Source organism: Solimicrobium silvestre, from assembly GCF_002976435.1.
Taxonomy (GTDB): Bacteria; Pseudomonadota; Gammaproteobacteria; order Burkholderiales; family Burkholderiaceae_D; genus Solimicrobium; species Solimicrobium silvestre.
In genome coordinates this window covers 1-115,343 of the sequence record NZ_PUGF01000004.1, presented here as the reverse complement: position 1 = coordinate 115,343, position 115,343 = coordinate 1, and the positions used below count along the sequence as shown (strand labels likewise).

Genomic DNA, 115,343 nt, shown 5'->3' with positions numbered 1-115,343 from the left:
ATGCATGCCCGTCTGTCCGGGAACGCTATCGACATTAAATTTCACATTCCATTGATTACCTTCTGCGTCACGATATTGCCAAACGCCGGTTGTTACTGCTGCAGAACCACCGCTATCCAGAGCCATGCCGGTGTACGATTGCACGACGTGTTTTAGGATGTCACTGTCGGTCTTCTCCGAACGAAGTCGATAGCCAATTTCCCATTGCGTTGAGTCACCGCTGCTGCTGGCTATGCCGTCCATGCTGCCGGTTTCATGCGCAGACATCATGCCAATGCCCATGATTTCCTTGACGATATGGAATGCATCAGTACCCGGCAGATAAGCCCCTTCCGGAAGCCACTTGTATTCCATTTGTTGCGCAATCGCGTGAGCCTCCCCGTCACCCGCAATCAAGGACACCAGATGTAGTGCGCCGTCGATTCCGGCGGTCAGTCCGCCCGTTTCGATAAATTTTCCGTTATCTACCACGCGCTGGTCGCGTACCACTTGCAGCTCCGGATGTTTCTTGCGTAGTTCATCAATCCGACCTGCCGTAGTTGTGACTTTGAGCCCGGAGAGCAGTCCAGTATTAGCCAGCGTGAAAGCGCCATTGCAGACCGACATGACGTAAGTTGCATGCGCGCTCTGCTTTTTAATCCAAGCCAGTGTAGCCGGGTCCGATTGCACTTTATCAATCTGGCCGCCTGGTACTATCAGGATATCGGCCTGAGGAGCATTGGCGAAAGTGTAACTTGGCACGACTTTCATTGCGTCAGAGGGATTGATCGTTGCTTTGGTTGCGGCAACCGTGAAAATTTGCATACCATCCGTATCAAAGACCTCGAGCGGGCCGGCGTAATCGATGACGTCGACACCTTCAAACAACAAAATTGCAACCCGTTTGGGGGCAGCACCAGCGGCGTTGGTCGTAGCGATAGCACCGAACAAAATGGTTGCCAGGGTAAATAGACGTAATAGATAGCGATACAAGGTATTCATTAAATGCTCCAAAATTTTTATTAAGTGAAACGCTGCCATAAAAATATATTGCCGCGTCGCGCGAGGAATTGAGATAAGTACGCGGAAACAGTATCGAGGATGATTTTATTGGCAGCAATGACAATTAACATTCAATTCCAGCCAAAATATGTCTCAACCATATCAACGACTTAGTCAAAATAAATTTGTAAATTAATGATTGATGGCAGAAATTGAATGTTAATTGACATTTAGGCCAACTATGTTTCCGCTATGATTATTCTCAATCGCAACGCAAAGAAAGACATTGATATGACGAAGGCCGCTGACCGTTCGCCAAAATTGAAATTGGCGCCGCGCCGAATTGTGCTGATCGCCTACGACGATATGAATTTACTGGATCTGTGCGGGCCGCTGCAAGTATTCGCAACGGCCAACAGATACCTGGCATCAGAAAAGGTGACTGGGTATGAGACTATCGTTGTCTCCATCGAAGGTGGATTGATAACGACAAGCGCTGGTCTGCAATTTATGACTGTACCAGTCTCTTTTTTGAAAGGGTTGAGTATCGATACGCTTATCGCGCCCGGTGGATGCGCAGGCGAAGAATATTATGCGCCGCCGGCGTTGATTGCATGGGTCGCCAAACGGGCGTCATCGGTACGCCGTCTTTGTTCGGTCTGCACAGGCGCGTTTTTACTTGCGGCGGCCGGTCAGTTGACCGGAAAACGCGCAGCCACGCACTGGGCGTGGGTGGGAAGGTTAAAAAGACTCCATACGGATATCGACATCGATGCCGATAAGATATTTGTTCGTGACGGCAAAGTCTGGACTTCAGCAGGTGTGACCGCAGGTATCGATCTTACGTTGGCGTTGATTGAAGAGGATTTCGGTCACAAGATCGCAATAGACACGGCACGCCAGTTGGTGATGTTTGTGAAGCGTTCGGGAGGGCAATCGCAATTCAGCGTTACCCTGGCCACACAGACGACCGAAAGTGGGGACTTTGGCGAGCTGCATGCGTGGATCGCTGCGAATCTTCATGAGCCGCTGACTGTCGAGCGTTTAGCTGAACGCGCGAGCATGGCGCCGCGCACTTTTGCCCGCACCTATGTCAAGAAGCTGGGCCGCACTCCGGCGAAGACAGTTGAAATGATGCGCTTGGAAGTAGCATGTCGCGCATTAGAGGAAACCGACCTGCCGTTGAAAAATATTGCAGCCGCTGCAGGCTATGGCGACGAACAAACTTTGCGACGAGTATTCCATCGGCAACTCGGTGTTGGTCCAGCACAATATCGCTCGCGGTTTTCAGGGCATCAGGATGTGAATTTCTAAATTAATGCCAATGCGGCCCAGTGACTGGTTCACCGAAAATGGAACGGACTATCTATATCGTGCCGATTCCGAGCTTTTGTTGTAAACACTGATCAACTCCTAACCTGCGCATTGCCGCCATGGTTCTGTGCTGATGTTGCCATGCTAATCTCAGAGTGGTGTTTAACTGTGCGTAAACAGAAGCCGTCTTAGTATTGTTTATAAATCCAAGATTTATATTTAGACGCGTTTATTGGTGGAAGAGGGTGTTTATTTAATGGATTGGGCTGGTGGTGATGTCATGCCGGATTATGTTGATTGAAAAATTGGTGCATTACGCTTTCCGCTAATACGCCCTACGATTGCAAGTCATTTCACATTACGAGTTGAAATTTTTAGACACGTTTAATCCCGGCGCCGAACCTGGCCATCGCTTCAATAATTTCAGTTAAACCATGTCCATAAGGAGTTAGTTCGTATTCCGTCGTTGGCGGTATCGTGGGGTATGCGGTTCGGATCACCATGCCATGTTGTTCCAGCAATCGGAGTCGGGCGGCCAGAAGTCTGGGGCTTATGCCAACCAGACTGCGTTGCAATTCGGAATAGCGTTTTTTTCCCCCGATCAAATCACGTACGATCAAGGTGGTCCATTTGCCGTCTAAAATTTTTGCAGTGCGCTGCACCGGGCAGGTGGCGTCGCAATCAGTGGATTGCGAGAGATGCTTGTCTGCTTTCTTTTGAGTATTCATCACTTCCCTTTTGGTAACTACTTCACATTGGGAAGATAGTAATTTACATTGTGGTTCCGATCAATTAATTTGGAAATAATTTTATGTTTCGAATCACATTAAGAGTTATCGCCATCATACAAATGTTGTTGGGTCTGGCTTACCTGATAGTTCCAAATCTGTTTTTGCATCAACTGGGCCATAGTCAACCTGCTCCGGATCTGCTGTATCCGCTTGGCATGCTTGCTGCGCGCTTTCTGGCCTATGGTGCCGGATTTTGGATCATTAGCAGTGCCCCTGAAAAACACGTGCTTTGGATTCGGTTGATGGCACTGATCCAATTGATCGATCTGCTTGTCGGCGCGTTCTACACAGTCCAGGGTGTGGTGCCTGTGTCCCTGTCAGCATTTCCCATGGTGAATGCAGTCTGGATTGGCTTGTTGTGTTTTTATTGGAAACCGATACAAGAACCTGTGCTCCGGAGAGCGTAGATATGAGGCAGATGATTGGATATCTGCAGGTGATGCGTTTGATGCTGTTCACGTCGAATCTATTCAGTACATTATTTGAATTGACTTGGTACAAAACGATGTTGGAATCGTGGCTCGCACCGTTGATCACACCAGACGCGAAAATTTTGGAAGTGGGTTGCGCAGGAGGTGATTTGTCACGCTGGCTGGCCGACAAACAGATGCAGGTTTGGGCCGTGGATAGCTCTGCCGCTTCATTGGGAAAAGCCATGCACATCTCCGGGCAGGTGCACTTCGCACAGGCCGATGCGCATCACCTGCCGTTTCCAGATGGGTATTTTGATTTCGTGGTGGCCGCGTCGCTGATCAATGTGGTGGATGCGCCGGACGCAGTAATCGGCGAGATGCATCGGGTATGTCGTGACGGTGGCACAGTGGCCGTTTTGGTGCCCGATCAATTATTTACTGTTGCGGAAGCGGAAAAATTTCTTGAAACCGAGAGACTTACCGGATTTTCCAGAGCCGCATATTCAACCTGGAATCGCCTCGCCCGAAAAATGCATGCTGATGATGTGTATCGCTATTTTAATGAATGTGGCCTGGTTAATATTTCCTCGAACCGCTTGTTGGATGGTTTGGTGTTTGCGATGTATGGAAACAAATTGATCAACATTAATTCTTAAAAGCGTGATGAACGTTGGCTTTGTTGGCGTCATCAAATTATGAATTGAAGTAATGATGAAGGTAAAAAATGAATATGCAGCGCGGTTGGGCTGGAATGCATTATTCAAGTGCGCTAAATATATGAAAATCCGCATTTCATAAAGCATGAACCCGTCAATTTAAGACCGCGTCGGTTTAATGATTTGCAGCAGCAATTTATCATTTGCTGGCTGTGTGCGCTATGTATTGTTCGCCGCTTGTCTCCAACACGTCAAAATTAGAATGGTTAGCGAGCATTAGCTGATCAATAAATCAAATTGCAATCATGACTGCTTGGAATGGGTCTATCCCGTACAATTTCATTCTCTGCGGAAAAAGTTCATCGATTTGCACGTAGCAGGCATAGCTTCCGCTCGAATCGTTGGAATACTCAGGCAAACTAACGGACGCAACAATCTGCCTTGTACTTCCGTTAGTCTTGTCTTTGAATATAACGGTCTTTTTGATGGAGTAATTATCAACGGTTGTCATCGGGAATCTTATCTAATGATGCGCATTGAGACGGCTACGGTTGATAAATCCGGCATGTAAATATCAACGCATAGGCCACTACTTTACCTGCAGTTTGTTAGTAGCAGAAAATCTTTGTGCTGTTAGACGCTTGGATCGTTAATCGTGGCGGTCATGGTTTGCGCTGTCGTAATTTAAAAATCAAGCTGCTCTGCTTCAATACCCAGTGCCGCTGCTATTTTTTCGCGCGTGGATTTGCGTGAGGTTTTTTTAGCTTCCAGTTGAGCGTAGGCACTTTGTGTAACACCCATGCGTTGTGCGATTTCTGCTTGGGTCAGCTCTAAATATTCACGCCATGCACGCGCAGCAGAAATGTTTTTATCCATAGCGAGATTCACGACATGGTTAGGTATGGTGGCTTCTGATTTTGGCTTGCCAAGTTTCAGCGCTTGGTAATCCGCAAAAGGAATCACCGCATAAGCAGGATGTCCACTTGCATCGCGGAGAATTTGGACATGTTCAGTATGTGTTTTCATCGCGCTTCTTTACCTCTTGAATGGAAACGATGTGAATGACACCGTCAAAATTAAAAAATACCCGGTAACCGCCCACCCGTAAACGGTATTGATATTCATGATTAGTCAGCGATTTAACATTAATGCAGTTTGGCATTGCAGCTAGTTTGTCGCATTCACCGCGAACTTTCTTACTGTCCTGAGCTTGCAATTTACGTAATTGCTTGGCGGCTTTAGGTGTGTAGTTAACGGAGTTCATAAGCACATGTTATAAGTTATTAAGTAGTTTAACAAGCTAAATCTAATTATTTGTATAAGTCATGAAGTCCAAAATACAAGCAAATATTAACCGACACTCAGAAGCATAATTGCGAAGGTATTGCGAATGGGGACGCTAGCACCACTTATTTCTTTCTATCACCGGCAATTCCCATATGTGTAGATGCTCGCGATGTAGGTATCGGCGAACAAGGTGAAAAGAACGTAGAAATCGTTCAGCCTGTGTTTTTGGGTCACAAGGATATGCTTGTCACCCAAAAACCATATCTAGGTAAAGCAGTACCTGTCGTGGGGAAATTATGCATGCCATACGTGTTGATTCGACTAACTGCGTAATTGCTGATTATAGTGTTATTTTATTCAGAATTAACTGCCGGGAATCCGTATCCCCTCAAAGGTGACCGTTCAGGGCAATTTGCTCTTGATTTGGCAGGTGGATGGAGGATCGTCTTTTCACCTGATCAAGATCCGTTGCCAATGCATGATGATCAGTCCATTGATTGGTCTCAAATCACTATTATTAGTATCGAATTTATTGGAGACTACCATGACTGATTTGGCAGCCCCATTTGCGCCTGATTGGGTTTCACCGCCAGGCGATACGTTACTCGACATCCTTGAGGAGCGTGATTGGACTCAAGACGAGTTAGCGCAACGACTGGGCTATACCGCAAAACATGTAAACCAGCTCATAAAAGACAAAGTGCCGTTGACTGAAGATGCGGCGATTCGCTTGGAGCGAGTTGTAGGCAGCACAGTTGGTTTTTGGTTGGCGCGCGAGGCAAAGTATCGCGAACGATGCGTTCGCCTTCAAGCGGCCGAAAAATTCGCTGGTTGGATACGCTACCAATTAGAGAAATGCTGGCGCAATTGCAAAATACCGCATTGATGTCAAATCTAAACCTGCGCTGGTGGAATCCTGCCTACGTTTTTTTGGTATTGCTTCGCCAGACGAATGGCAGGGGAGATATGGGCAAATGCAAGCCGCATTCCGTCGTAGTCGGGAGGAACAAAGCGATGTGGGTGCGATCTCTGCTTGGCTGCGCATGGGCGAACAGGATGCAGAAAAACTGGATGGCGATAAATTCAATCGCACTAAGTATATTGCAGCACTAACGGAAATTCGCAAACTTACCGTACTTCCACCGGAGCAATTTGAACCACTTCTACGCGAATACTTCAAGTCTGCAGGTGTAGCCTTTGTCATTGTTCCAGCCATTCCCAAGGCACATGTCAGCGGTGTGGCGCGTTGGCTTAACCCGCATCGTCCACTCATTCAACTTTCGCTGTATGGGAAAACCAATGACAAATTTTGGTTCACATTATTCCATGAAGCTGCTCATGTATTACTTCATGGAAATGAGAAAAAATCAGTCTATCTGGATGATCCGACAAAAACGGGGAATGCTTCAGCAGCAGAGCGAGAAGCGAATGAATGGGCCGGACACTTTTTAATTCCGCAACAACACACACTTCAATTACCTGAACTACGTACGAAAGCTGCAGTGATTCATTTCGCAAATTCAATTGGGATACACCCCGGCATCGTCGTTGGGAGACTTCAGCATGACGGCATAATTGATCCTTCGTGGATGAATGATTTGCGTATGAGCTTCAGACTTAATGCTGCCAAATAAAATGATTAAGGCAAATTGGCACAAGGTGGAATTCTGCAAATCCTGCGTTGTTCGTATCAGGTAGGTCGTCAATTGACGCAACGTGTTGCGACGCATGGGACGGTAAAACAGCCTATAGGTAGACGTCAAAACGTTACCGTCTCAGTAGCAATGCGCTTGAGTAACACCCAAGCGCAAAGTTACATCAACAATCAAAAAACATAACTGGCGCGCACATAGTAAGCACAGCCAACGGGATCGGCAAAGCGCGGATCATACGCGGGCTAAGTGAACCCAGGCTTTAGTCGGCATCATTAAGAGTGTGGCCGCTGTCCGCCTTCAATTCATCCAGTGTTTTATAAGCGTCGGAGATTCTTTCGTCAATGAATTTGAGCCGTTCAGTCGCGTGACAAAATCCTGCCCGGAATAATATGCGTGAAATACGATCACTGCAAAGACCTTCCAGAGCAAGATGATCGAGTACTTCAAAAATGGCAGAGAAGTCGCTGATGATGTCACGAGCCTGCGTATAGGCGTCAATCGTGTCGACGGCGAGGTGAGTAAGAAGTGGCGGGCGTTGTTGAGTGTGTGTCTGCTGATCGATACCGGTCATGATGCGCTCCTGTCAGTTCGGTTTGACCGATACCCATCCACGGAGGGTGGGTGGAAAATAGCAGGGTGAGAACTGGTACTACAACCAGAACCAGCAGCCCGAAGGCTCCTGCTAATCACCACTCGTTGTGCTTTGTTTCCATCATCATCTACTACCTTATCTAATGCCAGAACAGGGTCGGCTAATAAGCCAAGTCCAAGAATGATGTTGCTGGAAATGCGTGCGTGTTTGGAATGCGATTGGGTTGCTGGTTTCATTTTGATGTTTCCTAATATCTATTTTTTATAAAAATACATGTTCAAAATAATTAAAAATGGATCACCATTGAGTTAAGTAATCCAATCAGCATTGCTTGCCGCTATCGGATAGGCGAAATGAATTTCCTTTATTGATATTTCCGCTACAAAACTATGCTGAAAGTAGTACAGGGGTCATTTTAGCTTAAAATATATTGAAATTAAACCACAAAGGATAAATATATCTTATTTGGTTGATATGGGGCACTACTGCATATCGCAGAATGTACGGATGCCTACCATTGAAGAAAAAGTATCGTTTTCAAAGCGATTAGACGCGTCGTTACGACGCAGCCCAGAACCCGTCAAGGGAGCGACTGAACTTGCCTTACGATTTAATTTGCGTTACGTGGGAGATGCGGTATCAGCTCAGACAGCGCATAAATGGCTCACAGGGCGTGCGATTCCTACTCATGATAAGTTGGCGACTATCGCTAAATGGTTAAACGTGGATGAGCACTGGTTGCACTATGGAGCATCACCTGCCGGAACAAATGTGAGGAAACATGCTGCGCCAGCCATGAATGACGTTATAACGCCAGAGGTGATTACGTTGGCACAGAGAATTTTATTATTACCGCCGCATCAACGGTATTTGATTGAAGACCTGATTGCACAATTACGCCAAGAGTAATTCGTAACCTGTAATAACTTGCAATAGGTAGGGTAATGTAATGGACGCTTTCCTCTCTTTTAAGTAGCAATTAAAACTCTACTTTGGCACATTACGATGCCGTTTTGGGAGGAAGGCGTCCATTACATTACCCTACCTCGTTGGAAGCTTGTGCTCATAATATATTCTGTTTAGCCCATCTTCTTTTGTTTGTTTTCTAAAAGCTGCATATACTTTAATTCAATTTTTAATTTTGTGCATGCGGACTGTTTTACTTTTCGATCAACGGGGAACCTTTGAAAATGTTCAATTGTTAATCGACGCAGCAGGATTAAAGGAAATATATTATTTTTGGCTTCTTTAATAATTGCATCTATTTCCTCGAGTGGAAATCGTTCAAAGTGATCTAATTTGATCGCATAGTCAATCATATTAACTGAGAGGCCAGAATACTGGTTCCTAATTTCCTCATATAGGGGCGCCAATGAAGCCACTCCGACTGCGGAAGATACTCGCCGTATTACAACTGTCGAAAATGCTTCGATCAAGAATGCGATAAATTGTTCTGCCTTTGGTTTTAACGATATTTCAGTTTCTTTTGCTGTGACGTTTCCTAACCAATCATCGAATAGTGTAATTAGTCCTTCTTGATTTTCCTCAGCAAACTGAAAAAATTTTGTCATTGTTCGCAAACCAAGTTGATAACATTGATCAGCAATTTCTTTCTTTATATTTCCGTCTAACGAACTTGGGAAATTCTTTAGCAATTGGCCAAGTACTTGTATAGTTTTAAGTGCTACATTTAGTTTTAAAGCGTCATCTACATCTTCATTTTGTTTTTGTAGTGAGCCATTCACGTGATCAAATTCATCGAGGCGTTGATTTATTTCAGCGCGTGAATGAGATGTTTTTCGATCGAGTAAAATGGATTTTGGAAGGTCAGCGTGCATTTTGTTGATGAATTTAATATGCTCGTCAAAATCACACGCAGCTACTCCCACATAAATGCTTTTGGCGTTTCTAAGCATTACGTCTATGATGGACTGGTCTTTATTTGACAGATACGCTAAGAACATTAGTATGTTCGCGTATTCTTCACGGTAAATTTCCCCACCTAGTAAACTCAGCCGTGCCTGCCCCGTTTCTGTGCGTAGCCGATCACTTAAGAAGCGAGCCGCAAAATAGTAGTAGCAATATTTGTAGCGAAACCAATATTTTTGATCATGTTCAATAAGGATATTCGCATCTAATAATGGTTTTTCAATTTTTTCCAATCGAATCGTCTGCTTGGAAAATTCACAAAATTCTTTGTGAATTTCACTAATCTCTTCTTTGGTTACAAAACGTGTTTTTCTTTGAAACATTGATTCAGCCAACATGCCAAGAAATGTGTATGCCGTATCAAGATCAATTTTTGTATTTGCATTTGTAATTGCCGAAGTAATTAGTAGTTCATATAAATACCCGTGTGCGCCGTTGTAAGTGTTTAAGTTTGTACTTGCTTCAAGTTGCTGCAATATTATTAGAATAAAAATAGGATATGACGGAAGTAAATTTTTCCCCAATAGTCCATCAACTGTCCGCTTGGTATTCACAACCATTTTCTCAAGCTCCAGTTCGTTAACGGTATATTCTTTACCGATCAAGTACCAACGCTCGATTAATTGTTCCCGCAATTGATTGCCAAATGGTTTCACTTCATATTGAGAAAAATGAGCGAAATCGTTTTTAGTTGCCGCATTTGCTAATTCATCAACGAACGATAATGCATGCGAAAATAAGATTATTTTGCCGAATTGATTTTCGATATGTTCGATGAATCTCCCCAAACCTTTTTGATTAAATGGACTGAGGTGAAGGTCATCTAGAAGCAGCACCTTCTTTTCGATCGGTAGTTGTAGAAAAGTTTCTTGTAAATCAGGCGAATATTGATCTGAAATTGCTTCAAAAAGACGATTTCGAAAATGGGTGTCTTCAATGTCCCGATCTTTTAGCATGCTGGCCCGCATAAAAATTGGAATCAAACCACTCTCGTGATAGGACATATATAAATATTTTGCAAAAGAAGTTTTCCCGGATTGTTCTTCTCCGATAATTAAGATTCGATTTTTATTGGCGCTACTTTTCGTGAAATTTGCCATCGGAACGGCAGGTATTACTAGATCTTTACTTTCGTCTAGTCGTGATATTTCATCCAAATAACCTGGAACGAATATATCTTGGAATTCTAATTTCCCCTTTCTTGAATTTGTGAAGCCTGCACCTGGATCCGCCAAAAATCGATCAATATATGAGGAGTTAATCTCGAATTCGTTGCGAACGCGATTTTTGTTTCTTTGAAACTCGATCCAATCTGGATTATTGGTGTTAGCTCTATAGAGTCCTTCGCTGAGATTGAAAACGAAAGTTTTGATTAATTTACGTTCAATATCAAGCACAAATGCATTGAATCCACTTTCAGACGGATTTTTATGATTCTGAAGAACAGCCCCTTCAAAGTACGTAGAGTTTGTTTTGGAAAGCAAGTCTGTTTTATTGTAGTGTCCAGGCACATGTTCATGGCCTGATAAGATTAGATCGGACGTAGACTCGACGTGTTTGCGAAATTCCCGGGCATTATTTGATTCAAGCCAATTGTAGGGATGATGAAAACATGAAATTACAATTTCCGCTGCCGATTCGATAGATGGTAATTGGGATATTGGAAAGAATAGGTCACCTTGAGTTTCTGTAATAGATGAACTTATTGCGGTGTTGTAGTTATGTATGTTGATTTTGTCGTTTCCCAAATAAATGGTACTAGCACTGTAATAATGTCTATCAATGCTATGCTTGGGATGACATTCGTCAACAAATTTTCTAAAATTTTTCTGAGGTTTTAATAGGCACTCGAGAATTTCATCGTCAATTGATGGAACCGAATGCTTCTTTTGCATTTCAAGTAATTCGCTTCGAATTTTACTTGGATTTGAAAAGTCACAATCATGATTTCCAGGAGAAAAGCACCAGGTGATATTTTTAAAATTTTGAAGTTCACGAATACGTGCTTCTAGTGCTTTAAAAAAAATTGAAGCTTTAATATATTCATTTTCATTACCGGTATTTGCAATGTCCCCGGTAACAAGAATACTCAAGTCCTCTGCATTGGGTTCGATAGTTTTTACGGCATTTGAGATTAATTGGAGTTGATTTTCTATTGGATTATCACTTTGTTTGAAGTGAATATCGCTCAAGTGCAAAATGACTATTTTCATTCTATTCATCCGTTTGAATTATGAAATACAAATTAATTGCGCAATTTCCAATATCCCCAAAAATCATATAAGAATGTTGGCTAATTAAATTCTCTTTATTTGGGACAACCCTTTTATGTAGTGTTTTTTATAGATCGAATTCAACTGGAAGTTATCGCTTATCGATAAGAAAAAACCGCCAGTTTCCTAGCGGTTTTCCAGCGATTATTTCACTAACCGTGACACTATTTTTTCATTAACTTGACTTAAATCCCACTTATCGTGTCACCCGACAAAATCAAATATCAATATTCCCAGCCCGCAGCGCATTCGACTCAATAAACGCCCGACGCGGTTCCACATCATCACCCATCAAGGTAGTAAAAATCTGATCTGCGGCAATCGCATCTTCGATCTGTACTTTGAGTAAGCGGCGTACTTTTGGATCCATCGTGGTTTCCCAGAGTTGACTTGGGTTCATTTCGCCCAGACCTTTATAACGCTGTTTGGAAACGCTGCGTTCGGCTTCGTCACGTAGCCAGAGCATGGCGTGGTGGAAGTCGGCTACGCTGGATTCTTTTACTCGTTCGCCTTCGCCGCGGCGGATGAAAGCACCTTCGCCAACCAAGCCTTGGAATGTTGCGGCAGAGCTGGCTAATACGCGGTAGTCGTTGCTTTCAATGAAGTCGGCTTCGATGGAGCTGACTCGTACATTGCCGTGGTACATGCGCTCGATGCGCAGGCCGAAGCGTTCTGATAAATCATCGGTGGTGACGATGGCTTTAACGCTTGGGTCGTTAATTGCGGCGGTCATGGCTTGCGCTGTCATTTCTGCGTTGGCAGCTGTATCCAGTTGCAACGTGACGCCGGTCATGATGGCGGTGAGTGCGGCGCGGTCTATCATGCGGGTTAAGCGCAGCATGATGGCGTTGGCTAAGTTGTATTGGCGGACTAATTCGGCCAATGCTTCACCTTCAATCGGAGCTGCGCCGGTACTTGGGGTCAGTGCCGCGTTATTCAACGCGACTGTCATCATGTAGCTGGCTTCTTCGGTGTCGTCTTTGAGGTAACGTTCGTCGCGGCCGGCTTTTACTTTGTACAGTGGCGGTTGGGCGATGTAGATGTGGCCGCGTTCGACCAGTTCCGGCATTTGGCGATAGAACAGGGTCAGCAACAAGGTACGAATGTGGGCACCGTCGACGTCGGCATCGGTCATGATGATGATGCGGTGGTAGCGCAGTTTTTCGATGTTGAATTCGTCCGGGCCGATGCTGGTGCCTAGCGTGGCGATCAGGGTGGTGATCTGTTCGCTGGACAGCATTTTTTCAAAGCGGGCTTTTTCAACGTTCAATACTTTACCGCGCAATGGCAAAATCGCCTGGAACTTACGGTCGCGACCTTGTTTGGCTGAGCCGCCCGCAGAATCACCCTCGACCACGTACAGTTCGCATAAGGCCGGATCTTTTTCTTGGCAGTCAGCGAGTTTGGCGGATAAGCCCAAGCCGTCCATGACACCTTTGCGGCGCGTTAATTCGCGTGCTTTGCGGGCTGCTTCACGAGCGCGGGAAGCTTCTACAATTTTGCCGCAAATGATTTTGGCGTCGTTCGGGCGTTCTTGCAAATAGTCGCTTAATGTTTTGGCGACGATCTCTTCTACCGGGCCGCGTACTTCAGACGACACTAATTTATCTTTGGTTTGCGAGCTGAATTTTGGTTCAGGTACTTTCACTGATAGCACGCAGGTCAAGCCTTCGCGCATGTCGTCACCGGTGACTTCAACTTTGGCTTTTTTAGCGTAGTCGTGTTCTTCGATGTATTTGTTAATTACCCGTGTCATTGCTGCGCGCAAGCCGGTTAAATGGCTACCGCCGTCGCGTTGCGGGATGTTGTTGGTGAAGCATAAAACCTGCTCGTTATACGCATCGTTCCATTGCATCGAAACGTCAACGGAGATGTTGGTGTTTTGGTCCGACATACGTTCGCCGGTTGCTTGGAAAATGGTTGGATGTAATACGCTCTTGCTTTTGTTGATGTATTCAACAAAGCCGCGGGTACCGCCTTCAAAGGCGAATAATTCTTCTTTGCCGCTGCGGTGGTCGCTGAGTTTGATGCGAACACCGTTATTGAGGAAAGATAATTCACGAATCCGTTTAGCTAAAATTTCGTAATGGAATTCAATGTGAGTGAAAATTTCTTCATCGGCCCAAAAATGTACTTCAGTACCGCGTTTGTCGGTGTCGCCGATTACTTTAATCGGTGAGCAAACTAAGCCATTAATGGTTTCAATGGTGCGATCTTGCGGAACGCCGCGCACGAAGTCCATGGTGTGAATTTTGCCGTCGCGGCGGACAGTGAGTTTGAGTAATTTGGATAAACCATTGACGCAAGAAACACCAACGCCGTGCAAACCGCCGGAAACCTTGTATGAGTTTTGGTCAAATTTACCACCGGCATGCAGTTCCGTCATCACGATTTCAGCGGCGCTGCGCTTAGGTTCGTGCTTGTCATCCCATTTAATACCGGTCGGAATACCGCGGCCGTTATCGGTAATGGAAATGGAATTGTCAGCATGAATGGTGACGTGAATTTCGGTACAGTGGCCAGCCAGAGATTCGTCAATGGAGTTATCCAACACTTCAAACACTAAGTGGTGCAAGCCAGTGCCGTCGGACGTATCGCCAATATACATGCCGGGGCGTTTTCTGACGGCTTCTAAACCTTCAAGAATCTGGATGGAAGAAGCACCGTATTGGCTTTGATCTGGTGTGGAATCTTGATTAGAATCTGGCAAAATCTCGGACATGGCTACCTTTGGTAAATTTTAATAGAGCATCAAACTAAGCAACGAACTAAGCAACGAGCGAATTGCTAATGCTGCAAACACTGCAAGCGATTAGCAAATATAACTAAGCTGTTGCGGATTAAATCCGCATTGGCATTACAACGTATTTGAAATCGTCTTGACCTGGAACAGTAATTAAGGCGGACGAAGTTGAGTCACCCAAAGCGATATTGATTTGATCGCATTTGAGGTTGTTCAATACGTCGAGCAAATAGGTGACATTGAAACCAATATCCACGCTGTCGCCGCTGTAATCGATTTCAATTTCTTCGACGGCTTCTTCCTGGTCGGCATTGGTGGAACTGATCTTCATGCTGCCTGGCGTAATTACGCAGCGGATACCTTTGAATTTATCGCTGGTCATGATCGCGGCGCGCTGTAACGAGCGCAGCAACGGTTCGCGGCCGATAGAGAAGTTATGCACGTAACCTTTAGGAACTACCCGATTAAAATCAGGGAATTTGCCTTCGACTAATTTGGAAACCAGTTCGATATCGGCAAAATTTAATTTAACCTGGTTGTTCGCAATATTGATTTGTACCGGCTCGTCGGTGTCTTCCAACAAGCGCTGCAATTCAATAATTGTTTTGCGCGGAATAATGACTTCCTGGCGGGTAAATTCCTGATCGGTCTCAACCTGGCAATAGGCCAGACGATGGCCGTCGGTCGCGACTGCAATCACGCTCTTGCCATCCACTACCAGCAATAAACCGTTTAAGTAGTAGCGAATATCTTGCTGCGCCATTGAGAAATGCACCATGTTAAACAGGTGCTTCAAGGTTTTTTGCGGCAAGCTGACCGTGGTATTAAATTGCTCGGCAACGGCGACTGTAGGAAACTCTTCCGCGGCCAATGTTTGCAGATTGAAGCGTGATTTTCCGGATTGTACCGTCAGGCGTTTATTCACCAACGTCAGTGAAACTTCGCCTTCCGGCAGGGCGCGCAAAATATCTAATAACTTACGCGCTGCTACCGTGGTCGCAGTGACTTCATCACCGGAACCAATGGCTGCATTGGTGGTGATTTGCACTTCGATGTCGGTGGACAGGAATGACACTTTTTCGCCATTTTTGCGTATGAGGATATTGGCCAGAATCGGCAATGTGTGCCGACGCTCGACAATACCACTCACGATTTGCAAAGGGCGCAGCAGAGTGTCACGATGGGTTTTGACCAATTGCATAAGACTGTCCTCTAAGTAAATAGTAAAAGGATGAATTGCTAAACTGAACCAGCTAATAAGCGATTAACAAGCGAATTGCACGTTAATCGCTGCGTTCAATTTAGCCTTTCAGGGTTTGCTCTAACACGTGTAATTCATGGTTGCATTCCGGATTCTTGCTGCGGTCTGCGGTGATTTTTCGTACTGCATGTAATACGGTGGTGTGATCGCGGCCACCGAATAATTCGCCAATTTCAGGCAAACTTTTTTGCGTTAATTCTTTGGCTAAATACATGGCAATCTGGCGCGGTCGGGCGATATTGGCCGGACGACGTTTGGAGTACATGTCGGCGACTTTCATATTGAAAAAGTCGGCCACCGTTTTTTGAATATTTTCGACAGAAATCTGACGGTTTTGTACCGACAGTAAATCTTTCAGCGCTTCCTTGACCACATCAATGGTGATGTCTTTGCCGTGAAAACGTGAGTAAGCCAAAATTTTACGTAAAGCGCCTTCGAGTTCGCGCACGTTGGAACGTAAATGTTTGGCGACAAAGAACGCCACATCGTCAGAAAATACTACGCCTTCTTGCTTGGCTTTTTTCAGTAAAATCGCAACACGCATTTCAAGTTCCGGCGGTTCAATCGCTACCGTTAAACCGGAATCGAAACGTGAAATTAAGCGATCATCCATGCCGGTGATCTGCTTAGGATACGTATCGCTGGTGATGATGATTTGTTTTTTTGCTGCGATTAAGGCTTCAAACGCATAGAAGAATTCTTCTTGAGTGCGGTTTTTTCCGGCAAAGAATTGAATATCATCGATTAGTAGTAAATCGAGCGAATGGTAGTAGCGTTTGAATTCGTCAAAACCCTTGCGCTGGTAAGCCGTTACCACGTCGCGTACATATTGCTCGGCGTGGATGTAGCGAATTTTGGCGTTAGGGTTATCAATTAAAATCTGATTGCCGATCGCGTGGATCAAATGCGTTTTACCGAGACCAACGCCGCCATATAAAAATAACGGGTTGTAAGAAACACCGGGATTATTTGCCACCTGAATCGCCGCAGCGCGGGCTAATTGGTTGGCCTTACCAGTTACGAAGCTGTCAAAGGTGAGCGCATTGTTGATGCGGCTTTGATCGCGTTTTGGCGTTTCAATAATCGTGGTTGGGCGAACTTCCTCCGGACTGCGAACTTCATCGGGACTCGTGCCAATATCGACCGTGGCCGGTAAGTCGTGCGACGGTTTTCTGGCGACGTTTAAGCGTGGGTCAAGAATGAATTGCACATCAATCTGGTCATCCCAAAACTGGATGGCTAATTCGGTGATGCGGCTGGCGAACTGGGTTTTTACCCAATCCAGTTTAAAGCGATTGGGCGCAGTAATGCGCAACTTACCTTCTGAGTAATCAAGCGGGGTAAGTGGTTTAATCCATGCACTAAATTGTTGAGGAGTTAATTCCTGCTCCAATTGGGCGGAACAAGCCTGCCAGAAATTTTCCATGAATCTTTACTGAGTGAGTTGTTGCGACGGGTCGATTGAGTGCGCATGATTACATATGACTATAAGTTTGTTGCCATTAAGAACCAAACTCGGCAACTGCGCGACTCAAATTACCAAACCGCTATTCTACCCGCGACTGGGGAAGTTATCCACAGGCTGGCCGACTATTTTTTATTGCGTTGTTTTGTGTCAATTGAAACTTTTTGTGACCACAGCAAGTTTCATTGGGTTAATTCCTGTCTGTGTCGTGGATTTGGGCGATGGGGTAGGGCGCGGCACTTTTTGAGATAAAATGCGCCCGTTTTGAGTCTGGCTTACCAAGATTCATATACTTCCCGTATTTTTTTAAATATTTAACGTATTTAATGGCTCTTAATATGATGGAAATCGTATTTTTCGGCAGTATATATATTGGCTAATGAAAAACATGACTATTGGGATGATTTCTTGAAATTAATACTAGAGTATTCTAAAGTGAAATATATACTTTATTTACCAACGTAATGCGAAGTTTTTACGCTTAACTCTTGACAGGAAACGGCAAAATGCTGTCTAATCTCAGGTTCTCTGCCTTTGATTTATTTGTGGCGACAGACTCTGCGTGCTTCTCTTATGTTGTTTGTCAGGATGTTGAAATGTCTGTTTAGGCTGTTTGTCATGCGTTGTAGTTGTTATGTTGTCCCGCATGCTCCGTCCTAGGTGAATAGTTAGAGTAGCGAGTAATAGTAATATATTAAGCAGTAAACCAGCCCGAATTTGAACCGATTTTTTTGCTAGATTAGCGAGACCAACATGAAACGTACTTACCAACCTTCCGTCGTACGCCGCAAGCGCACTCATGGCTTCCGTGCCCGTATGGCAACCCGTGGCGGCCGTGCCGTTTTGAACGCACGCCGTGCTAAAGGCCGCAAGCGTTTAGCTGTATAAGTGTTAAAAAATTACCTGCGTTACTAATTAATGAACTAAGTGAATGAACTAAGTGATTATTAATGCCATGACTGGTAATTTCGAACGCACGCGTCGTATCGTTAAAACGGATGAGTTTTCATCCGTTTTTCGTTTGCGGCCCGTGTTTAAGACAGACCACCTAGTTTTATATGCGCGTCCCAATTCGTTGTCGCACGCGCGTTTAGGCGTTGTAGCTGCCAAACGGCTGGCTCCACGTGCCGTTACCCGCAATGCGGTGAAACGTGCTGTGAGAGAAGGTTTTCGCCAATCTGAATTGCTGAGCTCCTTAGGTTTGGATTGCGTAGTGCGTTTATCCAAGTCGGTAGGCAGTAAAAAAGAACCGGCGTGTACCGCTGCGATTCAAGCGCTGTTACATGCAGAAGTGTTGAGCCTGTTTGCGATTCCTTCTAAGCTAAATCGTGTACTGGAAGCTGCGGCTGCTGCAGCTTTAGTCATAGCCAAGCCCCCCGCAACAGATGCGAGTGCAGAATGAAGTCGATTCTGCTTTTTTTGCTGCGTGCGTACAAACTCACCATTAGCCCTTATTTAGGGCAAAACTGCCGTTTTTACCCAAGTTGTTCAGCTTACGCCGAGTTGGCGATACGTCGTCACGGCGTACTCAAGGGTTCCGCTTTGGCAGGTAAACGACTGTGCAAGTGTCATCCCTGGCATTCGGGCGGCATAGACTTAGTTCCGGAAAACGAAACTAATAAAGACCAACAACCCGATGAAAATAGCAAAACTAGATTAAAATTGGCGCGCTCTTATTGTGGCACTCACAATAAATGCACCTCACACCATCATCTTCACAACTGATTAAGACATTTTTGGATAGCATTTATGAATAAGCGTATCGTCCTGTGGATTGTTTTCTTAATGTCGCTGTTGCTCCTATGGGAAAACTGGCAGCGTTTCAATGGAAATCCTTCCATGTTTTTTGCCAGCCCGACGCAAGTCGTTAAGAAGGATGCGCTGCAAACAGATCCGGCTAATCCAACGGTTGCCGCTGTAGATGGTTCAACACCAGGCGTAACTGATGCGACGGCGGTACCTTTGCATGGTGAAGTTATCACCATTGTGACTGATGTGTTCAAGGTTGAAATCGATACGTTGGGTGGTGAATTAAGCCATCTGGAATTATTAAAGCAAAAAGAAGGCGCTGATACTTCATTTGGTAGCGGCTGGAAATCGTTGATTATGCCAAATGCTACGCATACAGCAGAATCGAATGTAGTGTTATTTGACCGTAGCGAAAAGCGTACCTATTTGGCGCAAAGCGGCTTGCTGGGCAATTACCCAAATCATAAATCGTTGTTTGTCGCTAAACCTGGCTTGCGTACTTTAGACGCGGCTGGTCAAGTGCAATTAGTGTTGGAATCCGAACAGAATGGCGTTAAGTTAGTCAAGACTTACACCTTCAAAAAAGGCTCTTACTCTATTGATCTGTCACATCAGGTCGTGAATGATACGGCCGCGCCAATTACCCCTTCGGTGTATATGCAACTGGTGCGCGATGGTGGCAAGTTAGAGGGTGAATCACGTTTCTACAGTACCTTTACTGGTCCTGCGGTATTTACCGAAGAAGAGAAATTCCAAAAACTTACCTTCGATAAAATCGAAAAACACTCAGAAACCCACGCACTCAAAGCCGATAACGGCTGGATCGCAATGATTCAACATTACTTTGTTTCCGGGATTATTCCGCAAGATAAAGTACAGCGTGAAATTTTCACTAAAAAGGTCGACACCAATTTATACGCAGTCGGTAACATCATGACGATGGGTACATTAGCGCCGGGCGCTTCTGAAACATTGAGCGCGCAGATTTATTCCGGCCCGTTGGTGACTTCCATTTTGGACCATGTTGCACCGGGCTTCAATCTGGTAAAAGACTACGGCTGGACTACGATCGTTGCTAAGCCGGTGTTCTGGCTGATGGATGAAATCCACAATGTCTTAGGCAACTGGGGCTGGACGATTATTGTTTTAACTATCTTCATCAAACTGGCTTTCTTCCCATTATCGGCTGCTAGCTTCCGCAGTATGGGTAAGATGAAATTGCTGACGCCTAAAATGACGGCGATTCGCGAACGTCATAAAGAAGATCCGCAAAAAATGAATCAAGCGATGATGGAATTGTACAAAACGGAAAAAGTAAATCCGTTGGGTGGTTGCTTGCCGATTTTGATTCAAACTCCGGTATTTATGGCCTTGTATTCCGTCGTGTTGGCGAGTGTCGAATTGCGTAACGCGCCTTGGCTGGGATGGATCCATGATTTATCCACGCCTGACCCATTCCTGATTTTGCCGATCTTGATGGCTGTGTCGATGTTCATCCAAACCAAGTTAAATCCGGCGCCTGCTGATCCTATGCAAGCCAAGATGATGGCAATTATGCCGCTGGTATTTTCGGTAATGTTCTTCTTCTTCCCATCTGGATTGGTGCTGTATTGGGTGATTAATAACGTATTGTCGATCGCGCAGCAATGGGTGATTACAAAAAATATAGCTGCGGCAAAATAAAGCGCCTACGTAAATCGCCTTAGCGGCGATTGATACGCAAGGAGAAAAGCCCGGGTTTAACCGGGCTTTTCCGCATTTGCTCTTCCGTTGCTTTGAATCTACACCTAAACTGTAGAGCTTAAATTGATTCTGCATTAAATAAAAAAAGGCCGATAAAAATGAATTTGGACTCTTCCCCGATTGCCGCCATTGCAACCGCTCCTGGACGCGGCGGTATTGGTGTTGTACGTGTTTCCGGTCAAGAAATAATGCCATTATTGAAGGCCTTGTTCCCCGAGGTAAATCTCAAACCACGGCACGCAACGTACCTGCCTTTTTTAGATGCTGATGGCAGTGTGATCGATCAAGGGTTGGCTCTGTATTTTAAAGCGCCACATTCTTACACCGGGCAAGATGTTTTGGAGTTACAAGGCCACGGCGGCCCTGTAGTGTTGCAAATGTTGCTGGCGCGTTGTCTGGAAGCGGGCAAGGATATCGGGCTGCGCTTAGCCGAGCCGGGCGAATTTACTCAGCGGGCGTTTCTGAATGATAAATTAGATTTGGCACAGGCGGAAGCTGTGGCCGATTTGATCGAGGCATCGACAGAAGCGGCGGTTAAGTCTGCCTCACAATCATTGTCCGGTGCATTTTCCAAAGTGATTCACCAACTGGTTGAGCAAGTAGTGCAGTTGCGCATGCTGGTCGAAGCAACTCTGGACTTTCCGGAAGAAGAAATTGATTTCTTAGAGAAATCGGATGCACGTGGGCAATTAACTCGTATCCAACTGGCTTTACGCAAAGTGGTCGAGCAAGCCGCTCAAGGTGCAATCTTGCGTGACGGTTTAAATGTCGTGTTAGCCGGGCAGCCCAACGTCGGTAAGTCTTCGTTATTAAATGCGTTGGCCGGTGATGACATTGCGATTGTGACGCCGATCGCCGGAACGACGCGTGATAAGGTGGTGGAAACAATTCATATCGAAGGCGTGCCTTTGAATATGATCGATACCGCCGGAATTCGCGAAGCAATGGGCGAAGATGCAATTGATGTGGTTGAGCGAATTGGTATTCAACGGACGTGGGCCGAAGTAGCTAAGGCAGACGTTATTTTGCATTTAATGGATGCCAGCCGTGGCCCAACTCGGGAAGATGAATTGATTGCCGATCGCTTTCCGCCCGAAGTGCCTATCATTCGGGTCTGGAATAAAATTGATATTTCCGGCCATCATCCCGCTATAGATGTCATGGAAGGCTCAGCACATGTCTACGTTTCTGCACATGAACATCAAGGCATTGATTTGCTGCGCAACGAATTGTTGCGTATTGCCGGATGGCAGCAAACTGGTGAATCGTTGTATATGGCACGCGAACGTCATTTACACGCGCTGCAATTAGCCAGTGAACACTTAGAGCACGCCGCGTATCATGCCGCGCAAACAGATCAGGCGCTGGATTTATTCGCTGAAGAGTTACGTTTAACTCAAGATAGCTTAAACAGTATTACCGGTGCTTTTAGTTCGGATGATTTATTGGGAGTGATCTTTTCCCGGTTTTGTATTGGGAAGTAAATCGTGTTGGTTAAATCTTGTTATACTTGTGCAATTAACTGCACAACTATGGGGATTTTATGCGCATCCTAACTTATTCAGAAGCACGTAATAATTTAAAAAAAGTATTGGATAACAGCATAGACGATGCAGACGTTACCATTATTCACCGTCGCGATGGCGAGGATGCGGTAGTGATGGGCTTGAATTATTACAACAGCTTAATCGAAACACTCCACCTGACATCATCACCGAGTAATGCTGCCCATCTGGCTGAATCCATTGCAGAATACCGCGCGGGTAAGGCAGTCCAACGTAAGTTAATAGCAACAGACGAATGAAGCGTCATCTTTGTTTTACGCCAACGGCATGGGATGATTATAGCTATTGGCAAAGCCAAGACCGGAAAATGCTGAAACGAATTAATGTCTTAATTAATGGCATGCTGCGTGATCCATTTGAGGGGATAGGTAAACCTGAATCTCTGCTTGGTAACTTATCAGGGTTTTGGAGTCGGCGTATTGATGACGTGCACAGGTTGGTCTACGCAGTAGAAGATTCTCAAATTATTATCATTGCATGCCGTGGGCATTACGATAGATAAAGCCAGTGCTCCCGCTTTTGTATAGCAAAGTAAATCTGTGAATGAGATGTAAAAGTTGATGGTACGCTATGAAAGTTGGAATATAGTATTAATAGTTGGACTGTTTAATAGAGGCGAATATGAAAATTAAATTTATTCAAATGGCGGTGATAGTGTCTTTAACGGCTGCGTTGAGTGCTTGTGTTGTGGCACCACAGCAACCGATAGGCTATCGCATGACTAGCACTGTTTTACCGACTTACGTTAATGGTCAATATGTAGGGATGCAGCCTAGCAATTATATGCCTCCGGCATCTGCACCGACTTATGCACCAGCGGCACCTACTGCCGCAGCACCAAATTCAACTCCGACAACGACAACTGTTGCAACTAATCAGCAGCCAGTAGTGGTGCAACAAGCGCCTGTGTATATGCAGTCACCAACGCCGTCGGTGGTTTATATTCAATCTCCGGCACCAGTGGTGTATAGCAGTTACTACGATCCTTACTATAGTCCCGTCTATGTTAATCCTTGGTACGGCGGCATTGGTATTGGGGTTGGTATAGGATATTACGGAAGATGGGGCGGTGGCTGGCATGGTCGTGGCGGTTGGCATCGTTGATGCTGTCTGACTCAATGCAAAAAGCCGCTAGATTTTAAAAATCTAGCGGCTTTTTTAATACCTGAATTAATTAACTGATTAATTAAGCAAATTTATCCAGCAACGCCGCCAAATGCTGAGCGCGTAATGTCGCGTCTTCCACGTTTTGTGCGCCAGCAGTATGAGTAACCATTGCGCTGGTGAGTAAGGTAACAAATGAACGATCCAATGCTTTACGGGCAGCAGCCATTTGTTGGGCAACACCATCGCAATCGGATTGCACCGCAGCGTTTGCAATTAATTTTTGAATGCCGCGCAATTGGCCTTCAATACGTGCCAAACGATGCATCAAATCTTTTTTCTGTGCTGGGTTGAGAGCAGTGCCTACAACGACTTTTAAGGGGGTATCTGACATGATAGCTTCCTTTTCTTTTGTATGGTGGTTGTTTGGGTCCATCAATAATACTATGCTGAGTATGCTAGCATTAAAATTATATTTTGGACAGCATGTGTGTTATTTTTTTGTAAAAATGTTGTTGCGGGCAATAAATTCCATGTAACCCTTAGCGCGCAGCAGGCAAGCCGGACACGTTTCGCAGCCATAACCCCAGTCGTGCTTCTTGCCACGTTCACCTAAATAGCAGGTGTGGGTTTCTGTGCGGATTAAGTCAATTAATGCGGTGCCGCCTAATTTGTGTGCGAGTTCCCATGTTTGCGATTTGTCTAACCACATTAATGGGGTAGCCAGATTGATGCGGGTGTTCATGCCCAAATTTAGCGCTACTTGCAGCGCTTTCATGGTGTCGTCGCGGCAATCAGGGTAGCCGGAAAAATCTGTTTCGCACATACCACCTACTAAAACATCAATGCCGCGCCGATAAGCCAGAGCTGCGGCGACAGTCATGAACAACAAATTGCGACCCGGTACAAAGGTATTTGGCAGGCCATTTTCTTGCATGACGATGTCGATATCCGCTGTCATGGCAGTTTCGGAAATGCTTGAGATTAGTGACAGGTCAAGCAAATGGTCCGGGCCTAATCGCTCCGCCCAATGCGGATGCAGTGGTGCGATTTTTTCGCGCAAAATGGGACGCATCACCAATTCAATGTCGTGCCGTTGACCATAATCAAAGCCCAGCGTTTCTACTCGCTCATAGTTTTCTAAGGCCCACGCTAAACAGGTAGTGGAATCTTGTCCACCGGAGAACAGAACTAAGGCTGACGAATTCATGGTTGACCTTTCAATGCTAATTTAAAGACTTATTTTAACGAATTACTTAAGGGTTATTTTTAACGCGATCTAAAATCTGATCTATCGTATCGCCATTGGCGTCGCTAAATTTGAGCCGTACCGGATACCATTCCATGCTCGGTGCCAGCCAAATATCCAAACGTTGATCTTTGGAATCTGGTGGCGGTGCCTTGATGATATGCACTGTGGCGACATTGCCGAATGGCGTAGAGATGGTGACGTTGTCGTCCACCGTAAACGTCCACTTTTCTGCATCACGGCGGCCAGCCACAAATAGCTTCCATTGGGAGTTTGGAATAAATTGGGCTGGTGCTGCGCGGGCGATGGAGACTAACTGCCAGACGGCGCTGGTACGATCTTGTTCTCCGCCTTTGAGCGGATATGTTTCACTCGATTCGGAAAAATTCAGTGTTTTAGTTTTGCGGTCAAAGCGGGTTTGCGTGGCTGGTTTACCTAAGCGTTTTTCTTCAAATTGATCTGGTGCCAAGCCGAACGAATCGATTAATCCGGTGCTATCCGCCTGCAAAATTTTCCCAAGAATTGCGGCGCGCGTTTCGGTTTTGATGGAATAAGTTTGGGTTGAGTTTGAGCCGCCTACCTGCCAGTTGACATCGGCTTCGCCATCCAGACTAAAACCGCTTTGTTTGGCTTTGATGTGGTAGTGCAGTTGCGCTGATGGCGCTAAATTGGTTGGATAATTAATGCTGGGATGCTCTTCAGCTAAAACAGCTGTGCTGAGTAGCTGTAGTGATGCAAAAATAAGGGAAAGGCTGAGTGAAAATTTCATTGTTTTGATCCTGTGATGATTTTACGAATAGTTTGCGTAGTAATGGCCCCGTTGGCTTCGGAATTGCGAATTTGCACGGGTAGCCAATGTAAATCTGGCGCGATCCAGATGTCTAGCCGTGAAGAGTAAAGCCCGGGGCGTGGCGGTCGAACGATGTGCCAGGTTAGCAGGTGGCCAAGTTTGGTGTCGATGGTTTCTTGTTCCACTACAACGAACTGATAAGGGCTAGCTTCTTTTTCTTCCGCGACTTGGATGGTGATGTTTTTACCGGCCTGGAATTGGCTAGGATCTGCGTTGCCGATGCTGGCTAATTGCATTAACACGGTGGCTTTATCCTGAGCTCCGTCCGATAAAGGAAGCATTGCTGTGGACGCTGAAAAACTAATGGTATTGCTGTCGTAATTAAAATGGGTAGCTGTTGCCGAGCGTCCGCGCCGTGTTTCAGTTACTGTGCGCGGTTTGATGCCGGTTTCGGCCAGTTCGCCTTCACTTTGCAAGCTGTATAAGCGGATCGTGGTGAATAATAAATTGACGCCAACCTCCATTTGCATGGTGTAGCTTTTGTCATCATGTTCCCAGCGAATTTCACCTGAACCATAATAAGGATTGGCCACGTTAGGCTCGGTACGCACTACGTCCAAGATATAACTAGCTGAAGGCGGCGGTAAGGTTGATAAGGCCGGTGCAGTTTGAGCGACCGGTGCAGGAATTGTTTCTGGTATTGGCGCGGCTACACTCAGCTCAGTCGCGGCAGGTTCTGCCATGGGCGCTGCTGATTCAGTTGACTCGGCGGGCTCTGGCGACTGGCTAATAGGTTCGATTTCAACGGGTGCTTTGGGGTGCGGCGGTAATGGCTGGATTTTCTTTTGTGGAGTCGCTTTTGGGGGTGGAGCGGTAAATTTAGTAATGACCGGGATTTCGTGCAGCGTGACTGGAACGACGATGTTGGGTATCGGCGATGTAAAGCGAGTTCCGCTAAAAAATTGTAGCAGCACTAAGTGCGCTAAAGCGGTGAGAAAAATAGGAATGATGCGGCGCGTGTTCAAAATGTTTCGCTCTATTTTTTAGTCATACAAAAGAAAATCCTGCGGTAGAGAAGCCAGCTTGCGACACCAAGCTATTCGAAGACAAGCGAAGAGACGTCAGTGTATACGTTTTCGTTAATTTTATGCAGGCTTAGTTTGTATGTAACCTTCTGTTTATGTTGACTATTGTTCGCGATGATTAGTACTTGACTAGTTTCAGGCTTGACCAGTTAATCAAGCAAGGGCAAGATGCATTACCGTTTCATTAATCCCCTTTCTAATTCTTTACCTTTGAACTTTGACCTTGGAGATAACGCTATGACCCAATCAGCCTCATCAGATGCATTTAATGATAGCTTGAGTTTCGTAAAAAAATTATGGGGCGGCATGAGTGTACCGGGAATGACGGTACCGGGCATGTCGATGCCAGTGCCCAGCATGTCGCTGGAAGACATGGATAAGCGGATTCAGGAATTGAAGACAGTAGAGTCCTGGTTAACGGTGAATATGACGATGCTTCATAGCACTATTCAAGCCCTGGAAATTCAGCGTGCCACCATTGCCACCTTACATTCGCTGAGTTCCACCATGGCACAAACCATGCAAAGCGTGAATTCTAGTGGAACCAGCAATCCATTTGCAGCGGGTTTGGCATCTGAATCTGGAGCTGCAGCAGCTACAAAGTCTGGTGCGCAGGAAGATGCCGACGTTGCGCCCTTAATGAGTCAATCTGCTACTTGGTGGAATGGCGTGCAAGAGCAATTTAAGCAGGCACTTGGCACAGCGCTGGCAAACAGTGCGGCAAATTATGAGGTGGCAAAGTCGGTAACTGAAGATGCAACTAAAGCGGCAACCGATGCGGCAACGCAATTGGTTGCTAAGGCGACGAATTTGAAGGCCAGCGCATCTGCGGCACCGAAACCACCTGCCAAGGGTGCAACTAAGTCGGCACCAAAGTCGCCAGCTAAGCCAGTACCTAAAGCTGCCAGCAAAGCAAAAACTGGTGCGGCTTCAAAGACGGGTAAATCTGTTTAGCATCCCCGTGTATATAAATTAATTTTTTCAAAAAACAGGGAGGTATATGAATTTCCCTGTTTTTTGACGAAAACATTGGCAATATTATTGTCGATATATCGCTTTAATCCCCCTCAAAAAAGTAAGCTACTCTCTTAAAACATGGCACGGTTACCCCGACTCACTATTGCAAATCATCAACATCACATAATTCAACGGGGCAATGATAACCGGCTAATTTTTTGTGATGCGGATGATGTCGCGTTGTTTCGCCAACTGCTTTTAGAGGCGGCAAAGAAATTTGATGTTGCGATCCATGCCTATGTATTCATGCCAAATCACTTCCATTTATTAGCAACTCCACAAACCGATGACGGGTTGGGGCGCATGATGCAATGGCTAGGTCGGCACTATGTCCCTTATTTTAATCGGCGTTATGAACGTAGCGGTACGCTTTGGCAGGGTCGGTTTAAGTCCTTACTGATCGATTCTGCAGCATATTTTATGTTGTGCAGCCGCTATATTGAGTCTAATCCTGTGCGCGCCGGATTGGTGTCAGCCCCTGCCGACTATGTTGATTCCAGTTATTTGCACCATATAGGTGCGTTGGTTGATCCGTTAATCAGTGATCATCCGCTGTACTGGAATTTGGGTAATACGCCTTTTCAGCGTGAGGCAGTATATAAGGAATTGCTGGAGCAGGCACTTACTTTAAAAGAAATTGAAGAGATAACTAAAGCTTGTTTGAAAGGCTGGCCGTTAGGCTCTTCGCATTTCAAGGAGCAATTAGAGAAGCAGGCAAGTCGGCGAATTAATCCATTAAAACGCGGTCGGCCGCGCTTGCATAAACCGAAGTTGGAAAAGCAGGATGAGAACAATCCAAAATAAATAATCGGATAGGGAAGCTAGGGTAGGATGCTTTTTTATTTCTCGCAAACAACTCTGACCCTATTTAATTTTTGATTAAATTAAATTCATATTTAATGATCTCTGACCCTATTTAATTCTGTTGAATTAAATGTTGCAGTGCTTTATTCTTTGCTCACCCCCTAGTCCCGTTGTGGAGAAAAATAATGCAAGCGCAAGGTCTGTACGATCCAAAAAATGAACACGATGCCTGTGGTGTTGGCTTTGTTGCCCACATTAAAGGTAATAAAAGTCACATGATTGTTGAGCAAGGTTTGTTGATACTACAAAACCTGGATCATCGGGGTGCGGTTGGTGCCGATGAGCTAATGGGCGACGGTGCCGGGATTTTGCTGCAATTACCAGATCAATTCTTCCGTGAAGAAATGGCTTTGCAAAATGTGATCTTGCCGCCGCCAGGGGAATATGGCGTAGGAATGGTGTTTTTGCCGAAAGAACACGCATCGCGTTTAGCATGTGAACAAGAAATTGAACGCTCGGTGCGCATCGAAGGGCAGATAGTGCTGGGCTGGCGCGACGTGCCTGTAGATAAAAGCATGCCGATGTCGCCGACCGTGCGCGACAAAGAGCCTGTCATTCGCCAGATTTTTATTGGCCGCGGCCCCGATATTATGGTGACCGACGCGTTAGAGCGTAAGTTATACGTAATCCGCAAATCGGCTGTACACGCGATTGAAGCCTTGCATTTAATTCATGGCAAAGAATATTTTGTGCCGTCGATGTCGGCGCGCACCATCGTCTACAAGGGTTTGCTGTTAGCTACCCAAGTCGGCGTGTATTACCAGGATTTGCAAGATCCACGCTTTATTTCCGCATTGGCGCTGGTGCATCAGCGCTTTTCAACCAATACTTTCCCAGAATGGCCGTTAGCACATCCGTATCGGATGATTGCGCATAACGGTGAAATCAATACGGTAAAAGGAAACTTTAACTGGATGCGCGCCCGTGAAGGTGTGATGAGTTCCGCGGTGTTGGGCAACGATTTACAAAAACTGTATCCGCTTATTTTTGAAGGCCAATCCGACACCGCGTGTTTTGATAATGCACTGGAATTGTTAGTGATGGCGGGTTATCCGATCGCCCAAGCAATGATGATGATGATTCCTGAAGCGTGGGAAAACCACACGATGATGGATGACAACCGGCGCGCTTTTTACGAGTACCACGCCGCGATGATGGAACCGTGGGACGGCCCTGCGGCGATGGCATTTACCGATGGCCGTCAAATTGGCGGCACTTTGGATCGCAACGGTTTGCGTCCGGCACGTTACATCATTACTGATGATGATTTAGTGGTGATGGCGTCGGAATCTGGTGTGTTGCCGATCCCTGAATCAAAGATCATTAAAAAATGGCGTTTACAGCCGGGCAAAATGTTTTTGATCGATTTAGATGCTGGTCGTATTATTGACGACCAAGAAATCAAGAATACCTATGCCAATGCCAAGCCGTATAAACAGTGGATTAATTCGGTACGCATCAAGCTGAATAAATTGCCGGAAGCCGCCGCGTTGGCCAGTTCTGACGTGGCTTTGTTAGACCGCCAGCAAGCGTTTGGTTACACGCAGGAAGACATTAAATTTTTGATGACGCCGATGGCCGAGTCGGGTGAAGAAGCGATTGGCTCAATGGGTAACGATTCACCCCTGGCGATTACTTCCAACAAAAATAAAACGCTCTATAACTACTTCAAGCAGTTATTTGCGCAAGTAACCAATCCGCCGATTGATCCGATCCGTGAAGCGATGGTGATGTCGCTGGTGTCATTTATCGGCCCGAAACCGAATCTGCTCGATACTAATAACATCAATCCGCCGATGCGTTTAGAGGTTGCGCAACCGGTGTTGAATTTTGCCGACATGGCGCGCTTGCGGAATATCAGTGAATACACCGGCGGGAAATTCAAATCCTATGATTTAAATATTTGCTACCCAGTGGTGTGGGGCAAAGAAGGTATCGAAGCGCGTCTGGCGTCGATTTGTGCGGAAGTGGTTGATGCGGTTAAATCAGGCCATAACATCATCATTATTTCAGACCGAAAAATGGACGCGGATACGGTGGCGATTCCGGCCTTGTTGGCGACGTCGACGGTACATCAGCATTTGGTCAGTCGCGGTTTGCGCACCATTACCGGCTTGGTGGTGGACACCGGTTCGGCGCGTGAAACGCATCACTTTGCCTTGTTGGCCGGTTATGGTGCCGAAGCAGTGCATCCTTATTTGGCAATGGAAAGCCTGCAAGTCATGGCGGCCGAGTTAAAACTCAGCGCAGATGAAGCAATTTATAACTACACCAAAGCAATCGGCAAAGGCTTGATGAAGGTGATGTCCAAAATGGGCATTTCAACTTATATGTCGTATTGCGGCGCGGAGATCTTTGAAGCGGTTGGTTTGAGTAAAGCACTGGTGAGTAAATATTTCCGTGGCACGGCGTCCAATGTCGAAGGTATCGGTTTATTTGACGTAGCGGAAGAAGCCTTGCTGTTGCATAAACAAGCCTTCGGCGCTGATCCGGTGCTAGCCAATGCGCTGGATGCGGGTGGTGAATATGCATTCCGGATACGCGGTGAAGATCATATGTGGACGCCGGATGCGATTGCGAAATTACAGCATTCCACGCGCAGCAATAACTTCAATTCGTACAAAGAATACGCGCAGATTATTAATGATCAATCTAAACGCCATATGACGTTGCGTGGTTTATTTGAATTTAAAATTGATCCAACAAAAGCCATTCCGCTTGATCAGGTTGAGTCGGCCAAAGAGATCGTTAAACGCTTTGCCACTGGCGCAATGTCGCTCGGTTCGATCAGCACTGAAGCGCATACCACGTTGGCTGTGGCGATGAACCGCATTGGCGGTAAATCGAACACCGGTGAAGGTGGCGAAGATCCGGCGCGTTATCAGCAAGAGCTGAAAGGTATCCCGATCAAGCAGGGTGAAACCATGGCTTCGATTTTGGGCGCTGAGCAAATCAAAGTGGATATTCCTTTGTTGGATGGCGATTCACTGCGTTCCAGAATCAAGCAGGTCGCTTCCGGGCGGTTTGGCGTGACGGCGGAATATTTGAATTCAGCAGACCAAATTCAAATCAAAATGGCGCAAGGTGCCAAGCCGGGCGAGGGCGGGCAATTGCCGGGACATAAAGTATCGGAATACATTGCCAAACTACGTTTTTCAGTACCTGGCGTGGGTTTGATTTCACCGCCTCCGCATCACGATATTTATTCGATTGAAGATTTGGCGCAGTTGATTCATGACTTGAAAAATGCCAATCCTAAAGCCTCAATTTCAGTCAAATTGGTTTCGGAAGTGGGCGTTGGAACAGTGGCAACCGGTGTTACTAAAGCTAAGGCCGATCATATTGTTATCGCAGGTCATGACGGCGGTACCGGTGCGTCGCCATTGTCATCGGTAAAACACGCCGGTACGCCGTGGGAGTTGGGCTTGTCGGAAACCCAGCAAACTTTAGTATTAAATGGCTTGCGCGGCAGGGTTCGGGTGCAGGCTGATGGTCAGATGAAAACTGGCCGTGACGTAGCGATCGCTGCGATGCTGGGCGCTGACGAAATTGGTTTTGCAACTGCGCCATTGGTGGTGGAAGGCTGCATCATGATGCGCAAATGCCATTTGAATACTTGCCCGGTTGGGGTTGCAACGCAAGATCCATTATTGCGCGCCAAATTCGCTGGCAAGCCTGAATACGTGGTGAACTATTTCTTCTTTGTGGCCGAAGAAGTGCGTCAAATTATGGCGCAATTGGGTTTGCGTAGTTTTGATGAAATGATAGGTCGGGTTGATCTGCTGGATAAATCTAAAGCAATCACGCATTGGAAAGCGCAAGGCTTGGATTTTAGTAAAATTTTCCATCAAATTGAAAAAGACTCGCCTATCAGGCATGTGGATGTGCAAGATCATGGTTTGGAAAAAGCTCTGGATCACAAATTAATTGCGCAAGCACAGATCGCATTAACAACCGGTGAAAAGGTCTCGTTTATTTCGTCGGTAAAAAATGTCAATCGCACTGTCGGCACCATGCTGTCTGGCTTGGTAGCGCGTCAGTTCGGTCATGATGGTTTACCAGACGATACGATCCATATTCAATTGCAAGGCACTGCAGGACAATCCTTCGCGGCATTTTTAGCGCACGGCATTACCTTGGATTTGGTTGGTGAAGGCAACGATTATGTCGGTAAAGGTTTATCCGGCGGGCGAGTTATTTTGCGCCCGAATACCGAATTCCGTGGCCGCGCCGTGGACAATATTATTTGCGGAAATACCGTGTTATACGGCGCAATCGCTGGCGAAGCGTTCATTAACGGCGTGGCTGGTGAACGTTTTGCAGTACGTAATTCAGGTGCGACCACGGTGGTGGAAGGTACTGGCGATCACGGTTGTGAATATATGACGGGCGGCACCGTTGTCGTGCTGGGTGACACCGGACGCAACTTCGCGGCGGGGATGTCGGGCGGTTTGGCTTATGTCTATGACGAGCACGGGGACTTTGCGGCGAAGTGCAATCTGTCCATGGTGACACTGGAGCCGGTGTTGTCCGGCATCGAGCAGCAAGCGCATAGCGGTGTTCTCTATCACAGCGTATTAAGAGGCGGGATAGGCGAAACGGATGAAGCTATTTTGCGTAACCTGATTGAACGCCATTTCAAACATACCGGTAGCACCAGGGCGCGTAATTTGCTGGACGACTGGGCGCGTAGTCGTGCCAAGTTCGTCAAGGTATTTCCGACTGAATATCAACGTGCTTTAGCTGAAATGCAAGCCGCCAAATTAACTCAAAAAGCCGCCTAAAGAAGAGGATTTGACTATGGGTAAAGTAACTGGTTTTATGGAATATGCGCGCTTGCAAGAAGCCGCGGAAGCGCCTGCGACACGGGTAAAACATCATAAAGAATTTTTGCTGCATCTGGATGACGCCGCTGCCAAAACGCAAGCGGCACGCTGCATGGATTGTGGGATTCCTTTTTGTAATAACGGCTGTCCGGTGAATAACATCATTCCTGACTGGAATGACTTGGTGTATCGCGGTAATTACCAGGAAGCGCTGGATACGCTGCATTCAACCAATAATTTTCCGGAATTTACCGGCCGGATTTGTCCTGCGCCGTGTGAAACAGCCTGTACCTTGGGAATTAATTCAGATGCGGTGGGAATTAAATCGATAGAGCATTTTATTATCGACAAGGGTTGGGAAAATGCGTGGATTAAACCGCAAATAGCCAGCAGTTCCACCGGCAAAAAAATTGCCATCGTGGGTTCGGGACCGGCTGGCATGGCCGCGGCACAACAATTGGCGCGGGTTGGTCATGCGGTTACCGTGTTTGAAAAAAACGATAGAGTAGGCGGATTATTGCGTTATGGAATTCCCGATTTCAAATTGGAAAAATTGCATATTGATCGTCGCGTAGAGCAAATGCAGGCCGAAGGTGTCGTGTTTAAAACCGGTGTGCTGGTTGGTGATGACTTCCCCCAAAATATCACCAACTGGTCGCAAGAAACTATTTCGGCAGCGCAGTTGCAAGAGCAGTTTGACGCCATCATCATGGCTGGCGGTGCGGAGCAACCGCGTGATCTGCCGGTACCGGGTCGTGAATTAAAAGGCGTACATTTTGCGATGGATTTTTTGCCGCAGCAAAATAAAGTCAATGCAGGCGATAAGGTCAAAGAACAAATCAAAGCCACTGGCAAACATGTGGTGGTGATCGGCGGTGGTGATACCGGTTCCGATTGCGTCGGTACATCCAATCGTCATGGCGCTGCTTCGGTCAGTCAGTTTGAAGTAATGCCTATGCCGCCGGAGCAAGAGAATATTCCATTGGTTTGGCCTTATTGGCCGCTCAAACTGCGTACATCCTCTTCACATGAAGAAGGTTGTCAGCGTGATTGGTCGGTTGCCACTAAACGGCTGGAAGGTCGGAATGGCAAAGTGGAAAAACTGATCGCAGCGCGGGTTGAATGGCGTGATGGAAAAATGCAGGAAGTTGCCGATTCTGAATTTGAAATCAAGGCAGATTTGGTGTTATTGGCGATGGGATTTGTATCGCCAGTGCAACAAACATTAACATCCTTCGGTGTTGAGCAAGATGCGCGTGGCAATGTGCGTGCTACCACTGAGGGCGTAAAAGCCTACGTGAGTTCTGTAAATAAGGTATTTACCGCAGGCGATATGCGACGCGGGCAATCGTTGGTGGTCTGGGCGATTCGTGAAGGGCGGCAATGCGCGCAGGCGGTGGATAAATTCTTGATGGGTTCTTCATTATTGCCACTTTAAGAAGTTTTAGAAAAAGACGAATTGGAATAAATTTTCAATTCGTTTGTAACTACAACGTTACAACATGTCAGGTTGGAAATTAGTTGCTCTCAGCAGGGATTCTATGTTTTGAACTACAATGTCGAATTGCAAAATAAAACCTCCTTCTGTGACTAATCTCGTTGAAATCCAAAATTTACATTTTGCATATGGTGATCGTCCGATATTGACTGATCTGAACATGCAATTTCCGCGCAACAAAGTTGTTGCGGTAATGGGTGGGTCTGGCTCAGGTAAAACGACGATACTGCGCTTAATTGGCGGTTTAATTGCGCCCAATGCCGGTCAAATTCGCTTACTTGGTGAGCCTATCGCTCAGCAAAATAGCCCTGCGCTATATAAGCAGCGTCGCAATATGGGCATGTTATTTCAGCACGGCGCCTTATTTACCGATTTATCGGTATTTGAAAATGTCGCTTTTCCTCTGCGTGAACACACCAATATGCCCGAATCGCTGCTGCATGATTTAGTGCTGTTAAAGCTCAATGCAGTGGGTTTGCGCAATGCCGCACAACTCAAACCATCGGAAATTTCCGGCGGTATGGCAAGACGCGTCGCTTTGGCGCGTGCCGTTGCGCTTGATCCCCAACTGATTATGTATGACGAACCGTTTGCCGGGCTGGATCCGATTTCAATGGGCGTAACGGCTAACCTGATCCGTCAATTAAATGATGCATTAGGCTCAACTTCAATCTTGGTTTCGCACGACGTGCATGAATCGTTTGGGATTGCCGATTACGTCTATTTCTTGTCGCAAGGCAGTATCGTGGCACAAGGCACTCCTGCCGAGATGTTGGCTTCAGAGCATCCTTATGTGCAGCAGTTTGTGAATGCGCGAGCCGATGGGCCGGTACCATTTCATTATCCGGGCAACACGCTGGCGCAAGATCTGGGCATAGGAGCGCGCTCATGATACATAAATTGATTAGCCAGTTAGGTCATGGCGTGAGAGTTTGGTTAGCTGAATTAGGTTTGGCGTTCCGTACGCTTTGGGCAATATTGGCCAGTGGCTTGGGATTGTGGAAACGGCCGCGCTTGATTACTACGCAAATCCATTTCATCGGAAATTATTCTTTAGTCATTATTTTGGTTTCGGGCCTGTTTGTTGGCTTTGTGCTGGCCTATCAAGGTTATTACACCTTAAACCGTTATGGCTCAGAAGAGGCGCTAGGCTTGTTGGTGGCGTTGTCGCTGGCGCGCGAGTTGGGACCAGTTATAACTGCACTGTTGTTTGCTGGTCGTGCCGGTACTTCATTAACGGCAGAAATTGGTTTAATGAAGGCGGGTGAGCAGTTAGCCGCAATGGAAATGATGGCGGTTAATCCCTTGCAACGGGTATTGGCGCCGCGCTTTATTGCCGGAATAATCGCTATGCCAATTTTGGCAACCTTGTTTACCGCAATGGGAGTCTTTGGCGGTTATCTGGTCGGCGTACAACTCATCGGTGTAGATGAAGGTGCGTTTTGGTCGCAAATGCAAGGCGGGGTAGACCTTTGGGAAGATATTGGCAACGGAATTATTAAAAGTATTGTGTTCGGTTTTGCCGCTACTTTTATTGCTATTTACCAAGGTTATCAAGCTCAGCCGACTCCAGAAGGGGTATCACGCGCTACAACGCGCACGGTGGTGCTTTCTTCCCTCATGGTGTTGTGGCTGGACTTTGTACTGACCGCACTGATGTTCAAGTAATTAAGAAGTTATACAAAACCAAGACAAACGAATAACGATTTTGCCATATACTCCGCTTCGCATAAGCGGCATGGCGTTAAAGGATGTGAAATGCAAAACAAATCATTGGATTTTTGGGTCGGCCTGTTTGTATTAATGGGCGCTGTCGCATTACTATTTTTGGCCTTAAGAGTAGGGAATATGAGTTCCTTTTCACTTAATAGCAGCTATATTGTAATAACCAAATTCGACAATATTGGCGGGCTAAAGCCGCGCGCTCCGGTAAAAAGTGCCGGTGTCGTTGTTGGTCGGGTTGGTGCGATTAGCTTTGATGACAGTACTTTTCAAGCAGTCGTGAGTTTGCAACTTGATCAGCGTTATAAATTTCCTAAAGACAGCTCAGCTAAAATTTTGACATCAGGTTTGTTGGGTGAGCAATATATTGGATTAGAGCCAGGTGGCGATGTCAACGCACTGGTTGCAGGCGATAAAATAAAAATGACCCAATCGGCCATCGTATTAGAAAATTTAATCAGCCAATTTTTGTTTAGTAAAGCGGCTGAAGGGAAGGATGAAAATAAATGAAACTTAAGGCATTAGTTTTAGCGGTATCGCTGTTCGCATTATCGGGTTGTGCCACTGTGCCAAACGAAGACGGCACGCAAAGTTCGCGGGTTGATCCGTTCGAGAGCATGAACCGTTCTACATCGGCATTTAATGATAAATTTGATCAAAATTTATTCCAGCCGGTCGCGCGTGCCTACGTCAACGTTGTACCTGGTTTTGTGCAAACGGGTATAGGCAATTTCTTTGGCAATATTAATGACGTCTGGACTGCTGCAAATAGTTTTTTGCAAGGTAATGTGGAAGACGGTTTTTCCGACATCATGCGTTTTAGTCTGAATAGTACCTTTGGGTTTTTGGGGATTTTAGACATTGCTTCGGAAGCCCGAATTCCTAAGCATCGCAAAGATTTCGGTCAGACATTAGGTGTTTGGGGTGTGCCAAATGGCCCTTATCTAGTTATTCCATTCCTAGGCCCTTCTGTGATGCGTGATGCCGCGGCATTGCCTGCGGATTACTATGCGGATTTGTGGACTTATACTCGCCCGGTATACATCCGTAATATCGGATCCGGGGTGCGCCTGGTTGACAAGCGTGCCGGTTATCTGGATGCATCCTCCTTACTGGAAGATGCCGCTTTAGATAAATATATTTTTATTCGTGATGCTTATTTGCAGCGTATTGCCAGCCAAATAGAATCGCGTAAAGATGCTAAGCAAAATCGTGAAGATAACGCCGAGATGCAAAGACAGAGTGACGATGATGTGATGAAAGAGCCGGCAATGTCAGGCACGCCAAGTGCAGTTAAGCCGCTGCCAACACCGTAATTATTTGGTTGATTACGCAATAAATTCGCATAACTAAATGGAAATTTTATGAACATGTTAAAAAAAATATTTGTATCACTCATCGCTAGTTCTGCTCTTTGTTTGGGTGTGGCACATGCAGCTGAAGAAGCGCCGGATGTGTTGGTGAAACGGATCAGTCAGGAAGTGCTGGACGTTGCTAAATCCGATAAAGATATTCAAGCTGGAAATCAGCAAAAAATATTGGATCTGGTTGAGCAAAAAATTCTGCCATACGTCGATTTTCAACGTATGACGGAATTAGCTGCGGGCCGTAACTGGCGTGTTGCCACACCAGCGCAACAGCAAGAATTAGTAAAGCAATTCCGCAGCTTGTTGATCTACACTTATTCCGGCGCTTTGTCGCAAGTGAAAGATCAAAAAATAGAATACCGCCCATTCCGCGCTGATCCAGCTGACACCGATGTTGAAGTACGTAGCCAAGTTGTGACGGCGCGCGTAGGTCAGGCGATTCAGTTGAACTATCGTTTAGGCAAAGGCGCTGATGGCTGGAAAATTTACGATATTAACGTGCTTGGCGCGTGGTTGATTGAAACCTATAAAGGTAACTTTACGGCAGAAATCAACAAATCAGGCATTGATGGTTTAATCAAAACCTTGACCGACAAAAACGCTAAATTAGCTGTTTCATTTGCTAAAAAATCGACCTGATAGAAAAATAATGTCTTTTACTCCCACATCCGTATTCACCCACGAAAACGCCACGCAGCAACTGGCCGCAGGCCTTGCTGCGATTGATGCGGGGCAAAGCGCGTTTGCTTTTAACCAAACTAATAGTATTGATTCCAGCGCGGTTGCTTGCATGTTGGCATGGCAGCGGCACGCACAACAGCGTGGCGTTAAGCTGGAATTTCAGCAGTTGCCGATCAATTTAACTAATTTAATCGCGCTGTATGGGGTAGCTGAGTTTTTGTGATTTTTGCTGCGTAGGTGGGCATGATGAAATCGTGCTCATCCTACAATAAATCCATTTTCACAATGCCTTATTGTTTTATAACTATCAGTAAATTGGCTATATTTTTCACGCAAAGCCCATCATTAAGTCAGATTTCCCAAATTCCCCTATAATCAATCCCCTTGTGTTGCGCAGGCAATCTTGCTCGAACTCATTGCACTCACGCAGTACATTCATTTACACGCATTTGTTCTTTAATTCACACTTTAAATAAAGCATTCAGCCCATGGCGGCCCTACAAATTACCGATATCAAAAAAAACTATGCAGCGTTACAAGCGCTGGATGGCGTTTCCCTGACTGTTGAGCAAGGTGAGTTCTTTGGTTTGCTGGGGCCGAATGGCGCAGGTAAAACCACCTTAATCTCGATTATTGCCGGCCTCAATCGCGCCACTTCGGGGCATGTTTCCGTAATGGGACACGACGTGGTAAGCGATTATCGCGCTGCACGCCGGCAGTTGGGCGTGGTGCCGCAAGAGCTTGTGTTCGACCCGTTTTTTACCGTGCGTGAAACCCTGCGTATGCAGTTAGGTTATTACGGCTTAAAAAGAAACGATGCGTGGATCGATGAGATCATGGAAAACCTGGATCTCACCAATAAAGCCGACACTAATATGCGTGCTTTATCGGGCGGCATGAAACGGCGCGTTCTGGTTGCGCAAGCTTTAGTGCATAAGCCGCCTGTAATCGTATTGGATGAACCTACTGCTGGTGTTGACGTGGAGCTACGCCAGACTTTATGGCAGTTTATTGGTCGCCTGAATCGGGAAGGCCACACGATTGTGCTGACCACGCATTATCTGGAAGAAGCGCAAGCGCTATGTAGCCGGATCGCCATGTTAAAAGCGGGTAAAGTCGTGGCGCTGGATACCACCGCTGCCTTATTACAGCGCGTCGCTGGTTCACAATTGAAGCTGCGTTTATCTGGTGCTGCATTACCTGCATCTTTGCGGGCACTGCAAATTCCAAATGATTCCTCTCATACTGGCACGATATTGCGGGTTAACGACAGTACGGAAATAGAGCCAATTTTGGCGAGTTTGCGGCAAGCCGGTTGCGTAATTGACGACCTGCAATTGCAACAGGCTGATCTGGAAGACGTATTTTTACAAATTATGGGCGGCGCACAGAAATGATCGGTTTTCAAACTTTATTCTATAAAGAAATTTTGCGTTTCTGGAAAGTCGCAACGCAAACTATCACCGCGCCCATCATGACCGCACTGTTGTATTTGCTAATCTTCGGCCATGTGCTGGATTCGCGGGTGCAGGTTTATCCGGGCGTGCGTTACACCGCGTTTTTGGTTCCCGGTTTAGTCATGATGAGCGTGCTGCAAAATGCATTTGCCAACGCTTCTTCGTCGCTGATGCAATCTAAAATTACCGGTAACTTAGTTTTCATCTTGCTACCGCCGTTGTCATATTGGGAATTATTTAGCGCTTATGTATTGGCGTCGATAGTGCGCGGTTTGGTGGTCGGTTTGGGTGTGTTTGTGATTACTGCCTGGTTTGCCGACTTGTCATTTGTTGCGCCGCTCTGGATAGTAGTGTTTTCTTTATTGGGCGCTGCCATGTTGGGCACGATGGGGTTAATTGCCGGAATTTGGGCTGAAAAATTCGATCAGCTGGCCGCTTTTCAAAACTTCCTAATCATGCCGGCAACTTTTTTGTCTGGTGTCTTCTATTCCATTCATTCTTTACCGCCAATCTGGCAAGCAGTATCCCGTTTCAACCCGTTTTTCTATATGATAGACGGTTTTCGCTACGGCTTTTTTGGGCAGTCCGACGTCGATCCGCTGCATAGCTTGCTAATCGTTTCGGCATTTTCTGCTTTATTGGCCGGAATTGCGCTGACTATGCTAAAGAATGGTTATAAATTAAGAGCCTAGAACTAGGACTTACGCAAAACCACCCCAGCGGCGTTGCGCCTTGCTGGAACAATTTTGCATAAGTCCTGAACTATAGATAAATAAGGAAGTAAGCGTGTTACCAACTCCAGAACAAATCAACGATTACATCGCCGCCGGTATGCAATGCAGCCACTTAAGCGTGCAGGGCGATGGACAACATTTTCAAGCGACTATCGTGTCGGACGCCTTTGTTGGCAAGCGTTTAATACAACGCCATCAAATGGTGTACGCCGTATTGGGCGACCGTATGCGTGAAGAAATTCACGCGCTTTCAATGAAAACCCTGACACCCGAAGAATTCGCTCAAAATAATGGATAAATTATTAATTACAGGCGGCACACGCCTCACCGGCGATGTGGTGATTTCCGGTGCCAAGAATGCCACGCTGCCGATCTTGTGCGCTGGTTTGTTGACCAGTGACGATCTGCATCTCACTAATTTGCCGTTACTTAAAGACGTTTCCACTATGGAGAAATTGCTGAGCCAAATGGGCTTGCGCATGAATGTCTCGGGCAACTCGGTAACTTTGAATGGCAGCAACATCCATAACCTGGAAGCGCCATACGACATGGTTAAAACCATGCGCGCATCTATTTTGGCATTAGGCCCGTTGTTGGCGCGTTTCGGCGAAGCGCGGGTTTCCTTGCCGGGTGGGTGCGCAATTGGTGCGCGTCCGGTTGATCAGCACATCAAAGGCTTGCAAGCGATGGGTGCCGAGATCACCATCGAAGCTGGCTATATTCATGCCAAAGCCAAGAAGCTCAAAGGCACGCGGATTGTGACCGATATGATCACCGTCACCGGTACCGAAAACTTATTGATGGCAGCTACTCTGGCGGAAGGCGAAACGATTTTAGAAAATTCCGCCTGCGAACCTGAGGTAGTTGATTTGGCCAATTTGCTAGTGGCGATGGGCGCACAAATTAGCGGCATCGGCACTTCACGCATGGTTATTCAAGGTGTATCCAGCCTGCATGGCGCACAGCATCACATTATTTCGGACCGTGTTGAAGCCGCCACTTTCTTGTGTGCAGTTGCCGCAACAGGTGGTGATGTAACGCTGCAAAACACCCGCGTGGATATTTTAGACGTGGCGTTAGACAAGCTGCGCGAAGCGGGCGCTATTCTGATTACGGAAGCCGATACGATCCGTATTCAAATGTCATCGCGTCCTAAAGCGGTGAGCTTCAGAACTACCGAATACCCAGGTTTTCCTACCGATATGCAAGCGCAATTTATGGCCATGAATTGCATCGCGGAAGGTACTAGTCAAGTGACGGAAACGATTTTTGAAAATCGCTTTATGCACGTACAAGAATTAAACCGCCTGGGCGCATCGATTGAAACCGAAGGACATACCGCGATTGTGCGCGGTGTTGATAAATTGGTCGGCGCTCCCGTTATGGCAACCGATTTACGTGCATCGGCGAGTCTGGTGATTGCGGCATTGGCGGCAGAAGGAGAAACCTTAATTGACCGTATTTATCATTTGGACCGTGGTTACGATCAAATGGAAGTGAAACTATCGGCGTTGGGTGCAAACATTAAACGGGTCTCTTAACGACCGGGGTAAAAACTGATTCTATGAGTGCGCAACTTACTTTAGCTTTATCCAAAGGTCGGATTTTTGACGATACTTTACCTCTGTTAAAAGCAGCGGGAATCAGTGTTCTTGAAGACCCACAAACTTCGCGCAAATTAATTTTAGCAACATCTAATCCTGCGTTGCGCGTCATTATTGTGCGCGCATCGGATGTGCCGACCTACGTGCAATATGGCGCTGCGGACTTCGGTGTGGCAGGTAAAGATGTGTTGATCGAACACGGCGGGCTTGGTTTGTATCAGCCGGTTGATTTGCAGATTGCGGCTTGCCGGATGTCGGTCGCGGTGGCGCAAGGCTTTGATTATGCGAAGGCGATACGGCAGGGTGCACGATTGCGGGTGGCGACGAAATACGTAGAAATTGCACGTCGCCATTTCGCCAGTAAAGGTGTGCATGTGGATTTAATTAAGCTGTATGGCTCAATGGAGTTAGCGCCTTTGATTGGCTTGTCCGACGTGATCGTGGATTTGGTCAGCACCGGAAATACTTTGCGTGCCAATCATTTGGTGGAAGTGGAAGAAATTATGGATATTTCTTCGCGCTTAATTGTTAATCAAGCTGCGTTGAAATTGAAACGCGAATCTTTGCAACCGATTTTGGCCGCATTTGAAGCGGCTTCACTTCAACAGTAATACTTATGTCTGCTCCCATTGCCATCACCAAGTTAGATTCCTCTACCGCCGATTTTCAACAGCGGCTTGCCAGTTTATTGGCTTTTGAAACTAGCCAGGATGATGCAATTGAACATGCAGTAGCGCAAATATTGACCGATGTACGCCAGCACGGCGATGCAGCCGTGTTAGCAGCAACCCAGCGCTTTGATCGTCTCACAGCAAGTTCAGTGGCTGAGCTGGAAATCAGCAAAGACGAAATGCAGCAGGCGCTCAATAGTTTGCCTACCGAACGCCGCATAGCGTTAGAAACTGCCGCACAACGGGTGCGCGCTTATCATCAAATTCAAAAGCAGGAATGCGGTTCATCCGGTTTCAGTTACACCGAACCGGATGGCACGGTGCTGGGGCAAAAAGTCACTCCGTTAGATCGCGTTGGAATTTATGTGCCAGGCGGTAAAGCGGCTTATCCATCTTCGGTATTAATGAATGCTATTCCAGCCAAAGTAGCAGGAGTGGCCGAAGTGATTATGGTCGTGCCTACTCCGGACGGGGTAAAAAATCCGCTAGTCTTAGCAGCGGCATTCATTGCTGGTGTCGATAAAATATTTACTATCGGTGGCGCACAGGCAGTAGCCGCTTTGGCTTATGGCACTGCAACTATTCCTGCGGTCGATAAAATTGTCGGCCCGGGTAATGCTTATGTGGCATCAGCCAAGCGCCGCGTCTTTGGTACGGTTGGTATCGACATGATTGCCGGCCCGTCAGAAATTTTAGTGCTGTGCGACGGAACGACAAATCCTGACTGGGTGGCGATGGATCTGTTTTCACAGGCGGAGCACGACGAGTTGGCGCAGTCAATTTTGTTATGCCCGGATGCCGACTATATAGCGGCAGTTGAGCGCAGCATCAACCATTTAATTGCGACGATGCCGCGTCAGGAAATTATCCGCACCTCACTCACCAATCGCGGCGCATTAATTTTGGTGCGTGATATGGATGAAGCATGCAGCATCGCTAATTCAATTGCGGCAGAACACGTGGAAATCTCCACTCAACAGCCGGAACATTGGGCAGCAAAAATCCGTCATGCCGGAGCCTTGTTTTTAGGCCGTTTTTCTTCCGAAGCTTTGGGCGATTATTGTGCTGGCCCCAACCATGTTTTACCAACTTCCCGCACCGCACGTTTTTCTTCACCTTTAGGTGTGTATGATTTTCAAAAACGTAGCAGCATGATTTGTGTGAGCGAAGCCGGTGCACAAACCTTAGGTAAAGTTGCTGCCGAATTGGCATATGGCGAAGGCTTACAGGCGCATGCGCGCTCGGCTGAATTACGTATTCAATGAGGTATTCTTAAGGGAGTAGACGTGTCGTTGATTAAAAATATCATCCGCCCTGAAATTCTTGCACAATCTTCTTACCATGTGCCGGATGCTGCCAATATGGTGAAACTTGATGCAATGGAAAATCCGTATGGGCTTCCTGACGCGATCAAAGCCAAGTTGGGCGCACACCTTTCCGAAGTCGCGTTGAATCGATATCCAATACCAAGCTACCGTGTTTTAAAACAAAAAATTTGCCAACAATTCGGCGTACCTACAGGCTTTGATGTCATTTTAGGCAATGGCTCGGACGAGTTAATTTCGATGCTCTCAGTTGCTTGCGCCAAACCGGGTGCAAAAGTGTTAGCGCCAGTACCGACCTTTGTGATGTACGCTATTTCCGCGCAATTGGCCGGGGTGGAATTTGTTGGCGTGCCTTTGCAGGCGGATTTAACCCTCGATTTACCAGCCATGCTGGTGGCAATTAAACAGCATCGTCCTGCACTCCTGTATTTGGCTAATCCAAATAATCCAACCGGAACCTGGTTTGATGACGCGCAGATCATTCAGATAATTCACGCCATGGCCGAGATTGGCTTAGTGGTAGTTGACGAAGCCTATCAGCCGTTTGCACCGGGCAGCATGATGTCGCGCTTGCCTGAATTTGAGAACTTGATTGTGATGCGCACCGTTTCCAAATTAGGTTTGGCCGGTTTGCGTTTGGGCTATATGTCTGCAGCCCCCGCTTTATTGGCCGAAATTGAAAAAGTCCGTCCACCGTATAACGTGAATGTGTTGACTGTGGCTGCGCTGGAGTTTTTGCTGGATCATATGTCACTCTTTAATGAACAGGCAGAGCAAATTTGCAAACAACGTAGTGTTTTGATTTCAACGTTGCAAAAATTGCATCAAATACATGTGTTTCCATCGCAAGCAAATTTTGTATTGATTCGGGTCTCAAATTCCGAGCAAATATTTAATAAACTGCTTGAGCATAAAATTTTAGTCAAAAATGTCGGTAAAATGCATCAGCTACTAGTAGATTGTTTGCGTGTCACAGTAAGCACTCCAGCAGAAAATCAGCTGTTTATGGATGCATTAATCGCCACATTAAAATAGCACCCTTTCCTTACCCACCTACATGTAACGGATTAATCTTCACCTATGCAAGCTCAGCAACCCCAATCCCAACAACGCCGCGCTGAAGTCACGCGCAACACTAACGAAACGCAAATTCGTGTTGCCATTAATCTGGACGGCACCGGCCAGCAAAAACTCAATACCGGCGTTCCTTTTTTAGATCACATGCTTGATCAAATTGCCCGTCACGGTCTGTTTGATCTGGACATTGAAGCTAAAGGCGACCTGCATATTGATGCGCATCATACGGTGGAAGATGTCGGCATTACTCTGGGTCAAGCGTTTGCATTGGCGTTGAAAGATAAAGCCGGAATTCGCCGTTACGGCCATGCTTATGTGCCGCTTGATGAGGCCTTGTCGCGCGTCGTGCTGGATTGTTCTGGTCGCCCCGGTTTAGAATTTCATGTGCCTTGGAAGCGCGCCATGATCGGCGGCTTTGATGTCGATTTAACCCATGAATTTTTCCAGGGTTTTGTTAATCATGCACTGGTTAGTTTGCACATCGATAATCTACGCGGCGAAAACGCCCATCATCAATGTGAAACCGTCTTCAAAGCTTTTGGCCGTGCGTTGCGCATGGCGGTGGAATTAGATCCACGTTCAGCCGGTATAGTCCCATCGACTAAAGGATGTTTGTAAGATGAATCGTATCGTCGTAGTTGACTATGGTATGGGTAATTTACGCTCGGTAGCACAAGCTTTACGCGCTGCCGCACCGGAAGCTGATGTGGTCATTTCTGGTGAAATTGCTGCTATTAAACAAGCCGACCGTTTAGTTTTACCTGGTCAGGGGGCAATGCCAGACTGTATGTCTTGTCTGCGTGATTCCGGTCTGCATGAAGTCTTGATGGATGCGGCCCGTAACAAGCCCTTGTTTGGCGTGTGCGTGGGTGAGCAAATGTTGTTTGACTGGAGCGCGGAAGGTGCAACCATTGGTTTGGGTTTGTTGCCGGGTAAAGTTGAACGGTTTGATCTGGCGGGACAATTGCAAGAAGATGGGTCGCGTTTCAAAGTACCTCAAATGGGCTGGAATCAAGTGCGTCAGGCTGGCACGGTGCCGCATCCGTTGTGGGCTGGCGTAGCTGATCAGAGCTATTTTTATTTTGTGCATAGCTATTATGCTAATCCAGCCAACTTGGAACATACGGTCGGCTGGACTGATTACGGACAACCATTTGCAAGTGCGGTTGCGCGTGATAATATTTTTGCTACGCAGTTTCATCCTGAAAAAAGTGCCGCAGCAGGTTTGCAGTTGTATCAGAATTTCGCCAATTGGAAGCCTTAAAAGAAGTCATGAAGTACGCTATAACTAAGTAAGTTGTAACTAAAACCAGTTTCCCCCTTTTTTAACTAATTAATAAATACCATGTTGCTCATCCCTGCTATCGACCTGAAAGACGGTCATTGTGTTCGCCTGAAACAAGGTGATATGAACCAAGCCACCGTGTTCTCAGAAGATCCGGGCGAAATGGCGCTGCATTGGTTGCAACAAGGTGCGCGTCGTTTGCATCTGGTGGATTTGAATGGCGCGTTTGCCGGCAAACCAAAAAACGAAGCAGCGGTTAAATCCATTATTAAAATGGTGCAATGGTATGCCGAAGAAAACGATCTGGATGAAATCCCGATTCAACTGGGTGGCGGCATTCGTGACCTGGATACTATCGACCGCTATTTAAACAACGGTTTAAGTTACATCATTATTGGCACCGCGGCAGTAAAAAGCCCGGGCTTTCTGCATGACGCCTGCAGTGCTTTCCCTGGCCAGATTATTGTTGGACTAGATGCCAAAGACGGCAAAGTTGCGACCGACGGCTGGAGTAAATTATCTGGGCATGAAGTGATTGATCTGGCGAAAAAATTTGAAGGTTATGGCGTTGAGTCAATTGTCTATACCGACATTGGCCGCGACGGCATGATGGGCGGCGTGAATATTGAAGCCACCGTTAAATTGGCGCAAGCGGTCAGCATTCCGATTATTGCTTCCGGCGGAGTGCATGTATTGGCTGACGTGGAAGCGTTGTGCGCGGTGCAGGATGAAGGTATTGAAGCAGTAATTTGTGGCCGCTCGATTTACGAAGGAACGCTGGATTTACTGACCGCACAAGAACGCGCAGATCAACTGAGCGAGACGGAATGACTTTAGCGAAACGCATTATTCCCTGTTTGGATGTCACTGCCGGCCGCGTTGTTAAAGGCATTAATTTTACTGAATTACGCGACGCGGGAGATCCGGTAGAAATCGCTCGGCGCTATGATGCGCAAGGTGCAGATGAAATTACTTTTTTAGATATTACGGCCAGCTCTGATGATCGGGATTTGATTTTACCGATTATCGAAGCCGTCGCTTCGCAAGTATTTATTCCCTTAACGGTGGGCGGCGGAGTGCGGGTAGTTGAAGATGTGCGACGCTTGCTGAATGCCGGTGCCGACAAAGTCAGCATGAATACTTCGGCTGTGACGAATCCGCAATTGGTGGCTGATGCAGCGCAAAAGTACGGCTCGCAATGCATCGTTGTGGCGATCGATGCGAAACAAACCGCGCCGGGTTACTGGCAGGTATATACGCACGGTGGCCGGAATGCAACCGGTTTGGATGTGGTGGAATGGGCGCGCAAGTTAGAGCAGCTCGGTGCTGGTGAGATTCTGCTGACCAGCATGAATAAAGATGGCACTAAATCGGGATTTGATCTGGCATTAACGCGGGCAGTTTCAGACGCGATTAATATTCCGGTGATTGCTTCTGGTGGAGTAGGGAGTTTGCAGGATTTGGCGGATGGAATTCAACTAGGTCATGCCGATGCGGTGTTGGCAGCCAGTATTTTCCATTATGGACAACATACAGTTAAAGAAGCGAAAGAATATATGGCCGCACGCGGAATTCCAATGAGGTTGTCATGATCACTAAGCACAGCGCTAAAAGCTCAAGTAAATGGTTGAATAAGGTGCAGTGGGATGAACACGGCCTGGTTCCCGTGATTGCCCAACAGACCGGCACTAATGATGTGCTGATGTTTGCATGGATGAATCGTGATGCCTTGGAAAAAACCGTGGAATTGGGCGAAGCCGTTTACTGGAGTCGTTCCCGTAAAAAATTGTGGCACAAAGGCGAACAGTCCGGGCATATTCAAAAAGTGCTGGATATCCGGCTTGATTGTGACTCGGATGTGGTCTTGCTTAAAGTTGAGCAGGTTGACGACATCGCATGTCACACCGGCCGACATTCCTGCTTTTTTCAACAGCTCAATGTGGCTGAAGCAGAATGGCAAGCGGTTGAGCCGGTGCTAACGGATCCTGAAGCGGTGGGTAAATAATCAGTGGGTAAGTGGGTCATAAGCAGGTAACAAGTACCAAGGAAAATAGTATGAGCAACACCCTGCAACGATTAGCGGATGTGATTGAGTCGCGCAAGTTGGCAAATGGAGGCGATCCGGAAAAGTCTTATGTGTCGCGCCTGTTTGCTAAAGGCGATGATGCGATTCTCAAAAAAATCGGTGAAGAAGCAACTGAAACGGTGATGGCGGCCAAAGATGCACGCGTGTCCGGTGAACGTAGCGGCTTGGTGTATGAATGCGCCGACCTGTGGTTTCATTCTTTAATCATGCTGGCGCAGTTTGATATTTCCCCGCAGGCGGTGCTGGATGAATTGGCGCGCCGAGAAGGAATTTCTGGCATTGAAGAAAAAGCGGCGCGTAAAGATGTATTACGTGACGAGCTGGAACATTCCAAACATCAACAAGGATAAGAGAGAATACGTATGGAAAATTGCCTGTTTTGTAAAATCGCGGCTGGCACAGTTCCTGCCCAAAAAGTCTATGAAGATGCCGAATTCCTGGCGTTTAACGATATTTTCCCAGCGGCACCGATCCATTTATTGATCATTCCTAAGCATCATGTTGCTACTTTATCCGACTGTACTAGCAGCGATACCGAGTTGCTTGGTAGAATGCTTGCCTTAGTGCCTAAATTGGCAGAGCAGCAAGGTTGCCATGTGCAACTGGATGATGCAGGAAACCGCATTGGCGGCTACAAAACCTTGATTAATTCGGGGCCGGACGGTGGGCAGGAAGTGTATCATTTACATGTGCATGTCATCGGCGGGCCTCGTCCGTGGCACGGGAAGAATATTCAGATTTAACAGGTTCTGATTTAATGCAGGAACAAACAAGGGAGTTGTGATGGGTTCATTTAGCATATGGCATTGGTTAATCGTCTTGGTGATTGTCATGCTGGTATTTGGCACTAAAAAACTGGGCAATATTGGTGAAGATCTCGGTAAAGCAGTTAAAGGCTTTAAAGATGGCATGAAGACCGATGAAGAAAAAAAAGCCGTGCCACCAGCTCAAGTAGCGGATAGTTCTACCGTTGACGTTGACGCAAAAGAGAAGAAATAGTGAAGCGGTTAGTGACTGCGCTGAGCAAGGATAGTCGCCATGATTGATCTGGGTTTAGCTAAACTGGCGCTGATCGGTGCTGTCGCGTTGGTCGTGATCGGCCCGGAAAAACTTCCTAAAGTTGCCCGCATGGCCGGCTCTTTATTGGGTCGTGCGCAGCGCTATCTGAATGACGTTAAAGCCGAAGTCAGCCGCGAGATTGAGCTAGACGAATTACGCAAGATGCAGGCAGATGTTGAGACGGCCGCCTCGGAATTCAAATCCAGTGTTGCCAAAGAAATGACCGATGTTGAGCACGGTGTTAATTCGATTTGGGACGGCGATCAAGTCAGCGCAAAACAAAGCCTGCAAGCTATTCCTGAAGAAGCCAACATCGCACGCAAAGCGCGTGAATTCCGTCGCAAAAAACTCCTGCGTAACTCGGCTCTTCCGGCTTGGTACAAACAGCAACAAGGCAGTAAAACGCGCATCCTGTCTGCTTCAGCGCGGGTTGCAAAATATCGACCGGGATCTAAATCGACCCAGTCGTTTTACTCGTAAAGTGCCTTATGTCTGAACAATCTTCCAACGCGAATATCAATAGTTTTATTTCCCACCTGATTGAATTACGTGACCGTTTGGTGCGTATTTCTGTTGTCGTGATTATTGTATTTTTAGGCTTAATGCCGTTTGCCGCGCAAATTTTTGATTTGTTGGCCGCTCCGATGATGCATGCTTTGCCGGCTGGCGCGCACATGATTGCCACTGGCGTGATTACGCCATTTTTAATTCCAGTCAAAATTACCCTGGTGCTGGCGTTGCTGATTTCCCTGCCGTGGGTGCTGTACCAGATTTGGGCATTTGTTGCGCCGGGTTTGTACGCGCATGAAAAAAAATTGGTGGCACCGTTGGTAATAGCTTCATCTGCCTTGTTCATTGCCGGTGTCGCGTTTTGCTATTTCTTTGTGTTTCGCGTGGTGTTTTCTTTCGTTAATCAATTCGCGCCCAAGTCGATTTCGGTCGCGCCGGATATTGAAAGCTATCTCGACTTTGTGCTGACCATGTTCCTGGCCTTTGGTGTGACCTTTGAAGTGCCGATTATTGTAATTGTGCTGGTGCGCATGGGCTTTGTGACAGTAGAAAAATTAAAAGCCATCCGTCCGTACGTGATAGTTGGTGCTTTCGTGGTCGCAGCGATCGTCACGCCGCCCGATGTAACTAGCCAGTTGTTGCTGGCAGTGCCGATGTGCTTGCTGTATGAAATTGGCTTGTTGGTGGCTCCTTGGTTTAAGAAAGCCACGGCCGCACCGGTGGAAAATAATAGCTAAGTAGGGTGGGCACGTTCTTGTGCCCACGCGTTACCTTCGATTAATAATAATTTCAATTAAAAATCCATTGTTTATTAGCGGTTACGCGTGGGCACGATGAAGCCGTGCCCACCCTACAGACCCGCCTCACGCAACCAGCAAACCAGTGGATAAGCATCCTTGTAAGCACCAACCAAAATTTTGGTTAATTCCTCAGTTTGCTGCCCGATAGTTAGCTCGCTAAGCGCCAGCACATTCCACACCATAAAATGCTTGAGTTTGATTAATTCAATCTGCGGGTGATCGGGCTCAAAGCCTTTCGGAGCCCGCAGTAATTTATCTTTTTCTTGCAACCCACCAAAAGCTGCCTGCAATTTTTTAGCCTTTAATATCTTCGCCAAACTCGCACCGTTTTCAGCAATGTGGTTACGAATTTGTTTCAGCCTATCCGCTGGCGGCGTATATTCGCCGACTGCATAACGCAGATCGCCATTGGCGCTCAGGTGAAAGTAATAAACCGGGCCGCCTCCTTGGCTGGGCTTTTTAATGTCGCCAGCCGCAATCGCCGCAGAAAAAGTGGTTTTGTACGGACTCTTATCGTTGGCAAAGCGCACATCGCGATTAATTCGGAACAGCGCTTTTTTAGGATTGCAGCCCAGGATTAAGGGGTCAAATTTGCTGATTTGAACAATCAGATCACTCACCAAGGCTAAAAATTCTTCGCGCAAAATATCATAACGCGGCTTATTCATGACAAACCATGCCCGGTTATTGTTGTCGGAAAGTTCGGCTAAATAACGGGTCAGGTCTTGAATATGCATGGTTGGTCGTGTGAGTTGTTAGCTTTGGGTATTTGATTAATGGCTTACTGATGGATTACTTGGCGCCATCTTCGTCATCGTCATTCGTGGTTGACACTGGTTGTGGCTGACGAGTGCCGATTAACACATCCAGAGTCAGGGTTTTTCCCTTGCGCAAAAAAGTTAGTTTGGCTTTTTGATCGGGCGGTAATTGTGCAATCAAATTCATCATGGCAACCCGATCGGTAACCTGTGTGTCATTCACTTTGACTAAAATATCGCCCGGTTTAACACCGGCACGATCCGCTGGGCCGCTACGAATTACGCCGGCAATTAATGTTCCTGCATTTTCTTTTACGCCAAAATTCTCAGCTAATTCCGGCGTAACGTCTTGCGGTTCAACCCCAATCCAGCCGCGTATTACATGGCCGTTGGCCATAATGCCATCCATAACGGATTTAACTGTGCTGACCGGAATGGCAAAACCGATGCCCAACGAACCGCCATTTTGTGAAAAAATGGCGCTGTTAATGCCGATTAAATTACCGTTGGTATCAATTAGGGCACCGCCGGAATTGCCTGGATTAATGGCTGCGTCAGTTTGAATGAAATTTTCAAAGGTATTGATATCGAGATGATTCCGGGCCAGCGCAGAAATAATTCCCATTGTAATTGTTTGCCCAACACCGAACGGATTACCAATGGCTAATACCACATCGCCCACGCTGGCTTTTTCGATGTGGCCTAAGGTGATAGCGGGCAAGTCAGGCAAGTCGATTTTAATCAGCGCCAAATCCGTTTCGGGATCGGTGCCTACTACTTTGGCTATCGCTTTGCGGCCATCGGTGAGTACCACATCGATTTCATCGGCGGAATTCACCACGTGGTTGTTGGTGATCACGTAGCCGTTGGCGCTGACGATGACGCCTGATCCCAGGCTTGATTGTTTTTCAGGCGGGGGATTCGGATTTTGGCCGAAAAATCGTCTGAATAACGGATCGTTGTAGAGTGGGTTTTTAGCGCGCTTCACTTCTTTTGTGGTGAAAATATTCACCACCGAAGGCATGGCGCGCTTGGCGGCGTCGCGATAACTGCCGGGCGCTACTGTATTAATAGGCGCTTCCAGCATGGGAATGGTGGAGGAAGTTAAGTGCGCACTTTTTCCAAAACTGGAAAATTTATTGACCCACTCGGGTTTTAAGGTGCTTACAATCAATAATAACGCCAAACAGATTGTTGCTACTTGAGCGAATAAGAGCCAGAGTCGTCGCATAGAATTTTAATTTTGAGAGGTAAATAAAGATGAATCTACATAAGAAACTGGTAAGTAGGGATGAGCTTAGTCAATTTCTAGCCGATAAGTTACAAATTTCTAGAATAAATGATTATTGTCCAAATGGCTTGCAGGTGGAAGGTGTTGAGCAAATAAAAGTTGTAGTTAGTGGCGTAACGGCGAGTTTGGCACTGATTGAGGCGGCGATTGAATTGCAGGCGGATTGCCTTATCGTACATCACGGTTATTTCTGGCGCGGTGAAAATCCGTGTTTGGTGGGACCAAAATATCAGCGCATCAAAAAACTCATCAACCACAATATAAATTTATATGGCTACCATTTGCCGTTGGATTTGCATCCGGAATGGGGTAATAACGTGCAGTTAGCCAGGCAGCTGGAATTGGTTGCGGAAGGAACTTTTGCCGATCAGAGCTTGGCTAGCTATGGCTACATTAATAATTCAGAGCTGCGTACCGTGGGGGATTTAAGTCGCTGGATAGAAGCCAAATTAGGGCGCACACCCTTATTAATTGGCGAACCAGATCAACCTTTGGGGAGGATTGCCTGGTGTACCGGAGCTGCGCAAAACTTCCTGGATGATGCGATCAACATCGGTGCAACGGTGTATTTGTCGGGTGAGATTTCAGAGCCGACTGTGCATTTGGCGCGTGAGTCCGGCGTGGCTTATTTGGCTTGCGGACATCATGCTACCGAACGCTACGGTGTGCAGGCGCTGGGTCAGGCAATTGCGGAGCAGTTTGGTGTTATCCACCATTTTGTGGATATACCTAACCCAGTTTGAGGTTGTTCAATGCGCGAGTTATTTGTTTAATAAATCACGAATTTCGCGCAACAACAGCACTTCTTCCGGTGTTGCAGCGGGGGCCGCCGGTGCCTCCTCGGCTTTTTTTCTGGCGCTATTCACTAAGCGCACCATTTGAAAAATGATGAAAGCCAAAATCAGGAAGTTAAGGACAATGGTTAAAAAATTGCCGTAGGCAAATACTGCGCCGAGTTTTTTAGCCTCGACCAAGGTCAAATTAGTGTCTTGGTGGTTGAGTGGCAGATAGTAATTCGCAAAATCCAGGCCGCCGACCACTTTGCCAACCACTGGCATGATCACGTCTTGTACTAACGAATCGACAATTTTACTGAATGCTGCGCCAACAATGACACCGACTGCCAAATCAACGACATTGCCGCGCGTGATAAATGATTTAAATTCTTGCATCATTGCCATATTGGCTCCTTATGGTAGTTGTAAATAAGTAAGTAGTTGCTATTTTACACCTGCGAACTTAAATTATCTTTTAAAATCAACTGCTTTAGTGTGGTGTCATGCAGCAAAACCAGCAGAGTTTTGCTCAAAAAACGAGCTTGATTGCATGCATCTTAATGTTTTCCTTTAATTCAGGCTCTGGCTCCTTTATAATTTAGGGTTGCTGGATGTTAAGTAATAGTCTTATTCTATGATGGCTGTAAATTTTTCAACAAATTTAGTTTTGACGAATGGGGTTGGTATGGGTAACGAAAAGCAGGTCGATTCCGGCCGCCGTGGCTTGCTCGTCGCAACGTGCGCGGCAGGTGGAGTTGTAGGTTTGGCCGCAACAGGTGCGCTGGTCAGCACATTTCAACCATCTGAACGCGCAAAAGCAGCGGGCGCTCCAGTTGAAGTGGATATTTCAAGTTTGCAACCAGGGGAAATGACTGTCGCCGAATGGCGCGGCAAACCAGTCTGGATACTTAAACGTACGCCTGAAATGATGGCGAGCCTGGCTAAAACGGAAAGCGAAGTTGCTGATCCTGATTCGTTAAAACCTTACACTATGCCGTTGCCCGAGTACTGCGAAAAGCAAAGTCGCTCGCGTAAAGACCATAAAGATGTGTTGATTGCAGTTGGCATTTGCTCTCATCTGGGCTGCTCGCCAGGTAAGAAATTTGCAGAAGGCCCACAACCATCGTTGCCTGACAATTGGGTAGGCGGATTTTTATGCCCATGCCACGGTTCCACATTCGATTTGTCTGGCCGTGTGTTCAAAAACAAACCAGCACCACAAAACTTGGATGTCCCACCGCATATGTATCTTTCCGACACTAAAATTGTCATCGGTAAAGATGAGAAAGGCGAGGCTTAATCATGGCATTTGTTGAGAAGAAGCTGCCGGCAGACGCACCCGTCGTCGACAAAGCTCTGAATTGGGTTGATTCCCGTTTTCCATTAACTAAATTATGGAACGATCAATGGGGCCAATACTACGCACCAAAAAACTTTAACTTTTGGTATATCTTCGGTTCATTAGCCATGTTGGTGTTGGTGATACAAATCGTCACCGGTATTTTTTTGGTAATGCACTACAAACCAGATGCAACGTTAGCGTTTGCCTCAGTTGAATACATCATGCGCGAAGTGCCTTGGGGTTGGTTAGTGCGCTACATGCACTCCACCGGAGCTTCTGCGTTCTTCATCATCATTTACCTGCACATGGCGCGAGCCTTGATGTACGGTTCTTATCGCAAGCCACGTGAACTGGTCTGGTTATTCGGCTTTGCCATTTTCTTGTGTTTAATGGCAGAAGCCTTCTTCGGTTACTTGCTGCCTTGGGGCCAAATGTCTTACTGGGGTGCACAGGTTATTGTTAACTTGTTTGGTGCAATTCCTTTCATCGGTCCTGATCTGTCATTGTGGATTCGTGGTGATTATGTTGTGTCAGACGCTACCTTAAATCGTTTCTTCTCATTCCACGTTATTGCGATCCCGCTGGTATTGCTGGGCTTGGTTGCTGCGCATTTAATCGCCTTGCATGAAGTCGGCTCAAATAACCCGGACGGCATTGAAATCAAAGACAACTTAGATGCTGACGGTCATCCGTTGGATGGCATTCCTTCACATCCTTACTATTCTGTTCACGACATTTTTGGCGTGACGGTATTTTTAGTCTTATTTAGCGCAGTGGTTTTCTTTGCTCCAGAAATGGGTGGCTACTTCCTGGAATCCAACAATTTTATTCCGGCAGATTCACTGAAGACGCCGTTGCACATTGCTCCAACTTGGTACTTCACACCGTTTTATTCGATCTTGCGTGCTACCACAAGTGAGTTCTTGTATGTGGTGCAAGCCGGTATCGCGGGGTATGTCAGCCTGATTTACTTAAAAACTAAATTGCCGGCATTCGTCAAAGCAGCGATTGCCGCACTCGGTTTGTTAATAATTATCGGCATGATGCCATTCGGTCTGGAAGCTAAATTCTGGGGCGTGGTGTTGTTCGGTTCTTCGGTAATGATTATGGCTGGTATGCCTTGGCTGGATCAGTCTCCGGTTAAATCAATACGCTATCGTCCGGACTGGCATAAAACCGTGTTTATCTTGTTCGGTATCGCGTTTGTTGTTTTGGGATATTTGGGTGTAGAGCCGCCATCACCGGTGCGTGAACGTATTTCGCAAATTTGTGCTGTGATCTACTTTGGTTTCTTCTTATTAATGCCATGGTGGAGCGCGATGGGTACATTCAAGCCAGTACCAAGCCGCGTTACATTCAAGCCTCACTAGCATCCAAAGGGACAGAAGATATGAAATTTGTTAAAACATTTATCGCTACCTTGGTTTTGCTGCCAGCTTTGGCATTGGCAAGCGAAGGCTATCCGTTGGATAAAGCCCCTGACCGTGCCAACAACATGGCGGCATTGCAAAACGGTGCAAAATTATTCGTTAATTACTGTCTGAATTGCCACTCTGCTGTTTCTATGCGATACAGCCGCTTGAAAGATCTGGGTTTAACTGATGATCAAATCAAAAATAATTTGCTGTTAGCTGGCGACAAAGTCGGTGATCTGATGACCACCCACTTGTCGGTTAAAGATGCCAAGGCCTGGTTTGGTGCGGCGCCGCCTGATTTATCCGTGATTGCCCGTTCTAAATCATCCGAAGCTGGTAGTGGCCCTGATTGGTTGTATACTTATCTGCGCACTTATTACAAAGATGAGTCTCGTCCAACTGGCTGGAATAACATGGTATTCCCGAATGTCGGCATGCCTCACGTGTTATGGGAATTGCAGGGTGTGCGTAGCGCTGAGTTTGAAGAGGTCGAAGACGAGCATGATCATGCTAAAAAAACCATCGAATTCAAAAAATTCACTATGCTCACTCCTGGTAAATTAACCCCACTTGAATACGACAACGAAGTCGCTGATTTGGTTGGTTATCTGAACTGGATGGGCGAACCAGCACAAAGCACGCGTAAGCGTTTAGGTGTTTGGGTGCTGATGTGGTTGAGCTTGTTGAGCTTGCTGGCATGGCGTTTAAATGCATCGTACTGGAAAGAAGTTAAGTAACTGAATAAAGAATTAAGTTAAGTAAATAAGTAATAGTGATTTACTGTTTAGCGCGGTAAATCACTATGTGTTGTACGCTGTTCGTACTATCAGAGTGAACCGTTAGGTCTTGCTCTATTTGTTTTTAAGGAACTACAAAAATGATGGTTCTCTACTCGGGCACAACTTGCCCTTTCTCACAACGCTGCCGTTTGGTCTTGTTTGAAAAAGGAATGGATTTTGAAATCCGTGATGTTGATTTATTCAACAAGCCTGAAGATATCTCAACCATGAATCCGTACGGTCAAGTACCTATTCTGGTCGAACGCGATCTGATCTTGTATGAATCCAACATCATCAATGAATACATTGATGAGCGTTTCCCGCATCCGCAATTGATGCCAGCGGATCCGTTAATGCGCTCACGCGCACGCTTGATGTTGTTTAATTTTGAAAAAGAATTGTTCATTCATGTACATACTTTGGAAAATGACAAATCAGGTAATTCAAGCAAAGTATTAGACAAAGCACGCGCAGAAATTCGCGATCGTTTAACAACTTTAGCCCCATTATTTATCAAAAATAAATACATGTTGGGCGAAGAGTTTTCAATGTTAGACGTCGCTATTGCACCTCTGCTGTGGCGCTTGGATCATTACGGCATTGAAATTTCAAAAACAGCAGCGCCGTTAATGAAATACGCAGAACGGATTTTTTCCCGTCCTGCCTACATTGAAGCGTTGACTCCTTCTGAAAAAGTAATGCGTCGTTAATACTAAGTCTGTGTGGCAGCCTGTTGTTCAGGTTGCCCGCAGTGCTGGAAAAAAGTGGTAAATATTATGTCGGAAACAGCCTCAACCAAGCCGTATTTAATTCGCGCCCTGTACGAATGGTGCACGGATAATGGCTACACACCGCACATCGCCGTCAAGGTGCAAGGTCAAGTGCGCGTACCGATGGAATTCGTCCGTAACGGCGACATCGTTTTAAACATCGCCTTCTCAGCCTGCAGCGGTTTGCAGATGGATAATTTAGCGATCAGTTTTAAAGCACGTTTTGGCGGAGTATCACGTGATATTTATGTGCCGATAGAAGCTATCGCCGCAATTTATGCTAGCGAAAACGGGCAGGGCATGGCTTTTGAAGTTAGTTCTGAATTAGTAAATAAAGAAATTGCGCCGTCGCCAGTAACTGAAAAGCCAGCAATGACTTTGGCAATTACTAACACAGACGATAGTTCGGCAAAAACAGAAACAAATTTAAAAGAAATCAGAAAAAAACCTAGCCTAACCATCATAAAGTAATATATAATCTCGATCTTCAAGTTTAGCCGACTTAGCTCATCTGGTAGAGCACCTGACTTGTAATCAGGGGGTGGCGGGTTCAAGTCCTGCAGTCGGCACCAGTATTCAAAACGCCTTCAACGGTTTCCGTTGAAGGCGTTTTTTTTGCGCGTCGTTAAAAGTACAGTATCAGTACACTTAGCAATCACAAAGGCCCATAGCGACCATCGTTAAAACCCCTTCTGGCACTTGGAAAGCATTCATACGCAAGCTCGGTTGGCCTACAACTTCCAAAACGTGATGCCGAAGATTGGTCGCGCCGAACGGAGCATGAAATGGTGCGTGGTGTTTTTATTGGTAAGCGTCCGACGGCACCACCTACCACCTGTTCAGGCGGCAGAGTTAGTGGTAAGCCCGTAACGGGAGAAGTTCGTCGATGCGACTATTCGAACAGGTAGGTAATTTTTCTAAGGTGTCTTTCAGCCAAGCGAACGGCTCAATACCGTTGGCTTTGGCTGTTGCCAGTAAAGTTTGAATGGCCGCTGCCCGTTTCCCGGCGCGTTCTGAACCAGCGAATAACCAATTCTTTTTTCCAAGGGCTATTGGCCGAATCGCATTCTCGATCGGATTATTATCTATGGGCAGGTGTCCGCTGTCGGCGTAACACAAGATCGCTGGCCAGCGTTTTAAACTGTAATCAATGGCGCGCGACAGCTCACCGCCTTCCGCGCTGGTTTTGCGTGTTCAGCTCGCCATCGCTGTCGCTCTTCAATGGAGTAGCCTGCCGCTTCACTTTCGAGTCGATACAACTCGGCAATCCGTTGCAATGCTTCTTCCGCTATTGGGTGTTGATTGGCGGCGTGCAAATCAAAGAATTTGCGCCGGGCATGTGCAAGACAAGCCAGTTCGGTGATGCCTTGTTTGAACAAGTGTTTGTAACCGCCATAATCATCCACCATCAGATGACCCCGCCAATCAGCAAGAAAGTCTTGCACATGCGTGCCGCTGCGACTGGCTTGAAATTCAAACACGACGATGGGCGCACCGGCCTCCAGGTTGTTGCTGCGGTACGCCCTCAAATACGCACGTTTGGTTTTACCTTTGCGGGGGTCAAGTTGCGGTACCGGCGTTTCATCCGCATGTAATACGCTGCGTTGTTTGAGAAGTTCCGATAAACGCTCTGCCAATGGTTGCAGCGCGACACCGATTCGACCTATTCATTCCGCTAAGGTTGATCTGGAAATCGCCACGCCATGACGGGTACTGATTTGTTCAATTCGATACAGTGGCAGGTGATCCAGATATTTTTGAATCACCACCCAAGCATGTAAGCTGGGCGTAGCTAAGCCGCCGTCAATGATGGCCGCCGGTATCGCTGCAGCCGTGATGGTTTCGCAATGGCGACAGGCATACTGGGGACGGATGTGGCGTTGTACAAAGAACCGTGCTGGATCGACATCGAGTTGTTCGGTGATGTCTTCACCGATCTGGACTAACGCTTGACCGCAGGCACCACACGAGCAGGATTCGGGTTCATGACGGTGTTCAATGCGTGGCAATTCGGTAGGTAATGCCTTGCTCTGGTAGTGTTCCTGCCCTTCTTCGGCGATGAGATCTTCCAGACGGGTTTCGAGTTGTGCAATCTGACGATCCAGTTTTTCCGATTTGCGGCCAAACTGCATGCGTTTGAGTTTGTTGATCTGGAGTTGAAGTTGTTCGATTTCCAGACTGCGGATACTGAGTGCCTGCTGCAGGGTGGAGACCGTGGCACGTAATTGCTCCAATTCCTGATCGCGCTGCAACAGCAACGCTTTCAGTGCGTCCGTGTCATTGGGTAAGGAGTCAGGGGATGTGGTCAGCATGCACGTAGTTTACGCGCGGCGGTGTTGGTTTACAACAGGTCAGTGCGTGTTTACAACATCGTCATGGCAGGTTGGGTGTGCTTGGGTTGTTTCCAGTCGATTCCTTCCAGCAGCATCGATAGCTGGGCCTGGGTCAAATGCACTTTGCCGCTGTCGGCTTGCGGCCAGATGAACCGCCCTTGTTCTAGTCGCTTTGAGAGCAGGCATAAACCGTCACCAGTTGACCACAGCACTTTGATGACGTTACCGCGCCGCCCACGGAATAGAAACACATGCCCGCTAAACGGGTCGTCTTCCAGCGCCGTTTCTACTTTAGCCGCCAGCCCATTAAATCCGGCGCGCATATCGGTGATGCCCGCAACCAGCCAGATGCGGATCCCTGCAGGCAGGCCTATAGCATGACAGCAACTCGGTGAGAATCAGCTTCAGCGCCATCGGATCGGCGCGGCCTTTGATGCGCATGCTGATCTGTCCGGCATTGAGTAAGATAAAACCGGAACACGGTGAGGTTTCCTCTGGCACAGGTGCTTTATCTGATTGGGATGGCGCAATGGATTCAATCAACGCCACCGGTAGTAACTTCTGATCTGATTGGGCGTTTAGCAAGCCTTCCCGGTATCGTTGACGCCAGCTATGCACCAGATTAGGTCGGATATCATGCTCGCGCGCGATGTGCGTTATGCAAGCACCTTGTTGCAGCGCTTGCTCTGCAACTGCGCGTTTAAATTCGATGCTATGTTGGCGATGTGGTTTGCGCAGGGTACGTTGTGCTGCTGTTTGATCTGTTTGCGTCATGATTGAATTGGCTCGATTTATGTCGTTGATTGTGTTCAGATATCATGACAATTCTTGCTTTCTTTGCTTAAACGGTAGTGACAGCACGCTTACTTGTAGCCAATCTGCGCGGCTGATTAATGATTTGATTCTTGACATGCATTGCTCTCCAAAATGATCAGTTCTGAAGAGTGCAGGAATTTAATTGTTGTTCATAGGTGATAGCGCTGGACGGTTACTTTTATTGACGTTCCCTTGATATTACGTCTGCCATCAGGTGAGTTTTATGCAGCCAGTTTTGCCTGGTTTTGCATCTTTCTATAGCAATTGAGATATTGAATTGGCGATTAATACCCAAGTATTGAGTGCTGACGGGTTCGATTATAAAACACTTCAATATATTCAAAGCTGGCCGCCTTTATATCATCATGGGTTGCGTAGCGTATCCCATGAAAGCATTCATTCTTGAAGCTGTTAAACCAACTCTCCGCCTGCGCATTGACGCTCCTATGTCAAGAAATCGTCGCTGCCGCCAAGTCCGCCAGAATTAATGGGTATAGCTCCCGGATGATGTATCGCTTCAAACAGCGATGAATTTCTTTATTCGACATACCTTCCGCAGTTCGCCTTTCAACGTAAGCACGAGTTCGTGGTTCACTTCGCATTCTCACCATGGCTATAGTCCACAGCGCATTATTGGCCTGACGATCACCACCACGATTTAGGCGATGACGTACTGTTTTACCTGACGAGGCCGGTAATGGATTTGCACCACATAGCGCAGCAAGCGCGGCTTCACTACGCAGGCGCTCAGGATTGTCGCCGGCAACGGCGATCAATGTGGCGGCAGTCTGAGGGCCGATGCCGAACTGTTCACGAAGATGCGGAGCGGACTGCATCGTCAACTGCTTTAGTGCTGCATCTAACTCCTTTAACTCAGCCGCCAGCATCAGCCAACGTTTCGCTAATAAACGTAATGTCGTGGTTAAAGTCTTTAGGAGTGTTGTTGTTCCCAATTGTCGAAGCTGTGCGCAGCCAGCAACGCATTGTTCTGCTTTTATTTTCCAAAGGCGTTCGCGAATTTCCTGTGGAGCACTAACCAATATCGACCTCAATTGATTAATCGTCTGTGTCTTCGCCTTCACTGCGCTTCGCCGAGCAATGGAGATCGTGCGCATTGCCTCTGCAGCACCGGACTGCGACTTCGGAATAGATGTTGCCTCGCCAGAAAGAACTGAACGCGCGGCATTTTCTGCGTCCGTCGGATCAGACTTGCCATTCAGCCGACGCTGGCTATGGTTAGGTCGATTGATTTCCAATACCTCAACTCCTTGCTCGCGTAAAACGCGAGCAAGGCCTGCACCATAGGTGCCAGTACCTTCCACACCAGCACGCTTTACTCATCCCAATGAGCGCGCCCAAGCCAGAAGTTTCAAATAACCATTGGCATCCGTTGGCGTTGCCAATGTTCCAAGTAATTTCCCGGTATGGCTGATGACTGCTGCAACATGGGTATCCAAATGCGTATCAACACCCAGGATCACTTCATTTTGTATTGATTGATCATGCATTTCGCACTCCTCATTTAAGGTAGGCGCATCACCAATCCCACTTGCCGGACAGGACACTCACGGTGCAGAACAAAGCTCCTATTAGGTCACAAGCACTGGGCCCGGCAACGCTCTGATCAAATCGACAGGTCAATGCAAAGGCAGCAAGCCAATCCCAGCACGGGTCAGATTTGGCAGGCGTTCTCCGACATAATAGACTGAGTGTCCTAGCAATTCCCCTTGCGACTCATCGAGCAGATCATACCCAATTCTTTGAGCTCATCCTGAAATGCATGGCTGGGGTATTCGCTGCCTCGATCCGAGTAGCGCATCACGCCAGCGTCCGGTCTGCGTTGTGGATTCAACGGGTTGATGCAACATATTGATAAAAAATCTCAGCCAGTGTTTTATAGTTTAACGTTTTTCTAGGTCGCTCGTTCAATCTTCTTGCCACTGCATTCAGTTTCACTTGCGAGAATGTCGATAGGTCGAGACCCTTTGGAAAGTACAGACTCAATAATTCATTTGTATTTTCATTCGATCCATGGTGCCACGGGCTTTGTGAGTCACAGAAATAAACCTGAATGTCGGTCAGCAATGTGAAACGCTTGTGACCGGTCATCTCTGAACTTCGATTCCAGGTTAGCTGCTTGTAGAGTTCTATAGGTAATTTACGCACGTTTTTAATCAATGCAACAACAACTGACTTGGCATCTTTACCGTCGACCTTAACTAACATCATGTAACGTGTATGACGCTCAACGTGAGTTCCACACACGATAGTCGCTGATGCTGACCTCCAGTACGCCGCACATTTCAGTCAGTGTATAAGGTTGTACTGTGCCTATTCATCCAGGCTTACTTCACAGAACATCCCTCGCGAAATACGTCGCTGCTTTTTTTATGATTTCATTCTCCCGCTTCAGTTGAGCAACTTCGGCGCGTAGTTTGGAAAGTTCCATTGCCTCCAGCGTTATCACTTTACTGCCAGCGCCTTTCAGCTTGCCTTCCGCTGCCGCTTTGACCCAGTTACGTAGCGTCTGATCGCCCAACCAATTCTGTGATCACTGTCGCGATTGATTCACGATCCTTAACACGTTTGACAGCAAGTTCCTTGAGCTTCGCTGTGTAGGATTGTTTCAGTATTTTTTTCATTTCCAGTCTTCCTAAAGTAACATTATTTTACGCCACCTATGGAAGACTAAATTTCAGGGAAAGCTCAAAGCTTACTATGACGCTTTCAGCTAAGACGCCTTACTTAATATAGGATACTCGGGTTTTACGTAAATTGGGACCGAAATCAGTATCTGAAAACTGTTCCATTTTGCGCTGGCATAGTATTTCCTATTGGGTGAATATTCGAAAATATTCCGCCTTGCGTAGTCACTCCATAAAAATGGCCATCGCTTCCTAATGTTAAAGAGGCCTGGGGATTCGCTCCATCTGACGTACCGCCAGCAAAAGAATAGAGTACTGTTTCAACTCCAGCAGGAGTGATCTTGTATATGGTACCTTTTTTGCTGGTTCCGCCATTCGATGTAACCCCATAGAAATTGCCATCGCTTCCCAACGTTAAAGAGGCCTGGGGATTCGCTCCATCTGACGTGCCGCCAGTAAAAGAATAGAGTACTGTTTCAATTCCAGCAGGAGTAATCTTGTATACGGTGCCATTATTGCTGGTTCCGCCATTCGATGTAACCCCATAGAAATTGTCATCGCTTCCCAATGTTAAAGAGGCTAGAGGATTTGCTCCATCCGACGTGCCGCCAGCAAAAGAATAGAGTACTGTTTCAATTCCAGCAGGAGTAATCTTGTATACAGTGCCATTATTGCTGGTTCCGCCATTCGATGCGACCCCATAAAAATTGCCATCGTTTCCTAATGTTAAAGAAGTTTGAGGGTTCGCTCCATCCGACGTGCCGCCAGCAAAAGAATAGAGTACTGTTTCAATTCCAGCAGGAGTGATCTTGTATATGGTACCTATTTTGTTGGTTCCGCCATTCGATGTAACCCCATAGAAATTGCCATCGCTTCCCAATGTTAAAGAGCCCTGAGGATTCGCTCCATCCGATGTGCCGCCAGAAAAAGAATAAAGAACTGTTTCAATTCCAGCGGGGGTAATTTTGAATGCCGTGCCGAAACCGTTGGTTCCACCAATCGATGTGGCCCCATAAAAATTGCCATCATTTCCCAATGTCAAAGAACCACAAGGTGCAATTCCATCAGATGTACCCCCAGTAAAGGAATAGAGCACTGTTTCAACACCGGCGGGAGTGATTTTGTATGCAGTTCCATAACCGTAGTTTCCACCTTCCACTGTCACACCATAAAAATTGCCATTATTCCCAATAGTTAAAGATGAATATGGAAAAAATCCGTCTTCCGCAGTGCCAGTAAATGAATAGAGTAATGTATTCACGCCTGAAGGAGTGATCTTGTATATCGTGCCGAAATTAGGGTAAGACCAAGGTACTCCTTGGGTGGGGACGCTAGCAGTGCCCCCAGTTACTCCATAAAAATTGCCGTCATTTCCTAGTGTTAAAGAGCCATAAGGATCTGATGAGTCCGATGTGCCCACAGCAAAGGAATAGAGTACAGTTTCAACACCAGCAGGAGTGATCTTGTATACGGTGCCATTATTGCTGGTTCCGCCATTTGATGTGACCCCATAAAAATTGCCGTCGCTTCCTAATGTTAAAGAAGTCTGAGGATTCGTTCCATCCGACGTGCCACCAGCAAAAGAATAGAGTACTGTTTCAACGCCGGAAGGAGTAATTTTAAATACAGTGCCGCCATTGTTGCTGTTTCCACCATAAGCAGTTGCACCATAAAAATTGCCATCATTTCCCAACGTTAAAGAATAAGGATATGCACTGAAACTAAAAGAATAAAGTACACTTTCAACGCCGGCGGGGGTAATTTTGAACACCGTTCCGTTGTTACTGGTACCACCAGACTCCGTTACACCATAAAAATTACCATCATTTCCCAATGTTAAAGAAGCACAAGGTACGGCTCCATCTAACGTGCCGCCAGCAAAAGAATAGAGCACTGTTTCAACGCCGGAAGGAGTAATTTTAAATACAGTGCCGCTATTGTTACTGGTTCCACCATTAGTTGTTACTCCATAAAAATTGCCATCATTTCCCAACGTTAAAGAATAAGGATATGCACTGAAACTAAAAGAATAAAGTACACTTTCAACGCCGGCGGGGGTAATTTTGAACACCGTGCCGTTGTTACTGGTGCCACCAGACTTCGTTACACCATAAAAATTGCCATCATTTCCCAGCGTTAAAGAAGCACTAGGTGCGGTCCCATCCAACGTACCTCCAGCAAAGGAATAAAGTACTGTTTCAACACCAGCAGATGTGACCTTGTATATTGTGCCATTGTTGCTCGTACCACCCAGGGTTGTCACTCCATAAAAATCACCATCATTTCCTAACGTTAAAGAAAAAGAAGGGTGTGGCCCAACTGGCGTTTGGCCGGAAAAATTATGAAGTATTGTGTCTGCGGCAGCCTCGCATACAATACTCACATCAGTGACATTTGCTACAACATTTACCCCCGTGTCATTAGTTACATGGCATAGTTGACCTGCGGTTAGAGTTCCCACCGTAACAGCATAACTACCGTTTCGAACTACGGCAACGTCAAATGCAAATCCAGAGTTTGAAGTTACTGTTTGTGCGTCTGCCCCGTTATTTAAGATAGTAATTTGCGAACCTGGGTTTAAACCAGTAACAGTTCCCGAAATTGTAAACATTGTTGAAGTTTGAGATTGTGAACTTGCACCGCCTCCGCACGAACTTAACAACAAAGTTAATAATAAGATTTGGAAGTGTGTAACGAAGCTGTTTTTTTTCATTGTCATTTACCGTTCAATTTGTGGTTGGACATTCGTTGTGGATTGGAATTTAAAAAAAATAAAAAAATAAAAGAAAACCAAATACCTATCACTCGACTTCATTTAATCCACCAGAAGGGCTCGCCTTTCGCGATTTTTACCCGTACCTTACGATGCTTCGTTACGCCGTCGGAGCCGCTCTTTATTTGAATCAGTATTAAAATAACCTGCTAATTACCCATCCAGGCGATGCCAGGAACACCAGTAGGATCATTAGCAGCTAAAGCAATTTCAACAGGTACGTTAAATATTAGTCTCACGGAAGAAATATTTTTTATAGCTATGCTTTCTTTTCCCGTTAACAACAACAAGCCTCCAGAAGAATTTAAATTTCGCGCGCCCGCATAATACATGACATTGCCGTCAACAAGTTTAATAAGCATCTGTACCTCAATGAACGCTTTTTGGGTTGAAAAAGGTTTAACCAAGATTGCTGCTGCAATAAGTGTTTTGTCAGATATAGCGGAAGGTGGGGTTAGATCAAAAAATAATGGGTTACTGATTAAAACTAATCCATCTTCCCAAGCTGGTGCCGGCTTAAGCACGCTACAGTTTCTTTGGTACATCCAACTTGTTCCTTTCCACCATGGATCGATAGGAACACATACTGGTGAAATGCCGGAGTCAATGGCAACGGCCATATTCTGCCATTGAGAATTATTAATTGTTGGAGAGCGGGGTTCTCTGCTTATTTTTCCAGCGAATGACAGCCAACCAGAGCCTGTAAACCAAACAAAAAATAGTAAAGCACCAAGGTTTTTCCTAAAGTGCCCACTTGGCTTCGAAGTTTTCTGATGTGTGAGTGCGGAAAATAATCCGGATGCAACCATAATGCATCCAGAAAATCCCACAACTATGTGTCTATAAACGGGAATGCCATCAAGCCTCGTCATGTCTAGGTTCCAGAGGTCGCTCAAAGCAAAAGCATTCAAGAGAACATTAAAAAACAGGAGTGAAAGCCCGATGATAATTAAGGCACCAGCCTTGCTTTTCCTGTTGAAAATTGCAAATCCACTAACGCTAACAACAAATAATCCGGCCAGCATCAAAAAGTATGTAGTAAGTTGCGGTGTCTGGCCAATAACGTAGCCACCCAAAAATCCAAGAAAATACCTAAATGAAGCAATTACTTTCGAAGCAAAAGTGATTTCATTGATCCGGAATGGCATCATTCCAGTTTGTGCGCTAGTGACCATTTGCAAAATTTGCCCTATGCATAGCGCTACCACGATAATCGTTATCCAACGAAACCTTGATTTACTAACCATCGCGACCAAGATCATTGCCGGTAGAGCAGCAAGAACCGCTGGTTTGGAAACCATCAAAATCGGGACAAACCACGCCCACCAAGGAATATCTTCCGAGTCGTCGACTAAGGCAAGAGCGGTGACAATTGCTACAAAAAATGCTGAAAAATATGTGAAATTAATAAATGTCCTGGTTTCAAAATCAGCAACCATCAAAATGGAAATGGCCGTTAGGAAACGTAATAAGTCACTTTTTACTAATATCCGGAATTGCGCCAAGCAAAAGGTACCTACCATCATCGCTGTAAAGATAATTGCGGACCATGTATAAAAGTATGGAACTGATGCTGCTGGCAAATTAAGCTGATTCCCAACAAAGGCAATTAAACGCTGAGGAGCTGGAATATATCCAGAATCTGTGGAAAAAAGTTTCTGCAGATATGATGGCGAATTTGCATTGGGAAAATAGTTAGTGGCCATTTCGGCCCACATCTCTCCGCCTAATACCCAGCCGGGCTGCATGGCCAGCTGATAAAGAATATAGAAAAATATAGTCAATGAAAACAAAATAGTTGGACAAAGGTTGCTCTGCATTGGCTCATTACTAGCCGGAATGCTCATTTCAAACAATCGATTGCGAATGTTTTTTGGATACGCTATTATTTTTTTTATCATAAAAACTAATTCCTATTATTTTTTTAATATCATTTGGCAAGATTCATTCGGTACTGTTCTGCATCCCAATTTAGTAACTCGGCGATTTGAATATCTGTAAGAACTCTCATTGAAGAGTGAGGTTTCTGTCTTACTATTACATCAAAGTAGCAGCGTAACTGTACTTGCTTAGCCTTGTTAAAAGATGACTTTGCATATACCCCTTTACCTTTTACGAAAACAAGCTCAGGTAGCTCGATCAAAAATATTTTTTGATCGTTAAAAGCTTCCCATGTTTGATATACATAAGCCCTGGGACCTAAAAATACTACGTGGTCAGGATATAGCGCCCAATCAGAATTCACTCGGTTAAAAAGGTCGGGGGTTAATGCTAATTGATGTATGTCTAAATCAGCTACTGGGGCATATTGGTCAATTAAGTTTGCCGGAGGCAAAAACATCAAGTGTGAAGGAGGGCAAATGTCAGCGGGTCTGGTGCTTAACGCGAGCGTTAATTTACAAATAATTTGGTCCGCCTCTGCGACATCTGCTCCACCGATCACGACTCCATGATTTCTAAGAAAAATCACCTTGGTCGTCGGTTTTTGAGTCAGGGTGGCGCTGATCTCCGCGGCAAGGGCACTCCCAGGTTTGTAGTAATCAACTACAGCCCAAGGCGTGGATTCATCGAGCAAAGATTCAAAATCGGCCTGAAAATTGTCACGAACCAGGTGGGCCAATACTTCAATTGCATGCAGATGCACCACCACGCGTGATGGCATTAAAGCATGCAGCAGAGTCTCGATAGATGGTCGTAATAAGGACTCTCTGCATAGTCTTGGCTCTACCGAAAAATCGCCATCGTCAAGTGCTTTGAGCAAATGAGGTAAATCAATAGGTACAAAGATATCTTTTTGCTCTGCGTCAGCAAGCCATGTGCCCGAGGCCTTTACCCAAAGTATGCTTCCATCTTTCCATGAAACATTTCCCCCTGCTCCCTGAACTAGTAATGGATCTTTGCCAATTCGGGTGCAATATGCTTTGACCTGTTCGGCCGTTGAGTTAATTTGCGTACTCATCATTGTTCAGCCAACTTTGTGATCAATTTTCTCAATTGGGAGAACTCGTTGAACGATGCATCTGGTCTGTTCGCGTCCGTGCCAAGCTGGACACCCGGATGTGTTTTTTGAAGTGTTACGGCATTGATATTTTCTCGGGCCCCTCGAATGTCATTCACGGGGTTGTCACCAATCATCCAGATACAATCACCTTTCGGGCGCATTTTTTCCAGCGCAATCTGGAAAGGCGCTTCATGCGGCTTATCGAAACCAGCCTCTTCACTAGTGACAATGTAGTCAAAGTAGTTGTCAAGCCCGAAGTAGACGACCTTTCTGAATTGGATCTGTGCAGTCAGGTCGGTGACAATCGCCGTTGGGATGCCAAGCAAACGGATGTCGTCCAGCAACCCCTTTACTTCATCAAACAAAATGGCGTTGCTTAAAAAAGTTCGCCAGTAGGTTTGTTCAAAATCCAAGGCCAGTAACACTTGCGAACCCAAGCCCATAATCTCAAGCATGCGCTGAAGGTAGAGTAAGCGGCTATGGGAAGACGCAGTATGCTTAAGCCGAGTTTTGATCTGGTTTCTAGCCTCTTTGAAAGCTTTGTCAAAATCTTCAGGAGAGATTGAAAACGTACTGACAACTTTATCCCTCACCGCTTTCTGCGCAGCAGCGTGCGCAGGATCATATGGATACAATGTGTTGTCTGTATCGAATAAGAAAGCGTCTGGCAGGCGAGTGAATCGCTCTTTATTATTGATCTTCATTATATGAATCGCTTTGTCAATGCTTGGCTGATATGAGACAGGGTGATTAACTGCATCAAGCCCGCCATACCGGCTTGCCACTTGGGCGGAATGTCTAAGAACTCGAGAACCTTCGGGCATAGCATCTCTGCCGCCATCGCAACGTCTGCTGCCGATGCTTCACCTTCGATGATCATCTGCACTTCGCTGCCATCATCGCAGACGATGATGTCGACATGCAGTCCGCAGACTCCAACTAAAACACGGTTCAGAGAGAGTTCGTTGAACCCATGTCGTGTTTTGACTATCAGCTTTAGCCGAAGGGGGTGTTTGTCATCCAGGCTTTCCAGCATCCGGGGATGGATCGGGTGCAATGCAAGGGTCAGATCACCATAGGTAGATTGAGGTCGGATGAAGCGTTCAGAATCAGGTTCTCTTTTTTCGAATGAACTTAGCACACGCTCCACCGTATGGCCTCGTTTGTCTACGTCTCGCTTGAGCTTGAAGTGTCGACGCAATCCTTCATCAATATCAAGGTAAATTTTCAGGTTGTAGCAATCTCTGAGTATCGGAAGATAAAGCGCATGCAAACCACTAGCGATGATGAAGTCGTTACTGGTGATTTGGACCGGCTTGCTCATCTTCCCCGTTGTATGGTCATAGTGCTTGGATTGAATGCTCTTCCCGTCAGTCAAAGAAACCAGATCGCGACAAAAACCTTCCAAATCATTGGACATGGGATTCAGATGGGTCATCACCTGCCACATAGGTTTCTGTCTGTCCCATAAATGGTAATCGTCACCGGATAGCTTGACGACCGAATGTCCGCCAAACAGCGCTGTGATGGAATCGGCAAAGGTGTCTTTACCTGCGCCAGAATCACCTGCTATACCAATGACAAAAGGCTTGCGACTCAGTCTGAAAAAATCATTGCGACTGATTGCCTCGCGCCAGATTCGTATGGCTAGCACAACGCCGATGGCGACCATGGAGGTGTGCAGGAGTGAGGCGGCATGACTGCCCAGTTGTGCAGACATATGGAGCGCACTGCCTAAGTCAAAGCCACTGTTATTTGTAAGTTGGAGCGGCGTGACAAGTAGGGTACTCAGCACATAAAGAGCCGAAAATACCCCAATCAATAAGATGGCGATTCGCCCGCTCATTGCCTGATAGAGCACAAGAAAAGGAATGCTCCAAACAAACCATCCAGGTGATGCTGGCGTCATCAAGACGATCAATAAGAAGGCCATTCCAGTTATCGCTTGAAACAAATCAAAGTTCAGACGTCGGATTCGCCACGCCAGGTAAAGCATGATCATGTAGACCAATGGGACAATGTAGATGGAAACATTGTCGCCCAAGCTGAGAGCTAATCTATAAACTTTCCCCATCTCCGGATTGCCGAACAGCATTTGAAGAGCTGCATAAGAGAAGAGAAAAGGTACGCCAAGAATCAGTGAACATACAAGAAATCCCAATAGAAATTGGGCAATACGCTGCCGTAAAGCTTTATTGTTGTAAAGAAATATTATAAAAAATGGCAATGCAACGACCATGCTCAATTTGGCTGAAATCGCTGCCGCACACAAAGCTCCGGCAAATTTCAGCTCAACTCGACGAATGAAAAATATTGACAATGTTAAGAACAAAGCGGGCACTAGGTCGTTGAGTCCTAGTGCATAGCTCGCGAGAATGACAATGGGGGATAACCAGTAGACAGCTAGAAGTAGGCGTGGGCGGCCCGGTAAAAGATGATGAAGTGTGGTCAGCAAGCAAAAATCAGCTGCCAACAACGTTAGCTCATACCCATACTGCAAAGGAGCGCCGATTAGCTTGGTAATAAGTGTTATTGGCAAAAAAAACAACCACATCGCGTAGCCATAAGGAAACGCTACGGGCGTACCTCCTCCTGTCATCCATCCTGACCACGGGTCCAGTGTTACCGAAGAAATACTGGCATCCAAAAATGGGACATACCAGTCGGATACGGCAAGAGGGGTAAGCCCTATGATTAGGGCTAAACGAATTGCAAGACCCAAGAAAAACATCGGATGAAGGCATACTTTCCTCATTGCGAAGCTACCACTTTTTCCCAAAGGTCTGGGCGTTTCGTGCAAACAGCATCCGACTTAATATTTCGCTCTCTCAGTAGTGATGCCAGAGCAGGAATTTCAGTTTCAGCATCCCGACCTTGTAATTCTGGGGAAACCAGGCAGAGCTTGAACCCGGCGTTCATGAGGCGCTGGGCATCATCTCCACTAAGAGGGAATTGGCTAAAACAGTCTACCCAAACCCAATCCACCTTTCCTGCCAAGGTCAGTGCTGTCTCAATTGATTCAAACTCCGATACCCGGACGGCACAACGATGCTCTCCCGCTTTTGACCACTTCACCAGAAACGGGAATGATTGATCCAGGAAAAAATAATCGTCAATGCCTTTCGATGTCATGATAGCAATCAGACGCGATTCGAGACCTTCTTCTTTCACATTGAGAATCAATGTTCCATGCTGATAGACATCAATCCACTCATCAAAAGACTCGCCAGCAACGAAAGGATCATGGTGCATGATCAACTTCTGTCCCTCACTCCGAATGTCTACTTCGACACCATATTTGTGGTTGGTTGCCCGAAGTTCGTCGATGCTGTTGCGGCGATGAGAAATGAGTTTCATATCGAGATTTTCTTTTTTAATTGCAGGCTGAAGTCTATGGTCCTGCGAATGAACTTCCACTTCGCTGCCCAGTTAACGTTCCAGTGCGACACACCATGCGCCCGTTCACCAAACTTGACGGGAAAGCGATGGACCTTGAGCCCTTGGGTTTGGGCTTGATAGTAGGCGTACAGGTCGAGTGAAAAGTCGTCGGGTGGCGAACTCCATGACTCGAAGAACTTGCGAGGGAACATGGTTGGCTGAGCATTGATGTCCCACATCGGTCTAGCCAGCAGAAGTGTTTCGAAGAAACTCATTCCGATAGTAAATATGACATCCGCAAATGGGCGACCGTAGCGATGCCCCTTCACGAAGATGTCTGTACCATGTTTCTCAAATAGATCAAGACCGCTTAGCGCATCTTGTGGATCAGTCTGCATGTCCGCATGTGTCCAGCCAAGGATTTCGCCTTTCGCGGCTCTGAGACCCGACAGGATTCCAAAACCGTAACCTTGGTTCTTTTCAACACGCACGGTCCGACAGCCTGGGTACATCGGCAGCATATTCAAGAGTACTTGGGGCGTGCTGTCTGTCGAGCCATTGTCTACTAGTATGACTTCGACTTCTGACATGGTTGCAAGTGCTTTGCATCGCTCTAGCAGTAACGGTAAATTTTCCGCTTCGTTGTAGCAAGGAATGATCAGCGAGAATTTCATGTGAGCCCCGAAGTAGCACGGGGTTTAAACACAAATAGCTTCATGCCTAAGAAATTAAGAGTGGCCGAAACCCCAGTTGCGAGCAAAAAAGCGAGGTGAACGGCATCAGTTGCATCAGCAAAAAGTTTCAATGCCAATGAATTGACCAGTACGTTGGCTCCCAGCGTGATCCCATACAAGATAACAAATCGCCACAAACTGCCTGATGCATGTGACTTATGGCCAAAAGTCCAAAAACGATTGGCGAAGTAGGCAAATACCGTCCCGGCAAGGAAACCTATTGCCTTCGCCATATCGACGCCTGCTACCTCAAGCCAGACCAAACTCCGATATGCGCCAAAATCAACCAAAACGGTCAATGAGCCAACAATCAAAAAAATACCAAGTTCGCGCTTGATCATGCTTGTCTGCCGGGCAGATGCGGCAATATGGCTTGGCACCTTGTTTCAATAGCTTTTAGTTGATCTTTGGGAACCCGTCTATCCAGTTCCAGTCGATAGGGATGACCAGGCCATTTGTGGAAGCATGACTGCCAGTATTCAAAAGTGCGTAGGTCATTCGGGGTTCCCCAGCACAGATAGCTATCGACCTCAAGCAGGTGACACCGCAATCCAAGTTCAATAGCATCGTTGATGCATGAGTCGATGTAAAACTCGCCGTTAACCCGTCCGTCGCGAGCAATCAAATGCTCTATAGCACGACGGAAGTCTTCGCCGCGGCGGAATGTAAACGTCCCTAAGACAATGGGATCAGAGGCGGGGTTATCAAGTGGTGTTTTGACGGAAATCGAACTGATTTGTCCCTCCTTAGCATCGATCCAGCCGAACATTTTCGGGTGACGTACCGCATTGGGGTAGCCGCGAATACCCCAGACAATGACGTCCACACCCAAGTTATCGACCAACCCGTCGAAAGCGCTGGAGTCATATAACACACCATTGTCACAAGTTCCAATGGTGATAGGCCCTGGGATGTTATCCAACTCATTTTCTAATGCATCCAGGCCAATCAGTGCCGTACAAGCTTGGCCCTCAGTAACACGAGCAATCGTTTTGATGATCGACATTGGATAGAGTCGCTTAAGTTCGGTCGAAACGTCCTCGTACCCTTGCATATCGGATCTCACTACAAAAACATAATGCTCTGCGGGAGGCAGATCATGTGTTGCTTGCGCAACCATGGACATCCCAGAAACTGGAATCAACGGTTTGGTTAACTCGTACCCCTCGTTGGAAAAACGCTGACCCAGGCCTGCCATTGGAACAATCAGTGAGCCGTGGGGTTTGGGCTCTCCTTTAACCGGAGCGACCAACCTTCTAAAAGTCATGGACCATGTGTTGTATTCAGCAACGTCTTCCGGTGTACCCCATTGCATAAAATGTTGAAGCGGGTAAACGGCCACAGACTGGTTATTGGCAAGAAGCGGCTTATAAGCGAGGCTGACGTAGTATTCGCCACCCACATTGAGATCCTGCTCCAACGCAATACGAAAAGCTTCGTTCATGATTTGCGCTGTAATGAAGTAATAAGTTCCACTGGAGGCATACTCCTCCATACGGTTATTGGTATAGGGTTGTTTTTCCTGAATATCTTGAACCCAGCCACTCATTTCACGCATGTAGGCGTAATTCGTGTTGCCAAGCGTGTGAGGATGAAAACCTTTATATGCAGGTATCGCTCCTTGACAAGCAGTTTTGGCAACGTATTGCTTGAAATGATTCCAGTCCCAAGAACAAGTAAAGTCACAATAATTTACGACAACTGGACGATCTGGATCAATCAAGTTTTCCACTTGTCGTACAGCGTGAATTGGACCAAGTTTGTGGGGATGGATGCCTATGATTCGACCTGTCGGACAATAATGCCTAAGAATCGACTCCATGTGGTAGCCGGGATCATCCAGGTGATCCTGATTGCAAATAAAAATAAAATCCTTCTCGCCAGGGAACATATCTATGACGTGTGCAACAATCGGCTTCCCGTCAATTTCAATCAGCGGCTTGGGAACGGAATACCCTGCTCTGCGAAAACGCTCGCCAAAACCTGACATAGGAATAATAATCTGCACAAGATACCTGTCTTTTTAGACTGTGAATTTTGGTCGCTCACAGGTAAAAGTTGTTATTTTGAAATAATTCTGGAAGGCTATCATTGTAACTTATTTGTAGACGTTAAGGCTTGATCTGACAGCAGGGAAAATGCATCAAATACCCACTAAACATAAGCCAAGTACCTCAGCATGATATTGCTCATGAAGTGAGGCGTAAAGATGTTTTTTTGGAATGCAGAGCTTTTTTTGAAGTATCTTGTCGTAAGAGGTTCATTGTAATTTTTTTTGGTGATGCTTAAATTTTCAGCCGCGTTGCGATCCCACGTAAGGCAGGCATTTTCTTTGAAAATAACGTCAAGATACCAATGCAGTTGATTCTTAGCGGCAGTAATGTGTGTGAATGGCATTGTTGATTTTTCGTGAATCTGGGTCAGAGAACTGATATGAAACCGTTGTTCACTGGTGCGTTTTTCGCCGATTTCACGAATTGATTCGACCATGATCATGCTCTTTAAGTCTGCCCAGCTACCCGGCGTCAGTAAGCGTTCGACTTGTAATCAGAGGGGGGGCAAGTCCTGCAGTCGGCACTAGTATCCAAAGGGTTAGAGTATTAGTTTGCGCGAACCCTTTTTTATTTGATTTTCAATATAGCTACTATTGCGCAATTTGAGAATAACTAGCTATCGCGCGCCACATTGACGCCGCTCCAGAAGTCATCATTTTTCTTTGCGCTGGGATGCGTTGAGCTATAAAAATCACTGAGCGCGAAAATTTCGGTGTATATCTCAGCCGGAAAGCCCGCTCGATTTTCTCTTTGTGTGGTCAGTAGGTCTTTGAAGTAGTCGGAGGCTTGCACGGGTTCCTGCCAGACTGCACATAGCTTGCCGACTATGTGCGGATAGCTGGCTAGCAAGTGCGTGGGGAAAAGTTTTTCGTTATTTTTAAGCAGAATTTTTAGCCGTTCAGCAGTATCGCTGGCTGGCATTTCTTCGTGATTCATGTCACACCCCCTGAATATGTACGGCTATTTTAAGGCGGAAGAAACAGCATAAGCTGATTAAAATGTACCACTGAATCTTGCTGGGTGCAAATTAGAAATTTTTCTTTTTTACAATATTGCAACAAAATAAGTTGAGGTACATTTTTAACTACTCATCGTGAAAGATAGCCTTTCTATATTTATAAATTCGTGTCAAAGTTGATGCGGCAAAGTAATGCGTCTCTGTTTTATCCGGTAACTATTCAATCCTATGCAAAAAATTTTCAACAAGTTCTTTAGCCGTAAACAAACAACACAGTTAACACCTCCCATTTCAAACGAACTACAAAAGCTGGCTGTACCAGCTTCAGGTGCGCTGGAGGCTAATCCTTTTGAAATTGGTTTGAAAGATGCCGGACACGACGGTTGGTACCGAGTGGAAAGCGGTGAGTTATATGCAGGTTTTCTGATTGATGCAGATGATGTCGTTGTGGATGTCGGTTGCGGCGATGGTGGTAGTGCGTTGTTCTGCGCAAATCGCGGTGCACATGTGATCTTCGCTGATATTGATCCTGATAAAGTTGCTGCGACCACTCATCGGCTGGCCGGAACACCTGCGCGCTGCATTCAAGGCGTGGTGAGCGATGCTAATCCGCTGTTGCTTGGTGATGGCGTGGCAAGCAAGGTAATTTCAATGGAAGTTCTTGAACATGTTGACGATACGGCGCAGTTTTTAAGTGAGCTGGTGCGTATTGGGAAGCCTGGTGCTCAGTATTTGATAACAGTCCCTGACCCGGTGGCAGAGCAATTGCAGGTCGGTCTGGCGCCAGATGTCTATTTTCAAAAACCGAATCACGTGAGGATTATCCAGCGTGATGAATTTGAAAAGATGGTGACAGACGCTGGTTTGGTTATTGAAAGCCATAGTTACTATGGCTTTTACTGGTCAATCTGGTGGATGTTTTTTTGGGTCTGCAAGGTTGATTTGTCGAATCCCCAGCATCCATTACTGAATAGCTGGGCTCGGACTTGGGAAGCATTATCTGATCAGCCGATGGGTGATCAGTTGAGAAAAAGCATGAACGCCTTAATGCCTAAAACTCAGGTTATTGTCGCTCGCAAGCTGTGAGAACGTTCAACATCGATTTGCGCATCTAGAAACGCACAACCAACGAAATCGGGATGACGAGTATTGATTACATGGAAAATAATGCTGTAGTCGCGCCATTCGTAGTTGGTGTCCAGATGCGAATCTAGTCGCGATAGGGAGATTGCTATTGAATAGCTGCCCTTGCCAAGATTCATCGGGAAGCGACAGCGATAAACCAGATTTTCTCCCGGTAATAAATCAGTCTGGGGTTGGTCTAGCCGGTGGGTGTTAATGCCAAAAATTGATTGCCCGAGCTTGTCCTTAATCATATATCCCATGACCAGACGTTCGACCGGATTGTTGATCTTTACCTCAATTTCTAAAGTAACGATTGTGCCGACCTCAACTACGTCCAGCTTTTTATTCTTATCATCGAACAAGTTTACAGCAACAATACTGGCTTCGCCTGTGCCGGAAATGGTGCGCAACCGACCATCGGCTAATCGTTCTTGTCTGACGGTTTGCTGCTCACGTTCGGCCAGCATGGCATTATAAAAATCCATCACTTCAATGGGATCTCCCTGCATTTCCAGTTTGCCGCGATTGAGCAAAATAGCGCGATCACAAATGGTCTGGATCGCATAGCGATCATGCGTGACGATTAATAACGTGGTGCCGGCCTTGCGAAATTCCCTGATACGACTAAAACTTTTGTGCTGAAAATACGCATCACCTACTGACAACGCTTCGTCGACAATTAATACATCGGGCCGATGTGCCGTCGCGACGCTGAAGGCCAGGCGCATCTGCATACCGCTGGAGTAAGTCCGTAGCGGTTCATCAATATAGTCACCGATTTCAGCAAAGGCTTCGATGGCTGGCATGAGCGCTTCAATTTCATCCACATGCAGGCCGCGCAACTGGCAAGCCATGATGGCGTTTTGCCTGCCAGTAAAATCGGGATGAAAACCCATGCCGAGTTCCAGTAAAGCCGCTACGCGTCCTTGAATTTCAACCGTGCCAGTGGTTGCTTGTGTGGTGCCGGTAATCACTTTCAGGAGCGTGCTTTTGCCAGCGCCATTCATGCCAACTATTCCTACTGCTTCGCCCGCCGCCAATTCAAAACTGATGTCCTGTAACACCCAATGCAATTGATGGCGTGGCGTAGAAGTTGGCGAAAGCCATTCGACTAAACGCCCCCAGCGGTTACCGTATGATTTGTAGGCTTTACCTAACCCTTTAACTGTTACTTTACCCATTAGAGTTCATCCGCCATTTCACCTACATGTTTGCGAAACAGGGCCATGCCGCACAAACATAGCACACCACTGATTAATGTCGCCGGCCATAGACTAGACCATTGCGGCCATACACCGCTGACGAATATACCTTGATATGCAATGATGAGAGACGCCATCGGATTGAGCTTTAGTAGGGGCTGAACTTCCTCAGGCAAGATAGAAGCTGTATAGACGATGGGAGTAAACCAGAACCAGAATTGCAGAACAATTCCAAACAATTGACCGACATCGCGAAAAAAAACATTGAGCACACCCAGAATCACACCTAACCCGATTGAAAATAAAATTTGAATCAGAAGCACCGGAATTAGGCCTAAAAATACCCAGCCAGGGAAGTTACCCGTGATAAGTAAGAAAATCAGGAATAAGCCGAAGATGATGGTGAAATTAATGAGGGCATTCATGATTGAAATGATCGGCAAACAACTGCGCGGAAAACTCTGTTTCTTAATCAGATTGCCATTTTCTATAAAAACGTTTTGCAAGCGCGACACACTGTCGGTAAATAATCCCCAAGTCAATAAGCCAGCGCAAAGATAAATTCCGTAGGAAAATTGACTGCCGGCGCTGGGTAATCTTGGATGCATTAGCTTGGTAAAGATCACTGTGTAGACAAAAATCATGGACAGTGGGTTTAGCACCATCCACGCTGCGCCAAGCATCGAATTACGATAGCGTGCCTGGAATTCGCGCTGAACACTGCCCAGAATAAATCCACGGAAGTGCCATAACGCAAGCAAGCTATTTTTTATTCTCGCTAGTATCTGAATCTGCAACATGAATTGCGCCTGCCATAGTTGTTTCGAAACGTAGATAACGTCTGAAAGGTTAAATATTTATTCAATACGGTTTTCGATAAAAAACTACGATCTTTCTTTGCCCGTAGAGATCGCTGAATAGTCCTTGAGTTTGGATATACGACGTTTTAACCAGTCAGAACTAAAATTAATGCGATCCGCAAAACGTTTGCCATGCGCTCGGAATGGCGTTTCAATAAAGCGATAATTTAACTCACCGAAGATTAAGGTGAGCGCTATAGCTGTTAGTGCGAGGCGAGGGTCATAGGTTTTGTCGAAAATGGTATTTACCGGTTCTACCCGGCACCAAATTTCGCGGCTGCAAAAATAGGCTGGGATGTGTGTAAGATACAGCGCATAAGATCGACTGCCAAACCAAAGAAAAATATCTTTTAAAGGGTTGTTCGGCATCAGATAATCTTTGTCATACGACCCAATGAATACCAAGACAATAGATATTAACGCTACTATGCCGATCCAAAAGCGGTATTCCATGAATCGATAAGAACCTATCGCTCCTAATAAGAACAGAAGCGTAGTTAAAATAATCCAGCGCAACCACCGATGATTCTTTAGAAAGGTCGGCTCAAGCCGGCGATAACTGTCGTGATTACTCCATATTGCTAACAACACGCCGAGAATGATTGCATCGGATCGTGTCTGCATCAGAATCAGGTCGAAATGGCGATTAGAGAAAAATTGATAAATTAGCGGGATGGCCAATGCTAAAGGTAACCAACGACGAAAGACAATTGCCACAAGCGGTAGTAAAAGGTAAAACTGTTCTTCGAGTGAAAGGCTCCAGTAAGGGAAGCTTGCTCCGTATGGGGAGCGGCCAAATGTTTCAACTACCCTAAAGTTTGCATAATTAAACAAGCCAGCAAGTGTTGCGTCAAGGTTGACCTTCAATTCACCGAATGCACCAGACCGATTAAATGAAACAGTAGCGACCAGAATTAGCATGAGCCATAACCAAGCTGAGGGCCATAAACGTGATGCTCGTCGAGCCCAGAAGCTTAAAATAGTAGAAAACTGTCGGTCATCGTCCCGATTTAAGCGCGGAATTAGATCGCGAGCGATTACGAATCCTGAAATGGCGAAAAATAGATCAACACCAGTCCACCCGCCAAAATAGTGATACAACAATTCTAAAAGGTGGCTGGGCTGAGTAAATAAATTGTATTGGGTGTGCTCTACTAATACAAAAATTACGGCAATACCGCGTAACAATTGAATATCTGAAATGCGTCGATTCATGTTTTTTTAAGTCATTGAGAATTGGTGTAGCGATTCTAGCGAATTAATTAGAATCGGCATTGATAGCCATGATTAATATATTAATATGCTCGCCCTGAATTTTAGAATGATTATGGAAATCCATTTCTATATACTGGCGTTGTGCGTATTTAAATAATCCGCTAGTATACTTCTTTGCCTTGGAGTAACAAGAATCGAATGCAGAATTTTAATGATTTTTCTTGTGTATGTAATGGCTGTTTAGTATGTGTGGTGTGACGTTTTCTTAATCGAAAATCAGATTTGAATCTAGGATGAGCAATGTTTGTATTTTTATAAAAAGGTGTTTTGCTCATTTTCTGTTTAAACTACCAAGCTAGCCAGTGCTTTGAACTCTATCCCCCCAAATATTTTCCTTAAATAGTTCTTACTTCTTTAGCATCGACTTCATCATTTGACCAATCAGATAATTTCTAGAAAGGTTCCTCAGTGAAGGGCTGCTAATTTGAAGCTGATTTAATGTGGATTTTTGGTGTCATATAAATAACAGTCGATTTAACACACCTGATGAATTTCATTCTGTTTTCGGATATTAGCGAAACTACGATCAATAAAGGCCTTGGCCTGCCTGAGTATAGTTATTACTTCGTCTTAAAATCCTTTCACACTGCCTTGTCAGAACTTGGAACAGTCACGATAGTACAGCATCCTGAAACGGAAGTAGATGCGCTGTTTGAAGTATGTCAGCAGCGCGACGAAGAATGCCTGTTCCTTTCTTTTTCCCCTCCTAATAAGACATTGGTCGATCTGAAATGCCCCACCATTTCAGTATTCGCCTGGGAGTACAGCAATATCCCGACTGAACAATGGGATGAGGATTTGCGCAACGACTGGCGTACCGTCTTTGCTTGTCATGGTAGAACTATTGCTTTGTCAGGTTATACCGTTCGTGCCGTTCAAGACGCCATGGGGGTTGACTTCCCGGTGTTGGGCGTCCCCACACCGCTATGGAATCAGTTTTCAGGAGCTCGTGAACGATTGGGCCCTGTAATAGTGGGAGCAAAAACAACAATTTCTTTGCGCGGGACGGTTCTGGATAGTCGCCAACTGAATTTGTCTCCTGATTTTTTGATTTCCCGTATTCCAGCCCCAGTTGTAACTGTCGAGCAGCAGGTGGAGATTGCCTTGCCACTGCCAACGGATACTGAACTCTTGCAGTCGGCCGCTGTGCCAGCGAAAACGTTGGGCTATCGGCTGGAAGTGACAAAACGACTCTTGTTGGATTGGTATCGGGAGGTGATACGCGATCTGATGCCTTTGTGGTTTGCGAAATTGTTAGCTGTAAGTGGTCGTAAAATCATTGCGCTGGTCAGGCATGAAGTAAAGAGGGAAGTGCCACCACCAGAGGTGCCTGAGCCAATACAAGAAGAAGTGCCTGAGCTAATACAAGAAGAAGTGCCTGAGCCAATCATTCAACCTGAACCGCCGGAAGTGGAGATGAGCTTGGGCGGCGTTGTGTATACATCGGTATTCAGTCCCAAAGATGGTCGAAAAAACTGGTTCGACATGGTGACGGCATTTTGCTGGACTTTTCGCGACGTTGAAGATGCTACGCTGGTACTGAAGATGAACGCAGGTGACCTGTCTTCATATCAGCCGACGTTGATTACCTTACTATCCCAATTATCGCCGTTTAAATGCAGAGTTGTTACCGTACATGGATTCTTAGACGACGCAACATATGAACAACTGATAGGCGCGACCACATATTACGTCAATACGTCCTTATGTGAAGGCTTATGCCTGCCGCTGTTAGAATTTATGTCTTGTGGTAAACCGGTGATTGCGCCCGGACATACGGCAATGGAAGACTATATCGACGAGTCTGTTGCCTTCATGATTAAATCAGGGCTAGAGCACAATGTTTGGCCGCACGATCCGCGTGATTTGTTTCGCACATTGCGCTATCGCCTGGACTGGTCATCAATCTGTACCGCCTATTGGGATAGTTATCAGATGGCGCGCAATGCCCCGCAAGAATACCAAAAAATGAGTAATCGCGTTTTGGAACGATTGCAATCTTATGCATCAGTTGCGGTAGTTAAAGAAAAGTTGCAAAACTTTTTCCAGCAAACTAACAGCCGCAATGTGTAATCCAATCTTTACCTGCGCCACTCTATAGGTCTCACCATGATCATTATTATTTACTCGGATACCAATGCTGGCTCGATAGAAAAAAATCTGGGTATGTCTGAATACAGCTATTACTTCGTATTGAAGGAGTTCCGCCCAATTTTGGAGCAACTCGGTATTGTTGTGACGGTTACCGACCCTGCGCGCGAGGTTGATACGATTTATCGTAATGCACAAGCGCATGGAGAAACCTGCGTTTTCTTGTCTTTTTCACCGCCGCACAAAACTGAAATTAATCTCGACTGCCCGACTATTCCCGTATTTGCCTGGGAATTTAATACTATTCCACAGGAAATATGGGATAACGATCCACGTAATGATTGGCGTACCGTGTTCGCAAAACTCGGTTGCGCTATCACCCATTCAAATTTTACGGTTGCAACGGCGCGTGCGGCGATGACGCCAACCTATCCGATTATTTCTGCACCGGCACCAGTTTGGGATCGCTTTGCCAGATTGCGTGAACGTGCAAATTCAGGTGCTGTTGAGATAGATATCGCTGGTACCGTTATTGATACCAACGATACTGATATCACCGTATTTGGGCCGAAACAACGACACGTTCCCAAGCCGAATCTGGTCAGGTCAGCAGCGCTGGCACGTGAGCAACCAGTTAAATTGCATCTTGACGGTGTGGTGTACACCTCGGTATTTAATCCCTATGACGGGCGCAAAAACTGGTTTGACATGATCGGTGCATTTTGCTGGGCGTTCCGTGATCATGAAGACGCGGTGTTGGTATTGAAATTGACGCACCACGACATTCAGCCCGCAGTTGTGTCATTGCTGGAAGATTTATGCAAGCTCAAGCCCTACCAATGCCGTGTAGTGCTGATCAGCGGTTATCTGGCTGACACTGAATATGAAAAACTGGTGGCGATGACGAGTTATGTCGTCAATACGTCGCACGGGGAAGGGCAGTGTTTGCCATTAATGGAGTTTATGTCTTGTGGCATTCCGGCTATTACGCCTGATCACACTGCCATGGTGGATTATATTAATGGTGATAATGCGTTTGTCGTCAGTTCCAGCACAGAGCCTAGCCATTGGCCACACGACCCGCGGCAAGCATATCGGACTTTGCGGTATCGAATAGATTGGGGTTCTTTACGCGATGCTTATTTAGATAGTTATCACGTCTTTAAGCACGATCAGGCACGCTATAAAAAAATGGCAGAGAGTGCGGTAACTGGTTTGCAAAAGCATTGCTCGCAGGCTGTCATTGCGCAACGATTGCGCGAATTTATCTTTGCACATCCGCGTCTGACTAGTGCGGATAGAGCTACTTTTGAAAACAAGCAGAAGAATGTCTTGGTACCGTGATGCAAAAATTTTTCTCCAGACTATCCAACTTATTCAAAGCTGAAGTAGTAATAGAACCGAAACTGGCACCGTTAATATCGGAACAGGGCGTAGTTGATTCACGTATCTGCGGCTTGATGGATGCCGTGCAAAGCGGCTGGTTCAATCAAGCTAGCGGGGAATTGGTCGCCGGTTTTCCAATTGCTAGCAATGATGTGGTGCTTGATGTCGGTTGTGGTGATGGTGCTGCTACATTATTTGCAGCGCGATGTGGCGCGGAAGTTATTTTCTCCGACTCCAATGCAGAAAAAATTGCGAAACTAAGCCTGATAGTAAAATCTGTGCCGGCTCGAAAGTGGCAAGCATTGGTCTGCGAGACGGATCCCTTGCCACTCCCAGACGGACGAGCCAGCCGCATTATTGCGATGGAAATGCTTGAGCACGTTGATGATCCGGCGCAAGTGTTGGCGGAACTGGTGCGCGTTGGTCAACCTGGCGCACTGTATTTGCTGACCGTTCCTGATCCTGTTGGTGAACATGTGCAGCAACAGATAGCGCCTGCCGTACACTTTCAAAAGCCGAATCACATCCATATTTTTGAGCGAGACCACTTTGCTGCAATGATCTCCAACGCCGGATTGAAGATAGAAAACCGTCAGTCTTCGGGCTTTTACTGGACGATGTGGATGTGTCTGTATTGGGCCAGCGCGCCGCAACAGCAAGATGCAACACTAGACCAGATCAAGCAACCGTATCCACCATTATTGAACGAATGGGCCAATACCTGGCATCAGCTGATGTTGACTCCGGACGGAAACAAGGTGAAAGAGAAGCTGGATAGTTTTATGCCGAAAAGCCAGATAATTATTGCCCGTAAACCGTAGTGCTTGAGTTAGGAATCTCCTTATAAAAAGAGCCTAAGATATAGCTTCAGATGGATTAACTAAGTTGCCAGTCTTCGGTTTCCATCCTGGTGGCATAAGCAAGTACAAGAGTGCATTTTTTACGCTTCCAGCATTTTTTAAGTCTTTAAACAGTAAGAGAATTTCACCGAAATAAGTATCAACAAAGCTGTCTTGATCTACATCGCGAGCTAAACCATATTGCGGCTTGATTTCTGGAATTTCTCGCTGCAGCGTTTTAAAAAGTTTGTCCCAAACAGGTAGTGTGTTGCAATAATTTTTATCAATATATTGTGGATTATTTGCATGGTGTACACGATGATCAGATGGCCATAAAAAAATGTGGCCTAATATTCCGCTTGGTTTCCCTTTATGCCAAATTTCTTCGCTGATATGAATAAGCGTACCCCAACAACCATCTATTATTAAAACAAAAATAAGTAGTTGCAATGGAACGCCTAATATTGCGCAGATTGCAGTTCTTACCAATGTCGCATATAAGCCATGCAGAAAAAATGCTGTATAAATTAGTGATAAATTTATTTGAGCAGGTGCATGATGTGGGGAATGCAGTATCCAAAGTAATCGTACTTTATGGCAAGAGTAATGAAATACGAAATGGCTAAACTCCCATATTAAAAAAGCGTATAAAAAATAGATAAGCCGGCTTTCTACTTGAAATAAGGCAAATTTAGAGAAGAAATTAAATGTAAGAATAAAAAATTTTAACGTGAGATATACCGGAATAACAGCATTAGCTGCGTACATCATTAAAGGGATTTTATAATGTCTGGAAATCCTGAAAGTAGCTCTTCGATTCAACCAAAAAAGTAATCCAACTTCCAGCACTAGAATAATTGGCGCAATTGGGGAAATAAGCGCTTCAATGCCAGCCAATGTAGCAAAAGTCGTTAAACTAAATTGTTGGACATTGACGAGATCAACTAAACCTCCAAGCCCTAAAAAATTAATGACATTGTGAAAAATCCACATAACAACCTTTGCTTACGGTTAATAAATTATTCCAATACCTGAGAGCTTGGAATTGAGAATAGGATAAGGCCAGAATTATTTGAAAATCCAATATTTACTGAGCATATAGCCATTAATAGCGATGATAGGTAAAGATACTAACTTACCTATCAGTGGGGTTTCAGTTAATGACATCGACAGGCTAACGCTTGCGATTGTAATCAGGTAGTTGATTACAACCACGCACAGATATCGGACAAAGCGGCGTGATGTCGTGTTAGCCCGGAAAGTCAGATTTGCATGAAATGCGTAATTGATTAATAAACCCGCCAGAAAACCTGTTGAGGTTGCACCAACGTAGTTAATTCCAAATGCAATAAGCAACTGCATGAGGCCAATATCAATTAACGCACAGACACCGCCGCCAACGATGAAGACAAAAAACTGTCGTTGACGAATAAAAAATTTACGCATTAGGTTTCTTTAACAATATTTTTTTGTGAATAGGCCGATGCGGAACGGAAGCAATATCGTAAGCAAGAAATGCCAAGATCAATTGAATTCCCATCAGAATTGGCAAGGCAGCTAGCATGACAGTGCCCGCTGGAGTAGCTGTATCAATGCGCGCCGAATTCAGCCAATGCCAGACACCGTAACTACCACCCATTAAAACTAACCCGACACCCAGCGGTAATTCAATTGATGCGAGTGACATGTTGCGTAAGTAGTAGTTGTAAAATAAGCGCTTAAAGAAATTTCGTATGTGTTTACCCAGGAATTCAGTTACGATTTTAGATATTTTTAGATTGCTTACTTCATCACCGTAGTTGGCATCCATAGGAATATCAACCACCACCGCGTGCAAAGTATTGAGTCGGAATAACATATCCGATTCAAAGAAATAGCGGTGACTGATTTTTTTGAATGGCAGATGACGTAAAGCTTCGGCGTGAATAGCAGTGTATCCATTGGTTGGATCGAAAATATCCCAGTAGCCAGAAGACACCTTGGTGATGAAAGACAAGACGGCATTACCAAACAAACGCACTGTAGGCATTGCCCGGATTTGTTCTAAATCAAAAAAACGGTTACCTTTTGTGTAATCTGCTTCCCCAGATAAGATGGGCGCAATAAAATTGGGGATAAGACGGGCATCCATTTGTCCATCACCATCAAGCTTAATGATGATGTCGGCCCCCCCGGCAAGTGCCGCAACATAGCCGCTCATGACCGCACCACCGACCCCTTGATTTTCTAAATGATCGATTACAACCACGCGTTGATCACGACAGTTTGCGCGCACGAAGTTGCCAGAATGGTCCGGGCATTTGTCATCAATCACATAAATCTGACTGACTTCGGAGCCTATACCATCAATCACTGCAAGTATGTGTTGAGTTACGCGGTAGCACGGGATGACTACAGATATAAGGGGTAATATTGGATTATTCATACTAGTTATTCCCGCTTATTTTATTCGTTAGTTGTAATCCCATAATCCGTTTTCGCCAATCTAGCAATAGTGCTACGGTAGTCAACATCAACGTTATAAACGAAATACAGGCCCCCCATCGAAAGCTCGACGATTCGAAGGTAAATTCCAGTTGATGTTGACCTTCAGGAATAGCTACCGCTTTACCTTGCACTTGGGCGCTGAAAACTGGCACTGGCTTCCCGTCTAGGTATGCTTTCCATCCGGGGTAATTGGCGTCTGCCAGGAAGAGCCAGCAGGGCTTAGTGGCGTGCAAATTAAGATGATAATGCGTGTCACTGGCCTTTATTATTTCAAAATTTGCAGGGGAGGGGCTATCAGCTGCTATGGGTTGTCGAGAAACAAAATCGCTTGGTTCTATTTGGTGATTACTGCCGGCGGCATTTTCGATGACTAAAGTTCGTTTTGTCCATGTTTGCATAACAGCTAAAGCCGCTTCGGGGCTGTCCACTGTTACATGATCCTGATAAATTTGAAAACGGGGCATTGCCGCTGTGTTTTCTATAATCCAGGGAAATCCATCGCTATGCAAAAATGTACGAAACGCCAAGTCATCCTTTGCTGGCTCATGGGTCGAAATGTAACGAATACCTAACGTATCGATTAAGCGTAATCCTGGAGGCAAACTGCTGGTGCCGTTAATCTCATTCAGGATGGGATTAGTTAATAGCGTATGACGTTTCAACGGGAGGGCAAGTGCCCCATCCATGGAATTTATTCCCCATAATGTCGATGTAAGGCCAGAGAGCGAGTAGAGCATAACTTTCATTTCAGCAGTCAGATTGGGAGTATGCGGATCATGAAATGCGTAACCTAAGGCAACTGTCGTATCTAACACCTTGTAGTCTTGCCAGTTCTTGGTTGACTTAATGGCTAATACAGAAGTTGGTATTTTAAAGTTATCGTTGTTTGCCGTTTGAAAAGGGTTTAGTCGCATACTACATTCAACAGTCAATAAAAATAGCAATGTAATTGGTACGAATCGACCGTATTTTGAACTAAGAAGAATGGTAACTGTGATGAAAGCAGTGATGGCGATACCCAGTTGGATAATGGCGATATCAGGTGTGTATAGTGTTGCAGCCGCAGTAATCCAGACTAGAGCAACACCAAATAATATGGCACTTCGCCTGGCTCGTGTTTGCATAGAAAACCACGGGTTGAATGCGTCTATCGACGACCCCGCAATCAGGATAATTCCGATTATTCCGGGTATCAAAAACTGGAAAGTAATCCGTACATAATGAATTCCAGGGATTAAATTATGATCGTAGACAAAACGAAAAAATGGCGAGTTGCAACCTAGTTGAATGAGGATGATGGCAGCGAATAAGTGTCCTGTGATGCGTATTGAACGCACACCAGACAATGCGCATAACGCAAGAGCCAAGATAAGAGGGCTGCCTATATTGACAAAGGAAACTGCGCGTGGATTTCCATAAAACATGCCACGGAGGGTAGTCGTAACATCTACGATTAAAGTGAGGCCAGTACCATCATTGCGATGCGACTGGGCGATAAGTTCAAGTAAAGGTAGCCATTGAATTGCTGAAAGGCCGATGCAAATTAGTATTGCCGCAATTCCAGTCGCGATACGGATGCTCCATGTATTAATCCATATATTCCGGGTATTTTCATTAAAAGCATCTGCAATGACACGGACACCCATATAAAGTACAGTTGCGTGAAATCCAGGTGTATAGCCAGCTAACAACATGGCAGTACAAGTTGACCCAAGAAATACAGATGATCGTAAATTAGGTTGTTGCAACCATTTTTCTAATGACCATAAACACCAAGGCACCCATAGAAAAGTTCCAGTACCAACTGGATTGTCCAGAATTGTATAAATCCAAAATGGAGAAAACGTGACTGCGAGCGCTGAAAATGCACTGGCTACAGCACTAAAGCCAATTTGTCTGCATAACCCAAGCATCCCTGCGCCAGTTAGTAATAAGCAAATGAACTGAAAAAAATTCATTGCAAAAATAGGACCTGCAATCGGCGTAATAATCGTACCAATTAAGAAGGTCAATGGATTGGCAAACGCACCTTGACCTTCAGCGAAGATCGGATGTCCACCATAAACCCCGGAAGCCCAAAGAAGTGACGCATGTCCTGAAAAAGCACGACCTGCAAGATTAAACAAAGGTAAACCGAATCCGATCATATCGCCATGAAACACAGAGCTAGGAGTGAATAAGGGAAATCGCCACATGATGAGGGCGAGAATAGTTATTAGTACCATTCCTAGCCATAAGCTTCGTATGGATATCAACGGCTTGTTAGGGGAGTTAGTCAATGTGGATACTGAGTCGGATTTTTGGTGAAGTGGGGCGATAAATTTCATGAGCGAATATATAAAAACTTTTTTGATTAGTTATTCGTTAGTTCAGTTTATTTTTATTATTAATATCTATCCATTTTAATAGACAGTTTTCCATTTGTTCCCAAGTAAAGAACCTACGTTTTTCGTAATAAAGAAATCCTGAGTGCGGGCGTTGAAAAATACGTTCATAACTCACATGCTGCAACTGCTGCTTTCCAATAAAAACATAATGTAAGAAAACGAAAGGAAATAAGCCTATCCAGGTAACTAATTGAGATGGATAACTTAAACAGTAACGTAAAAAATCAATACGGTTTTTCAGTGGAATATTTATTTTCTCCACAACGCCGTTTGATGGAAGAGGTGAAAGTACTCTAAAAAAAGAACCTATACAAAGATAACGATTATAAAGTGGGAATTGTCGAACACGATTGAATACGTCGCTATTCATAGTTGTACAAACTGTTAGTGCATGAAGTGCATCATGATCTTGATGACCGCCTTCCCATGCCGGTATATAAATCGCCGCTAAATTAGAAACTTCACTCAATATTTCTTTTAACCAGTTGGAGGCACGTTCTAAGTGTTCAAGGAGTTTTGAATCGGAGATGTTAAGTGTGTCCCCTGGGAAAAAGATATCTTGTTTTTTGACCCCCAATTTTAATAAAACGGATATGGATTCCTGATTGCGAATTTCTGACGTGACATTTTTGGCATGGCCATTGGTTAAGTATGCGCAAATGATGCGGTGCCCTTGATTAACTTCACTCAATATTGCATGGAAAACTCCAAACTCATCATCTTGATGTGCAAACAAAAAAAGTGCCACCGGCGTGGAAGTAGTTATCTTCATCAATAAGCATCAAAATCAAGAAAAGAAAGGCTTGCGTGTCCTTTTTCAATTTTTTGAACATTCCCTGTTAGTGAACGAAAAATCAGATTCAAAGGTGACGGACGGAGTCTCAGTGGAATAGTTAAGTATTTCATGTCTTGTGAAGCGCCATCAGGGATCAGACCCAAAAATAATCGGACAGGTAGAAATTTTTTTCTCTCACTACGATTCAAATCCATGGCTTGATCGTTTAATGTTTCTGCATATACAGGGAATGATTTCCACACGCTTGAAGCATAAAATTGCCTGAAGTCGCTATGTTTGTATTGATAAACTGTATTTTCGGGGTTTGAGCAGCGCCAATTTAAACAGTCCGCAGACCATATCCGCTCGAATTGCGTGTTGCGTTTAGCGACTTCAAAATCGATATTCAAATGACCCACTCCAAATCGCGCGTCTAATTGATCAACTAGTTGAAATCCTAGTTTACCTATAAATCCTGGGGTGCTGTTGGCATTTGCAACGCCGTACACACAATCAAAATTATTCTCAGCTCCAGCGGAATAAGTTTGTTCAGCGAGTTTGGTAAATAATCCTTTTCCTTGATATAGCGGATGAGTTGCCGTGTTCAATGATAATAAAGCTTGGACCTTAACTCCGTTAATAGAAACAAAAGTTGGAACGCAAACATAATGTGCCGCTAATATTTCGCCATCCCAAGCATCAAATCCAATCGCTAAACCAGCCGGATTTTTGCAATATAGCCATTGCAAATACTCTGGCGTAAATTTAGTACTTTTCGGGAAGCATGTTGAGAAAAGTGAAACGTATAGTGCTAGTGTTTTGTTATCGAATTTAATTGGTGCAAAGGTAAGCATTTAAATATCTAAGTTTTCTTTTCGGGTAGTTTTTGAATGAAGGGTGAAGCCTGGAGTGTGCATCAAAACTTGGTGCGCTAAAAGTCGAATACAGCTAAATACCATGAATATTCATTGCTTTACCATAATGTTGTTTATTTTCAACAAAACAATCAAAATGCCCTAAATAGGGCATAGCCACTTTAAAAATTCGGGTGTAAATTCACTTCACTTTATTTTTATAAAAAATCAACTAATGTTGCAAGAAGCAAACGCAAGTTGCAACTCACAACGTAGTGCCTTACCCATTGCGCAAGAAGACAGCGGCATTGTCTCTCTGGTTATTATTGCTCAATTAGTCGGTCGACGAGATGATTCGTTGAAGCCAAGTGACATATTAAGTGTCACACGGCAATTAGAAAATGCAAAGACAAGGAATGTGAATATGCTAAGTATGAGTTGTCCGAGATGCAAAGCAATTCAGTTCCCGTTGGACTGACTTAAACAATAGTGATTAGGAGTGGATGTGGGAAATTTTAAAAATTTCGCGATAATAATTTGGAGATTGTTCGCAATAGGACTGGTATTCGCGTCATTGACTCGTCCCGTCTTGGCGAACGATTTTGATGATGCCGAAAGGTACTACGCTGATAAGGACTATACGAAAGCAGCGCAGTTGTATAAAGAATCTGCCTTGAGCGGAAATGTCAAAGCACAGGCGATTTTGGGTATGCTTTACCAATATGGGCGGGGCTTGGATATGGATTACTCCAAGGCGATATCTTGGTATCAAAAAGCGGCCAATCAAGGAGAAGTAAGCGCGCAAGACAAGCTCGGATCAATGTATGAAAATGGTCAAGGCGTAGCGCAAGATTATAAACAAGCGGCCTTTTTGTATCGCAAGGCGGCTGACCTAGGGTTTGCTGATGCTCAATTTCATTTGGGTATTCTGTATGCCATTGGCGGTGGAGTGGAGCAAAGCTACAAGCACTTGGTCGTCCATCGTTAGGATTGGTTGGGCGCTATAACGCAAGTAATCAGGCACAGAGTTCAGAGGCGGGGCAGCCATATATTGGCACTAATGGACGGGATCGTTATATCGGTGTTGAGATGACTATTCCTTTTTTTGAAGGATACTCCAGAACCTACAAAATCCGCAGCGCACAAGCACAATTGGAGGGCAAGCAAGTTAGCCTCGCGGATGCCGGATGCCGAATTGCAGGTGGCTCAGAATGTCTGGATCAATTATCAAGGGCTTAAAGTGAGTGCGGAAAACTTGCGCATTTCACTGGAAATAGTTGAAAGTGCACAAGAAGCATTTGACGCTTCGGAGAGTCGCTATCAAAAAGGAGTGGCAGCTATTCTTGAGGTAATTACTACACAGACGGCGCTTGCTAATGCACAACAGCAGCGCATTCAGGCGTTGGCAGGTTGGCAGAATGCACGTATACAACTCGCTGCGAGCGTGGGGAGTCTGGATTTGTCAACGTTGCATTGAAATACACGGTAAGTCTTGTTGCAATATTGGCGGTAGATATTTATTCCCTGATTTTTACTCTAAGGTTACATTTTTGAGATATAACTCGGGGTTGTATGAAGGGAAGCATCAATTATTGTCGCTTGCCCTGTGCGGCAGGGCTGATAAGTCACCGCAGCGGGCTAATGTCTGGTCTACGTAATGCCTATGTAGATTTTCACGTGAATGTAGCAACTCTCCATACAAATCCACATACGATTGCGCCATTTGATCAGCGGTAAAGTGCTGCCAATATCGCTCCGCAGCACGTTGCCCCATTTCTGCTGCTTCTGTTGGATGTTCCCATAAATATCGCATTGCTTGCTGCAACGCTGTTGGGTCACTGGGTGGCACAACCAATCCGGTCAGATCTGCGATATTAATGAAGGTAGTGCCAGTGCCTATTTCGCTGGAGATCATTGGTTTTCCGTGCATTGCGCCTTCTAATAACGAAACGCCAAACGCTTCTGAGCGTAAATGCGAAGGGAAAACAACGCCATAGCAAAGCGTAAATAAAGCGACTTTATCTTCATCGGGTAGCTGCCCAAGAAAATGTATATTGCGCAAACCTAGTTGTTTTTTTAGCGCTTTTAATTCGTCTTCAATCGGGCCAGCGCCGACTATGACGATAGGATAATCAACCCCTTGCATAGCCTCCAATAAAATATGCAATCCTTTGTAGTAACGGATAACGCCAACAAACAAGAAAAATTTAGGGCCGAGTTTAGTGCGCCAGTACTGCAGCTTTTCCAATGATGGTTGTGGGTAAGTAGCTTTATCTAAGCCAATAGGAATAATACTTACTTTGTCTGAAAATTTTTCCAGCACATTGCTGGTTTTTAAGTAATTAGGTGAAGTTGTTACAATGCGATCTACGCTGGCAAGAAATTTTCGCTTTAGTGGGCGATATAATTTAAGCAGGTATTTTTGCCGGATAATATCTGAATGATAGGTGACTACTGACGGTTTTTTTACCCTGGTAGCAAAGTGCACAACATCCATAAATGGCCATGGAAAATGGTAGTGAATAATGTCCGCTTTCTTGGCCAATTGGCTAAAGCGTAAAAAAGCAGAGGCAGAAAATCCAGTCGATGCGATCTGGAAATTCATTCTTGCGCGATTTACTTTATAGCCATTCATTTCAATGGTACGAGGCATACGATTTGTTGTTAGTGCCAGCACTTCAGTGTGAACCCCTTGTTTGCTAGCACCAGTAGCAATCTGGTGAATAACCTGTTCAACCCCCCCCATTGAATCTGGGAGTGAAGTTTTATAAAAATGTAGAACTCGCATGAAAGACCACTTTAAAAATCGGCGTTGTGCTTATGATTGTTGTTTTATTTTTTGGGCTAATTTATAAGCGGTTATCGTTGCCGCTGCGGTTTTATCCCAAGAAAAATGACTAGCGCGGTTTATACCGCGTTCCCGCGCCGCTACACACCAAGTATCATCTTCTAGTGCACGGACTATTGCATCGTAAAGCTGATCTACATCGTCTGCGGGAATTAGAGTTGCTCCATCCGTTCCCGTTACTTCGGGCAATGAGGCTGCGTTTGAACAAATGACTGGGACTCCGGCAGCCATTGCCTCCAATACCGGAAGGCCGAATCCTTCATAGCGTGATGGGAAAAGAAAAACTCGTGCGCCGGCATAAAGTGAAGGTAATGCGGCTTCATCTACAAAGCCAAGGTAACGCGCCCATCCGGCATGTTCGCCAGCTTTTAATCGTTCAATGGTTTTTTCACTATGCCAACCCTCAAAACCCGCGACAATTAAAGGTATCCGTTGTCGCAATGCATCAGGCATTCGTTCGTACACATCAATTAGTATGTCGATATTTTTACGGGGATCAAGCGTGCCAACAAATAAGGAATAGGATCCGTAATTTAGCTTCAGGGTAGATAAAACAGGTGCCACTTCAAATGCTGACATAGGTCGATAATCAGGGGACGCTGCTAATGGTGCTGTGACAATACGATCCAATGGAAAGTTAAAGTAGGAAGCAATCTCTTGTCTGGTAAATTCAGAGTCAGTCAATAACACCTGAGCCCGTTTTATGGTTAATGGCAGCTCCTTGCTCATGTGGCGCACACGCGCTTCAGGATGGCATTCGGGCCATAAAAATATAGATAAATCATGGAAGGTGGCCACGCAAGGGCCGCTGAATTCTGGCAGATAGTAATTGGGCCCGTGATAAATATAGCCCTCATCTTTGAGCTTGCACGCCGCACGTTCTTGTTGCTTGGCGATTAATTTGTGATAAGCCTTACTGATTAATGGCATAGAACCCGCCCAGCGCCGTAATCTCACACGCGCTTTTTCACTATGGTTGCCGGTGTTGGGGCGTATCGATAAATCTGAATGTAGTGCGCCATCACGAAAATAAAGTACCTTCTCAATTTCTTCGGCCTTAGGTAAGCGGTTCCCTAGCTCATGAGCATAGCGTCCAATCCCAGTTAACGGGTAACGTATGGCATCTGCATTAAATAAAATTTTCATGTTGATTTAGTAAGGGATAGCGATACATTCACTCAAATGTGCATCATATCAAGACGCTTCTTTTGAATAGCAATATTGAGTGGAGCTGTTTCGGCCAAGATCGAAATATAAAAAGTGGTTTCGCCAATCGCCATTTTTGAAGTGCATTATGGATGCACAGCAAGTATTTATTGGTAGAAAGATTGTCCCAAGAATACAATGTAGCTTCGGATTTGTCGATAAATTACAGTAATATTTGACGAGGTTCTCTACTAATTTGATCGATGCTTAACAATGTTGAATTTGAGGAAGAAATAGTAATTGATAGTTGCTCTGATCTAAGGAATTCAAGAGGTGCTAATTTAATAGCGTTGCCTAAATTAAATCTAGAGGTAACAAGAAATAGGTATGAAAAATTATTGAATATTTACTATTTGCATTTGTACGACATACTGTTGCCGCATGCAACAGTTATCAAGAGAACCCTGCATGGGGCAACAAATAAAGCGGGCAAAACAAAAGGGTTGCCAGCCGAAGCGGGTAACCCTTTGTATTTACTGCACATTCTTGGTGGCCCGGGGCGGAATCGAACCACCGACACAAGGATTTTCAATCCTCTGCTCTACCGACTGAGCTACCAGGCCAAGAGCGACATTATAGACAGCTTTAATTGGAAATGGAAGGTTAATTTGAAAAATATTTCTTAATGTATCGCACTAAGCGTATTTTAGTGTTGCCGTTATAATGTTTGAATTGTAATTTGGGGTGAATAGCTATGCGTTGTGAGATCGGTGTGATAGGCAATGGGGCGGTGGGTAAAGCCGTGGCGCTGGGCTTTGCGCAGGCTGGGTTTCAGGTGATTTTACTGGGTCCTTCAGATAGGGCCGCAACTGTGCGGGCTATATCGCCGGAATGGGATGCGCGGGTGTTTGCGCTGAATCATACGGCTAAAAATTTACTCAGCAAGTTAAAGGTGTGGGATGCGTTGGATTTACAACGTGTGGCGCCAATTGAATCTATGCAAGTGTTTGATGATGCCGGTGCGGCGTTGAACTTAGATGCTTATGCCGCTTACCAAAATGAGTTGGCATGGATAGTGGAAGATCAAAATTTAAATCAGGCGCTGGATGCGGCACTGCGATTTGCCCCGAATGTGCAGCTGATGACGGGAAAAACTGTTGCTATGTCGGCTGATTTTTCTGAGCTGACTTTGGAAAACGGAGCAACCTTGCAGGCTGAATTATGGGTCGGTGCAGATGGTGCGCAATCTTGGCTGCGCAATCAGGCCGACATTGGCTTGGATTATCGCTCCTATGATCAGCGTGGCGTGGTAGCTAATTTTAGTTGCGCTAAACCACATCATGGTATTGCTCATCAATGGTTTATTGGCGAGCAGGGCATTGTCGCTTTGCTCCCTTTGCCGGGACAGCAAGTTTCCCTGGTGTGGTCAGCGCCGGAAGCGTTGGCCGTGACCTTGTTGGGGGAAACTACTCATCAACTAGCGCAACGATTGGCACGCTATTGCGGTGAGGTTTTGGGCGAATTAGTTCCGTTGCCGCCGCAGCGTGTGCAAGCTTTTCCGTTGAATTTTATTTCCCCGCACAGCATCATCGGGCCGCGTTTGGCATTGGTCGGCGATGCAGCTCATGTGGTTCACCCATTGGCTGGGCATGGAATGAATTTGGGCTTTGCCGATGTGGTGGCGTTGTTGCAAACAGTGGCGGAACGTGAAGCATGGCGCAGCTGCGGTGATACGCGGGTGTTGCAGCGGTATGCCAGAGCGCGTAAGGAAGATGTATTATTAATGCAGCTGGCTACTGACGGTTTGTCGCGGTTATTTGGCTCGCAATTGTCGCCATTGCAAACTGTGCGGAATATGGGAATGACAATAGTAAACAAATTGCCGTTTTTAAAAAAGCAATTGATACTGCAGGCAATGGGTAAGTAGTTAATTTAAAAAAGGATTATATGCAATCGATCAAAAAAATAGGTTTAGTAGTAAGTAGTCTTTTAATGAGCTTGATACTCACAACGGCATGCGCGCAAACGGATCATGAAGCGGCGATTAAGAAATTGCTTGAGCCGAAGTTAGGAAATGAAGTGGTAGTGGATGCGGTGAAAAAAACCAGTTACGCGGGTTTATATGAAGTGCAAGTTGGCGGCGATATTTTTTATACCGATGAGAAAGCGCAATTTCTTTTTGTCGGTAATGTCATGGATTTAAAAACGCATAAAAACGTCACTAGAGCTCGGCTTGAAAGTTTGAATAATGTGAAAATTGCTGATTTGCCGCTGGAATTGGCGATGAAGCAGGTTAAGGGTGACGGCACGCGCGTGATTGCTGTGTTTGAAGATCCTAATTGCGGTTATTGCAAGCGCTTGCGCAAAGAGATGCAAAAGATAGATAACATTACTGTCTACACCTTTATGTATGACATCTTGTCGGAAGATTCTGCCATTAAATCTAATAATATATGGTGTTCTGCTAATCCTGCCCAAGCATGGAATGACTGGATGCTGAATGGCAACGCTGCGCCCGATGCACCAGCTAGCTGTACGACAAGTCCACATGAAAAAATATTGGCATTGGGTGCAAAATTACATATAACTGGAACACCTGCGATATTCTTTGCTGACGGTACACGGGCACCTGGTTTTATTGATGCGAACGCGTTGGAAAAAAAATTAGCTGACGTTAAATAAGCTACTTTCAAAACAAAACCTCGAACCATGTCACAGCAAAATACGGTTGGCATCCTCTTAGCAGCGGGCGGTGGTCTGCGCTTTGATCCAACCGGTGTTCAAAATAAATTAACGCAAATTCTACCTAGTGGCACTCCCGTTGCGGTACAGGCTGCCGGCAATTTACTTGCTGTATTGACTAAAGTGATTGCGGTGGTGCGTTGCGCAACGTTGGCGCAGCAGTTGACGGAAGCAGGTTGTGAAGTACATCTGTTTTCACAAGCGGAGCAAGGCATGGGTGCTTCACTGGCGTATGTAATACACCATGCGGCAGGCGCTAACGTCGATTCAGTACTGGTCGCCTTGGCCGACATGCCTTATCTGCAGACCGAGACTATCCGCAAAATGCTGGCGGCATTAGCCGCTGGTACGGATATTGTGCAGCCGTATTATCAACAGCAGGCCGGGCACCCGGTCGGATTTTCTAAACGTCATTTTCCGGCATTAATGTCCTTAACCGGCGATATTGGTGCGCGCCATTTATTGCGTGAATTTTCGGTATTGCAGTTGCCGGTAGATGATGCCGGTGTCGTGCGTGACATTGATTTTTTGTCGGATTTGCAAGGAAAGTAATCTGGGTTAATAGTGTGCATTTTCTTTAGCTGGCGTTAAACTACTGACCTTATCTATTTAAGCTCTGTAGGTTATAAAAAATACACCATGAATCATCATTTTCTTAGCAAGCGTTTGGCCCACCAACTGGGTTTTGTCGGATTAATTCCTTTTATTATTTTAAGTTTGGCTTGCTGGATCACTCATCCGGATTGGCTGGATGGTTTTGTGTATGCGCAAAGCGCTTACGGGATTGCGATTTTATCGTTTTTGGGCGGCATACATTGGGGCGTTGCGCTGACTTCGCCAGAGTTAACGGCAGAGCAAATTAAGCGCGCTTTAATTTGGGGTGTGGTTCCGACTATGATTGCCTGGTGTTCCAAGCTGAATTTCGGGTTTGGCTTTTTTGTGCTGATGTTTGGTTTTATCGCCTCCTACCAAATTGATAAACGTCTGTACGTTACATACCAAATGCCGGAATGGTTTTTAGTATTGCGACGTCGCCTGACTATTGTTGTAGTGGCCGCTTTGGCGCTGACGGTACTGGCGGTTAATGTACGAGCTTAAAAATAACTATTCCAAATAAAATTATGACAATTCACTACACAATTATTCCTAAAGATTTAGCCGGACACCTGTTTCAGGTGACAGTGCGAGTCGATCAACCTGATCCGATCGGGCAGGTATTTATATTGCCAGCCTGGATACCGGGTAGTTATATGGTGCGTGAATTTGCGCGCAATATTGTGCAGATTAAAGCCAGTTGTAACGGTAAAAAAGTCCGCTTAACTAAGTTGGATAAACATAGCTGGCAAGCAGTGCCAGTGTCCGGCTCGTTGACGTTGGAATATGAAGTGTATGCCTGGGATTTATCGGTGCGTACCGCGCATCTGGATCAAACACACGGTTTTTATAATGGCACTAGCGTATTTTTGCGCGTGGTCGGGCAAGAAATGGACAGCCATGTTGTCGATATTCAAAAGCCTGTCGACCCTGCCTGCAAACAATGGCGCGTTGCGACTTCGTTGCCTTTATTGAAGGCCAAGTTGTATGGTTTTGGTAGTTATGTGGCAGAAAATTATGACGCACTCATTGATCATCCGGTGGAAATGGGTGAGTTTGCGATGGCTAGCTTTAGCGTGCATGGTGTTCCGCATGACTTTGTAGTGACCGGGCGGGTTCCTAATCTGGATTTAGACCGGATTGTGCGCGATCTGGAAAAAATCTGCGCCACGCAAATTGCTTTTTTTGAGCCGAAAACGAAACGCGCACCGATGGATCGTTATGTGTTCATGACGATGGCAGTCGGTGATGGTTATGGTGGATTAGAGCACCGCGCTTCTACTGCTTTAATTTGCAACCGGACTGATTTGCCAGTTAAAGGAAATGAGGGCAATGAAGATGCAAGTGAGGCTTACATCAGCTTTCTCGGCCTGTGCAGCCATGAGTATTTCCATACCTGGAACGTAAAACGTATTAAACCGGCAGCGTTTGCGGCATACGATTTGCAGCAGGAAAATTACACGCCATTGCTCTGGTTGTTTGAAGGAATTACCAGTTATTACGACGATTTAATATTGCTACGTAGCGGCATTATTGATGAGTCTGCATATTTGAATATGGTCAGCAAAACACTTAATGGCGTGTTGCGTGGTGCAGGACGGACTAAGCAAAGTCTGGCCGATTCGAGCTTTGATGCGTGGACCAAATATTATCGTCAAGATGAAAATTCCCCGAATGCGATTGTCAGTTATTACACTAAAGGTTCTTTGCTGGCGTTGGCTTTAGATTTAACGATACGGCAAACAACTGCTGGTAAAAAATCGTTGGATGATTTGATGCGCGCTTTGTGGCAAACCTTTGGCCGTGATTTTTATAAATTAGCGCTAACCGGTGATCAGCAAGGAGTGACTGAGGCGCAGGTTGAAGCGATGGTCGAGCAAATTTGTGGCGTTAAAATGAAGCCGTTTTTTGATCGCTATGTGCGTGGTACTGCCGATCTGCCTTTGGATGACATGTATGCCGATTTTGGTGTTGGTTTAGTCGATCAGCGTAAAGTGCGTCAACCAAGTTTAGGCGTTAAATTAAGCCGCGAAGCGAATGACTGCAAATTGGCGCAGGTGTTTAATGGTCGCGCTGCGCACGCGGCAGGCATGTCAGCTGGCGATGTGATTGTGGCGATAGATGGTTTGCGAGTGAGTGCGACCGATGTGCCGACTAATTTGAGTAAACTGTTAGGACGTTATGCGGTCGGTGCCCGCGTCGTGGTGCATGCATTCAGGCGCGATGAATTAATGCAGTTTACGGTACGTTTGCAATCGGATGATGTGCCGATGTGGGCTTTGCAGGTTAATGAGCAAGATCCTGCGTCAAAAAGCCGTGTGAAAGTTAAGCAGACGGCACAATTAGCGCGCCCGAGTTCGCTCAAGTCAAGCTAGAAAATTTGGCAATATTGACATCTGCATACTTGTGTACGCAGATTGATAGTTCGCCTTATTTATGTAAAAAGTCGCGCCATTTCCATTCCCGGTTCTGGCGCGCGCATAAACGCTTCACCGACCAAAAATCCATTTACATTCACATCGCGCATCCGTTTTACATCTTCCACGCTTGTTATTCCTGATTCCGTAATCACCAGTTTTTCAGCTGGAATTTGCGGCAACAAGACGATGGTGTTTTCTAGCGACACATCAAAGGTGCGTAGATTGCGGTTGTTAATGCCGAGCAGCGCGGTCTTTAATGTGAGCGCTGCTTTTAATTCGTCGGCGTTATGCACTTCCACCAAAACTGCCATGCCCAGCTCATGCGCGATGGATTCTAATTCGCGCATTAAACCCGCATCCAACGCCGCGACGATCAGCAAAATCGCGTCCGCACCCCAAGATCGCGCTTGATATATCTGGTAAGGATCAATCATAAAATCCTTGCGCAAGGCGGGCAATGTGCAAGCAGCTCTGGCTTGCTGCAAATACTCAGGAGCACCTTGGAAAAACTGTACATCGGTCAGCACAGATAAACACGCTGCACCATGAGTGGCGTAACTGGCCGCAATTTGTGCAGGATCAAAATCTGCGCGGATGATGCCTTTGGACGGCGAAGCTTTTTTAATTTCAGCAATCACACCCGCGGCTCCGGCTTGAATTTTATTGCGCATGCTGGCTTCAAAGTCACGCACGCCAGCGCGTAAATCCGTGTTTTCTTCTACTTCACGACGCAAGCTGGTGAGTGCCTGATATTTTTTAGCGGCGCGAACTTCATCAGCTTTCACATCTAAAATTTTAGTTAAAATGTCAGACATTGTGCGCTCCGAGTTGCTGGGTTACCTGTACAAACTGATCTAATTTAGCGCGTGCTGCGCCAGACTCAATGACTGCATTTGCGCGACTTAATCCATCAGCAATGCTGGTGGCAAGGCCTGCGCCATAAATCGCCATGCCAGCATTTAATGCGACAATGTCACGTGCCGGGCTAGCTGTGTTGCTTAATGCTTCAAAGATTTTTTGTTTCGATTCATCAGAGTTGGCGACTTTAAAACTGCGGTTGGACGACATCGCCAAACCAAAGTCTTCCGGGTGAATTTCATATTCGCGGATTTCACCGTTCACCAATTCACCGACCAAAGTACCTGCACCGAGCGACGCTTCATCCATATTGTCGCGCCCCCAAACGACTAACGCATGTTGCGCACCTAGCCGTTGCAATACCCGCACTTGAATACCGACTAAGTCAGGATGAAATACGCCCATTAAAATATTCGGTGCGCCGGCCGGATTAGTCAACGGTCCCAAAATATTAAAAATCGTTCGTACGCCTAACTCTTTACGCACTGGTGCCGCGTGCTTCATGGCGGCATGATGATTCGGTGCAAACATAAAGCCGATTCCGGTTTGCGCAATTGATTGGGCAATCTGTTCGGGTTTGAGGTTGATATTTGCGCCCAAAGATTCTAAAACATCGGCACTGCCTGATGACGAAGAAACGCTGCGCCCACCGTGTTTTGCTACGCGTGCACCTGCTGCTGCTGCGACAAACATCGACGCGGTAGAAATATTAAACGTGTGCGAGCTATCGCCGCCGGTGCCAACAATGTCGATTAAATGGTCGGTATTGGCGAGCGGGACTTTGGTCGAAAATTCACGCATGACTTGCGCTGCAGCGGTAATTTCGCCGATGGTTTCTTTTTTGACCCGCAAACCGGTTGTGATTGCCGCGACCATTACGGGTGACATTTCACCGCTCATGATTTGGCGAAACAAGAACAGCATTTCATCATGAAAAATTTCACGGTGTTCAATACAACGCAGCAGTGCTTCTTGTGGAGTGATGTTCATTTTGCGCTCGCTACAGTGATGAAATTTTTCAATAAAGCATGACCGTGTTCCGACAAAATTGATTCAGGATGAAATTGCACGCCCTGAATATTAAAGTCGGTATGTCGTACTCCCATAATTTCACCGTCATCCGTCCACGCGGTTACTTCTAAACAGTTCGGCAAGCTGGCACGTTCAATCGCTAACGAGTGATAACGGGTAACCGTATACGGCGTTGGCAAATCTTGGAAAACACCCACGCCGGTATGTGCAATTAAACTGGTCTTGCCGTGCATGACTTGTTTGGCGCGAATCACTTTGCCACCAAAGGCTGCGGCAATACTTTGATGCCCAAGGCACACTCCGAGCATCGGAATTTGTCCGGCAAAACGTTGTAATGCGCCGACTGAAATCCCCGCTTCATGCGGCGTACAAGGTCCGGGTGAGATGCAAATATGAGTAGGGGCTAAAGCGGCCACTTCGTCTAGCGTAATTTCATCGTTGCGATAGGTGCGCACTTCTACGCCCAGTTCGCCGAAATACTGCACCAGGTTATAGGTGAAGGAATCGTAGTTATCTATCATTAGCAGCATTTAAATCTCCCCATCCAGGCCATCTTGCACATGTTCGGCCGCGCGTAACACAGCGCGTGCTTTATTTTCCGTTTCTTGCCATTCGGAATCCGGTACCGAATCAGCGACGATTCCCGCAGCGGCTTGCACGTACAACATGCCGTCTTTTAAAACGCCGGTACGGATCGCAATCGCTAAATCCATCGCGCCGCTAAATGATAAGTAGCCGCAAGCACCACCGTAAATACCGCGTTTGGTGAGTTCCAGTTCGTCGATAATTTCCATGGCGCGTACTTTGGGGGCTCCGGATAAAGTACCGGCCGGGAAAGTGGCTTTTAATACATCGAGATTGGAGAGATTATCTTGCAGCGTAGCTTCCACGTTGGAGACGATGTGCTGAACGTGTGAGTATTTTTCAATCGCCATTTGGTCGGAAACACGTACTGTGCCGGTTTTAGCAATGCGTCCCAAGTCATTGCGTGCCAAATCAATCAGCATGACATGTTCGGCAATTTCTTTCGGGTCGGCTAATAATTCTTTGGCTAACTGTTCATCTTGCGCTGGTGTGGTGCCGCGTGGCTTGGTGCCGGCCAGCGGGCGTATCGTTACCGTATGGCTGCCATCTTCCTGGCCTTCATTGCGTACTAAAATTTCTGGCGAAGAACCGATGATGTGCATGTCGCCAAAATTGTAGAAATACATATACGGTGACGGATTGAGCGAGCGCAAGGCTCGGTATAAAGACAGCGGCGAATCGACATACGGTTTCTTAATCCGCTGACCAATTTGTACCTGCATTAAATCGCCTGCCATAATATATTCTTGAGCGCGAGTGACTGCTTTGAGGTAATCCTCTTTTGCAAATTCGCGAATAGTTTCTGTGCGTACTGAGGCCGAAGTCACTGGCGCATCGACACTCCGGCGCAACATGGCGCGTAATTCTTTGAGGCGTACCCGGGCTTTAGAAAATGCTTCCGGTTTGCTTGGGTCGGCATACACAATCAAATACAGCTTGCCCGACAAGTTATCAATGACCGCCAATTCTTCCGTGACTAACAATTGAATATCCGGCAAACCTAAATCATCTTTTGGGCAGGAGTGCGCTAACCGCGTTTCAATATGGCGCACTGTATCGTAGCCAAAATAACCTGCCAGGCCGCCGCAAAAACGTGGCAAGCCGGGACGCAAGGCCACTTTATAACGCGCCTGAAAGGCAGCGATAAATTCCAGTGGATTACCGGTATGGCTTTCAATCACTTTGCCATCTTGCAGTACTTCGCAGCGTTCGTGATAACAGCGTAGCGAGGTATTGGCTGGCAGGCCGATAAATGAATAGCGTCCTAATCGCTCACCGCGCACCACGGACTCCAGCAGAAAGGTGTTTTTGCCGCCGTGTTGGCTTTGCGCTAATTTGAGGTAAACGCTTAAGGGCGTTTCCAGATCGGCAAATGCTTCGATGATTAACGGGATGCGGTTATAGCCTTGGTTCGCCAAGGAATGGAATTCGATTTCGGTCATGACTTTCTCTTCTTCCCCATGCGTGGGGTGAAATGATAAAAACGTGCTGGCTGCATAAGGACGATCCTCGCTGCAAGCCAATCTCTGGCATTGGGCTAATGCAAATGTTGATTAGCCGCTGGAAATGCTAGCGTCGCCATAGCCAGGCCTCGAAAGTGCCTGGAGTGGTGACGGGACGTTTTTTAGTGAGAAACATTATTGATGATTTTGGGGGGTGTTAGGGTTGTTAATTAACTGTTCACAAAATGTGCAGCGCACAACAAGGTTTCGACTATACCATCAGTATCAATTGCTTGTACAGCCTCGCCGTGATTGTAACCGTAAGGTACGGTAAGTGCCCAGCAACCGGCCGCGCGTGCTGCGATGGCGTCGTTACTTGAGTCGCCAATCGCCACTACCTGATTGGGCTCAAGCTTAAAATCACTGCAAACTTGTAACAACGGGGCTGGGTGCGGTTTTTTGTGCGGCAGGCAATCTCCGCCATAAATCACGTCAAAATAATGATGTAGCGATTTTTGTTTTAACAGCGGTAGCGCAAAGGAAATTGGTTTGTTGGTTACACAAGCCAGCCGGATGCCTTGCGCCTGCAATGCGCTTAATCCTTCTTGTACATCAGGGTAGAGCTTGCTGTACTGACCATTTATCGATAAGTAATTGCGCTGATAGCTGTTCATGGCGGCATCAAAGTGGCGTTCTACTTCAGCAGGTGAGAAATCGACAGCCAGTACTTGTCTGATTAAATTTTCACTACCTTTGCCGACCATGTTTTGAATCACGGCTTGCTCTAATGGCGCGAGCGCAAATTCGGCACGCATGGCATTAATCGCCACCAGAAAATCACCAATGGTGTCGATCATCGTGCCATCTAAATCAATGATCGCGGCTTGAATGCCGTTCATTTTTATCATGCGACTGAAGCTAATTCACGGCGCATGCCAGCAATAATGCCAGGGTAATCAGGCTTGCCAAAAATAGCCGAACCAGCAACAAAGGTATCGGCACCAGCGCGGGCGATTTCAGCGATGTTGTCGGTTTTTACACCGCCATCGACTTGCAACATAATGTCGCGACCGGACGCATCTATTAATTTTCTGACAGCGGCAATTTTTTGCAGCGTATGTGGAATAAAAGATTGTCCGCCAAAACCGGGATTGACCGACATCAGCAAAATCAAATCGAGCTTATCCATTACATGTTCTAAAAAATTTAATGAAGTACCGGGATTAATTGCCAGGCCAGCTTTGCAGCCGTGGTCGCGAATTAACTGCAAAGTGCGATCCAGATGTTCTGTGGCTTCAGGATGGAAGCTAATAATATTGGCACCGGCTTTAGCAAAGTCCGGAATGATACGATCTACAGGTTTGACCATTAAATGCACGTCAATCGGTACTTGCACATGCGGCCGAATCGCCTGACAGATCATCGGGCCGATGGTTAAATTTGGTACGTAGTGATTGTCCATCACATCAAAATGGATCATGTCGGCACCTGCCGCCACAACATTGCGCACCTCTTCACCTAAGCGGGCAAAGTCGGCGGATAAAATGCTGGGGGCGATGCGGTATGTGGGAGAGGTGCTCATTGGTAGTGGCCTGAAGAGGAAAAAAGATGCGTTATTTTACCTTGAACTGGTTTGGAGCCTGGAATTTCCTTCGAAGAATACTGGATTTTGAGTGTTGAAATAGCATTCATTTAGTGCAAATTGACTTGTGCATCATTGTAAATTTCCTATACTCTTAAAGGTGTTTGGTTGAAATTACAGAATCTGTAGGGTGCAGCGCTAACCTGATGCTCTTTGACTTTTAAGGCAATTTAAATGATAAAACTTGATCTTTCGCGCCGCAGCTTTTTGAAGGTCAGCGTGGTGGCCGGGGTGTCGGTCTACGTAGCACCCATTGGCGGTAAAGCGTTTGCAGCCTTATTTGAAGAAAAAATCCTGAGCCCGATCAAATGGGACGGTAGTAGCGGTCAGGCCAAATTTCGTATTGATGGTATTGCCAAAGTCACTGGCGCTAAAGTGTTCGCGCGCGATATACGATCCCGCGATATGCCGCACTGGCCGACGCAGCAATCGCATGCCTTGATTTTGCGTACAACAAAGGCAGATCGCAATTACCAAGGGTTTAACCTGAACTTGCTCGGAGCTGAATTGCAACCGGATCGTATCGTTACCGCTGAAGATTTACTGCGCGACGGCCTGGCTTTTCCTGCATTTTACGGCGAAGACATGCTGCTGCCAGCGGGTAAAATTCCAGCGTATCTGGGCCATGCCGTGGCGATTCTGATTTATCACGACTTTGCCAAATTCCGGTTTGCCAAAGATTTGTTGCAATTTAAAGATGAAGTGATTCAATACGGCCCAGTTAGTGCGCCGCTGGAACGTGATCCTTGGGGCAGCTTCCGTTTTGTACGAGTTGGTGGTGCGACGCCGTTTGATGATGACGTTTTTTCCAGCCTGAAAAATGCTCCGCTATTCCCGAGCATGATGCGCAAACATCAACCAGTCTGGCCCGACGGGCAAGAGCATGGCAAGTTGGGCGAACAGGGCATGTTTTACGCAGCGCAAATCCAGCAGCAACTAGATCAGCCGCCCGCCGATTGGCTGGTGATGGAGCGCGACTACAACACGCAGTCGGTAGATACGTCGGCACTGGAACCGGATAACGCCAACTGTTGGTATGACAGTGTTAATCAGGAATTACACATGGTCGTGCCGACCCAGTCTCCCGCTGAGGTGGTGGACAGCACAATTGAGATGCTGAAAAAGGGTAAATTCCCGCTCAAAAAACTGTTTCTGCATCCGTGTTATACGGTTGGCTATGGCTCTAAAGATCACTATAATTTTCCCTTCTATGGTTTGCTGACCGCGCTTTACGCCGATGGTAAGCCGGTACGTTTGGCGAACGACCGCTTTGAGCAATTTCAAACCTCGATCAAACGGCATGCTTTCAAGATGCATTACCGTATGGCGGTGGATCGCAAAAGCGGTTTGCTGCAATCATTCAAAGGCGATTTTGAAGCCAATGGTGGCGGCCGCGCCAATTTTTCTCCGTCTGTCGCAATGGTGGGCGCCACTGCCGCGCAGTCTATTTATTATTTTCCAAAAAATGATCTGGCTGCTGTCGCGATAGCAACGCGCGCTATTGATGCGGGCTCGGCACGCGGCTACGGTACACTGCAAAGCATGGCGGCAACCGAGATGATGGTTGATGAAATCGCAGAAAAACTCGGCCTCGATGCAATTGATTTCCGGCTTAAAAATGCCTTGCGTTCCGGGATGAAAAATACCCAGGGTGCGATACCGGCTGGCGCTATTCGGGTTGATGAAGTGTTGCAAAAAGCCAAACTTCATCCCTTGTGGATAAATCGTGCCAAACAAAAAATGACATACGAAGCGGCGCATCCGGGCATGCGTTACGGCGTTGGGTTTGCCTGTGTTCAAAAGGATTTTGGAACCGGTGCAGAATCTTCCTTTGCCAAAGTTGAAATCAGCGCTGACGGACATATCCAACTGCATCATAGCGGCGTGGAAATTGGCACCGGCATGTCGACTTCGCAAGCCATTGCCTGTGCCAAATGGCTGGGAAAACCGGCGGATGAGGTGCAAACGGCGATTACCGATTGGGCCGATTTACCCGTGACGGCCAGTGGTGATCCCTACATCATGAGTCAGGCTGAGCAAGACAAATTGGCGATGAATCCACGTTGGTCGCCAGCTTATGCATCCCCGTCCAGCGCCACCAATTCGGCTTTTTACTTTACTCACAGCACCCGAGAAGCAGCACGCGTCATTTTTTTGCATGGCTTGTGGCCAGCGGCGTTGTCTATCTGGAGCCAAGGTATAGGCGGTGGTCAGGCGGCTCCGTTGGTAGTGCGTGTGGAAGATGCGCGTTGGGTGGATGGCAAATTGTCGGCGGCTGGACTTGAGGCACTGCCTTACGCGCAGTTAGTTAAAAAAGCGCATGAACTGGGGCTGGTGACGGGTGCCACCGTCCATGTATTTAATCGTTGGCAATGGAGCGAAGCTGAGTTTGAAGTGAGTGGCAATGTAGTGCGACTGCCGCTGGATGGCTTATCGTTACGTTATGGTGACGGTGCTAGTCCGGTACAGAAAAAACGGATGACAACTGACGGCGGTTATGAAGTTTTGAATCGCAAAAAAGTATTTATCCCGCCTACTCAACGCAATAATGCGGCTGTTACTTACTATAGTGCAGTCGGCACGCTGGTTGAGCTGGCTATTCACGCGGCGAGCGGCAAGGTGGAATTGTTAACGCATCATTCCATCATGGAATGCGGGAACCAGTTATCGCCGCAACTGGTTTCCAGTCAGTTGCAGGGCGGTTTAGCAATGGGCATCGGTCATGCCCTGCATGAATATCTGCCGCTCTATGAAGACGGGCCCGGCAATGGCACTTGGAATTTCAACCGCTACCAGTTGCCACGCGCGGCCGATGTTGCAGTCTGGACCCAAACCAGCGAAGTGCTGCCACCGTTGACTGAAACCGATCCGGCTAAAGGAATTGCCGAAGTGGTGATGATACCGGTGGTGGGTGCGATAGTGAATGGCATTGCGCATGCAATAGGTCATCGGTTTACTGATTTGCCAGTAACGCAACAACAATTACAGGAGATTCTGGCATGAGCAGGACAATCTATCCAATCACGCTGCACATCAACGGCAAACCGGTCGGCCCTGTACCCGTGCCGGAAGGCATCATGATGATTGATTTTTTACATGAATATCTGGATTTGACTGGCTCACGTCTCGGTTGCGGCCAAGGTATTTGTCATGCCTGCGTGGTGATACTTGATAAGCCGGACGGCTCCAGCGAAGAAGTGCGCTCCTGCATTACCGGAGCACATTTTTTTGATGGCAAGCAAATACGCACCGTAGAAGGCCACGCCCAGCGTAACGAGCAAGGTGAAGTGGTGACGCTTTCGCCTGTGCAGCAAAAGTTTTTAGAACATTACAGTTTTCAGTGCGGATATTGCACACCGGGGTTTGTGAATGCAGCCACTGTGCTGCTGGAAAAGCTGAAACGTCATCCAGTCAGTCGTGCCCAGCTTGATCAGGCGATTACCGATGGACTGAATCATCATATTTGTCGCTGCACTGGTTATGTACGTTATTTCGAAGCGGTGAAAGAAGTTGCATTAAGCACCGCTGGCTTGGTAAAGGATGTCAAATGAAAAAAGTGCTAACTGGCTTGGTATTGCTGGCTCTAATGGCGCTGGTCGGTTGTGATGGCAGCATCGGAGCAACCGATAAAACTATCCAGCCTGACCATAAGGCGCAGATTGAATTTGGTCGTTACTTAACCAAGGCAGCGGATTGCGCCGCTTGCCACACAACTTCGACTGGAGCGCCCTTTGCTGGTGGCGTTGAGCTGGCCTCACCGTTTGGTAAGTTTTACGGCTCGAATATCACGCCAGATAAAGAGCATGGCATTGGCAAATGGAGTGCGGACCAGTTCTATAAAGCACTGCATGACGGAGTAACACCTGATAAACATCTTTATCCTGCAATGCCGTATACCTCATATCGCGGCATGACGCGCGCCGATAGCGACGCCATTTATGCGTTTCTGATGCAGCAAAAAGCAGTTGCCGTTGCGACGCGTCCGGCTGATCTCAAATTTCCTTACAATATGCGTTTTGGGATGATGTTTTGGAACGTACTGTTTCTGAAGAATTCACTCAATGATGCTTCAGTTGGCCAATCGGCCAGTTGGCAACGCGGTCAATATTTAAGTAATGTCATGGGACATTGCGCGGAGTGCCATACGCCACGTGGACTATTTGGTCAGCTTGATTTGTCTAAATCCCTAACTGGTGCGGCATTGGCGCGGGTAGCTGCACCGAATGTTACACCAGCCGGTTTAGCAGCGGTCGGCTGGAATCCTGCTGATTTGCAGACTTTTCTTGCCAGCGGTATCGCACCGCAAGGATCAGCTTATGGCGATATGTTTCCGGTGGTGCATTTAAGTACTCAATATCTGAGTAAGGATGATCTGGTTGCCGTGACCACCTATCTGTTCGGTGACAAGCCGCTTGTGCCAGAGCCAGTTAAAGCCATTGCGCTGGATACAGCGGAATTAAAAGCCGGGCAGCGCTTGTATACAGCAGTCTGTGCTGGCTGCCATGGTTTTCAGGGCGAAGGTAAGCCGCATGTCGCGGTGCCGATGCAGGGAAATTCGACAGTACGTAATGCCGATTCGCATAATCTGATTGTGACGATTCTGGATGGGGTGGAAGCGCAGAAATTCCCCGGAATTGAAAACCTTCAGGAAATGCCTGGGTTTGCGACTACGTTAAGTGATCAGGAGTTAGCGCAATTGACTAATTTTTTACGCGCTCAGTGGGGTGGACATGCCGCCAGTGTTACGCCGGAGCAGGTGAAAGGGTTAAAATTGGCGGCGGGTACAAAATAATTAAGCGAAATTTACTTATGAAACTCCGGATAAGACGCTGTTGTTACATGTAAATTAACACTCACAGCTTGCGCTGCCAGTTAATTTAGTGTCGAATAGCTGCTTATCTTTATAGTTGGAAGAGCAGGCGATCAATGGCATTGTATGAATTTAGTGTATCAGTAGCAACCAAGTACTTAGGGCAACAATCGGACCCTGAGGCGTCAAGATATGTGTTTTCCTACACTATTACCATCAAAAACACCGGTACAGCTAAGGCGCAATTAATCGCCCGGCATTGGATTATTAAAGACGCCAATGACCATGAAGAGCAAGTACGCGGATTGGGCGTGGTGGGCTATCAACCACTTTTGGAGCCGGGACAACAATTTGAATACACTAGCGGCACAGCGTTGGCTACGCCAATAGGAAGTATGCACGGCACTTATTTATGTGTTGCAGAAGATGGGGAGCAATTTAACGCTACTATTCCAGAGTTCGTACTGTCTCTGCCATGGACGCTGCATTAAAACGTCTTATTCTTCATCACTTGGTGGCTTTGCGCCAGAGAACATTGTCCACCACACAATTAAAGCAAATACTAAAAAAGCACCTGTTGCTTCTACAAATATTAACCACATAGTTCCTCCATGTTCAAAATAAACCGTAGTGTACCGTCTTTGGCCGCTCTTTTACTGTTAGCTGCATGCCAAACGACGGTTGTTGAGCCAATCAATAAACCAACTCCGCCTGTCGCGACAATTCCAGCTGTGACGCCACCAGTGTCGGTAATTGAATCGAAGCCACAAAATTTAAAGGCGAGTTTCAAACAGTTGGACTATTCAGATTTGCCGGGCTGGAATCAAGATAATTTAAACGAAGCCTGGCCGGCATTTAAAGCTTCGTGCAAAGCATTGATAAATAAATCAGATTGGCATGAGCTGTGCACAATTGCCCAAACTGTGGATGGAACGGATAGCTCGGGAGTACGCAGTTTCTTTGAAGCCTTCTTTAATCCTTATCAAGTAATTAATCCAGACGGAACTGAGTCAGGCCTAATTACCGGTTATTACGAGCCCTTGTTACGCGGTTCTCGTCAGCGCGGCGGTTCCTACCAAACGCCGTTGTACCAAGCTCCATCGGACTTATTAACTATTGATATGGCGGGTTTGTATCCAGAGTTAAAAGGTATGCGCCTGCGCGGACGAGTTGTTGGTAATAAAGTAGTTCCATATCCAAGTCGCGCCGAGTTATTACAGCCGGGTGTCTTGACTGGTAAGGAAATTTGCTGGGTTGATGATTCGGTGGATGCGTTTTTCTTGCAAGTTCAGGGTTCAGGGCGGATATTTTTTGCCGATACGAATGAAACGGTCAGATTGGCGTATGCAGATCAAAATGGTCAGCCATATAAGTCTATTGGTCGCTATCTGGTCGATAAAGGTGAGTTGAAATTAGAACAAGCTTCGGCACAAGGGATTAAAAACTGGATAGCCAATAACCCTACGCGTGAAAATGAAGTATTAAATGCTAATCCGAGCTATGTGTTCTTTAAGGAAGAAAAAATCAGCGATCCAATGCAAGGGCCCAAAGGCGCATTGGGCGTGGCCTTAAGTGAAAAGCGTTCGGTAGCGATTGACGCTCAATTTTTACCATTAGGCGCGCCGGTATTTATTAATACGACTGAACCCAATACTGACGTACCGTTGAAACGCTTAATGATGGCGCAAGACACCGGTGGCGCAATTCGAGGTGCAGTCCGCGCTGATTTTTTCTGGGGCTTTGGCGCGCAAGCAGGGGATATGGCGGGGCGCATGAAGCAACGCGGCATGTTGTGGGTGCTTTGGCCCAAATTAGCTAGCGCCCCACTAGGCGTCGTAGTGAATCAACACTAATTAATTGCAGACATACTATATATAGAGGAAAAATTATGAATTACGAAGCTATCCTGGTTGAAACAAAAGGTAAAGTTGGCGTGATTACGTTAAATCGCCCAAAAGCCTTAAATGCATTGAATGACCAGTTAATGGACGAATTGGGTCATGCATTAAATGAATTTGATAAAAACGAACAAATTGGCTGCATCGTATTAACAGGCAGTGAAAAAGCATTTGCCGCAGGAGCTGATATTACGCTGATGGTTAATTACACCTATATGGACGCCTTTAACGGTAACTATGTCACGCGTAATTGGGAGCATATTCGTCAAATCAGAAAACCAGTGATTGCAGCTGTAGCTGGTTATGCGCTGGGTGGCGGTTGTGAGTTGGCGATGATGTGTGATTTTATTATCGCTGCAGAGAACGCTAAATTCGGCCAGCCAGAAATTAAATTGGCAACTATCCCTGGTTGTGGTGGTACGCAGCGTTTGCCGCGCGCCATTTCCAAATCAAAAGCCATGGATATGTGCTTAACCGCCCGCATGATGGATGCAGTCGAAGCCGAACGTGCAGGTTTAGTATCTCGAGTTGTGCCACTGGATAAACTCATGGAAGAAACTTTAGCAGCAGCGACCACAATCGCCGGCATGTCGCTGCCTATCGTTATGATGATCAAGGATTCAGTCAACCGCGCCTATGAAACAACCTTGTCGGAAGGTGTTCAATATGAACGCCGTATGTTCTATAGCACCTTCGCTTCTGAAGACCAAAAAGAAGGAATGAAATCTTTTTTAGAAAAACGCTTGCCAAACTTCCGCAACCTTTGATATAGTTCGCCTCCCGTCGAAAGACGGGGAAAAAAGAAGCGGTAGCGAAGCGGAGGAATGGCAGAATGCACCCGTTAAATTAACGCTTTAAAGTAGGGTACGAGAGCAGTAAAGTGGGAGAGCAGAAAAAACGAAGTGTCGAAAAATAAGTGTTGACGCGGAGTAGCAAAAGCCCCATAATCTCGTTTCTGTGCTGCAGACAAACAAAACGCTTTGTCAGCGAAGAG

General features: G+C 46.2%; 112 protein-coding genes, 2 tRNA genes and 6 pseudogenes (1 of these 120 running past the window's edge). 66 read left to right on the top strand and 54 right to left on the bottom strand.

From position 1 onward, the window contains the following. On the bottom strand, positions 1 to 981 hold the 5' portion of the coding sequence (locus S2091_RS06090; RefSeq protein WP_165794923.1) for a DJ-1/PfpI family protein. 30 nt of this gene lie to the left of the window's left edge; the window shows 981 of its 1,011 coding nt (coding positions 1-981); its start codon is at positions 979 to 981; its stop codon lies beyond the left edge, outside the window. Positions 982 to 1,272: 291 nt separating this feature from the next. On the opposite strand from S2091_RS06090, the gene S2091_RS06085 reads away from it, so the two are divergent. Beyond that, positions 1,273 to 2,295, top strand: coding sequence for a GlxA family transcriptional regulator (locus S2091_RS06085; protein WP_105531037.1), 1,023 nt, complete (start codon positions 1,273 to 1,275; stop codon positions 2,293 to 2,295). Between the two features lie 374 nt (positions 2,296 to 2,669). Here the strand turns inward: S2091_RS06085 and S2091_RS06080 are convergent, their stop codons facing one another. Beyond that, on the bottom strand, positions 2,670 to 3,023 hold the full coding sequence (locus S2091_RS06080) for a winged helix-turn-helix transcriptional regulator (RefSeq protein ID WP_105530910.1): 354 nt from the start codon (positions 3,021 to 3,023) through the stop codon (positions 2,670 to 2,672). Positions 3,024 to 3,106: 83 nt separating this feature from the next. Between S2091_RS06080 and S2091_RS06075 the strand changes: the two genes are divergently transcribed. Both S2091_RS06075 and S2091_RS06070 read left to right on the top strand, forming a co-directional pair. Further along, complete coding sequence (locus tag S2091_RS06075) at positions 3,107 to 3,493, top strand: hypothetical protein (protein WP_105530909.1); 387 nt, start codon at positions 3,107 to 3,109, stop codon at positions 3,491 to 3,493. A gap of 2 nt (positions 3,494 to 3,495) precedes the next feature. Then, on the top strand, positions 3,496 to 4,155 hold the full coding sequence (locus S2091_RS06070) for a class I SAM-dependent methyltransferase (protein ID WP_105530908.1): 660 nt from the start codon (positions 3,496 to 3,498) through the stop codon (positions 4,153 to 4,155). Positions 4,156 to 4,839: 684 nt separating this feature from the next. Here S2091_RS06070 and S2091_RS06060 read toward each other — a convergent pair. Both S2091_RS06060 and S2091_RS06055 read right to left on the bottom strand, forming a co-directional pair. Further along, positions 4,840 to 5,181 (bottom strand): helix-turn-helix domain-containing protein, encoded by a 342-nt coding sequence (locus S2091_RS06060; RefSeq protein WP_105530906.1) that lies wholly within the window; start codon positions 5,179 to 5,181, stop codon positions 4,840 to 4,842. After that, on the bottom strand, positions 5,165 to 5,419 hold the full coding sequence (locus S2091_RS06055) for a type II toxin-antitoxin system RelE family toxin (protein WP_105530905.1): 255 nt from the start codon (positions 5,417 to 5,419) through the stop codon (positions 5,165 to 5,167). Before S2091_RS06055 ends, S2091_RS06060 begins: the two co-directional genes overlap by 17 nt. 567 nt (positions 5,420 to 5,986) lie before the next feature. Between S2091_RS06055 and S2091_RS24265 the strand changes: the two genes are divergently transcribed. Further along, on the top strand, positions 5,987 to 6,328 hold the full coding sequence (locus S2091_RS24265) for a helix-turn-helix transcriptional regulator (RefSeq protein WP_207769641.1): 342 nt from the start codon (positions 5,987 to 5,989) through the stop codon (positions 6,326 to 6,328). An 88-nt stretch (positions 6,329 to 6,416) separates the two neighbouring features. Continuing rightward, entirely contained in the window at positions 6,417 to 7,076 is a 660-nt protein-coding gene (locus tag S2091_RS24260; protein ID WP_207769640.1) for an ImmA/IrrE family metallo-endopeptidase, read from the top strand. A 280-nt stretch (positions 7,077 to 7,356) separates the two neighbouring features. Here the strand turns inward: S2091_RS24260 and S2091_RS06040 are convergent, their stop codons facing one another. Continuing rightward, positions 7,357 to 7,668 carry a hypothetical protein gene (locus S2091_RS06040; RefSeq protein ID WP_105530904.1) on the bottom strand — a complete coding sequence of 104 codons (312 nt, stop codon included), beginning with the start codon at positions 7,666 to 7,668 and terminating at the stop codon, positions 7,357 to 7,359. After that, complete coding sequence (locus S2091_RS23820; RefSeq protein WP_133166870.1) at positions 7,665 to 7,925, bottom strand: hypothetical protein; 261 nt, start codon at positions 7,923 to 7,925, stop codon at positions 7,665 to 7,667. The genes S2091_RS06040 and S2091_RS23820 overlap by 4 nt, the downstream gene beginning before the upstream one ends. 271 nt (positions 7,926 to 8,196) lie before the next feature. Between S2091_RS23820 and S2091_RS06035 the strand changes: the two genes are divergently transcribed. Next, positions 8,197 to 8,598 (top strand): helix-turn-helix domain-containing protein, encoded by a 402-nt coding sequence (locus S2091_RS06035; RefSeq protein WP_105530903.1) that lies wholly within the window; start codon positions 8,197 to 8,199, stop codon positions 8,596 to 8,598. 170 nt (positions 8,599 to 8,768) lie between these two features. Here S2091_RS06035 and S2091_RS06030 read toward each other — a convergent pair whose 3' ends face one another. The 4 genes from S2091_RS06030 to dnaA all read right to left on the bottom strand — a co-directional run bounded on the left by S2091_RS06030 (position 8,769) and on the right by dnaA (position 17,321). Beyond that, on the bottom strand, positions 8,769 to 11,831 hold the full coding sequence (locus tag S2091_RS06030) for an STAND family AAA ATPase (protein ID WP_165794922.1): 3,063 nt from the start codon (positions 11,829 to 11,831) through the stop codon (positions 8,769 to 8,771). A gap of 277 nt (positions 11,832 to 12,108) precedes the next feature. Next, the gene (gene gyrB / locus S2091_RS06025) at positions 12,109 to 14,613 is read right to left on the bottom strand and encodes a DNA topoisomerase (ATP-hydrolyzing) subunit B (protein ID WP_105530901.1); all 2,505 of its coding nucleotides are present in this window, start codon (positions 14,611 to 14,613) and stop codon (positions 12,109 to 12,111) included. A gap of 118 nt (positions 14,614 to 14,731) precedes the next feature. Continuing rightward, on the bottom strand, positions 14,732 to 15,835 hold the full coding sequence (gene dnaN / locus S2091_RS06020) for a DNA polymerase III subunit beta (protein ID WP_105530900.1): 1,104 nt from the start codon (positions 15,833 to 15,835) through the stop codon (positions 14,732 to 14,734). 100 nt (positions 15,836 to 15,935) lie between these two features. Beyond that, positions 15,936 to 17,321 carry a chromosomal replication initiator protein DnaA gene (dnaA, locus tag S2091_RS06015; RefSeq protein WP_105530899.1) on the bottom strand — a complete coding sequence of 462 codons (1,386 nt, stop codon included), beginning with the start codon at positions 17,319 to 17,321 and terminating at the stop codon, positions 15,936 to 15,938. Positions 17,322 to 18,113: 792 nt separating this feature from the next. On the opposite strand from dnaA, the gene rpmH reads away from it, so the two are divergent. From rpmH to S2091_RS05975, 8 genes are all read left to right on the top strand, one after another. Next, complete coding sequence (rpmH, locus tag S2091_RS06010; RefSeq protein WP_057289000.1) at positions 18,114 to 18,248, top strand: 50S ribosomal protein L34; 135 nt, start codon at positions 18,114 to 18,116, stop codon at positions 18,246 to 18,248. A 67-nt stretch (positions 18,249 to 18,315) separates the two neighbouring features. After that, entirely contained in the window at positions 18,316 to 18,762 is a 447-nt protein-coding gene (rnpA, locus tag S2091_RS06005) for a ribonuclease P protein component (RefSeq protein ID WP_105531036.1), read from the top strand. After that, entirely contained in the window at positions 18,759 to 19,085 is a 327-nt protein-coding gene (yidD, locus tag S2091_RS06000) for a membrane protein insertion efficiency factor YidD (protein ID WP_105530898.1), read from the top strand. Before rnpA ends, yidD begins: the two co-directional genes overlap by 4 nt. A 24-nt stretch (positions 19,086 to 19,109) precedes the next feature. Beyond that, a complete protein-coding gene (gene yidC, locus S2091_RS05995; protein ID WP_105530897.1) occupies positions 19,110 to 20,792 on the top strand; it encodes a membrane protein insertase YidC in 1,683 nt (560 codons plus the stop codon). 158 nt (positions 20,793 to 20,950) lie between these two features. After that, complete coding sequence (mnmE, locus tag S2091_RS05990; protein WP_105530896.1) at positions 20,951 to 22,336, top strand: tRNA uridine-5-carboxymethylaminomethyl(34) synthesis GTPase MnmE; 1,386 nt, start codon at positions 20,951 to 20,953, stop codon at positions 22,334 to 22,336. 59 nt (positions 22,337 to 22,395) lie between these two features. Next, positions 22,396 to 22,656, top strand: coding sequence for a type II toxin-antitoxin system Phd/YefM family antitoxin (locus S2091_RS05985; RefSeq protein ID WP_105530895.1), 261 nt, complete (start codon positions 22,396 to 22,398; stop codon positions 22,654 to 22,656). Next, positions 22,653 to 22,919 (top strand): Txe/YoeB family addiction module toxin, encoded by a 267-nt coding sequence (locus S2091_RS05980; RefSeq protein ID WP_105530894.1) that lies wholly within the window; start codon positions 22,653 to 22,655, stop codon positions 22,917 to 22,919. Before S2091_RS05985 ends, S2091_RS05980 begins: the two co-directional genes overlap by 4 nt. A gap of 119 nt (positions 22,920 to 23,038) precedes the next feature. Next, positions 23,039 to 23,521, top strand: coding sequence for a hypothetical protein (locus S2091_RS05975; RefSeq protein WP_105530893.1), 483 nt, complete (start codon positions 23,039 to 23,041; stop codon positions 23,519 to 23,521). Positions 23,522 to 23,603: 82 nt separating this feature from the next. Here S2091_RS05975 and S2091_RS05970 read toward each other — a convergent pair whose 3' ends face one another. The 4 genes from S2091_RS05970 to S2091_RS05955 all read right to left on the bottom strand — a co-directional run bounded on the left by S2091_RS05970 (position 23,604) and on the right by S2091_RS05955 (position 26,585). Next, positions 23,604 to 23,915 (bottom strand): metal-sensitive transcriptional regulator, encoded by a 312-nt coding sequence (locus S2091_RS05970; protein WP_105530892.1) that lies wholly within the window; start codon positions 23,913 to 23,915, stop codon positions 23,604 to 23,606. A 99-nt stretch (positions 23,916 to 24,014) separates the two neighbouring features. Further along, positions 24,015 to 24,731 (bottom strand): 7-cyano-7-deazaguanine synthase QueC, encoded by a 717-nt coding sequence (gene queC / locus S2091_RS05965; protein ID WP_105530891.1) that lies wholly within the window; start codon positions 24,729 to 24,731, stop codon positions 24,015 to 24,017. 46 nt (positions 24,732 to 24,777) lie between these two features. Further along, complete coding sequence (locus S2091_RS05960; RefSeq protein ID WP_105530890.1) at positions 24,778 to 25,539, bottom strand: DUF3108 domain-containing protein; 762 nt, start codon at positions 25,537 to 25,539, stop codon at positions 24,778 to 24,780. Further along, complete coding sequence (locus S2091_RS05955; RefSeq protein WP_105530889.1) at positions 25,536 to 26,585, bottom strand: DUF3108 domain-containing protein; 1,050 nt, start codon at positions 26,583 to 26,585, stop codon at positions 25,536 to 25,538. The genes S2091_RS05960 and S2091_RS05955 overlap by 4 nt, the downstream gene beginning before the upstream one ends. Before the next feature lie 297 nt (positions 26,586 to 26,882). Between S2091_RS05955 and S2091_RS05950 the strand changes: the two genes are divergently transcribed. The 27 genes from S2091_RS05950 to tatC all read left to right on the top strand — a co-directional run bounded on the left by S2091_RS05950 (position 26,883) and on the right by tatC (position 51,165). After that, on the top strand, positions 26,883 to 27,599 hold the full coding sequence (locus S2091_RS05950) for a PhaM family polyhydroxyalkanoate granule multifunctional regulatory protein (protein ID WP_105530888.1): 717 nt from the start codon (positions 26,883 to 26,885) through the stop codon (positions 27,597 to 27,599). A 141-nt stretch (positions 27,600 to 27,740) separates the two neighbouring features. After that, the gene (locus tag S2091_RS05945; protein WP_105530887.1) at positions 27,741 to 28,466 is read left to right on the top strand and encodes a transposase; all 726 of its coding nucleotides are present in this window, start codon (positions 27,741 to 27,743) and stop codon (positions 28,464 to 28,466) included. Positions 28,467 to 28,651: 185 nt separating this feature from the next. Next, complete coding sequence (locus tag S2091_RS05940; RefSeq protein ID WP_105530886.1) at positions 28,652 to 33,310, top strand: glutamate synthase-related protein; 4,659 nt, start codon at positions 28,652 to 28,654, stop codon at positions 33,308 to 33,310. A 16-nt stretch (positions 33,311 to 33,326) separates the two neighbouring features. Then, complete coding sequence (locus S2091_RS05935; RefSeq protein WP_105530885.1) at positions 33,327 to 34,790, top strand: glutamate synthase subunit beta; 1,464 nt, start codon at positions 33,327 to 33,329, stop codon at positions 34,788 to 34,790. A 148-nt stretch (positions 34,791 to 34,938) separates the two neighbouring features. Further along, positions 34,939 to 35,742: an ABC transporter ATP-binding protein gene (locus S2091_RS05930; protein WP_105531035.1), complete on the top strand. Its 804-nt coding sequence runs from the start codon at positions 34,939 to 34,941 to the stop codon at positions 35,740 to 35,742. Further along, entirely contained in the window at positions 35,739 to 36,518 is a 780-nt protein-coding gene (mlaE, locus tag S2091_RS05925; RefSeq protein WP_105530884.1) for a lipid asymmetry maintenance ABC transporter permease subunit MlaE, read from the top strand. Before S2091_RS05930 ends, mlaE begins: the two co-directional genes overlap by 4 nt. Positions 36,519 to 36,608: 90 nt before the next feature. Then, entirely contained in the window at positions 36,609 to 37,082 is a 474-nt protein-coding gene (mlaD, locus tag S2091_RS05920; protein ID WP_105530883.1) for an outer membrane lipid asymmetry maintenance protein MlaD, read from the top strand. After that, a complete protein-coding gene (locus S2091_RS05915) occupies positions 37,079 to 37,888 on the top strand; it encodes an MlaA family lipoprotein (protein WP_105530882.1) in 810 nt (269 codons plus the stop codon). Before mlaD ends, S2091_RS05915 begins: the two co-directional genes overlap by 4 nt. A gap of 48 nt (positions 37,889 to 37,936) precedes the next feature. Beyond that, positions 37,937 to 38,578 carry an MlaC/ttg2D family ABC transporter substrate-binding protein gene (locus S2091_RS05910; RefSeq protein ID WP_105530881.1) on the top strand — a complete coding sequence of 214 codons (642 nt, stop codon included), beginning with the start codon at positions 37,937 to 37,939 and terminating at the stop codon, positions 38,576 to 38,578. Between the two features lie 10 nt (positions 38,579 to 38,588). Continuing rightward, entirely contained in the window at positions 38,589 to 38,843 is a 255-nt protein-coding gene (locus S2091_RS05905) for an STAS domain-containing protein (protein ID WP_105530880.1), read from the top strand. 265 nt (positions 38,844 to 39,108) lie between these two features. Then, a complete protein-coding gene (locus S2091_RS05900) occupies positions 39,109 to 40,017 on the top strand; it encodes an ABC transporter ATP-binding protein (protein ID WP_105530879.1) in 909 nt (302 codons plus the stop codon). Continuing rightward, positions 40,014 to 40,769 carry an ABC transporter permease gene (locus S2091_RS05895; protein WP_105530878.1) on the top strand — a complete coding sequence of 252 codons (756 nt, stop codon included), beginning with the start codon at positions 40,014 to 40,016 and terminating at the stop codon, positions 40,767 to 40,769. The genes S2091_RS05900 and S2091_RS05895 overlap by 4 nt, the downstream gene beginning before the upstream one ends. A gap of 94 nt (positions 40,770 to 40,863) precedes the next feature. Next, positions 40,864 to 41,109, top strand: a complete 246-nt coding sequence (locus S2091_RS05890) for a BolA family protein (protein WP_105530877.1) — start codon at positions 40,864 to 40,866, stop codon at positions 41,107 to 41,109. Then, the gene (gene murA, locus S2091_RS05885; protein WP_105530876.1) at positions 41,102 to 42,352 is read left to right on the top strand and encodes a UDP-N-acetylglucosamine 1-carboxyvinyltransferase; all 1,251 of its coding nucleotides are present in this window, start codon (positions 41,102 to 41,104) and stop codon (positions 42,350 to 42,352) included. Before S2091_RS05890 ends, murA begins: the two co-directional genes overlap by 8 nt. A 23-nt stretch (positions 42,353 to 42,375) precedes the next feature. Further along, positions 42,376 to 43,026 (top strand): ATP phosphoribosyltransferase, encoded by a 651-nt coding sequence (gene hisG / locus S2091_RS05880; RefSeq protein ID WP_105530875.1) that lies wholly within the window; start codon positions 42,376 to 42,378, stop codon positions 43,024 to 43,026. A 5-nt stretch (positions 43,027 to 43,031) separates the two neighbouring features. Next, positions 43,032 to 44,351, top strand: coding sequence for a histidinol dehydrogenase (gene hisD, locus S2091_RS05875; RefSeq protein WP_105530874.1), 1,320 nt, complete (start codon positions 43,032 to 43,034; stop codon positions 44,349 to 44,351). Positions 44,352 to 44,372: 21 nt separating this feature from the next. Then, a complete protein-coding gene (gene hisC, locus S2091_RS05870; protein ID WP_105530873.1) occupies positions 44,373 to 45,446 on the top strand; it encodes a histidinol-phosphate transaminase in 1,074 nt (357 codons plus the stop codon). A gap of 45 nt (positions 45,447 to 45,491) precedes the next feature. Then, positions 45,492 to 46,106 (top strand): imidazoleglycerol-phosphate dehydratase HisB, encoded by a 615-nt coding sequence (hisB, locus tag S2091_RS05865; protein WP_105530872.1) that lies wholly within the window; start codon positions 45,492 to 45,494, stop codon positions 46,104 to 46,106. A 1-nt stretch (position 46,107) separates the two neighbouring features. Continuing rightward, complete coding sequence (hisH, locus tag S2091_RS05860) at positions 46,108 to 46,752, top strand: imidazole glycerol phosphate synthase subunit HisH (protein WP_105530871.1); 645 nt, start codon at positions 46,108 to 46,110, stop codon at positions 46,750 to 46,752. Positions 46,753 to 46,833: 81 nt separating this feature from the next. Then, positions 46,834 to 47,604, top strand: a complete 771-nt coding sequence (hisA, locus tag S2091_RS05855) for a 1-(5-phosphoribosyl)-5-[(5-phosphoribosylamino)methylideneamino]imidazole-4-carboxamide isomerase (protein WP_105530870.1) — start codon at positions 46,834 to 46,836, stop codon at positions 47,602 to 47,604. Beyond that, positions 47,601 to 48,365 (top strand): imidazole glycerol phosphate synthase subunit HisF, encoded by a 765-nt coding sequence (gene hisF, locus S2091_RS05850; RefSeq protein ID WP_105530869.1) that lies wholly within the window; start codon positions 47,601 to 47,603, stop codon positions 48,363 to 48,365. Before hisA ends, hisF begins: the two co-directional genes overlap by 4 nt. Then, positions 48,362 to 48,778 (top strand): phosphoribosyl-AMP cyclohydrolase, encoded by a 417-nt coding sequence (hisI, locus tag S2091_RS05845; protein WP_105530868.1) that lies wholly within the window; start codon positions 48,362 to 48,364, stop codon positions 48,776 to 48,778. The genes hisF and hisI overlap by 4 nt, the downstream gene beginning before the upstream one ends. A gap of 50 nt (positions 48,779 to 48,828) precedes the next feature. Continuing rightward, entirely contained in the window at positions 48,829 to 49,209 is a 381-nt protein-coding gene (locus tag S2091_RS05840; RefSeq protein WP_105530867.1) for a phosphoribosyl-ATP diphosphatase, read from the top strand. Between the two features lie 12 nt (positions 49,210 to 49,221). Next, positions 49,222 to 49,602: a histidine triad nucleotide-binding protein gene (locus tag S2091_RS05835; RefSeq protein ID WP_105530866.1), complete on the top strand. Its 381-nt coding sequence runs from the start codon at positions 49,222 to 49,224 to the stop codon at positions 49,600 to 49,602. Positions 49,603 to 49,642: 40 nt separating this feature from the next. Beyond that, the gene (gene tatA / locus S2091_RS05830) at positions 49,643 to 49,858 is read left to right on the top strand and encodes a Sec-independent protein translocase subunit TatA (RefSeq protein WP_105530865.1); all 216 of its coding nucleotides are present in this window, start codon (positions 49,643 to 49,645) and stop codon (positions 49,856 to 49,858) included. 39 nt (positions 49,859 to 49,897) lie between these two features. Then, complete coding sequence (tatB, locus tag S2091_RS05825) at positions 49,898 to 50,398, top strand: Sec-independent protein translocase protein TatB (protein ID WP_105530864.1); 501 nt, start codon at positions 49,898 to 49,900, stop codon at positions 50,396 to 50,398. Between the two features lie 8 nt (positions 50,399 to 50,406). Next, complete coding sequence (gene tatC / locus S2091_RS05820) at positions 50,407 to 51,165, top strand: twin-arginine translocase subunit TatC (protein WP_105530863.1); 759 nt, start codon at positions 50,407 to 50,409, stop codon at positions 51,163 to 51,165. Positions 51,166 to 51,278: 113 nt separating this feature from the next. Here tatC and S2091_RS05815 read toward each other — a convergent pair whose 3' ends face one another. Beyond that, positions 51,279 to 51,965: a DUF2461 domain-containing protein gene (locus S2091_RS05815; protein WP_105530862.1), complete on the bottom strand. Its 687-nt coding sequence runs from the start codon at positions 51,963 to 51,965 to the stop codon at positions 51,279 to 51,281. A gap of 55 nt (positions 51,966 to 52,020) precedes the next feature. Beyond that, positions 52,021 to 53,217 (bottom strand): trypsin-like peptidase domain-containing protein, encoded by a 1,197-nt coding sequence (locus S2091_RS05810; RefSeq protein WP_105530861.1) that lies wholly within the window; start codon positions 53,215 to 53,217, stop codon positions 52,021 to 52,023. Between the two features lie 29 nt (positions 53,218 to 53,246). On the opposite strand from S2091_RS05810, the gene S2091_RS05805 reads away from it, so the two are divergent. Continuing rightward, positions 53,247 to 54,020 (top strand): Nif3-like dinuclear metal center hexameric protein, encoded by a 774-nt coding sequence (locus S2091_RS05805; RefSeq protein WP_105530860.1) that lies wholly within the window; start codon positions 53,247 to 53,249, stop codon positions 54,018 to 54,020. An 18-nt stretch (positions 54,021 to 54,038) separates the two neighbouring features. On the opposite strand, the gene mscL is transcribed toward S2091_RS05805, so the two are convergent. Then, positions 54,039 to 54,458, bottom strand: a complete 420-nt coding sequence (gene mscL, locus S2091_RS05800) for a large conductance mechanosensitive channel protein MscL (protein WP_105530859.1) — start codon at positions 54,456 to 54,458, stop codon at positions 54,039 to 54,041. A 280-nt stretch (positions 54,459 to 54,738) separates the two neighbouring features. Between mscL and petA the strand changes: the two genes are divergently transcribed. The 7 genes and pseudogenes from petA to S2091_RS24440 form a co-directional block, all read left to right on the top strand. Then, positions 54,739 to 55,353 (top strand): ubiquinol-cytochrome c reductase iron-sulfur subunit, encoded by a 615-nt coding sequence (petA, locus tag S2091_RS05795; RefSeq protein WP_105531034.1) that lies wholly within the window; start codon positions 54,739 to 54,741, stop codon positions 55,351 to 55,353. Further along, positions 55,353 to 56,765: a cytochrome b gene (locus S2091_RS05790; protein ID WP_105530858.1), complete on the top strand. Its 1,413-nt coding sequence runs from the start codon at positions 55,353 to 55,355 to the stop codon at positions 56,763 to 56,765. The genes petA and S2091_RS05790 overlap by 1 nt, the downstream gene beginning before the upstream one ends. Positions 56,766 to 56,785: 20 nt before the next feature. Beyond that, a complete protein-coding gene (locus S2091_RS05785; RefSeq protein WP_105530857.1) occupies positions 56,786 to 57,547 on the top strand; it encodes a cytochrome c1 in 762 nt (253 codons plus the stop codon). Positions 57,548 to 57,687: 140 nt separating this feature from the next. Next, complete coding sequence (locus S2091_RS05780) at positions 57,688 to 58,299, top strand: glutathione S-transferase N-terminal domain-containing protein (protein WP_105530856.1); 612 nt, start codon at positions 57,688 to 57,690, stop codon at positions 58,297 to 58,299. Positions 58,300 to 58,365: 66 nt separating this feature from the next. Beyond that, positions 58,366 to 58,830 (top strand): ClpXP protease specificity-enhancing factor, encoded by a 465-nt coding sequence (locus tag S2091_RS05775; protein ID WP_105530855.1) that lies wholly within the window; start codon positions 58,366 to 58,368, stop codon positions 58,828 to 58,830. Between the two features lie 25 nt (positions 58,831 to 58,855). Continuing rightward, positions 58,856 to 58,931 (top strand) — tRNA-Thr (locus tag S2091_RS05770). A 95-nt stretch (positions 58,932 to 59,026) separates the two neighbouring features. Then, positions 59,027 to 59,177 (top strand): annotated as a pseudogene (locus S2091_RS24440) (site-specific integrase); the annotation flags it as partial. A gap of 34 nt (positions 59,178 to 59,211) precedes the next feature. On the opposite strand, the pseudogene tnpC reads toward S2091_RS24440, so the two are convergent. The 19 genes and pseudogenes from tnpC to S2091_RS05675 form a co-directional block, all read right to left on the bottom strand. After that, positions 59,212 to 60,671: pseudogene (gene tnpC / locus S2091_RS05760) on the bottom strand (IS66 family transposase). Positions 60,672 to 60,721: 50 nt separating this feature from the next. Beyond that, positions 60,722 to 61,015, bottom strand: a complete 294-nt coding sequence (gene tnpB, locus S2091_RS05755) for an IS66 family insertion sequence element accessory protein TnpB (protein ID WP_105530854.1) — start codon at positions 61,013 to 61,015, stop codon at positions 60,722 to 60,724. Continuing rightward, the gene (locus tag S2091_RS05750) at positions 60,999 to 61,466 is read right to left on the bottom strand and encodes a transposase (protein WP_105530853.1); all 468 of its coding nucleotides are present in this window, start codon (positions 61,464 to 61,466) and stop codon (positions 60,999 to 61,001) included. The genes tnpB and S2091_RS05750 overlap by 17 nt, the downstream gene beginning before the upstream one ends. Positions 61,467 to 61,792: 326 nt before the next feature. After that, positions 61,793 to 61,945, bottom strand: a pseudogene (locus S2091_RS05745) (IS3 family transposase); the annotation flags it as partial. A 12-nt stretch (positions 61,946 to 61,957) separates the two neighbouring features. After that, positions 61,958 to 63,016, bottom strand: a pseudogene (locus S2091_RS05740) (IS110 family RNA-guided transposase). Between the two features lie 209 nt (positions 63,017 to 63,225). Continuing rightward, positions 63,226 to 63,351, bottom strand: a pseudogene (locus tag S2091_RS24430) (IS3 family transposase); the annotation flags it as partial. Positions 63,352 to 63,356: 5 nt separating this feature from the next. Next, positions 63,357 to 63,764: pseudogene (locus S2091_RS05735) on the bottom strand (IS30 family transposase); the annotation flags it as partial. Positions 63,765 to 63,858: 94 nt separating this feature from the next. Continuing rightward, positions 63,859 to 64,047, bottom strand: coding sequence for a hypothetical protein (locus S2091_RS05730; protein WP_105530852.1), 189 nt, complete (start codon positions 64,045 to 64,047; stop codon positions 63,859 to 63,861). Between the two features lie 248 nt (positions 64,048 to 64,295). Continuing rightward, positions 64,296 to 66,872 carry a beta strand repeat-containing protein gene (locus S2091_RS05725; RefSeq protein WP_105530851.1) on the bottom strand — a complete coding sequence of 859 codons (2,577 nt, stop codon included), beginning with the start codon at positions 66,870 to 66,872 and terminating at the stop codon, positions 64,296 to 64,298. A gap of 203 nt (positions 66,873 to 67,075) precedes the next feature. Further along, a complete protein-coding gene (locus S2091_RS05720; protein WP_105530850.1) occupies positions 67,076 to 68,827 on the bottom strand; it encodes a hypothetical protein in 1,752 nt (583 codons plus the stop codon). Positions 68,828 to 68,856: 29 nt separating this feature from the next. Then, positions 68,857 to 69,888: a class II aldolase/adducin family protein gene (locus S2091_RS05715; protein ID WP_105530849.1), complete on the bottom strand. Its 1,032-nt coding sequence runs from the start codon at positions 69,886 to 69,888 to the stop codon at positions 68,857 to 68,859. Continuing rightward, entirely contained in the window at positions 69,885 to 70,631 is a 747-nt protein-coding gene (locus tag S2091_RS05710) for an HAD family hydrolase (protein WP_105530848.1), read from the bottom strand. Before S2091_RS05710 ends, S2091_RS05715 begins: the two co-directional genes overlap by 4 nt. After that, on the bottom strand, positions 70,631 to 72,682 hold the full coding sequence (locus S2091_RS05705) for a uridine kinase (protein ID WP_105530847.1): 2,052 nt from the start codon (positions 72,680 to 72,682) through the stop codon (positions 70,631 to 70,633). Before S2091_RS05705 ends, S2091_RS05710 begins: the two co-directional genes overlap by 1 nt. Continuing rightward, a complete protein-coding gene (locus S2091_RS05700) occupies positions 72,679 to 73,284 on the bottom strand; it encodes a phosphatidylinositol-specific phospholipase C/glycerophosphodiester phosphodiesterase family protein (protein ID WP_105530846.1) in 606 nt (201 codons plus the stop codon). Before S2091_RS05700 ends, S2091_RS05705 begins: the two co-directional genes overlap by 4 nt. After that, on the bottom strand, positions 73,281 to 73,979 hold the full coding sequence (locus S2091_RS05695) for a glycosyltransferase family 2 protein (protein WP_105530845.1): 699 nt from the start codon (positions 73,977 to 73,979) through the stop codon (positions 73,281 to 73,283). Before S2091_RS05695 ends, S2091_RS05700 begins: the two co-directional genes overlap by 4 nt. Then, complete coding sequence (locus S2091_RS05690) at positions 73,976 to 74,380, bottom strand: GtrA family protein (RefSeq protein WP_105530844.1); 405 nt, start codon at positions 74,378 to 74,380, stop codon at positions 73,976 to 73,978. Before S2091_RS05690 ends, S2091_RS05695 begins: the two co-directional genes overlap by 4 nt. Continuing rightward, on the bottom strand, positions 74,377 to 76,047 hold the full coding sequence (locus S2091_RS05685; RefSeq protein WP_105530843.1) for a sugar phosphate nucleotidyltransferase: 1,671 nt from the start codon (positions 76,045 to 76,047) through the stop codon (positions 74,377 to 74,379). The genes S2091_RS05690 and S2091_RS05685 overlap by 4 nt, the downstream gene beginning before the upstream one ends. A gap of 146 nt (positions 76,048 to 76,193) precedes the next feature. Beyond that, positions 76,194 to 76,529, bottom strand: a complete 336-nt coding sequence (locus S2091_RS05680) for a hypothetical protein (RefSeq protein WP_105530842.1) — start codon at positions 76,527 to 76,529, stop codon at positions 76,194 to 76,196. Between the two features lie 176 nt (positions 76,530 to 76,705). After that, on the bottom strand, positions 76,706 to 77,029 hold the full coding sequence (locus S2091_RS05675; RefSeq protein ID WP_105530841.1) for a hypothetical protein: 324 nt from the start codon (positions 77,027 to 77,029) through the stop codon (positions 76,706 to 76,708). A gap of 250 nt (positions 77,030 to 77,279) precedes the next feature. Here S2091_RS05675 and S2091_RS05670 point away from each other — a divergent pair, with 250 nt between their 5' ends. After that, positions 77,280 to 78,137: a class I SAM-dependent methyltransferase gene (locus tag S2091_RS05670; RefSeq protein WP_207769639.1), complete on the top strand. Its 858-nt coding sequence runs from the start codon at positions 77,280 to 77,282 to the stop codon at positions 78,135 to 78,137. Here S2091_RS05670 and S2091_RS05665 read toward each other — a convergent pair. From S2091_RS05665 to S2091_RS05655, 3 genes are all read right to left on the bottom strand, one after another. Next, a complete protein-coding gene (locus tag S2091_RS05665; protein ID WP_105530840.1) occupies positions 78,110 to 79,357 on the bottom strand; it encodes an ABC transporter ATP-binding protein in 1,248 nt (415 codons plus the stop codon). The genes S2091_RS05670 and S2091_RS05665 overlap by 28 nt on opposite strands. Then, entirely contained in the window at positions 79,357 to 80,178 is an 822-nt protein-coding gene (locus S2091_RS05660) for an ABC transporter permease (protein ID WP_105530839.1), read from the bottom strand. Before S2091_RS05660 ends, S2091_RS05665 begins: the two co-directional genes overlap by 1 nt. An 84-nt stretch (positions 80,179 to 80,262) precedes the next feature. Then, positions 80,263 to 81,453 (bottom strand): acyltransferase family protein, encoded by a 1,191-nt coding sequence (locus tag S2091_RS05655; protein WP_105530838.1) that lies wholly within the window; start codon positions 81,451 to 81,453, stop codon positions 80,263 to 80,265. Between the two features lie 546 nt (positions 81,454 to 81,999). On the opposite strand from S2091_RS05655, the gene S2091_RS05650 reads away from it, so the two are divergent. Genes S2091_RS05650 through S2091_RS05640 form a run of 3 tightly spaced genes read left to right on the top strand, consistent with a single transcriptional unit; the run spans position 82,000 to position 85,811 of the window. After that, complete coding sequence (locus S2091_RS05650; protein ID WP_105530837.1) at positions 82,000 to 83,586, top strand: glycosyltransferase; 1,587 nt, start codon at positions 82,000 to 82,002, stop codon at positions 83,584 to 83,586. A gap of 36 nt (positions 83,587 to 83,622) precedes the next feature. Next, positions 83,623 to 84,948, top strand: coding sequence for a glycosyltransferase (locus S2091_RS05645; RefSeq protein ID WP_105530836.1), 1,326 nt, complete (start codon positions 83,623 to 83,625; stop codon positions 84,946 to 84,948). After that, positions 84,948 to 85,811, top strand: coding sequence for a class I SAM-dependent methyltransferase (locus S2091_RS05640; protein WP_207769638.1), 864 nt, complete (start codon positions 84,948 to 84,950; stop codon positions 85,809 to 85,811). Before S2091_RS05645 ends, S2091_RS05640 begins: the two co-directional genes overlap by 1 nt. Before the next feature lie 33 nt (positions 85,812 to 85,844). Here S2091_RS05640 and S2091_RS05635 read toward each other — a convergent pair whose 3' ends face one another. The 6 genes from S2091_RS05635 to S2091_RS05610 all read right to left on the bottom strand — a co-directional run bounded on the left by S2091_RS05635 (position 85,845) and on the right by S2091_RS05610 (position 92,332). After that, positions 85,845 to 86,822: a sterol desaturase family protein gene (locus S2091_RS05635; RefSeq protein WP_105530835.1), complete on the bottom strand. Its 978-nt coding sequence runs from the start codon at positions 86,820 to 86,822 to the stop codon at positions 85,845 to 85,847. A gap of 75 nt (positions 86,823 to 86,897) precedes the next feature. Then, positions 86,898 to 87,275, bottom strand: a complete 378-nt coding sequence (locus S2091_RS05630) for a GtrA family protein (RefSeq protein WP_105530834.1) — start codon at positions 87,273 to 87,275, stop codon at positions 86,898 to 86,900. Then, positions 87,268 to 88,254, bottom strand: a complete 987-nt coding sequence (locus S2091_RS05625; RefSeq protein WP_105530833.1) for a glycosyltransferase family 2 protein — start codon at positions 88,252 to 88,254, stop codon at positions 87,268 to 87,270. The genes S2091_RS05630 and S2091_RS05625 overlap by 8 nt, the downstream gene beginning before the upstream one ends. Before the next feature lies 1 nt (position 88,255). Then, positions 88,256 to 90,541, bottom strand: a complete 2,286-nt coding sequence (locus tag S2091_RS05620) for a glycosyltransferase family protein (RefSeq protein WP_165794921.1) — start codon at positions 90,539 to 90,541, stop codon at positions 88,256 to 88,258. 139 nt (positions 90,542 to 90,680) lie between these two features. Further along, entirely contained in the window at positions 90,681 to 91,475 is a 795-nt protein-coding gene (locus S2091_RS05615; protein ID WP_105530831.1) for a PIG-L deacetylase family protein, read from the bottom strand. Then, positions 91,475 to 92,332 carry a GNAT family N-acetyltransferase gene (locus S2091_RS05610; RefSeq protein ID WP_105530830.1) on the bottom strand — a complete coding sequence of 286 codons (858 nt, stop codon included), beginning with the start codon at positions 92,330 to 92,332 and terminating at the stop codon, positions 91,475 to 91,477. The genes S2091_RS05615 and S2091_RS05610 overlap by 1 nt, the downstream gene beginning before the upstream one ends. A 505-nt stretch (positions 92,333 to 92,837) precedes the next feature. Here S2091_RS05610 and S2091_RS05605 point away from each other — a divergent pair. After that, on the top strand, positions 92,838 to 93,320 hold the full coding sequence (locus tag S2091_RS05605) for a tetratricopeptide repeat protein (RefSeq protein WP_105530829.1): 483 nt from the start codon (positions 92,838 to 92,840) through the stop codon (positions 93,318 to 93,320). A 117-nt stretch (positions 93,321 to 93,437) separates the two neighbouring features. Continuing rightward, on the top strand, positions 93,438 to 93,809 hold the full coding sequence (locus S2091_RS05600; protein WP_480935826.1) for a TolC family protein: 372 nt from the start codon (positions 93,438 to 93,440) through the stop codon (positions 93,807 to 93,809). A 108-nt stretch (positions 93,810 to 93,917) separates the two neighbouring features. Here S2091_RS05600 and S2091_RS05595 read toward each other — a convergent pair whose 3' ends face one another. From S2091_RS05595 to S2091_RS05585, 3 genes are all read right to left on the bottom strand, one after another. Then, positions 93,918 to 95,120, bottom strand: a complete 1,203-nt coding sequence (locus S2091_RS05595) for a glycosyltransferase family 4 protein (RefSeq protein ID WP_105530827.1) — start codon at positions 95,118 to 95,120, stop codon at positions 93,918 to 93,920. A gap of 30 nt (positions 95,121 to 95,150) precedes the next feature. Then, the gene (locus S2091_RS05590; protein WP_105530826.1) at positions 95,151 to 96,326 is read right to left on the bottom strand and encodes a glycosyltransferase family 4 protein; all 1,176 of its coding nucleotides are present in this window, start codon (positions 96,324 to 96,326) and stop codon (positions 95,151 to 95,153) included. Between the two features lie 547 nt (positions 96,327 to 96,873). Beyond that, positions 96,874 to 96,949: transfer RNA gene (locus S2091_RS05585), tRNA-Phe, on the bottom strand. Positions 96,950 to 97,080: 131 nt separating this feature from the next. Here S2091_RS05585 and S2091_RS05580 point away from each other — a divergent pair. The 5 genes from S2091_RS05580 to S2091_RS05560 all read left to right on the top strand — a co-directional run bounded on the left by S2091_RS05580 (position 97,081) and on the right by S2091_RS05560 (position 102,037). After that, positions 97,081 to 98,253, top strand: coding sequence for an FAD-dependent monooxygenase (locus S2091_RS05580; protein WP_105530825.1), 1,173 nt, complete (start codon positions 97,081 to 97,083; stop codon positions 98,251 to 98,253). Positions 98,254 to 98,318: 65 nt separating this feature from the next. Next, positions 98,319 to 99,008 (top strand): DsbC family protein, encoded by a 690-nt coding sequence (locus S2091_RS05575; RefSeq protein ID WP_243405329.1) that lies wholly within the window; start codon positions 98,319 to 98,321, stop codon positions 99,006 to 99,008. A gap of 27 nt (positions 99,009 to 99,035) precedes the next feature. Then, positions 99,036 to 99,620 carry a nucleotidyltransferase family protein gene (locus S2091_RS05570; RefSeq protein WP_105530823.1) on the top strand — a complete coding sequence of 195 codons (585 nt, stop codon included), beginning with the start codon at positions 99,036 to 99,038 and terminating at the stop codon, positions 99,618 to 99,620. An 87-nt stretch (positions 99,621 to 99,707) separates the two neighbouring features. Further along, positions 99,708 to 100,166 (top strand): DUF3429 domain-containing protein, encoded by a 459-nt coding sequence (locus S2091_RS05565; protein WP_105530822.1) that lies wholly within the window; start codon positions 99,708 to 99,710, stop codon positions 100,164 to 100,166. 23 nt (positions 100,167 to 100,189) lie between these two features. After that, positions 100,190 to 102,037, top strand: coding sequence for a M61 family metallopeptidase (locus tag S2091_RS05560; RefSeq protein ID WP_105530821.1), 1,848 nt, complete (start codon positions 100,190 to 100,192; stop codon positions 102,035 to 102,037). A 59-nt stretch (positions 102,038 to 102,096) separates the two neighbouring features. Here the strand turns inward: S2091_RS05560 and trpC are convergent, their stop codons facing one another. The 6 genes from trpC to rpe form a co-directional block, all read right to left on the bottom strand. After that, positions 102,097 to 102,897: an indole-3-glycerol phosphate synthase TrpC gene (gene trpC / locus S2091_RS05555; protein WP_105530820.1), complete on the bottom strand. Its 801-nt coding sequence runs from the start codon at positions 102,895 to 102,897 to the stop codon at positions 102,097 to 102,099. Continuing rightward, positions 102,890 to 103,930: an anthranilate phosphoribosyltransferase gene (trpD, locus tag S2091_RS05550; RefSeq protein ID WP_105530819.1), complete on the bottom strand. Its 1,041-nt coding sequence runs from the start codon at positions 103,928 to 103,930 to the stop codon at positions 102,890 to 102,892. The genes trpC and trpD overlap by 8 nt, the downstream gene beginning before the upstream one ends. Then, positions 103,927 to 104,502 carry an aminodeoxychorismate/anthranilate synthase component II gene (locus tag S2091_RS05545; RefSeq protein WP_105530818.1) on the bottom strand — a complete coding sequence of 192 codons (576 nt, stop codon included), beginning with the start codon at positions 104,500 to 104,502 and terminating at the stop codon, positions 103,927 to 103,929. Before S2091_RS05545 ends, trpD begins: the two co-directional genes overlap by 4 nt. Beyond that, positions 104,503 to 105,999: an anthranilate synthase component I gene (gene trpE, locus S2091_RS05540; RefSeq protein WP_105530817.1), complete on the bottom strand. Its 1,497-nt coding sequence runs from the start codon at positions 105,997 to 105,999 to the stop codon at positions 104,503 to 104,505. It abuts the gene before it with no gap. Positions 106,000 to 106,229: 230 nt separating this feature from the next. Then, positions 106,230 to 106,907 (bottom strand): phosphoglycolate phosphatase, encoded by a 678-nt coding sequence (locus tag S2091_RS05535; protein ID WP_105530816.1) that lies wholly within the window; start codon positions 106,905 to 106,907, stop codon positions 106,230 to 106,232. Further along, a complete protein-coding gene (gene rpe, locus S2091_RS05530; RefSeq protein WP_105530815.1) occupies positions 106,904 to 107,581 on the bottom strand; it encodes a ribulose-phosphate 3-epimerase in 678 nt (225 codons plus the stop codon). The genes S2091_RS05535 and rpe overlap by 4 nt, the downstream gene beginning before the upstream one ends. A gap of 234 nt (positions 107,582 to 107,815) precedes the next feature. Between rpe and S2091_RS05525 the strand changes: the two genes are divergently transcribed. The 6 genes from S2091_RS05525 (at position 107,816) to S2091_RS05500 (ending at position 115,116) form a co-directional block, all read left to right on the top strand. Continuing rightward, positions 107,816 to 110,644 (top strand): xanthine dehydrogenase family protein molybdopterin-binding subunit, encoded by a 2,829-nt coding sequence (locus tag S2091_RS05525; protein ID WP_105530814.1) that lies wholly within the window; start codon positions 107,816 to 107,818, stop codon positions 110,642 to 110,644. Beyond that, positions 110,641 to 111,192, top strand: coding sequence for a (2Fe-2S)-binding protein (locus tag S2091_RS05520; protein WP_105530813.1), 552 nt, complete (start codon positions 110,641 to 110,643; stop codon positions 111,190 to 111,192). The genes S2091_RS05525 and S2091_RS05520 overlap by 4 nt, the downstream gene beginning before the upstream one ends. Beyond that, complete coding sequence (locus tag S2091_RS05515; RefSeq protein WP_105530812.1) at positions 111,189 to 112,433, top strand: c-type cytochrome; 1,245 nt, start codon at positions 111,189 to 111,191, stop codon at positions 112,431 to 112,433. The genes S2091_RS05520 and S2091_RS05515 overlap by 4 nt, the downstream gene beginning before the upstream one ends. A gap of 134 nt (positions 112,434 to 112,567) precedes the next feature. Beyond that, on the top strand, positions 112,568 to 112,942 hold the full coding sequence (gene apaG / locus S2091_RS05510; RefSeq protein ID WP_105530811.1) for a Co2+/Mg2+ efflux protein ApaG: 375 nt from the start codon (positions 112,568 to 112,570) through the stop codon (positions 112,940 to 112,942). 120 nt (positions 112,943 to 113,062) lie between these two features. Further along, complete coding sequence (mltA, locus tag S2091_RS05505) at positions 113,063 to 114,304, top strand: murein transglycosylase A (RefSeq protein ID WP_105530810.1); 1,242 nt, start codon at positions 113,063 to 113,065, stop codon at positions 114,302 to 114,304. A gap of 35 nt (positions 114,305 to 114,339) precedes the next feature. Beyond that, entirely contained in the window at positions 114,340 to 115,116 is a 777-nt protein-coding gene (locus S2091_RS05500) for an enoyl-CoA hydratase (protein WP_105530809.1), read from the top strand. Positions 115,117 to 115,343 lie beyond the last annotated feature (227 nt).

Excerpts from the sequence above, each read along its gene's own strand:
- hisI (WP_105530868.1), top strand. The coding sequence starts at position 48,362 with ATGATCACTAAGCACAGCGCTAAAAGCTCAAGTAAATGGTTGAATAAG.
- S2091_RS05805 (WP_105530860.1), top strand. The coding sequence starts at position 53,247 with ATGAATCTACATAAGAAACTGGTAAGTAGGGATGAGCTTAGTCAATTT.
- hisH (WP_105530871.1), top strand. The coding sequence starts at position 46,108 with ATGAATCGTATCGTCGTAGTTGACTATGGTATGGGTAATTTACGCTCG.
- S2091_RS05580 (WP_105530825.1), top strand. The coding sequence starts at position 97,081 with ATGCGTTGTGAGATCGGTGTGATAGGCAATGGGGCGGTGGGTAAAGCC.
- mscL (WP_105530859.1), bottom strand. The coding sequence starts at position 54,458 with ATGGCAATGATGCAAGAATTTAAATCATTTATCACGCGCGGCAATGTC.
- S2091_RS06070 (WP_105530908.1), top strand. The coding sequence starts at position 3,496 with ATGAGGCAGATGATTGGATATCTGCAGGTGATGCGTTTGATGCTGTTC.
- S2091_RS05610 (WP_105530830.1), bottom strand. The coding sequence starts at position 92,332 with ATGCTTACCTTTGCACCAATTAAATTCGATAACAAAACACTAGCACTA.
- S2091_RS05935 (WP_105530885.1), top strand. The coding sequence starts at position 33,327 with ATGGGTAAAGTAACTGGTTTTATGGAATATGCGCGCTTGCAAGAAGCC.
- S2091_RS05700 (WP_105530846.1), bottom strand. The coding sequence starts at position 73,284 with ATGAAACTCATTTCTCATCGCCGCAACAGCATCGACGAACTTCGGGCA.
- S2091_RS05525 (WP_105530814.1), top strand. The coding sequence starts at position 107,816 with ATGATAAAACTTGATCTTTCGCGCCGCAGCTTTTTGAAGGTCAGCGTG.
- S2091_RS05985 (WP_105530895.1), top strand. The coding sequence starts at position 22,396 with ATGCGCATCCTAACTTATTCAGAAGCACGTAATAATTTAAAAAAAGTA.
- S2091_RS05715 (WP_105530849.1), bottom strand. The coding sequence starts at position 69,888 with ATGATGAGTACGCAAATTAACTCAACGGCCGAACAGGTCAAAGCATAT.
- hisG (WP_105530875.1), top strand. The coding sequence starts at position 42,376 with ATGAGTGCGCAACTTACTTTAGCTTTATCCAAAGGTCGGATTTTTGAC.
- yidC (WP_105530897.1), top strand. The coding sequence starts at position 19,110 with ATGAATAAGCGTATCGTCCTGTGGATTGTTTTCTTAATGTCGCTGTTG.
- S2091_RS05560 (WP_105530821.1), top strand. The coding sequence starts at position 100,190 with ATGACAATTCACTACACAATTATTCCTAAAGATTTAGCCGGACACCTG.
- S2091_RS05635 (WP_105530835.1), bottom strand. The coding sequence starts at position 86,822 with ATGTGGATTTTTCACAATGTCATTAATTTTTTAGGGCTTGGAGGTTTA.
- hisB (WP_105530872.1), top strand. The coding sequence starts at position 45,492 with ATGCAAGCTCAGCAACCCCAATCCCAACAACGCCGCGCTGAAGTCACG.
- apaG (WP_105530811.1), top strand. The coding sequence starts at position 112,568 with ATGGCATTGTATGAATTTAGTGTATCAGTAGCAACCAAGTACTTAGGG.
- S2091_RS05940 (WP_105530886.1), top strand. The coding sequence starts at position 28,652 with ATGCAAGCGCAAGGTCTGTACGATCCAAAAAATGAACACGATGCCTGT.
- S2091_RS05970 (WP_105530892.1), bottom strand. The coding sequence starts at position 23,915 with ATGTCAGATACCCCCTTAAAAGTCGTTGTAGGCACTGCTCTCAACCCA.
- S2091_RS05720 (WP_105530850.1), bottom strand. The coding sequence starts at position 68,827 with ATGATAAAAAAAATAATAGCGTATCCAAAAAACATTCGCAATCGATTG.
- tnpB (WP_105530854.1), bottom strand. The coding sequence starts at position 61,015 with ATGCGCGCCGGATTTAATGGGCTGGCGGCTAAAGTAGAAACGGCGCTG.
- S2091_RS05780 (WP_105530856.1), top strand. The coding sequence starts at position 57,688 with ATGATGGTTCTCTACTCGGGCACAACTTGCCCTTTCTCACAACGCTGC.
- S2091_RS05900 (WP_105530879.1), top strand. The coding sequence starts at position 39,109 with ATGGCGGCCCTACAAATTACCGATATCAAAAAAAACTATGCAGCGTTA.
- S2091_RS05645 (WP_105530836.1), top strand. The coding sequence starts at position 83,623 with ATGATCATTATTATTTACTCGGATACCAATGCTGGCTCGATAGAAAAA.
- S2091_RS05520 (WP_105530813.1), top strand. The coding sequence starts at position 110,641 with ATGAGCAGGACAATCTATCCAATCACGCTGCACATCAACGGCAAACCG.
- S2091_RS06085 (WP_105531037.1), top strand. The coding sequence starts at position 1,273 with ATGACGAAGGCCGCTGACCGTTCGCCAAAATTGAAATTGGCGCCGCGC.
- S2091_RS05815 (WP_105530862.1), bottom strand. The coding sequence starts at position 51,965 with ATGCATATTCAAGACCTGACCCGTTATTTAGCCGAACTTTCCGACAAC.
- trpE (WP_105530817.1), bottom strand. The coding sequence starts at position 105,999 with ATGACCGAAATCGAATTCCATTCCTTGGCGAACCAAGGCTATAACCGC.
- S2091_RS05690 (WP_105530844.1), bottom strand. The coding sequence starts at position 74,380 with ATGATCAAGCGCGAACTTGGTATTTTTTTGATTGTTGGCTCATTGACC.
- dnaA (WP_105530899.1), bottom strand. The coding sequence starts at position 17,321 with ATGGAAAATTTCTGGCAGGCTTGTTCCGCCCAATTGGAGCAGGAATTA.
- dnaN (WP_105530900.1), bottom strand. The coding sequence starts at position 15,835 with ATGCAATTGGTCAAAACCCATCGTGACACTCTGCTGCGCCCTTTGCAA.
- S2091_RS24265 (WP_207769641.1), top strand. The coding sequence starts at position 5,987 with ATGACTGATTTGGCAGCCCCATTTGCGCCTGATTGGGTTTCACCGCCA.
- hisD (WP_105530874.1), top strand. The coding sequence starts at position 43,032 with ATGTCTGCTCCCATTGCCATCACCAAGTTAGATTCCTCTACCGCCGAT.
- mlaD (WP_105530883.1), top strand. The coding sequence starts at position 36,609 with ATGCAAAACAAATCATTGGATTTTTGGGTCGGCCTGTTTGTATTAATG.
- S2091_RS05915 (WP_105530882.1), top strand. The coding sequence starts at position 37,079 with ATGAAACTTAAGGCATTAGTTTTAGCGGTATCGCTGTTCGCATTATCG.
- S2091_RS23820 (WP_133166870.1), bottom strand. The coding sequence starts at position 7,925 with ATGAAACCAGCAACCCAATCGCATTCCAAACACGCACGCATTTCCAGC.
- murA (WP_105530876.1), top strand. The coding sequence starts at position 41,102 with ATGGATAAATTATTAATTACAGGCGGCACACGCCTCACCGGCGATGTG.
- rpmH (WP_057289000.1), top strand. The coding sequence starts at position 18,114 with ATGAAACGTACTTACCAACCTTCCGTCGTACGCCGCAAGCGCACTCAT.
- hisA (WP_105530870.1), top strand. The coding sequence starts at position 46,834 with ATGTTGCTCATCCCTGCTATCGACCTGAAAGACGGTCATTGTGTTCGC.
- S2091_RS05950 (WP_105530888.1), top strand. The coding sequence starts at position 26,883 with ATGACCCAATCAGCCTCATCAGATGCATTTAATGATAGCTTGAGTTTC.
- S2091_RS05545 (WP_105530818.1), bottom strand. The coding sequence starts at position 104,502 with ATGCTGCTAATGATAGATAACTACGATTCCTTCACCTATAACCTGGTG.
- S2091_RS06080 (WP_105530910.1), bottom strand. The coding sequence starts at position 3,023 with ATGAATACTCAAAAGAAAGCAGACAAGCATCTCTCGCAATCCACTGAT.
- S2091_RS05500 (WP_105530809.1), top strand. The coding sequence starts at position 114,340 with ATGAATTACGAAGCTATCCTGGTTGAAACAAAAGGTAAAGTTGGCGTG.
- S2091_RS05675 (WP_105530841.1), bottom strand. The coding sequence starts at position 77,029 with ATGAATCACGAAGAAATGCCAGCCAGCGATACTGCTGAACGGCTAAAA.
- S2091_RS05680 (WP_105530842.1), bottom strand. The coding sequence starts at position 76,529 with ATGGTCGAATCAATTCGTGAAATCGGCGAAAAACGCACCAGTGAACAA.
- gyrB (WP_105530901.1), bottom strand. The coding sequence starts at position 14,613 with ATGTCCGAGATTTTGCCAGATTCTAATCAAGATTCCACACCAGATCAA.
- S2091_RS05905 (WP_105530880.1), top strand. The coding sequence starts at position 38,589 with ATGTCTTTTACTCCCACATCCGTATTCACCCACGAAAACGCCACGCAG.
- S2091_RS05975 (WP_105530893.1), top strand. The coding sequence starts at position 23,039 with ATGAAAATTAAATTTATTCAAATGGCGGTGATAGTGTCTTTAACGGCT.
- tatB (WP_105530864.1), top strand. The coding sequence starts at position 49,898 with ATGATTGATCTGGGTTTAGCTAAACTGGCGCTGATCGGTGCTGTCGCG.
- S2091_RS06035 (WP_105530903.1), top strand. The coding sequence starts at position 8,197 with ATGCCTACCATTGAAGAAAAAGTATCGTTTTCAAAGCGATTAGACGCG.
- tatC (WP_105530863.1), top strand. The coding sequence starts at position 50,407 with ATGTCTGAACAATCTTCCAACGCGAATATCAATAGTTTTATTTCCCAC.
- S2091_RS05625 (WP_105530833.1), bottom strand. The coding sequence starts at position 88,254 with ATGAATAATCCAATATTACCCCTTATATCTGTAGTCATCCCGTGCTAC.
- S2091_RS05945 (WP_105530887.1), top strand. The coding sequence starts at position 27,741 with ATGGCACGGTTACCCCGACTCACTATTGCAAATCATCAACATCACATA.
- S2091_RS05960 (WP_105530890.1), bottom strand. The coding sequence starts at position 25,539 with ATGAAATTTTCACTCAGCCTTTCCCTTATTTTTGCATCACTACAGCTA.
- S2091_RS05910 (WP_105530881.1), top strand. The coding sequence starts at position 37,937 with ATGAACATGTTAAAAAAAATATTTGTATCACTCATCGCTAGTTCTGCT.
- S2091_RS05575 (WP_243405329.1), top strand. The coding sequence starts at position 98,319 with ATGAGCTTGATACTCACAACGGCATGCGCGCAAACGGATCATGAAGCG.
- S2091_RS06060 (WP_105530906.1), bottom strand. The coding sequence starts at position 5,181 with ATGAAAACACATACTGAACATGTCCAAATTCTCCGCGATGCAAGTGGA.
- mnmE (WP_105530896.1), top strand. The coding sequence starts at position 20,951 with ATGAATTTGGACTCTTCCCCGATTGCCGCCATTGCAACCGCTCCTGGA.
- S2091_RS05840 (WP_105530867.1), top strand. The coding sequence starts at position 48,829 with ATGAGCAACACCCTGCAACGATTAGCGGATGTGATTGAGTCGCGCAAG.
- S2091_RS05775 (WP_105530855.1), top strand. The coding sequence starts at position 58,366 with ATGTCGGAAACAGCCTCAACCAAGCCGTATTTAATTCGCGCCCTGTAC.
- S2091_RS05895 (WP_105530878.1), top strand. The coding sequence starts at position 40,014 with ATGATCGGTTTTCAAACTTTATTCTATAAAGAAATTTTGCGTTTCTGG.
- S2091_RS05515 (WP_105530812.1), top strand. The coding sequence starts at position 111,189 with ATGAAAAAAGTGCTAACTGGCTTGGTATTGCTGGCTCTAATGGCGCTG.
- rnpA (WP_105531036.1), top strand. The coding sequence starts at position 18,316 with ATGACTGGTAATTTCGAACGCACGCGTCGTATCGTTAAAACGGATGAG.
- S2091_RS05640 (WP_207769638.1), top strand. The coding sequence starts at position 84,948 with ATGCAAAAATTTTTCTCCAGACTATCCAACTTATTCAAAGCTGAAGTA.
- tatA (WP_105530865.1), top strand. The coding sequence starts at position 49,643 with ATGGGTTCATTTAGCATATGGCATTGGTTAATCGTCTTGGTGATTGTC.
- S2091_RS05620 (WP_165794921.1), bottom strand. The coding sequence starts at position 90,541 with ATGGTACTAATAACTATTCTCGCCCTCATCATGTGGCGATTTCCCTTA.
- S2091_RS05665 (WP_105530840.1), bottom strand. The coding sequence starts at position 79,357 with ATGGGTAAAGTAACAGTTAAAGGGTTAGGTAAAGCCTACAAATCATAC.
- S2091_RS05695 (WP_105530845.1), bottom strand. The coding sequence starts at position 73,979 with ATGAAATTCTCGCTGATCATTCCTTGCTACAACGAAGCGGAAAATTTA.
- S2091_RS06030 (WP_165794922.1), bottom strand. The coding sequence starts at position 11,831 with ATGAAAATAGTCATTTTGCACTTGAGCGATATTCACTTCAAACAAAGT.
- S2091_RS05565 (WP_105530822.1), top strand. The coding sequence starts at position 99,708 with ATGAATCATCATTTTCTTAGCAAGCGTTTGGCCCACCAACTGGGTTTT.
- S2091_RS06040 (WP_105530904.1), bottom strand. The coding sequence starts at position 7,668 with ATGACCGGTATCGATCAGCAGACACACACTCAACAACGCCCGCCACTT.
- S2091_RS05595 (WP_105530827.1), bottom strand. The coding sequence starts at position 95,120 with ATGCGAGTTCTACATTTTTATAAAACTTCACTCCCAGATTCAATGGGG.
- S2091_RS05590 (WP_105530826.1), bottom strand. The coding sequence starts at position 96,326 with ATGAAAATTTTATTTAATGCAGATGCCATACGTTACCCGTTAACTGGG.
- S2091_RS06055 (WP_105530905.1), bottom strand. The coding sequence starts at position 5,419 with ATGAACTCCGTTAACTACACACCTAAAGCCGCCAAGCAATTACGTAAA.
- S2091_RS24260 (WP_207769640.1), top strand. The coding sequence starts at position 6,417 with ATGCAAGCCGCATTCCGTCGTAGTCGGGAGGAACAAAGCGATGTGGGT.
- S2091_RS05570 (WP_105530823.1), top strand. The coding sequence starts at position 99,036 with ATGTCACAGCAAAATACGGTTGGCATCCTCTTAGCAGCGGGCGGTGGT.
- S2091_RS05660 (WP_105530839.1), bottom strand. The coding sequence starts at position 80,178 with ATGTTGCAGATTCAGATACTAGCGAGAATAAAAAATAGCTTGCTTGCG.
- hisF (WP_105530869.1), top strand. The coding sequence starts at position 47,601 with ATGACTTTAGCGAAACGCATTATTCCCTGTTTGGATGTCACTGCCGGC.
- S2091_RS05670 (WP_207769639.1), top strand. The coding sequence starts at position 77,280 with ATGCAAAAAATTTTCAACAAGTTCTTTAGCCGTAAACAAACAACACAG.
- S2091_RS05615 (WP_105530831.1), bottom strand. The coding sequence starts at position 91,475 with ATGAAGATAACTACTTCCACGCCGGTGGCACTTTTTTTGTTTGCACAT.
- S2091_RS05750 (WP_105530853.1), bottom strand. The coding sequence starts at position 61,466 with ATGACGCAAACAGATCAAACAGCAGCACAACGTACCCTGCGCAAACCA.
- S2091_RS05630 (WP_105530834.1), bottom strand. The coding sequence starts at position 87,275 with ATGCGTAAATTTTTTATTCGTCAACGACAGTTTTTTGTCTTCATCGTT.
- trpC (WP_105530820.1), bottom strand. The coding sequence starts at position 102,897 with ATGTCTGACATTTTAACTAAAATTTTAGATGTGAAAGCTGATGAAGTT.
- S2091_RS05725 (WP_105530851.1), bottom strand. The coding sequence starts at position 66,872 with ATGACAATGAAAAAAAACAGCTTCGTTACACACTTCCAAATCTTATTA.
- S2091_RS05705 (WP_105530847.1), bottom strand. The coding sequence starts at position 72,682 with ATGAGGAAAGTATGCCTTCATCCGATGTTTTTCTTGGGTCTTGCAATT.
- petA (WP_105531034.1), top strand. The coding sequence starts at position 54,739 with ATGGGTAACGAAAAGCAGGTCGATTCCGGCCGCCGTGGCTTGCTCGTC.
- S2091_RS06075 (WP_105530909.1), top strand. The coding sequence starts at position 3,107 with ATGTTTCGAATCACATTAAGAGTTATCGCCATCATACAAATGTTGTTG.
- queC (WP_105530891.1), bottom strand. The coding sequence starts at position 24,731 with ATGAATTCGTCAGCCTTAGTTCTGTTCTCCGGTGGACAAGATTCCACT.
- S2091_RS05980 (WP_105530894.1), top strand. The coding sequence starts at position 22,653 with ATGAAGCGTCATCTTTGTTTTACGCCAACGGCATGGGATGATTATAGC.
- S2091_RS05535 (WP_105530816.1), bottom strand. The coding sequence starts at position 106,907 with ATGATAAAAATGAACGGCATTCAAGCCGCGATCATTGATTTAGATGGC.
- yidD (WP_105530898.1), top strand. The coding sequence starts at position 18,759 with ATGAAGTCGATTCTGCTTTTTTTGCTGCGTGCGTACAAACTCACCATT.
- S2091_RS05810 (WP_105530861.1), bottom strand. The coding sequence starts at position 53,217 with ATGCGACGACTCTGGCTCTTATTCGCTCAAGTAGCAACAATCTGTTTG.
- mltA (WP_105530810.1), top strand. The coding sequence starts at position 113,063 with ATGTTCAAAATAAACCGTAGTGTACCGTCTTTGGCCGCTCTTTTACTG.
- mlaE (WP_105530884.1), top strand. The coding sequence starts at position 35,739 with ATGATACATAAATTGATTAGCCAGTTAGGTCATGGCGTGAGAGTTTGG.
- S2091_RS05835 (WP_105530866.1), top strand. The coding sequence starts at position 49,222 with ATGGAAAATTGCCTGTTTTGTAAAATCGCGGCTGGCACAGTTCCTGCC.
- S2091_RS05650 (WP_105530837.1), top strand. The coding sequence starts at position 82,000 with ATGAATTTCATTCTGTTTTCGGATATTAGCGAAACTACGATCAATAAA.
- S2091_RS05710 (WP_105530848.1), bottom strand. The coding sequence starts at position 70,631 with ATGAAGATCAATAATAAAGAGCGATTCACTCGCCTGCCAGACGCTTTC.
- rpe (WP_105530815.1), bottom strand. The coding sequence starts at position 107,581 with ATGAGCACCTCTCCCACATACCGCATCGCCCCCAGCATTTTATCCGCC.
- S2091_RS05785 (WP_105530857.1), top strand. The coding sequence starts at position 56,786 with ATGAAATTTGTTAAAACATTTATCGCTACCTTGGTTTTGCTGCCAGCT.
- trpD (WP_105530819.1), bottom strand. The coding sequence starts at position 103,930 with ATGAACATCACTCCACAAGAAGCACTGCTGCGTTGTATTGAACACCGT.
- S2091_RS05655 (WP_105530838.1), bottom strand. The coding sequence starts at position 81,453 with ATGAATCGACGCATTTCAGATATTCAATTGTTACGCGGTATTGCCGTA.